This is a genomic window from Lactiplantibacillus modestisalitolerans (genome assembly GCF_005405425.1).
Classification (GTDB): Bacteria; Bacillota; Bacilli; order Lactobacillales; family Lactobacillaceae; genus Lactiplantibacillus; species Lactiplantibacillus modestisalitolerans.
This window is the reverse complement of sequence record NZ_BJEA01000001.1, coordinates 57,672-173,014: the sequence shown is the minus strand read 5'-3', so window position 1 is coordinate 173,014 and position 115,343 is coordinate 57,672. Positions and strand designations below refer to the sequence as shown.

100 protein-coding genes, 1 tRNA gene and 3 pseudogenes (2 of these 104 cut by a window edge) are annotated in these 115,343 nt (G+C 45.0%); 87 read left to right on the top strand and 17 right to left on the bottom strand.

Going from position 1 to position 115,343, the window contains the following annotated elements; translation table 11 throughout:
- The 10 genes from FFM79_RS00765 to FFM79_RS00720 form a co-directional block, all read left to right on the top strand.
- A protein-coding gene (locus FFM79_RS00765; protein WP_170177339.1) for an energy-coupling factor ABC transporter ATP-binding protein crosses the window boundary here: on the top strand, positions 1-239 show its 3' end. It extends 604 nt beyond the left edge of the window; the window shows 239 of its 843 coding nt (coding positions 605-843); the start codon falls outside the window, past its left edge; the stop codon is at positions 237-239.
- Positions 215-1,096 carry an energy-coupling factor ABC transporter ATP-binding protein gene (locus tag FFM79_RS00760; RefSeq protein WP_137641572.1) on the top strand — a complete coding sequence of 294 codons (882 nt, stop codon included), beginning with the start codon at positions 215-217 and terminating at the stop codon, positions 1,094-1,096. Before FFM79_RS00765 ends, FFM79_RS00760 begins: the two co-directional genes overlap by 25 nt.
- Positions 1,093-1,893, top strand: a complete 801-nt coding sequence (locus tag FFM79_RS00755; protein WP_137641571.1) for an energy-coupling factor transporter transmembrane component T family protein — start codon at positions 1,093-1,095, stop codon at positions 1,891-1,893. The genes FFM79_RS00760 and FFM79_RS00755 overlap by 4 nt, the downstream gene beginning before the upstream one ends.
- A 61-nt stretch (positions 1,894-1,954) precedes the next feature.
- Entirely contained in the window at positions 1,955-2,743 is a 789-nt protein-coding gene (truA, locus tag FFM79_RS00750; protein WP_137641570.1) for a tRNA pseudouridine(38-40) synthase TruA, read from the top strand.
- 108 nt (positions 2,744-2,851) lie between these two features.
- Positions 2,852-3,295, top strand: coding sequence for a 50S ribosomal protein L13 (gene rplM / locus FFM79_RS00745; protein WP_137641569.1), 444 nt, complete (start codon positions 2,852-2,854; stop codon positions 3,293-3,295).
- 13 nt (positions 3,296-3,308) lie between these two features.
- Positions 3,309-3,701 carry a 30S ribosomal protein S9 gene (gene rpsI, locus FFM79_RS00740; RefSeq protein WP_137641568.1) on the top strand — a complete coding sequence of 131 codons (393 nt, stop codon included), beginning with the start codon at positions 3,309-3,311 and terminating at the stop codon, positions 3,699-3,701.
- Between the two features lie 666 nt (positions 3,702-4,367).
- Positions 4,368-4,763: a hypothetical protein gene (locus FFM79_RS00735; protein WP_137641567.1), complete on the top strand. Its 396-nt coding sequence runs from the start codon at positions 4,368-4,370 to the stop codon at positions 4,761-4,763.
- A 283-nt stretch (positions 4,764-5,046) separates the two neighbouring features.
- Positions 5,047-5,787, top strand: a complete 741-nt coding sequence (locus tag FFM79_RS00730) for a metal ABC transporter ATP-binding protein (RefSeq protein WP_137641566.1) — start codon at positions 5,047-5,049, stop codon at positions 5,785-5,787.
- On the top strand, positions 5,784-6,656 hold the full coding sequence (locus tag FFM79_RS00725; RefSeq protein WP_137641565.1) for a metal ABC transporter permease: 873 nt from the start codon (positions 5,784-5,786) through the stop codon (positions 6,654-6,656). Before FFM79_RS00730 ends, FFM79_RS00725 begins: the two co-directional genes overlap by 4 nt.
- Positions 6,653-7,588: a metal ABC transporter substrate-binding protein gene (locus FFM79_RS00720; RefSeq protein ID WP_137641564.1), complete on the top strand. Its 936-nt coding sequence runs from the start codon at positions 6,653-6,655 to the stop codon at positions 7,586-7,588. Before FFM79_RS00725 ends, FFM79_RS00720 begins: the two co-directional genes overlap by 4 nt.
- 302 nt (positions 7,589-7,890) lie before the next feature.
- Here FFM79_RS00720 and FFM79_RS00715 read toward each other — a convergent pair whose 3' ends face one another.
- Positions 7,891-8,133, bottom strand: a complete 243-nt coding sequence (locus FFM79_RS00715; RefSeq protein WP_225424340.1) for a hypothetical protein — start codon at positions 8,131-8,133, stop codon at positions 7,891-7,893.
- Positions 8,134-8,162: 29 nt separating this feature from the next.
- A complete protein-coding gene (locus FFM79_RS00710; protein WP_137641563.1) occupies positions 8,163-9,059 on the bottom strand; it encodes a LysR family transcriptional regulator in 897 nt (298 codons plus the stop codon).
- Positions 9,060-9,274: 215 nt separating this feature from the next.
- Here FFM79_RS00710 and FFM79_RS00705 point away from each other — a divergent pair, with 215 nt between their 5' ends.
- The 15 genes from FFM79_RS00705 (at position 9,275) to FFM79_RS00635 (ending at position 25,664) form a co-directional block, all read left to right on the top strand.
- Positions 9,275-10,903 carry a malolactic enzyme gene (locus FFM79_RS00705; protein ID WP_137641562.1) on the top strand — a complete coding sequence of 543 codons (1,629 nt, stop codon included), beginning with the start codon at positions 9,275-9,277 and terminating at the stop codon, positions 10,901-10,903.
- 61 nt (positions 10,904-10,964) lie between these two features.
- Positions 10,965-11,936: an AEC family transporter gene (locus FFM79_RS00700; protein WP_137641561.1), complete on the top strand. Its 972-nt coding sequence runs from the start codon at positions 10,965-10,967 to the stop codon at positions 11,934-11,936.
- Positions 11,937-12,451: 515 nt separating this feature from the next.
- Positions 12,452-13,219 (top strand): YveK family protein, encoded by a 768-nt coding sequence (locus FFM79_RS00695; protein ID WP_137641560.1) that lies wholly within the window; start codon positions 12,452-12,454, stop codon positions 13,217-13,219.
- Positions 13,220-13,229: 10 nt separating this feature from the next.
- Positions 13,230-13,958: a CpsD/CapB family tyrosine-protein kinase gene (locus FFM79_RS00690; protein ID WP_137641559.1), complete on the top strand. Its 729-nt coding sequence runs from the start codon at positions 13,230-13,232 to the stop codon at positions 13,956-13,958.
- Positions 13,948-14,721, top strand: coding sequence for a tyrosine-protein phosphatase (locus FFM79_RS00685; RefSeq protein WP_137641558.1), 774 nt, complete (start codon positions 13,948-13,950; stop codon positions 14,719-14,721). Before FFM79_RS00690 ends, FFM79_RS00685 begins: the two co-directional genes overlap by 11 nt.
- Before the next feature lie 20 nt (positions 14,722-14,741).
- The gene (locus tag FFM79_RS00680) at positions 14,742-15,686 is read left to right on the top strand and encodes an NAD-dependent epimerase/dehydratase family protein (RefSeq protein ID WP_137641557.1); all 945 of its coding nucleotides are present in this window, start codon (positions 14,742-14,744) and stop codon (positions 15,684-15,686) included.
- Complete coding sequence (locus FFM79_RS00675; protein ID WP_137641556.1) at positions 15,667-16,344, top strand: sugar transferase; 678 nt, start codon at positions 15,667-15,669, stop codon at positions 16,342-16,344. The genes FFM79_RS00680 and FFM79_RS00675 overlap by 20 nt, the downstream gene beginning before the upstream one ends.
- Positions 16,344-17,456 (top strand): glycosyltransferase family 4 protein, encoded by a 1,113-nt coding sequence (locus FFM79_RS00670; protein WP_137641555.1) that lies wholly within the window; start codon positions 16,344-16,346, stop codon positions 17,454-17,456. The genes FFM79_RS00675 and FFM79_RS00670 overlap by 1 nt, the downstream gene beginning before the upstream one ends.
- Positions 17,453-18,484 (top strand): glycosyltransferase, encoded by a 1,032-nt coding sequence (locus tag FFM79_RS00665; RefSeq protein ID WP_137641554.1) that lies wholly within the window; start codon positions 17,453-17,455, stop codon positions 18,482-18,484. Before FFM79_RS00670 ends, FFM79_RS00665 begins: the two co-directional genes overlap by 4 nt.
- Positions 18,477-19,742 carry a polysaccharide polymerase gene (locus tag FFM79_RS00660; RefSeq protein ID WP_137641553.1) on the top strand — a complete coding sequence of 422 codons (1,266 nt, stop codon included), beginning with the start codon at positions 18,477-18,479 and terminating at the stop codon, positions 19,740-19,742. Before FFM79_RS00665 ends, FFM79_RS00660 begins: the two co-directional genes overlap by 8 nt.
- The gene (locus FFM79_RS00655; RefSeq protein WP_137641552.1) at positions 19,739-20,692 is read left to right on the top strand and encodes a glycosyltransferase; all 954 of its coding nucleotides are present in this window, start codon (positions 19,739-19,741) and stop codon (positions 20,690-20,692) included. Before FFM79_RS00660 ends, FFM79_RS00655 begins: the two co-directional genes overlap by 4 nt.
- 164 nt (positions 20,693-20,856) lie before the next feature.
- Positions 20,857-22,212, top strand: a complete 1,356-nt coding sequence (locus FFM79_RS00650; RefSeq protein ID WP_371852190.1) for a lipopolysaccharide biosynthesis protein — start codon at positions 20,857-20,859, stop codon at positions 22,210-22,212.
- A 113-nt stretch (positions 22,213-22,325) separates the two neighbouring features.
- Entirely contained in the window at positions 22,326-23,333 is a 1,008-nt protein-coding gene (gene rfbB / locus FFM79_RS00645) for a dTDP-glucose 4,6-dehydratase (RefSeq protein ID WP_137641550.1), read from the top strand.
- Positions 23,334-23,548: 215 nt separating this feature from the next.
- Positions 23,549-24,976 carry an amino acid permease gene (locus FFM79_RS00640; protein ID WP_137641549.1) on the top strand — a complete coding sequence of 476 codons (1,428 nt, stop codon included), beginning with the start codon at positions 23,549-23,551 and terminating at the stop codon, positions 24,974-24,976.
- 109 nt (positions 24,977-25,085) lie between these two features.
- Positions 25,086-25,664 carry an ECF transporter S component gene (locus FFM79_RS00635; protein WP_137641548.1) on the top strand — a complete coding sequence of 193 codons (579 nt, stop codon included), beginning with the start codon at positions 25,086-25,088 and terminating at the stop codon, positions 25,662-25,664.
- Between the two features lie 51 nt (positions 25,665-25,715).
- Here FFM79_RS00635 and FFM79_RS00630 read toward each other — a convergent pair whose 3' ends face one another.
- A complete protein-coding gene (locus FFM79_RS00630) occupies positions 25,716-25,892 on the bottom strand; it encodes a hypothetical protein (RefSeq protein WP_137641547.1) in 177 nt (58 codons plus the stop codon).
- Between the two features lie 516 nt (positions 25,893-26,408).
- On the opposite strand from FFM79_RS00630, the gene FFM79_RS00625 reads away from it, so the two are divergent.
- The 4 genes from FFM79_RS00625 (at position 26,409) to cydC (ending at position 32,506) form a co-directional block, all read left to right on the top strand.
- A complete protein-coding gene (locus FFM79_RS00625; RefSeq protein WP_137641546.1) occupies positions 26,409-27,848 on the top strand; it encodes a cytochrome ubiquinol oxidase subunit I in 1,440 nt (479 codons plus the stop codon).
- Positions 27,841-28,836 (top strand): cytochrome d ubiquinol oxidase subunit II, encoded by a 996-nt coding sequence (cydB, locus tag FFM79_RS00620; protein ID WP_137641545.1) that lies wholly within the window; start codon positions 27,841-27,843, stop codon positions 28,834-28,836. The genes FFM79_RS00625 and cydB overlap by 8 nt, the downstream gene beginning before the upstream one ends.
- Before the next feature lie 188 nt (positions 28,837-29,024).
- Positions 29,025-30,758, top strand: a complete 1,734-nt coding sequence (cydD, locus tag FFM79_RS00615) for a thiol reductant ABC exporter subunit CydD (protein ID WP_137641544.1) — start codon at positions 29,025-29,027, stop codon at positions 30,756-30,758.
- Positions 30,758-32,506: a thiol reductant ABC exporter subunit CydC gene (gene cydC, locus FFM79_RS00610; protein WP_137641543.1), complete on the top strand. Its 1,749-nt coding sequence runs from the start codon at positions 30,758-30,760 to the stop codon at positions 32,504-32,506. The genes cydD and cydC overlap by 1 nt, the downstream gene beginning before the upstream one ends.
- 337 nt (positions 32,507-32,843) lie before the next feature.
- Here the strand turns inward: cydC and FFM79_RS00605 are convergent, their stop codons facing one another.
- Both FFM79_RS00605 and FFM79_RS00600 read right to left on the bottom strand, forming a co-directional pair.
- Complete coding sequence (locus FFM79_RS00605; protein WP_137641542.1) at positions 32,844-34,604, bottom strand: thiamine pyrophosphate-binding protein; 1,761 nt, start codon at positions 34,602-34,604, stop codon at positions 32,844-32,846.
- Between the two features lie 313 nt (positions 34,605-34,917).
- A complete protein-coding gene (locus FFM79_RS00600; protein ID WP_137641541.1) occupies positions 34,918-35,895 on the bottom strand; it encodes a polyprenyl synthetase family protein in 978 nt (325 codons plus the stop codon).
- A gap of 139 nt (positions 35,896-36,034) precedes the next feature.
- On the opposite strand from FFM79_RS00600, the gene FFM79_RS00595 reads away from it, so the two are divergent.
- Positions 36,035-36,949 (top strand): prenyltransferase, encoded by a 915-nt coding sequence (locus FFM79_RS00595; RefSeq protein WP_137641540.1) that lies wholly within the window; start codon positions 36,035-36,037, stop codon positions 36,947-36,949.
- Between the two features lie 38 nt (positions 36,950-36,987).
- On the opposite strand, the gene FFM79_RS00590 is transcribed toward FFM79_RS00595, so the two are convergent.
- Entirely contained in the window at positions 36,988-37,962 is a 975-nt protein-coding gene (locus tag FFM79_RS00590; RefSeq protein WP_137641539.1) for a Gfo/Idh/MocA family protein, read from the bottom strand.
- 239 nt (positions 37,963-38,201) lie between these two features.
- Here FFM79_RS00590 and FFM79_RS00585 point away from each other — a divergent pair, with 239 nt between their 5' ends.
- The 14 genes from FFM79_RS00585 to FFM79_RS00520 all read left to right on the top strand — a co-directional run bounded on the left by FFM79_RS00585 (position 38,202) and on the right by FFM79_RS00520 (position 56,738).
- Positions 38,202-38,834 (top strand): glycoside hydrolase family 73 protein, encoded by a 633-nt coding sequence (locus FFM79_RS00585; protein ID WP_137641538.1) that lies wholly within the window; start codon positions 38,202-38,204, stop codon positions 38,832-38,834.
- Positions 38,835-38,859: 25 nt separating this feature from the next.
- Positions 38,860-39,447 carry a xanthine phosphoribosyltransferase gene (locus FFM79_RS00580; protein WP_137641537.1) on the top strand — a complete coding sequence of 196 codons (588 nt, stop codon included), beginning with the start codon at positions 38,860-38,862 and terminating at the stop codon, positions 39,445-39,447.
- Between the two features lie 25 nt (positions 39,448-39,472).
- Positions 39,473-40,021 carry a DUF2179 domain-containing protein gene (locus FFM79_RS00575; RefSeq protein WP_137641536.1) on the top strand — a complete coding sequence of 183 codons (549 nt, stop codon included), beginning with the start codon at positions 39,473-39,475 and terminating at the stop codon, positions 40,019-40,021.
- A 208-nt stretch (positions 40,022-40,229) separates the two neighbouring features.
- Positions 40,230-41,399, top strand: a complete 1,170-nt coding sequence (locus FFM79_RS00570; protein WP_137641535.1) for a 5-(carboxyamino)imidazole ribonucleotide synthase — start codon at positions 40,230-40,232, stop codon at positions 41,397-41,399.
- Positions 41,400-42,095: 696 nt separating this feature from the next.
- Positions 42,096-44,360 (top strand): DNA helicase PcrA, encoded by a 2,265-nt coding sequence (gene pcrA, locus FFM79_RS00565; RefSeq protein WP_137641534.1) that lies wholly within the window; start codon positions 42,096-42,098, stop codon positions 44,358-44,360.
- 20 nt (positions 44,361-44,380) lie between these two features.
- Positions 44,381-46,423, top strand: a complete 2,043-nt coding sequence (gene ligA / locus FFM79_RS00560; RefSeq protein WP_137641533.1) for an NAD-dependent DNA ligase LigA — start codon at positions 44,381-44,383, stop codon at positions 46,421-46,423.
- Positions 46,420-47,595, top strand: coding sequence for a CamS family sex pheromone protein (locus tag FFM79_RS00555; protein WP_137641532.1), 1,176 nt, complete (start codon positions 46,420-46,422; stop codon positions 47,593-47,595). Before ligA ends, FFM79_RS00555 begins: the two co-directional genes overlap by 4 nt.
- Before the next feature lie 30 nt (positions 47,596-47,625).
- Positions 47,626-47,955 (top strand): Asp-tRNA(Asn)/Glu-tRNA(Gln) amidotransferase subunit GatC, encoded by a 330-nt coding sequence (gene gatC / locus FFM79_RS00550; protein WP_137641531.1) that lies wholly within the window; start codon positions 47,626-47,628, stop codon positions 47,953-47,955.
- Positions 47,955-49,418, top strand: coding sequence for an Asp-tRNA(Asn)/Glu-tRNA(Gln) amidotransferase subunit GatA (gatA, locus tag FFM79_RS00545; protein ID WP_137641530.1), 1,464 nt, complete (start codon positions 47,955-47,957; stop codon positions 49,416-49,418). The genes gatC and gatA overlap by 1 nt, the downstream gene beginning before the upstream one ends.
- The gene (gene gatB / locus FFM79_RS00540; protein WP_137641529.1) at positions 49,418-50,842 is read left to right on the top strand and encodes an Asp-tRNA(Asn)/Glu-tRNA(Gln) amidotransferase subunit GatB; all 1,425 of its coding nucleotides are present in this window, start codon (positions 49,418-49,420) and stop codon (positions 50,840-50,842) included. Before gatA ends, gatB begins: the two co-directional genes overlap by 1 nt.
- A gap of 161 nt (positions 50,843-51,003) precedes the next feature.
- Entirely contained in the window at positions 51,004-52,032 is a 1,029-nt protein-coding gene (locus FFM79_RS00535) for a diacylglycerol kinase (protein ID WP_137641528.1), read from the top strand.
- A 459-nt stretch (positions 52,033-52,491) separates the two neighbouring features.
- Entirely contained in the window at positions 52,492-53,868 is a 1,377-nt protein-coding gene (gene rlmD / locus FFM79_RS00530; protein ID WP_137641527.1) for a 23S rRNA (uracil(1939)-C(5))-methyltransferase RlmD, read from the top strand.
- Positions 53,869-54,605: 737 nt separating this feature from the next.
- Positions 54,606-55,499: a restriction endonuclease gene (locus tag FFM79_RS00525; protein WP_225424339.1), complete on the top strand. Its 894-nt coding sequence runs from the start codon at positions 54,606-54,608 to the stop codon at positions 55,497-55,499.
- 432 nt (positions 55,500-55,931) lie between these two features.
- A complete protein-coding gene (locus FFM79_RS00520) occupies positions 55,932-56,738 on the top strand; it encodes an aldo/keto reductase (protein WP_137641526.1) in 807 nt (268 codons plus the stop codon).
- Between the two features lie 53 nt (positions 56,739-56,791).
- Here FFM79_RS00520 and FFM79_RS00515 read toward each other — a convergent pair whose 3' ends face one another.
- Positions 56,792-57,127, bottom strand: coding sequence for a hypothetical protein (locus FFM79_RS00515; RefSeq protein WP_137641525.1), 336 nt, complete (start codon positions 57,125-57,127; stop codon positions 56,792-56,794).
- A gap of 427 nt (positions 57,128-57,554) precedes the next feature.
- Here FFM79_RS00515 and FFM79_RS00510 point away from each other — a divergent pair, with 427 nt between their 5' ends.
- Together FFM79_RS00510 and FFM79_RS00505 are read left to right on the top strand one after the other, a co-directional pair.
- Positions 57,555-61,088: a hypothetical protein gene (locus tag FFM79_RS00510; protein WP_137641524.1), complete on the top strand. Its 3,534-nt coding sequence runs from the start codon at positions 57,555-57,557 to the stop codon at positions 61,086-61,088.
- The gene (locus FFM79_RS00505; RefSeq protein WP_137641523.1) at positions 61,072-63,255 is read left to right on the top strand and encodes a hypothetical protein; all 2,184 of its coding nucleotides are present in this window, start codon (positions 61,072-61,074) and stop codon (positions 63,253-63,255) included. The genes FFM79_RS00510 and FFM79_RS00505 overlap by 17 nt, the downstream gene beginning before the upstream one ends.
- Positions 63,256-63,325: 70 nt before the next feature.
- Here the strand turns inward: FFM79_RS00505 and FFM79_RS00500 are convergent, their stop codons facing one another.
- Positions 63,326-64,078 carry a DUF4811 domain-containing protein gene (locus FFM79_RS00500; protein WP_137641522.1) on the bottom strand — a complete coding sequence of 251 codons (753 nt, stop codon included), beginning with the start codon at positions 64,076-64,078 and terminating at the stop codon, positions 63,326-63,328.
- Complete coding sequence (locus tag FFM79_RS00495; protein WP_137641521.1) at positions 64,075-65,520, bottom strand: MDR family MFS transporter; 1,446 nt, start codon at positions 65,518-65,520, stop codon at positions 64,075-64,077. Before FFM79_RS00495 ends, FFM79_RS00500 begins: the two co-directional genes overlap by 4 nt.
- A gap of 163 nt (positions 65,521-65,683) precedes the next feature.
- On the opposite strand from FFM79_RS00495, the gene FFM79_RS00490 reads away from it, so the two are divergent.
- From FFM79_RS00490 to FFM79_RS00465, 6 genes are all read left to right on the top strand, one after another.
- On the top strand, positions 65,684-66,253 hold the full coding sequence (locus FFM79_RS00490) for a TetR/AcrR family transcriptional regulator (protein WP_137641520.1): 570 nt from the start codon (positions 65,684-65,686) through the stop codon (positions 66,251-66,253).
- Positions 66,254-66,416: 163 nt separating this feature from the next.
- A complete protein-coding gene (locus tag FFM79_RS00485) occupies positions 66,417-68,756 on the top strand; it encodes a cation-translocating P-type ATPase (RefSeq protein ID WP_137641519.1) in 2,340 nt (779 codons plus the stop codon).
- 170 nt (positions 68,757-68,926) lie between these two features.
- A complete protein-coding gene (locus tag FFM79_RS00480; RefSeq protein WP_137641518.1) occupies positions 68,927-70,267 on the top strand; it encodes a PTS transporter subunit EIIC in 1,341 nt (446 codons plus the stop codon).
- Positions 70,257-71,138 carry an alpha/beta hydrolase gene (locus tag FFM79_RS00475; protein ID WP_137641517.1) on the top strand — a complete coding sequence of 294 codons (882 nt, stop codon included), beginning with the start codon at positions 70,257-70,259 and terminating at the stop codon, positions 71,136-71,138. The genes FFM79_RS00480 and FFM79_RS00475 overlap by 11 nt, the downstream gene beginning before the upstream one ends.
- A gap of 159 nt (positions 71,139-71,297) precedes the next feature.
- Positions 71,298-72,176, top strand: coding sequence for a MurR/RpiR family transcriptional regulator (locus FFM79_RS00470; protein WP_137641516.1), 879 nt, complete (start codon positions 71,298-71,300; stop codon positions 72,174-72,176).
- A 19-nt stretch (positions 72,177-72,195) separates the two neighbouring features.
- Positions 72,196-72,972, top strand: a complete 777-nt coding sequence (locus tag FFM79_RS00465; RefSeq protein WP_137641515.1) for a GH25 family lysozyme — start codon at positions 72,196-72,198, stop codon at positions 72,970-72,972.
- 109 nt (positions 72,973-73,081) lie between these two features.
- Here the strand turns inward: FFM79_RS00465 and FFM79_RS00460 are convergent, their stop codons facing one another.
- Positions 73,082-73,465 carry a DUF4828 domain-containing protein gene (locus FFM79_RS00460; RefSeq protein WP_137641514.1) on the bottom strand — a complete coding sequence of 128 codons (384 nt, stop codon included), beginning with the start codon at positions 73,463-73,465 and terminating at the stop codon, positions 73,082-73,084.
- Positions 73,466-73,806: 341 nt separating this feature from the next.
- Between FFM79_RS00460 and FFM79_RS00455 the strand changes: the two genes are divergently transcribed.
- The 6 genes from FFM79_RS00455 to FFM79_RS00430 all read left to right on the top strand — a co-directional run bounded on the left by FFM79_RS00455 (position 73,807) and on the right by FFM79_RS00430 (position 77,764).
- Positions 73,807-74,007 carry a cold-shock protein gene (locus FFM79_RS00455; protein ID WP_137641513.1) on the top strand — a complete coding sequence of 67 codons (201 nt, stop codon included), beginning with the start codon at positions 73,807-73,809 and terminating at the stop codon, positions 74,005-74,007.
- Positions 74,008-74,156: 149 nt separating this feature from the next.
- Positions 74,157-75,164: a Gfo/Idh/MocA family protein gene (locus FFM79_RS00450; protein WP_137641512.1), complete on the top strand. Its 1,008-nt coding sequence runs from the start codon at positions 74,157-74,159 to the stop codon at positions 75,162-75,164.
- A gap of 12 nt (positions 75,165-75,176) precedes the next feature.
- Complete coding sequence (locus FFM79_RS00445) at positions 75,177-76,523, top strand: DEAD/DEAH box helicase (protein WP_137641511.1); 1,347 nt, start codon at positions 75,177-75,179, stop codon at positions 76,521-76,523.
- A gap of 60 nt (positions 76,524-76,583) precedes the next feature.
- Positions 76,584-76,656 (top strand) — tRNA-Arg (locus FFM79_RS00440).
- Between the two features lie 224 nt (positions 76,657-76,880).
- Positions 76,881-77,324 carry a Panacea domain-containing protein gene (locus FFM79_RS00435; protein WP_225424338.1) on the top strand — a complete coding sequence of 148 codons (444 nt, stop codon included), beginning with the start codon at positions 76,881-76,883 and terminating at the stop codon, positions 77,322-77,324.
- 2 nt (positions 77,325-77,326) lie between these two features.
- Entirely contained in the window at positions 77,327-77,764 is a 438-nt protein-coding gene (locus FFM79_RS00430) for an MAG6450 family protein (protein ID WP_137641510.1), read from the top strand.
- 271 nt (positions 77,765-78,035) lie between these two features.
- Here FFM79_RS00430 and FFM79_RS00425 read toward each other — a convergent pair whose 3' ends face one another.
- On the bottom strand, positions 78,036-78,476 hold the full coding sequence (locus tag FFM79_RS00425; protein WP_137641509.1) for a universal stress protein: 441 nt from the start codon (positions 78,474-78,476) through the stop codon (positions 78,036-78,038).
- 527 nt (positions 78,477-79,003) lie between these two features.
- On the opposite strand from FFM79_RS00425, the gene FFM79_RS00420 reads away from it, so the two are divergent.
- The 4 genes from FFM79_RS00420 (at position 79,004) to FFM79_RS00405 (ending at position 82,259) form a co-directional block, all read left to right on the top strand.
- Positions 79,004-79,450, top strand: coding sequence for a hypothetical protein (locus tag FFM79_RS00420; RefSeq protein ID WP_137641508.1), 447 nt, complete (start codon positions 79,004-79,006; stop codon positions 79,448-79,450).
- Between the two features lie 406 nt (positions 79,451-79,856).
- Positions 79,857-80,420 carry a hypothetical protein gene (locus FFM79_RS00415; protein WP_137641507.1) on the top strand — a complete coding sequence of 188 codons (564 nt, stop codon included), beginning with the start codon at positions 79,857-79,859 and terminating at the stop codon, positions 80,418-80,420.
- Between the two features lie 222 nt (positions 80,421-80,642).
- Positions 80,643-81,623: an inorganic phosphate transporter gene (locus tag FFM79_RS00410; RefSeq protein WP_225424348.1), complete on the top strand. Its 981-nt coding sequence runs from the start codon at positions 80,643-80,645 to the stop codon at positions 81,621-81,623.
- A 12-nt stretch (positions 81,624-81,635) separates the two neighbouring features.
- Positions 81,636-82,259, top strand: coding sequence for a DUF47 domain-containing protein (locus tag FFM79_RS00405; RefSeq protein WP_137641505.1), 624 nt, complete (start codon positions 81,636-81,638; stop codon positions 82,257-82,259).
- Between the two features lie 446 nt (positions 82,260-82,705).
- Here FFM79_RS00405 and gdhA read toward each other — a convergent pair whose 3' ends face one another.
- On the bottom strand, positions 82,706-84,061 hold the full coding sequence (gene gdhA / locus FFM79_RS00400; protein WP_170177337.1) for an NADP-specific glutamate dehydrogenase: 1,356 nt from the start codon (positions 84,059-84,061) through the stop codon (positions 82,706-82,708).
- Between the two features lie 226 nt (positions 84,062-84,287).
- On the opposite strand from gdhA, the gene FFM79_RS00395 reads away from it, so the two are divergent.
- Complete coding sequence (locus FFM79_RS00395; RefSeq protein ID WP_170177336.1) at positions 84,288-85,436, top strand: serine hydrolase domain-containing protein; 1,149 nt, start codon at positions 84,288-84,290, stop codon at positions 85,434-85,436.
- Positions 85,437-85,530: 94 nt separating this feature from the next.
- Positions 85,531-86,652 (top strand): non-hydrolyzing UDP-N-acetylglucosamine 2-epimerase, encoded by a 1,122-nt coding sequence (gene wecB, locus FFM79_RS00390; protein ID WP_137641502.1) that lies wholly within the window; start codon positions 85,531-85,533, stop codon positions 86,650-86,652.
- Between the two features lie 120 nt (positions 86,653-86,772).
- Here wecB and FFM79_RS00385 read toward each other — a convergent pair whose 3' ends face one another.
- Positions 86,773-87,714 (bottom strand): glycosyltransferase family 2 protein, encoded by a 942-nt coding sequence (locus FFM79_RS00385; protein ID WP_137641501.1) that lies wholly within the window; start codon positions 87,712-87,714, stop codon positions 86,773-86,775.
- Positions 87,715-87,835: 121 nt separating this feature from the next.
- Here FFM79_RS00385 and FFM79_RS00380 point away from each other — a divergent pair, with 121 nt between their 5' ends.
- From FFM79_RS00380 to FFM79_RS00315, 13 genes are all read left to right on the top strand, one after another.
- Positions 87,836-88,753 carry a YihY/virulence factor BrkB family protein gene (locus FFM79_RS00380; protein ID WP_137641500.1) on the top strand — a complete coding sequence of 306 codons (918 nt, stop codon included), beginning with the start codon at positions 87,836-87,838 and terminating at the stop codon, positions 88,751-88,753.
- A 172-nt stretch (positions 88,754-88,925) separates the two neighbouring features.
- The gene (gene larD / locus FFM79_RS00375) at positions 88,926-89,642 is read left to right on the top strand and encodes a D/L-lactic acid transporter LarD (RefSeq protein WP_137641499.1); all 717 of its coding nucleotides are present in this window, start codon (positions 88,926-88,928) and stop codon (positions 89,640-89,642) included.
- A gap of 2,502 nt (positions 89,643-92,144) precedes the next feature.
- Positions 92,145-92,792, top strand: a complete 648-nt coding sequence (locus FFM79_RS00365) for a YveK family protein (RefSeq protein ID WP_137641498.1) — start codon at positions 92,145-92,147, stop codon at positions 92,790-92,792.
- Positions 92,793-92,807: 15 nt separating this feature from the next.
- On the top strand, positions 92,808-93,413 hold the full coding sequence (locus FFM79_RS00360; RefSeq protein ID WP_137641497.1) for an AAA family ATPase: 606 nt from the start codon (positions 92,808-92,810) through the stop codon (positions 93,411-93,413).
- A 1-nt stretch (position 93,414) separates the two neighbouring features.
- Positions 93,415-94,554: a serine hydrolase family protein gene (locus tag FFM79_RS00355; RefSeq protein WP_137641496.1), complete on the top strand. Its 1,140-nt coding sequence runs from the start codon at positions 93,415-93,417 to the stop codon at positions 94,552-94,554.
- 27 nt (positions 94,555-94,581) lie between these two features.
- Positions 94,582-95,361 carry a DUF4422 domain-containing protein gene (locus FFM79_RS00350; protein ID WP_137641495.1) on the top strand — a complete coding sequence of 260 codons (780 nt, stop codon included), beginning with the start codon at positions 94,582-94,584 and terminating at the stop codon, positions 95,359-95,361.
- A gap of 18 nt (positions 95,362-95,379) precedes the next feature.
- Positions 95,380-96,492 carry a glycosyltransferase gene (locus tag FFM79_RS00345; protein WP_137641494.1) on the top strand — a complete coding sequence of 371 codons (1,113 nt, stop codon included), beginning with the start codon at positions 95,380-95,382 and terminating at the stop codon, positions 96,490-96,492.
- 15 nt (positions 96,493-96,507) lie between these two features.
- The gene (locus FFM79_RS00340) at positions 96,508-97,635 is read left to right on the top strand and encodes a glycosyltransferase (RefSeq protein WP_137641493.1); all 1,128 of its coding nucleotides are present in this window, start codon (positions 96,508-96,510) and stop codon (positions 97,633-97,635) included.
- A complete protein-coding gene (locus FFM79_RS00335; RefSeq protein ID WP_170177335.1) occupies positions 97,632-98,765 on the top strand; it encodes a CDP-glycerol glycerophosphotransferase family protein in 1,134 nt (377 codons plus the stop codon). Before FFM79_RS00340 ends, FFM79_RS00335 begins: the two co-directional genes overlap by 4 nt.
- A gap of 20 nt (positions 98,766-98,785) precedes the next feature.
- Complete coding sequence (locus FFM79_RS00330) at positions 98,786-99,673, top strand: glycosyltransferase family 2 protein (protein ID WP_137641491.1); 888 nt, start codon at positions 98,786-98,788, stop codon at positions 99,671-99,673.
- A 73-nt stretch (positions 99,674-99,746) separates the two neighbouring features.
- The gene (locus FFM79_RS00325; RefSeq protein ID WP_170177334.1) at positions 99,747-101,054 is read left to right on the top strand and encodes an O-antigen polymerase; all 1,308 of its coding nucleotides are present in this window, start codon (positions 99,747-99,749) and stop codon (positions 101,052-101,054) included.
- Positions 101,055-102,725: 1,671 nt separating this feature from the next.
- On the top strand, positions 102,726-103,844 hold the full coding sequence (gene glf, locus FFM79_RS00320) for a UDP-galactopyranose mutase (protein ID WP_137641489.1): 1,119 nt from the start codon (positions 102,726-102,728) through the stop codon (positions 103,842-103,844).
- A gap of 531 nt (positions 103,845-104,375) precedes the next feature.
- Positions 104,376-105,788, top strand: a complete 1,413-nt coding sequence (locus FFM79_RS00315) for a flippase (RefSeq protein WP_137641488.1) — start codon at positions 104,376-104,378, stop codon at positions 105,786-105,788.
- 170 nt (positions 105,789-105,958) lie between these two features.
- Here the strand turns inward: FFM79_RS00315 and FFM79_RS00310 are convergent.
- The 3 genes and pseudogenes from FFM79_RS00310 to FFM79_RS00300 form a co-directional block, all read right to left on the bottom strand.
- Positions 105,959-106,959: pseudogene (locus tag FFM79_RS00310) on the bottom strand (IS30 family transposase).
- A gap of 71 nt (positions 106,960-107,030) precedes the next feature.
- Positions 107,031-107,327 carry a hypothetical protein gene (locus FFM79_RS00305; protein ID WP_137641487.1) on the bottom strand — a complete coding sequence of 99 codons (297 nt, stop codon included), beginning with the start codon at positions 107,325-107,327 and terminating at the stop codon, positions 107,031-107,033.
- Positions 107,328-107,331: 4 nt separating this feature from the next.
- Positions 107,332-107,511 carry a hypothetical protein gene (locus FFM79_RS00300; RefSeq protein WP_137641486.1) on the bottom strand — a complete coding sequence of 60 codons (180 nt, stop codon included), beginning with the start codon at positions 107,509-107,511 and terminating at the stop codon, positions 107,332-107,334.
- Between the two features lie 236 nt (positions 107,512-107,747).
- On the opposite strand from FFM79_RS00300, the gene FFM79_RS12580 reads away from it, so the two are divergent.
- The 6 genes from FFM79_RS12580 (at position 107,748) to FFM79_RS00275 (ending at position 111,445) form a co-directional block, all read left to right on the top strand.
- A complete protein-coding gene (locus FFM79_RS12580) occupies positions 107,748-107,888 on the top strand; it encodes a hypothetical protein (RefSeq protein ID WP_170177333.1) in 141 nt (46 codons plus the stop codon).
- A 47-nt stretch (positions 107,889-107,935) separates the two neighbouring features.
- Positions 107,936-108,661, top strand: coding sequence for a beta-1,6-N-acetylglucosaminyltransferase (locus FFM79_RS00295; protein WP_170177332.1), 726 nt, complete (start codon positions 107,936-107,938; stop codon positions 108,659-108,661).
- A 283-nt stretch (positions 108,662-108,944) separates the two neighbouring features.
- Entirely contained in the window at positions 108,945-109,127 is a 183-nt protein-coding gene (locus FFM79_RS00290) for a hypothetical protein (RefSeq protein WP_137641484.1), read from the top strand.
- Positions 109,117-109,464, top strand: a complete 348-nt coding sequence (gene tnpB / locus FFM79_RS00285; RefSeq protein ID WP_137641483.1) for an IS66 family insertion sequence element accessory protein TnpB — start codon at positions 109,117-109,119, stop codon at positions 109,462-109,464. Before FFM79_RS00290 ends, tnpB (FFM79_RS00285) begins: the two co-directional genes overlap by 11 nt.
- A 73-nt stretch (positions 109,465-109,537) precedes the next feature.
- Positions 109,538-111,085 (top strand): IS66 family transposase, encoded by a 1,548-nt coding sequence (gene tnpC, locus FFM79_RS00280; protein ID WP_137641482.1) that lies wholly within the window; start codon positions 109,538-109,540, stop codon positions 111,083-111,085.
- A gap of 195 nt (positions 111,086-111,280) precedes the next feature.
- The gene (locus FFM79_RS00275) at positions 111,281-111,445 is read left to right on the top strand and encodes a hypothetical protein (RefSeq protein ID WP_174795717.1); all 165 of its coding nucleotides are present in this window, start codon (positions 111,281-111,283) and stop codon (positions 111,443-111,445) included.
- Between the two features lie 41 nt (positions 111,446-111,486).
- Here the strand turns inward: FFM79_RS00275 and istB are convergent.
- Positions 111,487-112,161 (bottom strand): annotated as a pseudogene (gene istB, locus FFM79_RS00270) (IS21-like element helper ATPase IstB).
- A gap of 116 nt (positions 112,162-112,277) precedes the next feature.
- On the opposite strand from istB, the pseudogene FFM79_RS00265 reads away from it, so the two are divergent.
- The 4 genes and pseudogenes from FFM79_RS00265 to FFM79_RS00245 form a co-directional block, all read left to right on the top strand.
- A pseudogene (locus tag FFM79_RS00265) lies at positions 112,278-113,048 on the top strand (IS5 family transposase).
- A gap of 542 nt (positions 113,049-113,590) precedes the next feature.
- Entirely contained in the window at positions 113,591-113,788 is a 198-nt protein-coding gene (tnpB, locus tag FFM79_RS12835; protein ID WP_137641481.1) for an IS66 family insertion sequence element accessory protein TnpB, read from the top strand.
- 318 nt (positions 113,789-114,106) lie between these two features.
- Positions 114,107-115,018, top strand: a complete 912-nt coding sequence (locus FFM79_RS00250; RefSeq protein ID WP_137641480.1) for a glycosyltransferase family 2 protein — start codon at positions 114,107-114,109, stop codon at positions 115,016-115,018.
- Positions 115,019-115,046: 28 nt separating this feature from the next.
- Positions 115,047-115,343: the beginning of a glycosyltransferase family 2 protein gene (locus FFM79_RS00245; protein ID WP_137641479.1), read on the top strand. The gene runs 648 nt beyond the window's last position; the window shows 297 of its 945 coding nt (coding positions 1-297); the start codon lies at positions 115,047-115,049; the stop codon falls past the right edge of the window.

Sequence of the window (115,343 nt, the reverse complement as noted above, 5' to 3'; positions counted from 1 at the left end):
TTGACGAAGCGGCTAGCGCAAACCGCATTCTTGTGATTAACGACGGCCACTTAGAAGAGGCCGGCACCCCGGCTGAAATTTTTGCGCACGGGGAAGCGCTCATTAACTTGGGCCTGGACATGCCCTACGCCGAACGGCTCAAAGCGGCGTTGAAGCGCCAAGGGGTGCAGGTGCCAACAAGTTACTTAACGGAGAAAGGAATGGCGGACTGGTTATGGCAATTACGTTCAAACAAGTAGATTTCACCTACCAACCCGGGACGCCGTTTGAAACGAAGGCGCTGACGGACATTAACGTGACGATTCCGACCGGCTCCTACACGGCCTTAATTGGCCACACTGGGAGTGGTAAGTCGACGTTACTTCAGCACTTAAATGCGCTCCTAAAGCCGACGAAGGGGACGGTCACGATTGGGAAACGGGTCATTACGCCCGAAACCAGTAACAAGGACCTGAAACGCTTGCGGCAACACGTCGGGATCGTTTTTCAGTTTCCTGAAAGTCAGTTATTTGAAGAAACCGTTGCTAAGGACATTGCGTTTGGACCGCAAAACTTTGGTAAGTCGGAAGCAGAAGCAATGCAGATCGCGGAGCAGATGTTAGCCCTCGTCGGCTTAGACCGAGCGTTATTAACGCGGTCACCGTTTGATTTGTCCGGTGGGCAGATGCGCCGGGTGGCAATTGCCGGCGTGTTAGCGATGCAACCCGACGTCCTAGTACTGGATGAACCCACTGCCGGACTTGATCCGCAGGGGCGGCTCGAAATGATGGAAATGTTTGCCCGCTTGCGTCATGAGCGTGATTTAACCGTTGTGTTGGTTACGCATCAAATGGACGACGTTGCCAACTACGCCGATAACGTGATTGTGATGGACCGCGGTCAGGTCGTTAAGACCGGCACGCCGCGTGAAATTTTTAAGGACCCCCAGTGGCTGGTCAAACACCAGCTGGGGCTGCCGAAAACGACGGCCTTTGCGCACGAACTCCAGGCGGCTGGGTGGCAATTCAAACAGTTGCCCTTAACCGAAGACGAATTGGCGGAGGAGATTGCCGCCCAGTTACCACCACAAGCGTTTGGGGGTGACCCGGCTAAATGATGAGCAAGCTGATTTTTGGGCGCTTTATTCCGGGAAATTCGGTGATTCATCGGATGGACCCGCGGGCCAAACTACTATTGAGTTTTTATTTCATTGGAATTATCTTCATTGCTAATAATTGGCCGACCTACGTTGTGTTGTTCGCCTTTACGTTTGCGGCGATCGCCCTTTCAGGCGTAAAGTGGTCTTTCTTCATCAACGGGGTGAAACCGCTGATTTGGCTGATCCTGTTCACCGTCATTTTGCAGGTACTGTTTAGTTCCGGCGGCGGGCAGGTCTACTGGAAGTGGGGCATCATTACGATCAGTCAGTTCGGGCTAATCAATGGGGTCTACATTTTTTGCCGCTTCGTGTTGATCATCTTTATGTCGACTTTGCTGACGTTAACGACGCCACCGTTGGAATTGTCCGACGCGATTGAGTACATTTTGATGCCGCTAAAGGCGGTCCGTTTTCCGGTTTACGAAGTGGCGTTAATGTTATCGATTGCGCTCCGTTTTGTGCCAACCTTAATGGACGAAACGGAAAAGATTATGAACGCGCAGCGGGCCCGCGGGGTCGATTTTGGTGAAGGTAACATCTTTCAACAAATGCGAGCCGTCGTGCCGTTACTGATTCCACTTTTCGTGAGCTCGTTTAACCGGGCCGAAGATTTGGCGACGGCGATGGAAGCCCGCGGTTACCAAGGCGGTGAAGGTCGGAGTAAGTTCCGGGTGTTAAAGTGGCACAACCGCGACACTTGGGCGACCGTAATTTTTGTCATTTTGACGGGCGTTTTGGTTTACTTACGCGCGTAAATTTAGTAGAGTTGGTCGGGCCGGTGGGCACGGCCAACCTTTTTGACTGATGGAGGCAAATGTGACAACCAGATATAAAGTAGTTTTAGCATACGACGGCACCAACTTTGCCGGTTTTCAGCGCCAACCGCACCAACGGACGGTCGAGCAAGTTTTTAGTCGGGCCGTGAATAAAATGGCTAAGGATCCGCAACCGCCGATCGTGGTTTACGGGGCGGGGCGGACGGATGCCGGCGTGCACGCCTTCGGTCAGACGATTCACTTTGATTTACCAAAGGAAATCCATCCCGAAGGCGTTCGTCGCGGTCTAAATAGTTTGCTGCCGATGGACACCTTGATCAAGCAAGTTGAAATCGTACCGGCAACTTTTCACGCCCGCTACGATACGGTGGGGAAGCGTTATTGGTACCGAGCGTACCAAAACGAATTCGTTGATCCGTTCAAGCGGGACTATACCGGCCATTTTAAGTTTCAGGCCGACATTGATCGCATTCAACAAGCGATTCACGACTTAGAGGGGCGGCACGATTTTTCCACCTTCGTTGCGTCGGGGTCGCAAGTGCACGACCACGTGCGCGAGATTTACGAGGCGAAGGCCTGGGCGTTACCTGACGAAAACGAAATTCAGTTCGAATTTTGTGGTAGCGGCTTTTTGTACAACCAGGTCCGAATCATGGTTGCGGTTTTAATGGAAATTGGTCAGGGTCGGCGTCCCGTCGACTGCATCCCGGCACTACTTGCTGCCAAGGACCGGGAACAAGCCCGCGGCACTGCGCCTGCGTCCGGTTTATACATGAAAAAGGTCTATTATGATGCTCAAGAACTTGCAACTGATTTAAGAAATGATTGACTTCTGATGAGAAGTTCGGTAAACTAATCGTTGGTATTGTTTGCCCCACGATAAGCCCCGGAAATCTTATTGAGTGTCAAACAAACACAGAAAATGGAGGAACACAACGTGCGTACAACATATATGGCTAAACCAGGTGAAATTGATCGTAAGTGGTTCGTAGTTGATGCTACCGATGTACCTTTGGGTCGTCTCTCAACGGTCGTCGCATCAATCTTGCGTGGTAAGAACAAGCCCGTATTTACCCCTAACGTAGATACTGGTGACAACGTAATCGTTATTAATGCAAGCAAGGTCGCTTTAACTGGGAAGAAAGCTGAACGGAAGATTTACTATCATCATTCAGCTTATGCTGGTGGTTTAAAGGAACGGACTGCCGGTGACTTCTTAGCTAAGGAACCCACTAAATTGATTGAAACTTCAGTTAAAGGTATGCTTCCTCACAACTCTTTAGGCCACAAGATGGGCTTGAAGTTGCATGTTTATGCTGGTGCAGAACATACGCAACAAGCGCAAAAGCCTGAAGTTTTGGATATCACTAACTTAATCTAAGGAGGAAACTACATTGGCTCAAGTACAATATCGCGGCACAGGCCGTCGTAAAGATTCAGTAGCCCGCGTACGTTTAGTACCAGGTTCTGGTAAAATTGTTATGAATGACAAGTCTGTTGAAGACTACATTCCATTTGCAGATATTCGTAAAGAATTGTTACAACCATTCGAAGTTACTGAAACGACTGATCAATACGATGTTTTAGTTAACGTTAATGGTGGTGGCTTCCATGGTCAAGCCGGCGCAACTCGTCATGGGATTGCACGGGCATTGCTCGAAGTTGATCCTGACTTCCGGACACCTTTGAAGCGCGCAGGTCTCTTGACCCGTGACGCTCGGATGAAGGAACGGAAGAAGCCAGGTTTGAAGAAAGCCCGGAAAGCTTCACAATTCTCAAAGCGTTAATATTTTTAGAAATCGTTGTTATATCAACATTTTCTGGCTATATCGAAAAAGCACTTATCTTCGGATGGGTGCTTTTTTGTTAGAAAAAAACCACAAAAAAACCACATGGTTGTGATTTAAAGGGTTCGCTTCAAGGATGCTATGGTTGCTAGTGTTGGTTTGGTAAAAAGGCATTCAGTTGGATTCGGAACAAACTTACTGTGACTACAAAATAACGAGTAAGTTTGCACTTAACTTAGTAAACGTTCCATAGAATTGGTTTTATCAATTGAGACTGACTAAAGTACGCCGCAAAACCTCGTATTAAGGCTAATCTAGCCAGTAGCGGGTGTCACCATGGCTCAACTGCGAAATTATTCTTGGTCGGAAGTGGGGTGCTTCCGACTTAGAATAAGGCTCGAATTTGAGATTGCTCAGCGGTTTTCTGAGTGAGCTCAAATCGATGCCCGCAGTGTTCCAGCCACCCGGTGACACCCGCTGCTGGCGGCAGGATCAACACAAGTTGGTACAGGGATAGTTGAAATAGCTAAGAACCTGTGGAGGGCTATGTGAATGTTGGCCGACTAACGGAACGTTACGCAAATCATTTTCAGGTTGATGGCGTTCTGGAAGCGCCTTGTTCCAACCCCTTATTCAGGGTATCATGGCATAAACGAGGTAATGAAAATGATAAAACGATTATTAACGGAATATTGCTTAGGACTCCCGGGGTACCTGATTAGCCTGTACTTCGTTAGTCCGTTTCAGGGTCTGACCTGGTGGGTCTGGGTAGTCTACCTCTCCGTTGGCTACTGGCTGGCTTACCCGTGGCTGCTACATCGACGGCCCCAACTCGGTATCACCCGTAGCATGGACGACTACCAACCCCCATACGTGAAACAAATGACGGATCCCGATAAACGCGCTCCGCGGGAACCAGCGACCGAACAAGCGTCACTCGGCGCGGTCGTGCGCGAGGTCGGAGGCTTTGGTCTCATTCAAGTTGGACTGAAGCGCTGGGGGTTACTGTTACTGGCCATCCCGTGGTTAATTGTACTGGGCGTTAAAACGCTACGGCATTAAGTGTGGGGTCTGAAAGGATGCGGGTGCGTGACGGGCTTGCGGTTTGGGCGCCGGGGTCAGTTGAGCACCCGTTTGGCGACGGTGCAGGCTACAATCAGTGTAAAGGTTGGGACGGCCGTCTCAGCCTTTTTTTGCTTATAGTAATAGTAAGATAAGGCTTACTTCAAGTGTAAATATAAAAAAGTTAACTAAGCCTAAAAATTATTTGCATAAATGTTAATTATCCGTTATGATGAGGTCAGAACTAAAATACCGACAACCGCGATGAACGGAGGAACTTTGAATGTTAGAAGTACAAAACCTCACCGTGGCATACAGTGACACACCAGTCTTTACTGATGTTGCCGTTAACTTTAACGCCGGCAAAATTACTGGAATCATTGGCCCCAACGGTGCGGGAAAATCAACTTTAATCAAGGCCATGTTAGGCTTGATTAAGACGCAAACTGGAACGGTCACGTTTAATGGTCATACGTTAAAACAATTTCAAAAACAAATTGCTTACGTGGAACAGCGCAAAGACTTAGATTTGACCTTTCCAATCAACGTTTTTGACGTCGTTTTGACTGGGACCTACGGACGGTTAGGCCTTTTCCGGCAACCAAGTAAGGCTGACCGTAAACGCTGCCTGGAGGCTTTAAAGCAGGTCGACCTGGCGGAGTTTGCGGACCGGCAAATTGGCCAGCTTTCAGGGGGTCAGCTTCAACGGGTTTTCGTTGCCCGGGCAATCTTACAAAAAGCCGACCTGATTATTTTAGACGAGCCGTTCGTGGGAATTGACCTCCAAAGCGAAACTGCCATTATGGCAATCCTGCACGGCTGGCGGGATGCGGGTAAGACGATTATCGTCGTGCATCACGACTTAAACAAGGTGTCGCGCTACTTTGACGACCTCGTGATTTTAAACCACGGCATTGTGGATTATGGGCCGGTGGCCGACGTGTATACACCGACGAATATTGAACGAACGTTTAGTGCCGATCTCTCGGCAGTCCTATTTGCTCAGGGGGGTGCGCAAGCATGAATTCAGTGACAACTTTTGTGACCGCGCTTGGTCGCTATGATTTTTTACAGAGTGCTTTGATTACCGCCATTATGGTTGGAATCATGTCCGGCATGATTGGTAGTTTTATTATTTTACGGGGAATGTCGATGATGGGCGACGCCATCTCCCACGCGGTGCTTCCCGGGGTCGCGGTAGCCTACATGTTAGGAATCAACGTGATGATTGGAGCTTCCATTTTCGGCATTTTGGCTGCCGGGCTAATTGGACTGGTGGCGAGTCGCAGTAAAATTAAAACCGATACGTCAATTGGGGTCGTTTTTAGCGCCTTCTACGCACTTGGGTTTATCCTCATTTCGTTAGCTGAAAGTTCGACCAACTTACACCATATTTTGTTTGGGAATATTTTGGCCGTTAGTGATACTGATATGATGACGACCACGGTCGTATTAGGGCTGGTGATTCTATTCGTCGTGTTCTTCTATAAGGAGTTACTAATTACGTCGTTTGACCCCACCTTTGCCCAAACGTACGGTTTCCGCGTTCAAATTCTGCATTACGCGTTAATGCTAGTGCTGACACTCGTAACGGTCTCCGCGCTGCAAACCGTCGGGATTATCCTGGTAGTCGCAATGTTAATTACACCGGCTGCCACTGCCTTTCTATGGACGGATCGGTTAGCCGTGATGTTGGGATTAGCCGCTACGTTAGGCGCAATCAGCTCCGTAGTGGGGCTATACTTCAGTTACACGTTTAACTGGGCGTCGGGGCCCGCGATTGTACTGGTTGCGGCCGGGTTGTTCGGGATTTCCTTTGTCGTTTCACCCAAGCAAGCGTTACTACCAACTTTATTTAAGGGTAAGGCGCGTTTACGCCGGGCGACCGCATGAAGAAGAATTTAATTGCTTTGATTGGCGTGGTCGCGATGATTACCGGGATGGCCGTATTTTTAAATCAACGTCAAACCGTTGAGGCGGAAAAAACGACCAGCAACCGCTTGCAGGTCGTTAGCACGAACTCAATTATTGATGATATGGTCCGAAATGTCGGTGGCAACCACGTCGAGCACTACAGTATTGTGGCCCGCGGGACCGATCCGCACGAGTACGAACCGCGCCCAACCGATATTGCGGCGACCGCCGAAGCCGACGTGGTATTTTATAACGGGTTAAACTTAGAGACTGGCGGGAACGGCTGGTTTACGAAATTGGTGGAAACTTCCAAGAAGCAGTTTGATAAGGACGTTTTTGCGGTCTCGAAGGGTGTGCGGGTCCGGTATCTAACGACTAATGCGAACGAACCGGATCCCCATGCGTGGCTCGACTTAGCCAACGGGATTAAGTACGTGGAGACCATTAATCAGACGCTGCAGAAAAAAGATCCCGAACACGCAACGGCCTATCAGGAAAATACGGACCGCTACGTGGCGAAGTTAACGCAGTTGCACCAGGAAGCCCAGACGAAGTTCCGGCAAATTCCCGAAGCACAGCGGTTACTGGTGACTTCGGAAGGGGCCTTCAAGTATTTCTCAGCGGCCTACGACATTCCGGCTGCCTATATTTGGGAAGTGAACACGGAGTCGCAGGGGACACCGGAGCAAATGCGAACGGTAATTGCCAAAATCCACGCGTCGCAAGTTAAAAGCTTATTCGTGGAGTCGTCCGTTTCACCGAAGTCGATGAATAAACTGGCACAGGAAACGAACTTACCGGTAGCAAGTACGATTTTTACCGACTCGCTAGCGGCCAAGGGGAAGCCCGGTTCAACGTATTACGCGATGATGAAGTGGAATTTAGATCATATATATGATGGCTTAAAATAATTTGGAGGGGACGCACCGGTGAGACCGGGGCGTCTTTTTTAGGTTCGATGCTGTGGGTGTTGATCCGGTAAAAAAGGTGCGAATTGAGTTTTCAAAAAAACGACCACCCGCAGAAGCGAGTGGCCGCGTGGCCGACTTCACAGACCTTCGGAACGCTTGCGCGCCGATCCGGAGCTGCCGGCCGTGGTTTGGCACCGTCCAACATTATCCCATGGGTGCGGCTCGGCGTCAACCTTAGTCTTCTTGTTCAAACGATAATTCACTCATTGAGAGTTCTAGTTCGTCGAGCACGTCGTTTTCAGTTAAGAATGCTTCCCATGCTTCGGGCGTTTGGGCGCGGGTGTGGGGGCAATTTTATCGTGAATGTTGGCGATAACTTGGTCGAGCATTTTTTCAGCTTGGCGGTTGATCTCAGCCTCGTTAAACTGCCGGGCCGCTAAACGTTGCTCATTCTTCTGATTTAAAAAGGTCGTCGCTTTCTCCATGAAAATCGTGACGACCTGGGAGTTTGCGGTTAAGTAATTTTTTAACGTGTCATTATCCAAAATAATTCCTCCAATGTGGTTAGTTCTTATTATACCTGATTGGTTGGTTCCAGCGCACCGTGCAAAATGGTGAGTAGTTGTTTTTGCGCCGGCGTCAGAATGTGCGACGTCCGGTAGACGATACTCGTAATGAATTCGGGTTGTTCGTCATCGAGTAATTCGAGTTGCACCACGTCGTCGAGGTAGTGGTCAACGAGGGTGGTTAGAAAGCCGACCCCGACGTTGGCACTGATCACCTTCATTAACATGTGGGTATCGTTGGAGCGAAAGACGATGTGCGGCCGGAAGTGATTGCGCCGCGCTAAGCGATTAAAGGCAGTGTTGTGGATAAAGTTACTATTAAAGAAGACAAATTTTTCGTGGCGCAGTTCACTAAAATAGATGCGTTTGCGTTTAGCTAGCGGATGGTGCTTGGAAACGTAGATGGCAAACGGGGCGCGGTCGAACTCCTCGGCAATCAGCGCCGTGTAGGAAATTGGGTCGACCGAGCCGAGTAACGTCATATCAACCTGACCGTCCCGGACCGCGCTTCGTAACTTGTTGGAGCCCCCCTCAACGGTCTGAATGTTGGCTAGTAAGCCGGCTTCTTCAAGTTTGACCGCAATTGGCGGGAAATAGTGGTTTTCAATGATTGGTGGCAGCCCTAACACAATTTGCTGGTCGGTGAGGTTGGTGATTTCTTGGTGCGCAATTTCAAGTTGTCGCAGAATCAATTCAGCGTGTTTAGCCAACTGGTCGCCGCTAGCGGTGACCAAAATTTCGTTGTGAACGCGGTCGCGAATAATCAGTTTCGCGCCAAATTCCGCTTCAAGGCGTTTGACCGCCGTGGTGATGGTTGGCTGACTAACATTAAAATATTTAGCGACTTTTGAAAAGTTTTTTTGTAAAATTATTTGATTAAAATAGGCTAGGTCTTTTGTGTTCATGATTTCTCCTGTAATAGCGGCGTTTTAAACGACCTTATAAAAGATATTTATATCTTACCACAGATTTGACTATAAGATTTTCTTAAGATTAAACTGATGACTGTAAATTGATAAGCGTCCGTTACTGACGATGAACAAATTCCATGTTAGCCTGTAACCAGTTGAGACGTTTGTTTATTAAGATACTGAACTAGTCAAATAATGGAGGAACTTTCATGACCAAAACTGCAGATCAGATTTTAAACAACCCCTTCTTAAATAAAGGGACTGCATTCACGAACGAAGAACGGCACGCCTTAGGCTTAACCGGGACGTTACCAAGTAAGGTTCAAACGATTGAAGAACAAACGACCCAAGCTTATGCGCAATTTCAAAGTAAAGCGACCCGGTTAGAAAAACGGATTTTCTTAATGAATTTGTTTAATGAAAACCGGACGTTATTCTACCACTTAATGGACCAACACGTGGTGGAATTCATGCCAATCGTGTATGATCCGGTCGTTGCGGATTCAATTGAACAATATAATCAATTATTCTTAGATCCACAAAATGCGGCCTTTGTTTCGATTGATGCGCCTGAAGATATCGAAGCAACGCTGAAAAACGCCGCTGACGGTCGCGACATCCGCTTAGTCGTTGTAACCGACGCCGAAGGAATTCTCGGTATGGGTGACTGGGGTGTTAACGGTGTCGACATTGCCATTGGTAAGTTGATGGTTTACACGGCCGCTGCCGGGATTGACCCATCCCAAGTTCTGCCCGTTAGCATCGACGCCGGGACGAACAATCAACAACTCTTAGATGATCCGTTGTACTTAGGTAACCGGCACAAGCGGGTATACGGTGACAAGTATTACGACATGATCGACAAGTTTGTTGAAGCGGAACAAAAATTATTCCCAGAATCCTTACTGCATTGGGAAGACTTTGGCCGTTCAAACGCCCAAGTCATTCTTGATAAGTACAAGGATAAGATTGCCACCTTTAACGATGACATTCAAGGAACTGGGATGGTCGTATTAGCCGGAATTCTAGGTGCCCTGAACATCTCGAAGGAAAGCATTAAGGACCAAAAGATTCTGTCATTTGGTGCCGGAACTGCCGGCATGGGAATTGCTAACCAAATCATGGACGAATTGATGCAAGCGGGCTTATCCGAAGAAGAAGCTAAGCAACATTTCTACGCGGTTGATAAGCAAGGGTTGTTATTCGACGATACGGAAGACTTAACTCCAGCCCAAAAAGCCTTCACGCGTAAGCGGAGTGAATTTAGCAACGCTGACGAATTAACGAACTTAGAAGCCGTTGTTAAGGCCGTACATCCAACCGTCATGATTGGGACTTCGACCCAACCAGGCACTTTCACGGAAAGCATCATTAAGGAAATGGCCGCCCACACTGACCGCCCGATTATCTTCCCACTTTCCAACCCAACTAAGTTAGCGGAAGCTAAAGCGGAAGACTTGATTAAGTGGACTGACGGGCGCGCCTTAGTCGCAACTGGGATTCCAGCTGATGACGTGGAATACAAGGGTGTCACTTACCAAATCGGTCAAGGAAATAACGCCTTGATGTACCCTGGACTCGGTTTCGGGTTGATTGCGTCTACGGCGAAGGTTTTAAACAACGAAACCTTATCCGCAGCTTGCCACGCCCTTGGTGGGATCGTCGATACTGACAAGCCCGGTGCGGCCGTCTTACCACCAGTTTCTAAGATTACGGAATTTTCACAAACGCTTGCGACGGTCGTTGCCCAAAGCGTCCTTGATCAGAAGTTGAACAAGGAACCAATCGCCGACGCTAAGCAAGCCGTTGCCGACATGAAGTGGGTACCAGAATACTAAAGAGGTCGGCATAAGGCCAAAGAGATTAAGAGAATATGTAGGAAGTGGGGATTAAACACTCATGGGAGTTTTATGGAATTCGATTCAAAGCGTCCTCGTTGTCGTTTTGATCATGGTGCTTGGATTTATTTTACGGCGGACTGGTTGGTTTGATGACCAGTTTGCGGGCACAATTTCAAAATTTATTAAAAACATTGCACTGCCAGCATCGATTTTTGTTTCGGTGCTTGGCCGCCTAACGCTAGGCCAATTATCGTCATTTGCGGGTTACTTAGCGTACGCTTTCTTAGCCGTAATTATCGGTTATTTGATTGCTTACGCACTGGTTAAGATTTTACGCGTTCGGCCAGGTCGGCGCGGGATCTTTATTAACGCGATCGTCAACGCCAATACCATCTTCATCGGGTTACCGTTGAACATGGCCTTGTTCGGTGACAAGAGTATGACGTACTTCTTGGTTTACTACGTGGTGAACACCGTTTCAACGTGGGCGTTTGGGGTCTTCTTGATTTCAAACGACGATCCAACGAAACCAAAGCAAAAGCAGCATAACAAGATTGACTGGAAAAAGGTCATTCCGATGCCGTTGGTTGGGTTCATCGTTGCCCTGGTCTTCTTACTGTTGAACATTCCAGTGATGAAGGTTTCCTTCATTAACTCAACCTTAACTTACGTTGGGAACCTGGTAACACCACTTTCCCTAATCTATATTGGGATTGTCTTGGCAGACGCGGGCCTCAAGAGTATTCGTTTCGATCGCGATACGATCGTTGCGTTGATTGGGCGCTTCGTGATTTCACCAGCCATCATGGTGGCGGTCTTACTGGTCGCCGGCAACTTTGGGGCAACCTTCCCAACGTTGGCTAGCCAAACCTTGATTGTGCAATCCGCAACGCCAATGCTTGCGGTCTTGCCAATCTTGGCGAACGAGGCCCATGGGGACGTGGAATACGCGACGAACGTGGTCACGACCAGTACCGTGCTATTCATCGTTGTGGTTCCAATTCTAATGTCTTTGATTCAATTTATCTAAAGTTTAAGAGTGATGAGCGTCGTGCCTGCGGGTACGGCGCTTTTTTTGTGCGGTGATGGTGGTTATTAAATAAAAAATTTTTGTAATAAATTCTTATATTTTATTTGCAGTTGATGGTTAGTTGCTAGGTTGGCCGAACAAACTAGGTTAATTAGGATGGGCCGTTGAGTGAGGTGCCGGTGATTTAATAATTAAAACCGGACAACTAGTCCATTGAGATGTTAGCTGGGGTATTAAAGCCACAATCTTTATAAATTAGTATCGCCACGTAATCAAACCAATTTGGGGGTGCGTCTCACGTATTTTTTATTAATCAAAGCTCTTCACATTTAAGGGTATCCTATCAATATATACTAAATTTATATTGAAAAATAACGTGACTTGTCACCCCGGTTGGGTTAACTTACAGAAGCGCTTGAGCCTTAATTGACAAGGGGATAAGCCGTGTTAAGCTGTAAAGAGTCTTTAGGCTGTTGATAGTTAAAAGGGAACATTATTGGGGTGGAAAAATACGGATGGAGCAAGTAGTTAATTATGAGTTTTTTTTGCGCTTAGTACGTAAATATTGGCGCGCACTTGTAGCGTGCAGCGTATTGGGAGTCGTCTTAGCGGCAATCGTAACCTTCGGCATTATGACACCGAAGTACCAAGCAAACGTTCAAATCTTGGTTAATCGGCGAACCAATAGTACTGGCAACGACTTTGCGGGCCAGCAAGCCGACGTTCAGATGATTACGACGTATAAAGAATTAATTGGCAATCAGGTTATTTTGAAACCGGCGCAGGAAATGCTGGCGGACGCGTACGGTGTACGGCGTTCGTTAAATGATTTAAAACAGGCGGTTAGTGTTACGAGCACTCAAAATTCGCAGGTGTTTTCAATCGTTGTCACGGATCAGAGTAGGAAGCATAGTGCTTTGATTGCAAACCAGGTAGCGGACAGCTTTAAGCGTCAAGTTCACAAGATTATTAAGGTTAATAACGTGACCATCGTAGCACCGGCGGAAGCACCACAACTGCCGGTTGCACCGAGAAAGGCGTTGAACCTGATGATTGGTCTAATTCTTGGATTATTGTTGGGACTAAGTTACGCGGCTTTACGTATTTTAACGGATCGGCGCGTTCATGACTTAGAATTCTTGACGGGTGAGTTGGCTTTACCGAGTTTAGGCATTGTTAATCATCAGCCACACCACTCGCAACGGAAGCAGGCGGCAAATTTAAAGCGGCATTTGCATTTAACAAATGATGTGCAGACGCAGCTTTCAGGCAAGCGAGTTTAGGAGGGGCGGCATGTTTAAACGGGAAAAGAAGCAAAGTACCACTACGACGAGTGCCATTAATTTAACGACGCTCAACGAACCGATGTCGGTCATTACGGAACAAATCAAAACGATTCGAACCAATATTAACTTTTCGGCAACGGATAAGCAGTTACGAACCTTGATGGTTACGTCCAGCATGGTCGGCGAAGGAAAATCAACGATTTGTGCAAACTTAGCCGTCGAATATGCGAAGGAGGGGTTACAAGTTTTATTGGTCGATGCTGATTTACGCCGACCAACGATTCATAAAACGTTTCGATTAGCAAACCAACGGGGGCTAAGTTCGTGGTTGGGTCGGCAAATTGATGACGTGAATGAGGCCATTTTTCCGACACTAAATAATCTCTTTGTGATGCCGAGTGGCCCCAAGCCACCGAACCCTGCTGAATTATTAGGCAGTGGTCGGATGAAAGAATTTCTGACAAGCGCGACCCGCAAACTTGACATGGTGATCGTTGACGCGCCACCAATTTTACCAGTAACCGATTCACTATTGCTGGCTAATCAGGTGGATGGTACGGTTTTCGTTATTCGTCAAGGTGTTGCGCAAAAAAACGCTGTAAGAGACGCAGTTTTAGCGTTGAAGAGTTCACGAGCTACCTTGTTGGGAACAATTTTAAATGACGTTCACGACCATGGTAGTCGGGGATATTATGGCTATTCTAATGGTTACGGGTACTACAGTGATGACAAGTAATCAGCTAATTGATTTACATTGTCACCTATTGCCAAAATTAGACGATGGCTCACCATCGCTAGAAGCGTCACTCACATTAGCGCGTCAAGCGGTTGCGGATGGCATTGGCTACGTGTTGGCAACGCCGCACCATTATGATCGCCATTATGTAAATCATGCGGTGGTTGTTCGGCAGGCGGTCCAGCAGTTTCAAAATGAATTGGACCGTCAGGGGATTGCGTTAACGGTTTTTCCCGGACAGGAAGTGCACCTGAACGGGCAACTATTAGATCATTTAGATGATTTATTAGGAATCGACCAAAATCGCCGGTACTTATTACTAGAGTTACCGCATGAAATGGTACCAGCGTACTTAGACGAAACCATTTTTGAATTGAGTTGTCAGGGAATTACGCCGGTGTTGGCTCATCCAGAACGTAACGCCCAGTTATTGGCTGAACCACAACGACTTTACCAGCTCGTTCAACAAGGGTGTCTCGCTCAGGTGACTGCCAGTAGTTTAGTGGGAACTTTTGGAGCAGCAGTTCAGCGGATGGTGAAGGAATTTGTCCAGTGCAACCTCGTGCAGGTGGTTGCATCGGATGCCCATGCGTTGAAGCAGCGAGAATTTGTACTACGGGAAGCATATGAAGTTCTGGGGAAAATGGATAGTGGTTATCCGCAACGATTCAAGGCAACTGCACGGCAGTTACTGAATGGGGAACCCGTGGAAATGGGGACGGTGCGCGTACCACGTAAGTCCAAGCGTTTTTGGTTATTTTAAGAAAGAGTAGGTTAGTGAAAATGAAAGCATTAGTGACAGGGGGAGCTGGCTTTATTGGCTCACACTTAGTTGATCATCTGGTAGAACAAGGATTAGACGTGGTGGTCGTGGATAATTTATCGATGGGGGATTTACATAATTTAAGGCAGCGTCCAGAAGTCAAGGTTTATTTGGAGGACGTTTGCAATGAAAAGTTTATGCAACAAATTTTACAGGAAGAACAGCCAGATTATATTTACTTTTTAGCAGCGGTAGCAAGTGTCGCTGATTCTATTGAACGACCAGCGGAAACGCACATGGTCAATCATACCGCAGTTTTCAGAATGCTGGAGTATATTCGTCGAAGCCACTTAGAAATTAAGCAGTTTTTATTTACGTCGTCAGCGGCGGTTTACGGTAATTTACCGGAATTGCCGAAGCGTGAAGATTCACGAGTGGATCCAGTTTCGCCGTACGCGATTGATAAATACGCAACGGAACGCTTTGTCTTAGCTTATGGGGAGTTATACGACATTCCGACCGTGTGTGTACGCTTTTTCAATGTTTATGGTCCACGCCAGAATCCAGCTTCACCATATTCGGGTGTGTTATCAATTTTGACGGACTGTTTCAAACAGCAACGCCCATTCACACTTTATGGTGACGGCACCCAAACGCGTGACTTTGTTTACGTGAAGGATGTCATCCAAGCAATTTGGTTGATCACCACGAGTGGAGTTAAACACGAGGTGTTCAATATTGCAAATGGAGTTGAAACGAGTTTAAACGATATTTTGGATACATATGAGGATATTACGGGCCGGGAGTTAGCTATCAATTTCGCTGCGGGTCGGTTAGGGGAAGTTAAGCGTTCCGTTGCAAATATTGATAAGTTAGTTAACTTAGGTTATCAACGTAATTGGTCCTTAAAACAAGGATTAGCACAGTATTGGGAGGGTGTTAGTCATGCGGCAAGCCGAAGTTAATCAACCAAAGCAGCTATCGAACTTAAACGAATCAACGCACTATCAGTTTAAGCAACTGATAGGAACTCCTGTTACGGGTTCAAGCATGCTTGTTAAGCGTTTTTTTGACTTAATCGTTGGCTTAATTGGCACAATGATTAGCGCGCCGATTGTTTTAGTGTTTGCGATTTTGGTGAAATTAACGTCTAAAGGGCCGGCGTTTTACAAGCAAGAGCGGGCGGGCTTAATGGGAAAGCCGTTTAAGGTTATTAAGTTACGTTCAATGCGACAGGATGCAGAAGTAAATACGGGTGCGATTTGGGCGAAAAAAAACGATCCCAGAGTTACACCAATTGGCCGATTTATGCGTAAAACGCGAATCGATGAGTTACCACAGTTTTGGAACGTATTAGTTGGTGATATGAGTTTAGTTGGGCCACGTCCTGAGCGGCTTGTCTTAACGGAAAAGTTTACAGCCAATAACCCAAGCTTTGCTAAGCGATTACGAATTATTCCGGGAATTACAGGGTATGCACAAATTAACGGTGGTTATGATATTTCGCCGGATGAAAAGTGTAAATTGGATAACTATTATATTGAGCATTATTCGTTATGGTTTGATCTTAAGCTTCTGCTGGGGACCGTTAAAATCGTAATTACTGGGGATGGTGCAAGGTAATGAAAATTATGTACGTAATTACTCAGGGAACCTGGGGCGGTGCTCAATCACATGTCTATCTTTTAATTGAACAGCAGGTGAAGGAGCAACGTGAGGTTTGGTTAGTAGTGGGAACTGAGGGGCGGCTCACTGAACAGGTGAAGCGTAATTTTCCACGAGTGCACGTTGTTGTTATTAATCAAATGTGTCGTCGTATTGCTCCGTTCAAAGATGTTAAAACAGTTATTAAATTACGCCGTTTATTAAAAAAAGTTAGTCCAGATCTTGTACATTTACACTCTGCAAAAGCGGGAACGATTGGGCGACTAGCTTCAAAGGGGATAGCTCCTACAGTTTATACAGTACATGGGTGGGCTTTTACGGTTGGGGTTAGTAAAAAAAGAGCTTTAATGGCAACGTTCATTGAGCGATGTTTACAACCGCTGACAACTCATTATATCTGTGTTTCTCAATTTGATTATCGATTAGGTAAACAAAAGCGATTAATGAATATGCATCATAATGGTGAAGTTATTCATAACGGTGTTAAGGCTTTACAAAAAAAAGCCGTAGTAAAGGACCAATCTGATCAATTTCTTGTGACGATGGCGGCTCGTTTTGATGTTCCTAAGCGTCAAGATTTATTAATTCGAGCAATTGCTAATGTCCCAAATAGGGATCAATTTAAGCTCATATTACTCGGTGATGGTCCAAAATTGAACGAGTGTAAAAAAATTGTTGCTGAACTTGGGTTAGAGAGCTCGGTGATATTTAAGGGGAGCGTTACAAACGTTCAAGATTATTATGCAAAATCAGATGCCGTTGCTTTAATTTCAGATTATGAGGCTTTGCCGTTGTGTATTGTGGAAGGGATGGCGCTTGGCTTACCGATTATTGCTTCAAATGTAGGTGGTATTCCTGAATTATGCCAAGCAAATGGTGTTTTAGTAAAGAACGAGACACGTTCAATTACGAGAGCACTTCAAAAAATGATGTTGAATAAAACTAACTGTAATACGATGGGAACTTTGTCTAAAGAAATGTACCAAAAAGAATATACGGTTAAAAGAATGCTATTAAAAACGGATGCTGCTTATGCAGAGGCTAGAAATGAATGGGGTCGGCGTTATTGAAAAAAGTTTTACATTTACTTGCTTCAGATAAATATGGTGGCGCAGAAAGTATTGCGATTGATATTATACAAAGTTTGAAGGATCAATATGAGTTTGCTTATGCTTCACCAGCCGGTTTGATTGATAAAACGCTTTTTAAGGTCGGCATTAAACACGTTGTACTTGACTATCATCATTTAGTTTCTTTTGTGAGAGCAGTAAAAATGTTTGAGCCGGAAATTATTCATGCTCATGATTTCAAATCTAGCTTTTTAGCACACTTGTTATTTCGCAAGATTCCAATAATCTTACATATTCATCAAGCACCAGAATGGCAAATGACGACTAATTGGAAAAGCCGTTGTTTTCGATACATTGCAAACAGAAGTTTCAAAGTGATTTATGTATCTGATTGGGCGCGAGCTTCGTATATTTATCAGGATAAGGTAAAAAAAGCATGTGTTATCAAAAATGGATTAAAGTTGAGCCAGATTCACGAGTTAGCGCTACGTTCGAATGTTAAATCATATGATGTGCTGTTTGTTGGACGCCTTGAGCATGTTAAGCAGCCAGAAGTGTTTCTCAAAATTGTTAAGAAAGTACTGAAGTCACATCCTCATTTAAAAATTGGAATATTAGGTGAAGGTAGCGAATTTGCGGTAATTTCTGAGAAAACACAGCATGACCAGCAAATTGATGTTCTTGGCTTTAAGGATAATCCTTATCCGTACATGTTACATTCAAAAGTTATTTTGTCAACGTCGGTTTCCGATGCGTTTGGGCTAACGATGGTTGAAGCAGCTTTCTTAGGTGCAATCCCAGTTGCACCTAATGTTGGCGGGATTGCAGATACAGCGCAAGGCGTCGGTGGATTAATCTATCATAGCCAAAAGGAAGCAGTTGAGATTTTAAATCGACTTTTCAATGATCAAAAATATTTGGATGAACGATTATCTCGATTATCGACGATAAATTTTGATTTCTATGATGAGCGGCGTTATATGGGAGATATTAGGAAAGTGTATAAAGAGGTACTACGAAATGGGTGAGATCGTTGTTGGTGGAAAAAAGAATTGGCCTAAGCCAATTCTTTTTGTAATTGGGTTCTTTTTGGTTTATCAACCTAATTTTTTGGGACAAAGTTTTAGTTATTTGCCAATGGTGATGATGGCATTTATCACAAGTTTATTAATATTAATGCTAACACCCGGAGAACTTATGAATGTTTTTCGAAACCTTGCTGTTTTTTTGATTGGGATTAGTTTATCAGTGCTTTATTACTGGATACGTGCAATGCTGGCTGGTTCGGATCCACGTGTATTACAAAATACTGCGGTTATGGTAAATGTTTTAGGATTAGTTATTTGGCTTGAAATTCTTAGAAAATACTTTAATTTTAGTAATCAAAAGGTACTGACGTGGCTCTTATGGTTAGTTGTTTGGCAATGCATTATTGCTGTGATAATGATGCTAGATCCTTCGATTAGATCTGAGATTCTTTCACGAACAGCAGCAGGCGTTATTGATAATCAGTTTATCTATGGTAAGCGTTTATATGGTATTAGTAGTGACTACACATTTTTTACACCCATTTATCATAGTATTATTGGGCTATGTGCGATTTATTTAGGTATGAATGGTAATAGACGCTATTATCTTTTTTTACCTTTTTGTCTGTTTATGATTGTCATGAATGGTCGAACCGGACTAGCAACTTTGAGCCTTGGATTTGGAATATTACTCTTTAAAAGACTTTTTACTAGTTTTAGGGGAGTAATTCAAGTTGCGTTACTAGTTCTATTCAGCATTGGTATAACGGCCCTAGCATTATTAGTATTGCAAAAAATCCAGCCAGCCACTTATCAATGGATTATTGATGGGGCGATGGATACGGTGACACTAATTATTACTGGGAATAAAGTTGGTAACTATGCTCAATTGGCGGGATCATTTTTGATGGTACCGGTTGGAATAGGTGCCTGGTTATTTGGCTACGGCATTCGCGTATATGGTGAAAACACGGCAAATATTTTTTTTGGAACCTCTGATATTGGCTATGTAAATGATCTGTTTATGGGCGGAATTACTTATATGTTGTTATTGTATGGAACTGGAATCAGTTATATTTTATCTCGTACGCGGTTGCTTAATGATTCGGTTAGGAAAAGTATGTTGTTAATCGCTTTTATATGTATCTGGGCCCTTGCAAATTATAAAGGGGAAGCAGCTCGGAGTGGGCTCGTATTGTCGAGTATTATCTTTTTAACGTACTTATTTTCAACAGGACCAGAGGAGATTGAAGAATGATTAGCGTAATAATGAGTGTTTACAATGAGACGGTTATGCAGTTAGAGGCTGCTATGGATTCCATTCTGAAACAAACCTTGTCTGTTTCAGAATTTATCATTGTATTAGATAATCCGGAACGAAAAGACTTGAAGATTACATTAAAGCAGTACGCTGATCGATTTAATGTAATCCATTTAATTTTTAATGAAACCAACATCGGCTTAGCCCAAAGTTTAAATTTAGCGGCTAGCACTGCTAAATGCGATTACTTGGCACGGATGGATGCGGACGATATTGCAATGCCAAATAGAATGGAAGTTGAAATGGCGCAATTACAGGACCACCCAGAGTGGGCACTGGTTTCTGGAAACATTAATTATATAGATGAAAATAGCGATGTTATCGGAGAAAAGTCGGCTATTCCTGAAAACCCGCGATTAATTTCGAAAATATTACCACTGGGATCAACCATTATTCATCCAACTGTAATTATTAAAAAAGAAGTGTTTGATCAGGTTGAGGGGTATCGGCTACTACCAACAGCGGAAGACTATGATTTATGGTTAAGAATACTTGATCGCGGTTATTGTATTGGATCAGTTAATACTTTACTTTTAAAATATCGATTACGTAATAACAGTATGACTGCGGATGCTTGGAAAACTTACGTTGTATCTAAATATATACAAAAACTAGCAAAGCAACGTCAACTTAGCGGAACTGATGATTTTGATCGGAATCAAAGTATTCCAGTCTCGTTGGTTACAAAAATTAATAACGAGCAATTTAAGAAGCAATTTAACTTAGGTCAACGCTATTTTACAGAGGGACTATCCAACCTAAAAGAAAAGCGAAGACTAAAAGGGGTTGCTTATTTGTTGAAATGCACGTGTACCTCGAAAGAGAACCGTGATTATGTTTGGAACTATGTAAAACTTAGATTGAAATATCTACAATTTAATAATTAAAAACTATTTGGTTGGAATCAAGGTAAGTTTTATGGATAAGATGCTCTGCTTGAAAGGATGACAGTATGTTAAGTAATGTAGCGGTCCGCTACCGACTATTACCTACCCAAATAAAGGCCTCTATATGGTTTGTAGTGTGCTCTTTTTTGCAAAAGGGTGTCTCAATGATCACAACTCCAATTTTTACTAGGCTGCTTTCGACGGGAGAGTTTGGCCAATATAATGTCTTTAATTCTTGGCTAAGCATTGTAACCATTTTTGTGTCTTTAAATCTTTTTTATGGCGTGTACACGCAAGCGCTGATTAAGTTTGATAAGGAAAGGGATAGTTACACATCATCTTTGCAGGGGCTTACCTTAGTATTGGTCGCATGTTGGACAATCATATACCTAGCATCGCACGAGTTTTGGAATCAACTATTCTCATTGACAACTGTTCAAATGTTAGCAATGCTGATTATGATTTGGAGTTCTTCAGTTTTTAATTTTTGGGCGGGTGAACAGCGGGTCCTATTAAAGTATAAAGTGCTAGTATGTATAACGTTACTCGTATCATTTGCAAAGCCAATCATTGGAATAATATTTGTTCTTAACGCTGATGATAAGGTAACTGCACGAATTTTGAGTTTAGTATTAGTAGAGTTAGTATGCTACACGGGGCTTTTTATTGTACAGATGTACCGTGGAAAGATTTTTTACTCTAAACGCTTTTGGCGACATGCACTTTTATTTAATTTGCCGCTGGTACCTCATTATTTGTCGCAAATTGTATTAAGTAGTGCGGATCGGATTATGATTGGAAGAATGGTAGGCGACGAAAGCGCAGGAATTTATAGCCTGGCGTATTCATTAGCACAAGTAATGGTCCTATTTAACGCAGCTTTAACGCAGACGTTGAGTCCGTGGATCTATCAAAAAATTAAGGATCAAAAAATTAGTGATATTACAGGAGTTGCATATGGCTCGTTAATCTTAATTGCAATGGTGAATATTCTATTGATCGCGTTTGCACCAGAAGCAGTGGCTGTTTTTGCACCGAAGGAATACTATGATGCGAAGTGGATTATTCCACCCGTGGCGATGAGTGTGTATTTTATTTTTGTTTATGATTTATTTGCAAAATTTGAACTTTTTTATGAGAAGACGACCTTAATCATGGTTGCAAGTACAGTTGGAGCTGTCTTGAATGTAATTCTTAATTTTCTTTTGATTCCGATATTAGGGTACTACGTTGCTGGATATATTACATTAGTATGTTATGTATTATATGCAGTTTTCCACTATATCTTAATGAATAGGATTTGTCAGGAAAAATTGAGTGAACAACCCTTTACGGGGAAAATATTATTGCGAATAACGTTGCTATTTTTGGGGTTAGGCTTCGTGTTTTTAAGTACGTATAATAGTTTAGTGCTACGATACGTTTTTGTATTTATTCTATGTGGGATTATAATGTTAAAACGTGAATGGTTAATATTGACGTTTAAACAATTATTGCATACTCGAACATCAGAAGAGTAAACAATTATAATTTTTGTCAGGGAAATGAATGCTGGAATTACTTGTATATGATTTAAGAAGACATAGGTCGGACATCTTTTCAGGTACTTTTATTAAAAGGGTAGGCGATTCACATGCAACAACTACTGGTAACCGGTGGCGCTGGCTTCATTGGTGCCAACTTTGTTCGGTACGTCGTTCAGCAACATCCAGACGTTAACGTTACGGTCCTAGACAAACTAACTTATGCGGGAAACCGTGCTAATTTAGCGGACGTACTCGGTTCGCAGGTGACTTTGATCGTGGGTGATATCTGCGATGGACCGTTGGTTGATCGGTTGGTTCAGCAGACGGATGCAATCGTACATTTTGCGGCTGAAAGCCATAATGACCGTGCCTTGATTGATCCGTGGCCGTTTATGCAAACTAACATTATTGGGACGTATACATTAATTCAAGCGGCTGCTAAGTATCATAAACGTTTTCACCACGTGTCGACGGATGAAGTTTATGGCGATCTACCATTGGCGGATGATTCGGCTGAAAAGTTTAAACCAGATAGTCGCTACCAACCATCAAGCCCGTATGCGGCTTCAAAAGCAAGTAGTGATATGCTTGTTCGTGCTTGGGTGCGTTCGTTTGGGCTGCAAGCTACGATTTCGAACTGTTCCAACAATTATGGTCCTTACCAATACGTGGAAAAGTTTATCCCACGCCAAATTACAAATATTATTAGTGGTATTCGGCCAAAGCTATATGGTAACGGTCAAAACGTTCGCGACTGGATTCAGACGGCTGACCATTCAACGGCGGTTTGGGCAATTCTAACCCGTGGGCGAATTGGTGAAACCTACTTGATTGGCGCGGACGGCGAGCAAACGAATCAGGCCGTCTTGGAACAGATTTTGACAATAATGGGGCAACCAGCATCGGCTTACGATTTGGTTCGTGACCGACCTGGTCATGATCGACGCTATGCAATTGACGCCACCAAATTAAGAACCGAACTGGGCTGGCGACCCCAGTATACCGATTTTCGACAAGGCTTAGCGGCAACGATTGACTGGTATCGGACGAATCAATCCTGGTGGCAACCGGTTAAACAGACTGTCGAGGATGGCTATGCAAAACACGGGCAGTAAGCACTAGTTAATTAGAAAACCCTTAATAATTAAAAATAACGCGGTTCAGGTGCTCCCAGTCTGAACCGCGTTATTTGATGACGGAAATTGCTGAAAACGCATTCCTTAACGGATTTGTGCCGGATTATTGGTGGTTTAGCTTGACACTTTCGACGATAATTAATACAATGAAACTCGTTGCATTATTAAGAATTTGATTAGGAGGCACTTCATTAATGAAAGAATCGCGGCGGTTACTGCTTAAAAAGCCAGTTAACCCAGCTAATTTTAATAAGAGCGGGCTTGCTAAATCGTTGAACGCGTTTAGCCTGACCATGATGGGTGTCGGCGCGATTGTCGGTTCTGGGATCTTTATTACACCCGGAATCATTGCCGCCAAGTACGCCGGCCCGGCTGCCATGCTATCCTTTGTGATTGCTGCCGTGGTTTGTTCGTTAGCTGCCCTTTGCTACGCCGAGTTCTCGTCCACGATTCCACTTGCTGGGAGTGCGTATACGTACGTTTATACCGTTTTTGGTGAATTCATGGCCTGGATTCTCGGTTGGTCTTTAATCTCAGAATATTTATTTGCGGTGTCGTCGGTGGCCGTCAGTTGGTCATCGTACTTCCAAAATTTGCTCAGCGGTTTCGGCATTCAATTGCCGGCCTTTCTGTCCGCTGCAGCTGGGACGGCTGGTGCGCCGCACGCCGGCTTTAACCTGATTGCGTTTATCGTTGTTTTAGCCATTTCGTTACTTTTGGTTGGTGGGGTTCAGGAATCCACGCAGGTTAACTCGATCATGGTAATTGTAAAAATCGCCGTAATCGTGCTCTTTATCGGGGTTGCCATCTTTTTCGTTCGACCGGCCAACTTCCACCCGTTCTTACCACACGGGGTGCACGGACTATTCAAGGGCGCCTCATTGGCATTTTACGCCTATATTGGCTTTGACGCGGTCTCGACGGCCTCGGAAGAAGTTAAAAATCCGAAGCACGACATGCCAATTGGGATTATTGGGTCGTTGATTGTTGCTTCAATCTTATACGTGGCAATGGCTGCCGTCTTAGTCGGGGTTGTCCACTATACGAAGCTGAATGTTGGCGATCCGGTGGCCTACGCGCTTGGCGTAATCAATCAAAACTGGGCCGCTGGGATTGTTTCCCTGGGGGCGGTTGTCGGGATGACCACCGTTTTAATCGTGATGCTGTACGGGGGCACCCGCTTGTTATTTGCGATTAGTCGGGACGGCCTGTTGCCTAAAGCCTTCCGGACCCTTAACCCACATACCAAGGTGCCGGTTAAAAGTACCTGGATCTTCGGGATTATTGCCTCCGTTTTTGCCGCGGTGATTCCGCTAGATAAAATTGCCGAGCTAGTTAACATTGGGACGCTATTTGCCTTTGCAATGGTTTCAATTGGTGTGATTTTTCTGCGGAAGCACGAAACGCTTCAGCAAATTAATAGTTCGTTTAAAGTACCGTTTTACCCGGTTCTTCCAGTTATATCGTTTCTGGCGTGCTTGTATTTGATGATCAATTTACAGATCTTTACGTGGCACATGTTTGTAATTTGGACGGCCATCGGGATTGTCATTTACTTCCTATATAGTTACCGACACTCACGGTTACGCGCCGGTTTACGGGAGCATGAATCTGAATCATAAGTTAAAGCAACGAGTCCGCCAACGCGGGCTCGTTTTTAACTAGTTTCTGAAAAAAACAAATGCTATAATTAAACGCATCAGTATTATGAGAGAAAGTGAGGAAGGGACCTTGTTACGACGAACGAATGCGTACCATATTAGCGTATTAGCCGTTTTGATTGCGATTATCATTGTCCAAAACGTTGTCCCGTTTTTTGGCTACATTCCGCTACCAGGCCTGAGCATCACCACCATTCACATTACCGTCATTGTAGCGGCCGTCGTACTTGGACCAAAAGACGGGGCCCTGATTGGTGGTATTTGGGGCGTGATCGACTGGGTGCGCGCCTTTATTGCACCAACGAGCCCGCTGGCCCCGCTCGTATTTACGAATCCGTTAGTGTCAGTCCTTCCCCGCATTTTAATTGGGGTCGTGGCCGGACTTATTTTTAAAAAATTCCGTGAAACGCACCCGACCTGGGGGTTGACCCTGGCAGGAGTAGCCGGCGCGTTAACCAACACCGTGTTGGTGTTAGGGCTAATTGGCAGCTTATACAGTCATCAGGCTGCTGGCTTCTATCAAGTCGATTTAAGCCAACTAATGCCTTATTTATTGACGATTGTCGCAACCAATGGGATTCCCGAAGCGATTTTAGCCGGGATTCTAGCACCGCTCATTGGTCGACCGTTATTGAAATTTAAACGTTAAATAAAATCAGGGTTCCAGGCCATCCGCCCGGAACCCTGATTTTATTAGTAGTTAGTCAACTGCTTGGACCTGTTTTTGGCTAATAATGACTTTGTTATGGTATTTATCAACCATAGCTGGATCTTGAGCCTCAAACGTAATTAAATATGAGTTAGTATAACTTTTGGCGATGGTCCCCTGAAAAGTCTGACCCTCGAGCGTAAATTGAACGCGCGTTCCAATTTCCATAGCGATACCCCTTCCTTGAAACATATCGTCAATGTAACACGCTTGTGAACTAGACGCAATCAAAGCGGTGGGGCCGGCTATGGCAGTTTTTAAGTCAAGCCAACCTTTAGCCGGCGTTAACAAATTAGTAGTGAAAAAATTTGTTAATTTTTAATAATAAGTATTCACATTTGTCTTTATTAGTAATTAGTACTGGCCGAGGTGCTAAATCTACATTCAAGGAATAATGAAAATAGAGCCGTAAGCTAGGGCTAACGCGTCATTAGTCGTTTATAAAATCTTTGAGGGTTGCGGTTATTAATAACTTTTTCCTGGGGATGAGAATCAATTACAACTGAATTAACGAACCAGCAAGATGATTAATCGCTTGATATGACAATTAGTGGTGTTGATTATTTGGGGATTAAAAGTTGAGATTGATTGAAATTTCACTTATCGCTTGCTATGATTAAAGGGAAGTGAATGTTTCCGCTTACTTTCATGAAAATTAACAGATTAAGAAAAGGGGGGACCACTATGAATCTCGGGTTAAGTATCTTATCCCTTGCACGTTTTCAGTTTGCGATGACGACCGTGTTTCATTTCTTCTTCGTGCCATTATCAATTGGGTTAGCGCTCGTTGTTGCAATCATGGAAACCGTTTACGTCGTCAAAAAAGACGTGCTCTATAAACACATGGCACAATTTTGGGGCCGCATTTTCTTGCTTAGTTTTGCGGTCGGAGTCGTAACGGGGATCATTCAAGAATTTCAATTTGGGATGAATTGGTCTGATTATTCACGATTTATGGGTGACATTTTTGGCGCACCACTGGCGATTGAAGCCCTAGTTGCGTTCTTTATGGAATCCACGTTTATTGGGTTATGGATGTTTGGTTGGGACCGCTTTAAACCTGGCCTGCACTGCGCCTTTATTTGGCTAACATCAATTGGGACAATGATTTCAGCGATGTGGATTTTAGCGGCCAATAGTTTTATGCAGAATCCGGTCGGCTTCGTATTAAATGCTAAGACTGGGCGGGCTGAAATGACGAGCTTTGCGGCCGTTATTAAGAATCCTCAGCTTTGGTACGAATTACCGCACGTTTTATTTGGAGCCTTTGTGACCGGGGCGTTCGTCGTTGCCGGCATGGCGGCTTTTGGTATGCTGAAAAAGAAGAACGTGCAGTTTTACCGGAAATCCATGAAGATTGGCCTGATTGTGGGCTTAGTAGCGACAATTGGCGTCGTCGGTATGGGAGACGTCCAAACCCGTTACCTCATTAAAGAACAACCGATGAAGTTTGCGGCAACCGAAGGCTTATACGAAGATTCAGGTTCACCAGCATCCTGGGCAATTATCGAGGGTATTGATGCCAAGAATCATAAGAGCAAGTGGTCGGTTGAAATTCCGTACGTTTTGGATATTTTGAGTTATCACAAATTGGAAGGGAACGTTAAGGGCCAGAATACGATCAATAAGGAACTTCACGCCAAGTATGATAAGAAGTTTGGTAAGGACATGAACTACTACGTTCCGGCCAAAACCTTATTCTGGAGTTTCCGGGTCATGGCGTTCTCAGGAGGGTTATTCGCCCTAATTGCGATCGTGGGCCTGTTCTTTAACCGGGCCAAGTCCGATTTGATTGAACGGCAACGCTGGTTCCTGTGGGTTCTGGGAATTTGCACGTTCTTACCATTTGCTGCCAACACGGCTGGCTGGTTCATCACCGAACTCGGCCGTTACCCGTGGGTAGTTTACGGCTTACTGACGATTGCTGACGCGGTGTCACCAAACGTCAGTGTTGCGTCACTACTCACGTCGAACATTGTGTACTTCTGCCTATTCAGTGGCTTGGGAATCGTAATGATCGTTCTGTCACGGCGTGTCTTGCACCACGGGCCGGACGACTTACTCCAAGCGGCGGATGACGCACCGTACGATCCATACGGTAAGGGGGCGTTTAGTCATGAGTAACCTACAATTTCTTTGGTTTATTTTAGTCGGCGTCCTATTTAGTGGCTTCTTCTTCCTCGAAGGGTTTGACTTCGGGGTCGGAATGACAATTAAAAGTCTCGCGCAGACGCGGGCAGAACGGGACGTGGTCATTCATACGATTGGGCCACACTGGGACGCAAACGAAGTATGGCTGATTACCGCTGGTGGGGCGATGTTCGCCTCGTTTCCAATGTGGTACGCTTCGTTGTTTTCTGGTTTTTATCTCGTCTTATTGCTAATTTTGGTGGCGTTAATCATGCGGGGCGTCTCGTTTGAATTTCGGAGCCGGATGGAAAGCGAAGCCGGCCGAAACTTCTGGGAATGGGCCGCAGCGATTGGGAGCGGTTGTGCCGCGTTTCTCTTTGGGATGATGTTTACCGCCCTCGTTAAGGGGATGCCCATCGACGCCAACGGTAATATGACGGCCCACTTCACCGACTACGTTAACTTGTTCTCGTTAGTTGGTGGGGTTGCCGTTACGCTGTTGTGTTACTTGCACGGGTTAAACTTTATCCGCTTAAAGACGACTGGTAATCTGCGGGAACGGGCCCAGCAATGGGCAAAACCGCTTTACTGGGTTCTGTTTGCGGGGGAAGTTGTGTTTGCCATCCTGCTGTATTTCAACACCGATTTCTTTGCGAAAAAGCCTATTTCGACCTTGATTTTAGTCGTTGCCCTGGTCGTTTTAACGGCTTTAGCAACTTACGGGGTTTACGGCAAGCACGAATGGTTATCGTTCATTAGTAGCGGTCTATCCTTGATTGACGTGGTTGTGCTCCTCTTCAACGGGCTGTTTCCGCGGGTGATGGTGGCTAACAACGCTGCTAACAGCATTTTGATTAAAGATGCTTCGAACTCACCGTACACGCTTCACTTAATGACGGTAATTTCTTTAACGGTGCTACCAATTATGTTGATCTACTTTATTTGGAGTTACTGGGTCTTCTATAAGCGGTTAGCGTCATAAATCATTTTGACACGAATTAATTGCGTACGGTGGTACAATTAACCTAAGCGTACGCGTTAGGTCGTGACTTAGCCGGGTGCTAAGTCGCGGCCTTTATTTTAGGGTTCTATGATATATGGTGTTGGTCTGCTGGCGGCATATCAGCACCAATTGGGACAGAACCTATTTTAGTGTGAGGGGGCTTGAAAATGTTTGATCCAGCACTATTTAAATTACCGGGAATGCGCCGTTTAACGGTCATTCTCAGTCTTTTAGCAGTTATTGAGGGCCTGTGTATTATTGGCCAAGCCACCGCACTATCCGTGGCGATTGTCGGGTTGTGGCACCTACATGGGCTAGCTACGATTGTTCAACCAATGCTCTGGTTTGCACTGGCGTGGTCCGCCCGACAGTTACTCGTCGTTGGGAAAAATCATTTGATGTATCCGTTTGTAGAACGCACGACTGGCGATCTTCGTCGGCGGGTGATGCAAAAACTTTACCAACTGGGCCCCAGTTACGTTGCAAAGACCGGGACCGGGAACGTGGTCACAACCGCCCTTGAAGGAATCGATAAGGTTCAGACCTACTTAATGCTGGTTGTGATTAAAGTGATCGACATGCTAGTGATTCCGTGGGTAATCTTAATTTTCATCGCTATTATTCGGTGGCGTGAGGCGCTCTTTTTACTAGCTATTTTTCCATTGATTATTATTTTTATGATTATTCTGGGCTACGCCGCTCAGGCCAAGGCTGACCGCCAGTACGTTGGTTATCAGCGGATGTCGAACCATTTTGTGGATACCCTGCGGGGGTTACCGACGTTAAAGCAATTGGGGTTGAGTCGCCAATACGCGAACAACGTCTATCAAGTCAGCGAGGGCTACCGGAAGCAAACGCTGGCCGTCATTAAAATTGCGATGCTGTCGACCTTTGCACTTGATTTTTTCACCACGCTTTCGATTGCGGTTGTTGCCGTTTTTCTCGGCTTCGGTTTAATTGACGGAACGATCAGCTTATTGCCTGCCCTGATTATTTTGGTGCTAGCGCCGGACTACTTTTTACCGCTCCGGCAGTTCGCCAGTGACTATCACGCGACGCTAAACGGCAAAAATGCCTTTGCCGCCGTGCAAAAGATGTTAGCGCTCCCGGTTGCTACTGAGCGTCAACAGCTTGGCACGCAACCGTTGAATTGGACGGCGAACAGTTCCTTAAGTTTACAAGCGGTCGACTTTAGCTATGACGGGGCCCAACCAGCGTTGAAAAAAATCAATTTAACCGCAACCGGCTTTCAGCGGATTGGAATTATTGGGGCGTCCGGTTCTGGTAAATCGACATTAATTAATTTATTAGGTGGTTTTTTAACGCCCATGCCGGGGCACGGCACGATTAGCGTGAACGGCCAGCCGGTCACGCATCTGAGTCAACAAGCTTGGCAACAAAGTTTCTTTTACATTCCCCAACACCCGTACCTATTTCACGCGACGTTGGCGGAAAACATTGCGTTTTACCAACCAGCGGCCGGGATTAGTGCCATTGGCCGTGCAGCCGATAAAGCTGGGCTGACGGCGTGGATTAAGACGTTACCAGCTGGTTTAGAGACCAAAATCGGTGAGGGGGCCCGTGGCGTTAGCGGCGGTCAGGCCCAACGAATTGCTTTAGCACGGGCCTTTTTAGATGACCGGCGCAAGATTTTACTATTTGATGAACCGACCGCGCACTTGGATATCGAGACCGAAGCGGCTTTAAAGCAGACGATTTTACCAGTTCTGGATCAGCACCTGGTCTTCTTTGCAACCCACCGGCTTCACTGGATTAACCAGATGGATTACGTGCTGGTGCTTGACCATGGTCAAATCGTTGAGCAGGGAACGCCGGCTGAGTTGGCGCAACATAACGGGGCTTACGTACGTCTTCGCCAAGAGATGGGTGGTGCAATTTAATGAAAGACTTTTTAGCAACGTTTAAACACGATACTTGGGTGATGCCGTACCTCCGTAAATATAAAAAGCTATTAGCGTTGACCCTTTTCTTAGGGTTGATGACCTTTTTCTGTGGCTCAGCGCTAATGTTTAATTCCGGTTACTTAATTAGCAAGGCGGCTCGGCACCCGTATAATATTCTGATGATTTACGTACCGGTCGTTTTGACGCGGGCGTTTGGGATTGGTCGACCTGCGTTTCGTTATGCGGAGCGAATTACGAGCCATAACTGGGTCTTGCGGATCGTTTCTGATTTCCGCAAGAAACTGTATCAAGCCGTTTCTAAGCACGCGGTCGCAATTCGTCAGAATTTTCAAACCGGGGACGTGCTCAGCTTGCTGGCCGATGATATTGATCACATTGAAAACCTGTACTTACGGACCGTGTTTCCAACGGTGATTGCGTGGACGATGTACGTGTTAATTGTGCTTGCGCTTGGGTATTTCACCTGGTGGTTTGGGTTGTTAATGCTACTGTTACTGGGGCTGGTCGTGATTGTGATGCCGTTGTGGTCCGTTTTGATCAACGGTGCGCGCGAATCGCGGGGTCGGCAAATTCAGCAGGGCTTTTACACCCAGCTAACGGACGCGGTGATGGGGCTGGGCGACTGGTTGATTTCGGGCCGCCAACAAGATTTTTATGACCGGCAGACTAAGCCAATCAGTGAAATTGCGGCGTTGCGGCGGCAAGACCACCGGTTTCAATGGTGGCGCGACTTTACGATTCAACTCATTTTTGGCGTGATTTGTCTAGCACTCCTTGTTTGGAGTAGCTTTTATTGGACAACGAACCAAGCAAGCGCAAACTGGATCGCAGCGTTCGTCTTGTCGGTCTTTCCGTTAGTTGACGCGATGCAGAGTGTCAGTCAGGGGGTTAGTGAGTGGCCGAGTTATCAGCGTTCCATTAAACGGGTTAACGCATTGGATACGGCGCCCATTGACGACCATGATCAGACCAAACTAACCGAACCGTTTGCGCTTTTACGGGTTGCGGACTTGAACTATGCGTACCCGCAAACGCAGCGGCCCATTTTCCACGGGTTAAATTTGACTTTAACCGCGGGCGAAAAGTTAGCGTTACTGGGCCCTTCCGGGACTGGAAAGAGTACGTTGCTGAGGCTGATTTTAGGTGATTTAACGCCGGATGCGGGTGCGGTTCAGCTAAACGATGTGCCGATTGCACGGTTGCAGAATGAACGCGCCCAGTTATTTGGTGTTTTGGATCAGCAGCCATACCTATTTAATACGACGATTATGAATAATGTCCGGATGGGTAATGAAGACGCGAGTGACGCAGAGGTGCGGGCAGCGTTAAAGGCGGTGGCGTTAGAGCCGTTGATTCAGAGTTTGCCGGATGGTTATGAAACGGTCGTTGAGGAAGGCGGTAGTCGTTTCTCGGGTGGGGAGCGGCAGCGTTTAGCCTTGGCGCGGATTTTGTTGCAGGATGCGCCGATTATTATTTTGGATGAGCCGACGGTGAGTTTGGATCCGATAACGGAGTCGAAGTTGTTGGACACGGTATTTGAGGTGTTACAGGATAAGACGATTTTGTGGGTCACGCACCATTTGGCGGGAATTGATCATGTAGATCAGGTTCGCTTTTTGGAGGATGGCCAGTTTGATATGGCGGGAACGCCGGAAGAGCTTTATCGGCGGGAGGCAAGGTTTAGAAGGTTGTATGAGTTGGATAGGGGGCAGGAAGGAGTGTGAGGGCCGACGGGTTGGTATTGAGCATTGCCTAGCTAAGCCGTTGTCGTGGGTTATGCGACGGCGGCTTAGCGTAGCAAGCGCAGATACCAGTCGGGCCGAACACGTTTCGGCTATAAGGCAGGAAAAATGGGATAGCAAGCGCAGGTGTCATCTCGGCCGAACACGTTTCGGTTATCAGGCAGGAAAGGCGCGTAGCCAGCGCAGACGCCCGCAATGTTTCGGCCGATTGGTTATCCTTGCTGCTGGCGGTAATCCTGATACTAATTAATATAGAGCCAAAAAACGGTCACTACCTGAGAATTTAGGCAGTGACCGTTTCTTTTAAATTGATTTTAGTTTAAAGTTGGTCGCCTGTCGCCCGAAGTAGTTCTCCGAGGGACGGTTGTTTTTGAACGTCGATGTGGTTGGCCTTGGCATAGGTGTCAACCGCTTCTTGGCCGTAAAGCTTTGGATCAAGCGGCATGAAGGCGGTCCCAATCGGGTCGTCTTGTTTGATGACGGCGTTGACAACGATGGGCCGCTTATTGCCGTTTGCTTGGAGTTGCTTGATTTGGTCGAAGACCGTGTCGACGTCTTGATTATTTTTCACGGTAAAGCCAATGCCACCGAGACCTTCGGCGACCTTAGCCCAGTCGGCGTCGGTTAGGTCGACGCCGTAGAGGTGCTGCTGGGTGTCGACTTGTTCGCGGTAAATAAAGCCGAAGCGGCGGTTACTGAAGACGACGTTAATCACTGGGAGCTCGTAGCGGGCTTCGGTGATGATGTCAGGCGCGACCATTGCGAACCCGCCGTCACCGGAGAATGACCAGGCTTGGGCATCGGGAACACTGAGTGCACCAGCTAAGCCGGCTGGTAAGCCAAAGCCCATCGTGGCGAAAAGCCCCGACAACGCAAACTTTTGCTCATGGTCTAACGGCAGTCCCCGGACCGCCCATTCAGTGACGTTGCCGGTGTCGACCCCGTAAGTGTCTTTGGGACCGACCATGCTAGCAACTTTGGCCATCACGGCTTCAGGCGCAAGCCCATCGTGATCGTCGGCGGCACGTTCAGCTAACCAAGCATCCCAGTTTTGCTTATTGGTTTGGTTCGCCTTGAGCCAGTTGGTCGCAGGAAGGCTGTCGCCAGTTGCGACCATGTCTTTTAAGTAGGCCTTGGCGTCGCTGATGACGGCGTAGTCGATTGGAACCATTTTACCGATATCGTAAGGTCGGTCGTTGACTTGGATAATCTTAACGTTTTTTGGCCAGAAGCCGGCGAACGGAAATTCAGAACCCAGAAAGAAAATTAGGTCGGCGTGTTGAAGCGCCTCAAATCCGGATTTGGATCCGAGCCGGCCGAACGTTCCGATGGCATTGGGGTGGTTGGTCGGCATGATACCAGTTGCGGGAACGGTATTCATGACTGGAACGTTGAAGGTCTCACTGAATTTGACTAATTCGGCGCGGGCACCTAATAACCCCCGGCCAGCATAAACGAGTGGATGTTTAGCAGCTTTGAGTAGTTGCAAGGTGTCCTGAATTGCTTGGGGGTCGACGGTTTGCGTAAAGGTATTGGCGACGGTGTTCGGTGTTTTGACCGGTTCATAATCAATGGTCTGTGCTGATAAATCTTCTGGAATAATGACGACTGCCGGACCCTTTTTTTCGTAGGCTTCGCGAATGGCTTGGTTAACAACGTATGGCAGTTGTGCCGCGGTCGTTACGGTTCGATTAAAGACGGCTACGTCACCAAACATCGGTGTTTCGTCCATTTCCTGAAAGTAGTTGGTATTCATAGTTGGCTGGGGCACTTGACCAACTAAGGCGAGAACTGGGACGTGATCCATTTTGGCATCGTAAAGGCCGTTGAAAAGGTGGGTTGCGCCCGGACCTGCCGAACCAAACGAGACTCCAATCGTACCGTTAAACTTAGCATCGGCCGTAGCTGCTAAGGCGCCGACTTCTTCGTGGCGCACTTGGATATAGGTCATCCGTTCTTTTTCCAGGTATAGTCCCTCCACGGTGTGGTTGATGGAACCACCCGGAATCCCGTACAGATGGTCAACCCCCCACGCCTCTAACACTTTGACTAATGCTTGGCCTGCAATCATTTTTGTCATTTGAATCGCGTCCTTTCAGTTCTGGGTAGTTGATTAACTATCCGAATTAATTAACACGGTTATTATAAAGCGCTTTCAGTTCAAACTTCAAGCAATAAGGCTTACTTTTTGTAAGCGAAATAAAAAGCGGCTGTAACATTAGTCACAGCCGCTTGTGTCTCGCCGAATCTTAATAGCCGAAACGTGCGCCAAAAGTCAGCTAGCTCCGCTTAACCCCGTCAATCAAACAATCCAAGCCCAGGATTATTCGCCTGACGCCGTTAATGCTCACCAGCTCACCGACTTTTGGCACACTCTCACTGATTAATCTATTTTAATGGTCGCGGCCCAGTAAACTGCAAACGAGGTCGTGAAGGGCCCGTTGGGTGTCGCCCGCGGGCAGCTGGTCGATTAGCGCCAATGCTTGCTGGGTGTAATCATTGGCAAAGCGTTGAGCCTGATCGACGCCCCCGGCGGCCACGACCTGGTCGCGAATTTGCCGAAGTTGCGCCGTAGTGCTGGACTCACCCGGCATTGGCAGTTGCTCAGCTAACTGCGGTTGAGCGTGGAGCGCGTAAATGAGTGGTAAGGAGTAAACGCCGTCCTTTAAGTCCGCTAATACTGGTTTGTGGGTGCGGTGCTCGTTACCAGTAAAATCGAGGATGTCGTCAAGAACTTGATAGGCGACGCCGAGCCGCTCGCCAATTTGGCGTGCGAGCGCAATCACGGCGGTGGGGGCGTCCGCCAGGTTAGCGCCTTGCTCGCAGCTTAAACTGAATAACCGGGCCGTTTTTCCCTGAGCAACCCGGACGTAATCGGCAACGCTCGTTTCTGGGTGGAAGTTATGGGCCATCTGGTCAAGCTCACCTTGTAAGATCGTGCGCATCGCGGCGACGTTGACTTGGATGTCCGCCGGCGTTTTAGCCGCTAAGATCACCTGGTCAAAGTAACAGGTGAACAGGAGGTCGCCGGCGTAGATCGCGTTGCGTTGCCCGTAGTCCTGGTGAATCGTCGGGACGTGGCGACGTTCGGGGGCTTGATCAATGACGTCGTCGTGAATTAGGGTCGCGACGTGGAGCATTTCCATCGCCGCGGCGCCCGCGCGTAGTCGGGTGGCATCCTGATCACGGCCAAACTGACTGAACAGGTAGAAAAACCCGGGTCGCAAAAATTTGCCCCCGGCGGCGAGTAGCTCGTGGACGCGGGTGTTGATCGCGACGTTATCGATTTGAACGTGCTGCGCCAAGTAGGGCTTTAAGGCCGCTAACTGGGCCTGCACGGTTTGATTTGGTTGCCAAATGGATTGTATCATCACAAAACTTCCCCCGTAACTTTTAGCGCGGACCATGAAATGGGTGTCAACCCTTGCAGTTCGTAGCGCGCTAAAATACAATTTAATTTAAAATTACAAATAACTCAAAAGTTTGTCAAACAAAAGGAGGTTAACTTTCTTGAAAGCCAAAGTCTTTCTCGAATTTGTTGAAATTAAGTCGTTAATTGCTAGTGTTTTACCCTTCGTATTAGGGAGTTTGTACGCGGTTTATAATTACCACCAACTCCACCTCGGGTATCTGATCGGTTTCTTCATTGCGTCGTCACTGTTTCACATGGCGACCAACGCGAATGATAATTATCAGGACTACCTCCACGCGCCGCGCAACGCTGATAATCAGGAGTTTTTAGAGGTGACCAACGTGGTCGGCGTAAATCAAATTTCAATTCGCCAAGCGCGGGTGATTACCTTTGGTCTGGGTGGCCTATCATTGATCCTGGGACTGTGGCTCGTGAGCCGAACCGGCTGGCCACTGCTCTGGATGGGGCTCTATTCGTACGCGGTCGGCTACTTTTACGCTGGCGGTCCCAAGCCCATTTCAACCGGTCCCCTGGGTGAATTTTTCTCCGGCTTTACGATGGGCTTTATGATTTTTTGGATTGCCGTCTACATCAATACTTATGATCAAGTTGCGCTAACGTGGCGCGGTACGTTGAACGTCTTACTGGCGTCTGGAATTGCAATTTTTGCGATTGCTAACATTATGCTGGCGAATAATATTTGTGACCAGGAAGAAGACGTGGCCCTCGGGCGCCACACCATCGTGTCTTATTTTGGTAAGCCGACGATGTTGCGAGTATTTGCACTGAATTACGTGTTCGGCTACGTTTGCCTACTGCTAGCGGTTTGGCGGGGCGTTTTACCGTTGTTCAGTTTACTGACCCTAATCAGTATCATTCCGGTCTGGCACAATACCCGGCTATTTTTGGCAAAGCAGGTTAAACGGGAGACCTTTATTTTAGCGATTAAAAACGCAACGCTACTATGTCTGTCATTCGTGCTGTTCATGGGCCTTGGTCTGATTTGGCATTAATGCCTCAAGTTCAAACGCTGGCAGGGGCGCGGTTCAAGCTATTTTTCAAACGGGTAACGGTAGTCCCACTGTGTTCTGGCGGCGGTCATGATGGCCATCACCGCCGTTGTTTTAGCAAGACTCGTGTTGGGGAGTTGCCCCGCAACCATTTGTTGCATCGCTTTAATTTCATAGTTCATCGCGTTGTGCGCGTCGCCCGCGTGGATTAATTCGGTTTCACCCTGCGCATTCGTTAAAGTGGCGCTATCGGGACGGGTGTAGTCGTTAATCGTGAAATAGCCGTTTTCGAAGGCAACGATTCCCTGTTTCGGCATTTTGGCTCGGAAGGTCAGGGCGACGGTGGCGAGCTCGTCGTGCGCGGTCCGTAACGTTAGGGTGGACGATTCGTCAACGCCGGTCTTAAACCGGTGCATGGTCGTACCGGTCAGAAATGGTTCGGCGGTCAAGAACTCTTGCACGAAGGCGAGGGCGTAGACGCCGATGTCGAGGAGTGCGCCACCCGCAAGTTCTGGATTGAAGAAACGGTTCGTAGGGTCGGGGTCCTTAAAGCTACCAAAGCTGGCTTGGACCATTTTGAGCGGGCCCAGTTGGCGTTGTTCAGCCAGAGTATGCAGTTTGGCGTATAACGGCATGTGGTAGATGGTCATGGCTTCGGCCAGCACCAGTCCGTTAGCGGCGGCCAATTGTTTAGCCGTTTCGAGTTGAGCGCTATCCATCGTGATGGCCTTTTCACAGAAGACGTGTTTGCCCGCCCGTAACGCGGGTAAGATTGTGTCGATGTGGTAGTTATGCGGTGTGGCCACGTACACGATGTCGACTTCGGGATCAGCTAGCAAAGCGCTTAGTTGACCATAAGCCTTTGGAATGTGGTGCTCGGCAGCAAAGCGGTCGGCCTTCGCTTGCGAGCGGGAGCAAACGGCGTAAATCTCACCGTCCGGTTGGTTAAAGTATTTGACGAAGCTGTGGGCAATGTTACCCAGTCCCACAATCGCCCAGTGGAATGATTTGGTCATAAAAACATCAGGCCCCTTTCAGGTTTGCGCTTCCGCGCAGTTTAAGTCTATTATACCGAATTAATAGTTGAAGCCAATCATTTTGTAAGCGATTGATTACATTGGCCGGCTGATTGTTCAGTGAGCGGTGTAACGACGACTTTAGTAAAAAATTAATCAAATTGAGCGTGGGTTTCGTTTTAATTTACGGAATTAATCGGTAGAATAGGATTATTAATGGATGAAATGCGAGGGATAGCATGGCGGCTAAAAAGCGGCGGCGCCGGCGACAAACCGGCTTCTTAATTCGGCGGGGGCGCGTTCAGTGGCTAAATTTACTGATGCTTGTGGCGCTGATTGGTGGGCTGGGCTGGTTCGTGGCGCACGGTTGGAATGACCAGCCGCAAACGACCACCACGTCATCAAGTCACACGACCTTTATTAAAAAAATTGCGACGGAAGCGCAAAACCTGCAAGGCCAATACCACGTTTTGCCGAGCATTACGATCAGCCAGGCGATTTTAGAATCGGATTGGGGCCAGAGTACCAACGCGACCGAAAATAATAACTTATTCGGTGTAAAGGCGGCGGGCACTCAAGCGGGTCGACTGATGACCACCCAAGAATATTATGATGGCGATTACCATACGGTTAAACGACGTTTTCGCGTTTATGATAGTTGGGACGCTTCGCTACTCGAGCACGCCAAAACGTTGGCAAACGGAACGACTTGGAATCCGCAGCAGTACGCCGAAGTGACGCAAGCCAGTGACTACCAGACGGCGGCGCAGGCCCTGCAAAAGGCGGGCTACGCCACGGATCCCAGTTATGCACAAAAGTTAATTAATATCATTCAAAAATACGACTTACAACGGTATGATAGTAAGTATTAGGAATATTAGATTATTGGAGGCTACTATGCGCGAATTAGAAGAACGAATTTTAAAGGATGGCCGGGTTTTGCCCGGTGAGGTCTTAAAAGTGGACCGCTTTTTGAATCATCAGGTGGATCCAGACTTGATGTTTCAAATTGGGACGGCCTTTGCCCACAAGTTTCAGGATGCCGGCGTCACGAAGATTTTGACCGTTGAATCGTCTGGAATTGCTCCAGCAGTCATGGCGGGGTTGGCGATGCACGTGCCGGTGGTCTTTGCGCGTAAGCACAAGTCAGTTACGTTGATTGACGACCTCTATACCGCCGAAGTGTACTCTTACACGAAGAAAACGTCGAACCACATTTCCATTGCGAAAAAATTCTTAAGCGCAACCGACCACGTCTTACTGATCGATGACTTTTTAGCCAACGGTCAAGCGGTGCAGGGCTTATTTGAAATTTGTGACCAGGCGCAAGCAACGGTAGCCGGAGTCGGTATCGTGATTGAAAAAGTCTTTCAAACGGGCCATCAACTGGTTGAAGACCGCGGGGTGCGGTTGGAATCCTTAGCACAAATTACGTCGTTTGAAGGCGACCGGGTGCACTTTGCATCGGAAAAAACAACGGACTAGCGTCAATTAAGCGGGGGGAATAACCATGCAAATCGATGTCGGGATGTTAGGGCTCATCTTTGTAATCAACTTTGTCTACATTACGTTGAACACGTTACGGTTTCTACTCGTCATGCGCGGTTACCGGTACTTTGCCGCGATTGCGAGTGTCTTTGAAATTACGATCTACGTGTTAGGGTTATCGCTGGTATTAAATCGGCTGGATAACCCCATCAACCTGGTCTTTTACGCACTTGGCTACGGGGTTGGGGTGTACGTCGGGATGGTGATTGAAGATAAACTCGCGCTCGGCTACACGATGATTGCCGTTATTTTGCCGGACCCGAAGTCACCGATGCCGGGCATTCTGCGCGAAAACGGCTTTGGGGTGACCCAACACATTGCTTATGGTTTGGATGGGGAACGGCTACAACTCGATATTTTGGCTCCCCGGAAGAGTGAGCGGCGGTTATACACCCTCATTAAAGAAACGGCACCAAACGCGTTCGTGATTGCGTACGAGCCCCGCTACATTTCTGGTGGCTTCTGGTTAAAACGCGTCAAGCGGCGCAACGCCCTCCGAAAAAAGTCGTGATGGGCTTGCCAGCATAGCACGCAGCAAGTATGATAATTAACAGAACGCGGACTGAGACGGAGCATTGACGGGGGTTGCGGTTAAGCGCACTTTTAACCGCCAGGGCAATTGCGCTTCGTTTCAATTCAACACGGTCGTCGTACGCTGAACCGGTCGGGTAGCGACCCACCGGTAGTAATTGAAAAGTAACAGGAAAGTAGGGACTGAAGTGGACAACTCGATTTTAAACCCAGGAGATACACTTGGTATTATTGGGAGTAGTACCAATGGGGCTGGATTGGTGATTGCCGCGCGCAATGCCGGCATTAACGTCGGCGTTTACGGTGATAATGAAAATACCGAGACCATGGAATTAGCGGATTTTCGCGTTGTCGGCGCCCTGAATGACCAACACCGGCTACAAGGTTTTGCGGAACGGTGTGATATGGTCACTTACGAGTCGGAAACGGTCGACGCGACGGTGATCAACTTTTTAGCCGCCCATACCAAGGTACCTCAAGGCGCAGAAGCCTTAGAAATTACGCAGGACCGGTCATTAGAACGGGCGTTTTTTAGTCAGTTAAACTTGAACGTCGCGCCGTCCGCGACCATTGTCAGTTTGGACGACGTTTACCAAGCCATTGGTTCGATTGGTTATCCTAGCATTTTGAAGCCCATCCAAAAGGGCCTCGGCCAAAACCGGCAGCTGGAAATCAAGACCCAGTCGGATATCGTTAAGGCGGCTGATTTGCTCGATTGGGGAACTTACTTACTGGAATCGCTAATTCCATACGAAAAGGAACTGTCGGTTTTCGTAGCTAAGAGTGCCACCAGTACGGAATTCTTCCCCACCGTTGAAAACCGTTACCGCCAGCACCAGTTACTTGCATCAATCGTGCCCGCCCAGGTTGATCAAGCGGTTAACGATGAAATGAAGCGGATTACGAAACAGATTAGTGATAACTTATCGTATACGGGAATCTTGGAAGTCGCCTTCTTCCTTACGAAGAGCGGTAACCTCTACGTCAAGCGAATCGTGCCAACGATGCACGCGGCCGGTTACGTCTTTGAGCGGGCGACTAACATCAGTATGGCCGAGCAACACTTGCGGGCGATTGCGGGCCTGCCTTTGATGCCAGTTAAGCAATTAATGCCGGTTGTGGCGGTTTACTTTACGCCCGCTCAGGAAAGTGGTATCCGGACCCAGTGGCAAATTAAAACGAACTGGTTCTTTAACTTCTACCACCACACCCGCTTACAAGCGGACCACGTACCGGTTGCCGGTCACGTGTTAGTGGAGGCGGCGAGTGTGAAGGAAGCCTTAGACCAAATTGACGATACTAATATTTGGCATTTTAACGGTGCACCCGCGACCGATGAGTCAGCAGCGGATGACTAACTATCAAAATCCTGATTATCCCGATTGCGGGTAATCGGGATTTTAATGTTTCTGGGTAATTAAGGACACTGGACAATTGGTGCTGAGATTGCCGCCAGCAGCGGGTGTAACCGGTTGGCTGGAACACTGCGGGCATCGATTTGAGCTTACTCAGAAACCCACTGAGCAATCTCAAATACGAGCCTTATTCTAAGCCGGAAGCAACCCACTTCCGGCCAAGAATAATTTCGCAGTTGAGCCATGGTTACACCCACTACTGGCTAGATTGGTCTTAATATTAAGTTTTGTGGTCTGCTTTAGTAAGTCAAAGTGATTTTTCGGAACACTTGCTAAATGTAATTAAAATAAGTGCAACTTTGTCCGCTTATTTAAGTGGCCACCGTGAATTTGTTGAAAATTCAATTGGTGACCCTTTTAGTAGATTGACAGCATGGATCATCGCGCCCTTCGTATCGTTGGGAGAACAATCAGGTGATTGGGGCTGACCGACCAGGCTGAAATTAATGGTTGCGGTTGCAGTCGTTTCAACGGAATAATGGGGGCACGTTTGTTAAGATGTAAGTAGTGAAACGGGCGCCGAAGCGCGAACGTTAAGTTTTGGTAGCAATGCGAACGAATGTCCGTGAACACCAGCATTCACCGCTAAAATTTGCTATAATATTTGGTGACTGATTTTTAGAAAGGGTGGCGAACAGCGTGTCGCAAGCAAGCCTATTGGCAGGAATGAATGACAAGCAACAAGAAGCCGTTTTAGACACTGAAGGACCGCTACTAATTATGGCCGGTGCCGGCTCCGGGAAAACCCGGGTCTTAACGCACCGGGTAGCTTATTTAATTGAAGAAAAAGGGGTCAATCCCTGGAACGTTTTGGCAATTACCTTTACAAACAAGGCCGCCCGCGAAATGCGTGAACGGGTGGGGAAATTGCTCGGTGACTCGGCGCAGGACGTCTGGGTCTCCACGTTCCACGCGTTGTGCGTTCGGATTTTACGCCGGGATATCGAACAAATTGGGTATAGCCGGGCGTTTACGATTGCCGGAACGAGTGAACAACGGACGCTCGTTAAGCGAATTTTGACCGAACAAAATATTGATTCCAAGAAGTTTGATCCGCGGTCGATTTTATCCGCGATTTCGAACGCTAAAAACGATTTACAGACGCCAGAAATGTATAAGGAAAGCGCCGCTAGTCCGTTTGAAAGCGTCGTTGCAGACGTCTACGTTCAGTATCAACGCGAACTCGCAGCCGACCAAGCCGTTGACTTTGATGATTTGATCATGCTCACGATTCAGCTCTTCAAACAGCACTCGGAGACGTTGCAATGGTATCAAAATAAATTTCATTATATTCACGTTGACGAGTATCAAGATACGAACAACGCCCAGTATACGTTGGTTAACATGTTGGCTGACCAGTATAAGAATCTCTGCGTCGTGGGGGATGCTGATCAATCAATTTATGGTTGGCGGGGTGCCAACATGGAAAACATTCTCGATTTTGAAAAGGATTATCCGGACGCCGATACGGTTTTACTGGAACAAAATTACCGTTCGACCAAGAATATCTTGACGGCTGCGAACCAGGTGATCGCCAATAATACCACCCGGCGGCCGAAAAAGCTCTGGACTGAAAATGATACGGGTGAATTGATTTCTTATTATCGTGGTCAGAGTGAAAGCGATGAGACCCACTACGTTATCGCGCAAATTCAAGAAAACATGACGAAACAGCACTTTGATTACGGTGACTTTGCGATTTTATACCGGACGAACGCACAGTCGCGGGTCATGGAAGAGTCGCTGGTTAAGGCGAACATCCCGTATACGATGGTTGGGGGCAACAAGTTCTACGACCGCAAGGAAATTCGGGACGTGTTGGCCTATTTGACGCTGGTTGTGAACGATCAGGATTCGATGAATTTTGAACGCATCGTGAACGAGCCGAAGCGCGGTATTGGACAGACGACCGTTGAAAAGTTGCGGCTCTTTGCGGATGAAGCTGGCTTTTCAATGTTGGAAGCTGCTAGCAACGTGGATATGGCTAACGGAATCGCGACCCGCGCGAAGGGGGCGCTGGCCAAGTTTGCCGCGACGATCAACGAGCTGCGGGCAATGCGTGAGTACTTGTCGGTGACCGACCTGACGGAAGAAATTTTGAAGCGGACCGGCTACATGCAAGCCTTAAAGGACGCTAAAGCGTCCAAACCACTTGAAACGCAAACCCGGATTGAAAACATCGAAGAATTCTTATCAGTGACGAAACAATTTGATGATAGTTACCAACCCGAGGATGAGGAAAGCGATAAGTACGTCGACTTCTTGGCGGACTTAGCACTCGTTTCCGACGTGGATAATGTGGAAGAAGAACCGCAAGCCGTCACGTTAATGACTTTACACGCGGCTAAGGGGCTGGAATTCCCAGTGGTCTTCATGATTGGGATGGAAGACGGCATCTTCCCGTTGTCGCGTGCCATGATGGACGAGGACGAACTGGAAGAAGAACGCCGCTTAGCCTACGTGGGGATTACCCGGGCGGAAAAGAAGTTGTACTTAACCAACGCCTACTCACGGATGTTGTACGGTCGGCGGCAAAATAACGCCGAATCCCGCTTCGTGACGGAAATCGATGCCAGTTTGATTAAGAACGAAAACGCGTTGGACAGCCACAGTGCCGGGCCAGCCACGCCGTTCGACCGTGCCCGGGATCAACGGGCCTTTACGCCGTCGTTTAAGCGTAATCCGGTCGGCACGCGGCCAACCGTTAAGAAGGCGCGCGGAACCGGTGCGGATAAGAACGCCTGGACGATTGGTGATAAGGTCGAACACCGGAAGTGGGGGACTGGTACGGTGGTCAAGGTCACCGGTGCCGGTGAAGATGCGGAACTAGACATTGCCTTTAAATCTGAAGGCATTAAACGGTTATTGGCAGCCTTTGCCCCGATTAAAAAGGTTAAATCGTAACTGCGAGGAGGTTGAGCTTGATGGCAGAAAAACCAATCACGGAACTGGATGAAACGGCCGCTGCAGCCGAAGCGGCCGCGTTACGGCCGCAACTTAACCAGTGGCGGCAGGATTATTACGATAACGATGCGCCCAAGGTCGAAGACGACGTCTATGACCGCCAGTACGCCCGGTTAGTAGCGTTGGAACGGGCGTTTCCAGCGCTAATCACGCCGGATTCACCAACCCAACTCGTGGGGGGGGCGGTTAAAGCGGGTTTCACCAAGGTGCCGCACACGATTCCAATGCTTTCGCTGGGTGACGTTTTTTCGCAGGCCGAACTGCAAGAATTTGCCGACCGTTTGGAGCAAAACGTGGACCAGCACGTTGACTACAATTGTGAGTTGAAAATTGACGGACTGGCGCTTTCGTTGCGCTATGAACGGGGCGTACTCGTGCAAGGTTCGACGCGGGGCAACGGGAGTGTTGGTGAAGACATTACCGCCAACATCATGACCATTGATTCGATTCCGCACGAACTCACCCGGCCACTAACGATTGACGTACGCGGGGAGTGTTACATGCCGAAAGCCGCCTTTGCGGCCCTTAACGAACGGCAGGAAGCGGCTGGTAAGCCGATTTTCGCGAATCCGCGCAACGCTGCGGCGGGCTCGCTTCGGCAATTGGATTCACGGGTCACGGCGGAACGGCAACTCAGCACCTTCATGTATAACGTGGCGGATTACGAGCCGTTAACGGCCCGGACGCAAAGTGATCTGTTGACGGAATTTGATGAACTGGGCTTTACGATCAACCCGGACTTTCAGGTCGCCCACTCGATGGCGGACGTCTTTGCCTACGTTGACCATTATCAAAACGAGCGCCCCGACTTGGCGTATGGGATTGACGGAATCGTCATTAAGGCCAACCCGTTGCCCTTACAAAGACAATTGGGCGCGACGGTCAAGGTTCCGCGGTGGGCGATTGCCTTTAAGTTCCCGCCGGATGAGCAGCCAACGTTGCTCAAGGACGTGGAATGGACCGTGGGCCGCACCGGGGTCGTGACCCCGACCGCCGTAATGACGCCAGTTAAACTGGCGGGAACCACGGTTGCGCGGGCTTCGCTCCATAATCCGGATTACGTGGCCGCGAAGGACGTCCGAATTGGGGACACCGTCCTGTTACACAAGGCCGGCGACATCATTCCCGAAATTTCGGCGGTGGACTTGGATCGACGCCCGGCGGATGCCGAGCCGCTGCCAATTCCAACTAACTGTCCATCCTGCGGGGCACCGCTCGTCCACTTGGAAGATGAAGTGGCCCTGCGGTGCATTAACCCGAAGTGTCCAGCCCAGGTGCAGGAAGGGCTCGTTCACTTTGCCTCCCGTAATGCGATGAACATTGACGGCTTGGGACCACGGATCATTGCCCAGCTCTATCAAAATGAGCTGGTCGGTGACGTGGCCGACTTATACCGGTTAACGAAGGATCAGTTATTAACATTAGATAAAATAAAGGATAAATCTGCGACCAAGCTCTTGACAGCGATTGATGCTAGCCGTAATAATTCACTTGAACGGTTATTATTCGGCCTCGGGATTCGCCACGTGGGGGCCAAAGTCGCCCGCTTGATTGCCCAACACTTTGAGACCATCGAAGCTTTGATGGCGGCTGACCAAGCTGAAATTGCGGCCATTGATTCGATGGGTGACATTATTGCGAATGCGGTTGTGCAATATTTTGCAACGGATGGGGCCCACCAGTTGATTGCGGAATTACAAGCAGTTGACGTCAATACCAGTTATACCGGCCCGAAAGCGGCCAGTGCGGCAGCTAGTGAGAGTTGGTTTGCTGGCAAGCGGGTCGTGCTAACGGGGAAACTTGCAAGTTTTACCCGGGCGGATGCGACCAAGTGGTTGGAAGACCATGGTGCGAAGGTAACCGGCAGTGTTTCGAAAAAGACGGACCTACTCGTTGCCGGCAAGGATGCCGGCAGTAAGTTGGCCAAAGCGCAACAGTTGGACGTGCCGGTGTGGGATGAAGCCCGGTTCGATGCAACAATGAGGGAGGATCAACAAGCGTGAAGATTAAACGCATCCGGACGATTGGTCTAGTGGCAATGGCTGCCCTAGTGCTAGCCGCCTGCGGAAATTTAAAAAATTCGTCGTTTGGTTCAAATGATTCAAGTAACACGGCTACCAGCACTAAAACGACCACAACGACCGGGTCAACCGGTAGTGAGTTTTATCAAGGGGTTATCAAAAACGGGACTTACCGAACAAGTAAGTCGCGTGGCGTAAACGTTTCGCAAAATGATAACGTCATGAACTTGAAGAGTTTTGAAACGGGGTTGCTGGACGTTTCGAAAAAGGTCTTTTCAACTGAAAAGTACGTTTTCCAAGAGGGCCAGTACGTTGATTCGTCGACCGTTGAAAATTGGTTAGGGCGGGTTTCTAAGAGTAATCCGACCGGGTTAAACCCTAAGAACAACGGTAAAAAGGGCGCAACAACGCGGAATCCAATTTATTTACAGCAGCTAGAAGAACAGGATTACATGATCCAAAATGGCAGTAAGATGTCGTTAGGTGGCGTGACGGTCGGGCTCGGGATGAACTCGGTCGATTACTACCAGAAGGTGCAGTATGGTGCGACTTACGAGACGAACATCTCGACTACGGAATTAACGGCGCAGGGGAAGAAGATGGCGAACACCGTCTTACAACGTTTGCGGCAAAAGTCCGCTTTGAAGAGTGTGCCGATTGTTTTAGCACTTTACAAGCAGTCCTCGAATGATAGTCTAGTAGGTGGTAACATGATTGCCTACGCGGTTTCTAAGAACGGCTCGACCTCGGTTTCGGACTGGAAGTCCTTGGACTGGAATAATTACGTTTTCCCGGCCACTTCTGAATCAAAGAATAGCGGGGCTAACAATAATGATGAGTCCGACTTTAGTTCGTTTAAGTCGCACGTTGAAAACTTCTTCCCGAACTTGTCCGGTGTGACGGCTAACGCCCACTACAAGGACAAGGCGTTAAGCAAGTTAAGTGTCAACATTACGACTAAGTTTTATAGTGAAACTGAAATCATTAGCTTTACCCAGTACCTCGCAACGGCTGCTAAACGGTACCTCCCATCCGGAGTGCCGGTTGAAATTACAGTTAAGAGCGCAAACGGGGATATTCAAAGTTTCTTAGCCCGGACGGCCAAGGGGAGTTCTTATTACACCCATATCTTTAGTGACCAGGGCAATAATTAACGAGTAACATTTGAGAAAGAAGGAAATCTGATGGCTGAAGAACGGATCAATGCTGAACAAGTTCAACACGTCGCTGGCTTAGCCAAGCTGGCGTTTACGCCGGACGAACTCGGGACCTTTACGGGACAACTCGAAAAGATCATCGGCATGTTCGAAGAATTGAGTACCGTGGACACGACTGACGTGCCTGCAACGATGCGCTTAAGTGACGATACCTTGGGCGAAAACAACTTACGGCCCGATAAAGCGGTTAAGAGTGACGAAGCTTTACGACAAGCACTGTTGGCAAATGCGCCTGAAAAGGCAAACGGCTTAATTAAGGTACCAGCAATTATTGATGAAAGTGGGGACGGCGAATAATGACGTATTTCGACCAAGATTTAACGAGTTTGCACGCGGACTTGGTGGCTAAAAAGCTCACCGCCGTGGACTTGGCTAAAACCACTTTTGTGAACATGAAGCAAGTTGATCCTGAACTAGGGGCCTTCTTAGCATTGAACGAAGACGCCGCTTTGAAGCGGGCGGCTGAAATTGATGCGAAGGGGATTGATCCCGACAACGTGTTAGCTGGGATTCCAGTGGCCGTTAAGGATAACATTGTCACGAAGGGCTTAACGACGACAGCCGCTTCGAAGATGTTGGAACACTTTGTGCCGGTTTACGACGCAACGGTGGTTGAAAAGCTGTACGCGAGTGACGCGGTCATCGTGGGTAAGAACAACATGGATGAATTTGCGATGGGTGGTTCCACCGAAAACTCCGCGTTGAAGTTGACCCACAACCCGTGGGACGTTAGCCGAGTTCCCGGTGGCTCTTCGGGTGGTTCCGCGGTTGCGGTCGCTTCTGGTCAAGTGCCGGTTGCGTTTGGCTCCGATACCGGGGGTTCAATTCGCCAACCAGCTGCATTTAACGGCGTGGTCGGCATGAAGCCTACTTATGGGCGCGTTTCCCGTTGGGGTTTAATCGCGTTCGCTTCTTCCCTGGATCAAATTGGCCCGTTAACGCGAACCGTTAAGGATAACGCGGCGGCGCTAAACGTGATCGCCGGTTATGATCAGCATGATGGCACGGCTTCCAAGCGGGCGGTTCCCGACTTTACCGCCGGCTTGGACGGCGACATTAAGGGCATGAAGATTGGGCTACCGAAGGAATACATGGATGAAGGGATCGACCCGAAAGTTCGGGCCGTGATCAAAGACGCGGTCAAGAAGTTTGAAGAACTCGGTGCGACCGTTGAAGAAGTTTCCTTGCCACATAGCCGCTACGGGGTGTCCGCATACTACATCATTGCGTCATCCGAAGCGTCCTCAAACTTACAACGGTTTGATGGTATTCGCTACGGTTTCCGGGCGGAAGATGTTAAGAACCTGGAAGACGTTTACGTCCGCAGCCGTTCCGAAGGCTTTGGCGACGAAGTTAAGCGCCGAATCATGCTGGGAACCTTCTCATTATCCGCTGGTTATTATGATGCTTACTTCCACAAGGCGGGCCAAGTCCGGACGTTGATCATTGACGACTTCAAGCGCGTTTTTGACAAGTACGACATGATCATGGGCCCGGTTACGCCAACGCCAGCCTTCAAGATTGGTGACGAAATTTCGGACCCAATTACGATGTACATGAACGACGTCTTGACGATTCCAGTCAACTTAGCGGGCTTACCAGGGATGTCGGTTCCAGCCGGCTTTGCGGATGGCTTACCAGTTGGGTTACAACTGATTGGGAAGCGGTTCGACGAAAGCACGCTGTATAAAGCGGGCTACGCCTTTGAACAAGCTACTGATTTTCATAACCAAACCCCTAAAGTTGGAGGTGCAAACTAATGAATTTTGAAACTACGATTGGACTGGAAGTCCACGTTGAGTTAAAAACGAACTCCAAAATCTTTAGTCCGTCACCCGTGCAATTTGGTTCCGAACCAAACGCCAACACGAACGTGATCGACTGGGGATACCCAGGGGTTTTACCAACGCCCAACAAAGGTGTGGTTGAAGCGGGGATTAAGGCTGCAACGGCCCTCCATGCGCAAATCGAACACCATACGTACTTCGACCGGAAGAACTACTTCTATCCGGATAACCCGAAGGCGTACCAAATTACGCAACACGATAAGCCAATCGCCCACGACGGTTGGATTGAAATTGAAGTTGACGGCCAGACGAAAAAAGTCGGTATCGAAGAAATGCATATCGAAGAAGACGCCGGGAAAAACACCCACGAAAGCGACTATTCGTATGTCGATTTGAACCGGCAGGGGACGCCGTTGATTGAAATTGTTTCTAAACCAGAAATCAATTCCCCTGAAGAAGCGTACGCTTACTGTGAAGCATTGCGGCAACGGATTCAATTTACCGGCGTTTCTGACGTGAAGATGGAAGAAGGTTCGATGCGGGTCGACGTTAACATTTCGATTCGACCGGCCGGCTCTGATCAGTACGGGGTCAAGACGGAAATGAAGAACTTGAACTCCTTCAACTACGTCCGGAAATCGTTGGAATATGAAGAACAACGGCAACAACGGGTGCTGATGTCTGGCGGCAAGGTTCAACAAGAAACCCGTCGGTTTGACGAAACAACTGGTGAAACGATCCTAATGCGGGTCAAGGAAGGTAGCGACGATTACCGGTACTTCCCAGAACCAGATATTCCAGAATTGAACATTGATGACGACTGGATTGCCGCCGTTCAAAAGACGATTCCGGAAATGCCAGGTTCGCGGCGCAAGCGTTACGTGGACGAATTTGGTTTGACGCCTTACGATGCGGGTGTTTTGACCCAAACCAAGGAAATGTCAGACTTCTTCGACGCAACGGTCGCGGAAGGCGCGGACCCGAAGCTTGCTTCGAACTACTTGCAAGGGGACGTTAATGCTTACTTGAACGAACACAAAGTGGGACTGTTAGACACCGACTTAACGCCAGCCCACTTAGCTGCGATGATCAAGATGATCACCGATGAAACGATTTCAAGTAAGATTGCCAAGAAGGTCTTCAAGGCAATCATGGCCGGAACCGAACCAGTTAAATGGGTCAATGACAAGGGCTTAGTTCAATTGTCCGACCCTGCTAAGTTACAACCGATCGTTGACGATGTCTTGGATAACAACGAACAATCGATCGAAGACTTCAAGAACGGGAAGGACCGGGCGGTTGGCTACTTAGTTGGTCAGATCATGAAGAAGACCCGCGGTCAAGCTAACCCGAAGGTCGTCAATCAATTATTGATGAAATCATTAAAAGCCAAGTAACAAGATCAGCTGATTGCGGTTGAGCGAAGGTTCAACCATGGTCGGTCGGGCATTTCTCAAAAGTAGCGTGGTAACCGGCAACGATTATCAGGTTACTTTTTGCCGGTCAGCGACCGTTGAGAGGCGCACCGATTGTATACGAGTTTGTGGAGGAAAGAAACATGCGTAAACGGGCACGACTAATCTATAACCCAACATCCGGGCGCGAGGCGCTAGCACACGACCTTGTCGAAATTCTCGGAATTTTTGAACAGGCTGGTTATGAAACCAGTGCCTATGCGACCACGCCAGCGCCGAACTCGGCAGCCAATGAAGCGCGGCGTTGTGCCAAAGACGGGTTCGAATTAATTATCGCCGCGGGTGGCGACGGGACCATCAACCAGGTGGTCAACGGCCTCGCCGGCTTAAAACGCCGGCCAAAAATGGCCATCATTCCGGCGGGGACGACGAACGACTACGCGCGGGCACTACGGATTCCACGTAATGACCCGGTTGCGGCAGCGAAAGTTGTCTTGAAAAACCAAACGGTCAACATGGACATTGGCCAGGCGGGTGACCAGTACTTTATTAACATTGCGGCCGGGGGCCTTCTAACCGAGTTAACGTACGACGTGCCGTCGCAGTTAAAATCAATTTTTGGCTACGCGGCCTACTTGGCTAAGGGGGTCGAACTCCTACCGCGGGTTAAACCAGTTGAAATGGATCTAAAGTACGATGGTGGGCACTACGTTGGTAAGGCGTCGATGTTCTTCTTGGCGCTGACGAACTCGGTCGGCGGTTTCGAGCAACTCGTTCCGGACGCCTCGTTAGACGATGGTAAGTTCACGATGATCATTGTGAAGACCGGGAACCTGGCCAAAATGCTGCACTTGATGACGCTAGTACTTAACGGCGGCAAGCACATTAATGATCCAAGCATCATTTACGCGAAGACCCATAAGGTGGTCGCGAAGGCCCCCAAGGACCGCTTGATGATCAACTTGGATGGCGAATACGGTGGGGACGCACCGATGACGTTCCGGAACCTGAAGCAACACATTGAGATGTTTGCGGATACGGACCGGATTCCGGATGAGGCCATTACCGATCCGGAAATCGTGGATGCGGAACGCCACTTCGTTTCAGCGGTGGACCAATTACCCGAAACGTCCACGGAAACGCCGCTGGATTCGCAGGACGCTGAAAAATAAGGCGGGCTTGCGGTTAAGCGTTAGGTTCAAATTGCGAATAACTTGCTTAAATGACCGTTTACCGCTACAATGGTGGACGGTCATTTTAATAGCTTTTTACCAATTAAAGGCGGATAATTGCCGCCAGCAGGAACCGACGACCGGTTGGCGAACGTAGTGGACGTCGATTTGAGCTCACTCAGAAAGTCACTGAGCAATCTCAAATGCGAGTCTTATTCTAAGTCGAAAGTAACCCACTTCCAACTAAGAATAATTTCACTACTGAGCCATGGTCGTCGCTCCCAACTGGCTAGGATTGGCCACTCCTGCCAAGTTAGTGCACTTAAAAAGCTAACTTTAACCATGAGTTGGTATTTTAAAGGATACTCAAAGTGTGCGGGCGGGTGCCGTCGCTAGCAAATTAGATATTAATGATTCATTTTAGTTAACAAATCAATTAAAGAAAAAACGAGGATTTCAATGAAAGTAAATTTACCAGTCCATAAGGGCGAAGTGTTAGACGTCACCATCATCGACTTGACTTATCAAGGGATGGGGGTCGCCAAGGTCGACAATTACCCAATCTTTATCGAAAACGCCTTACCCGAAGAACAAATTACGGTCAAGGTAACGAAAACGACGAAGAACTTCGCGTTTGGGGACGTGCAAAAGATTAACCAGGTGAGCCCACACCGGGTTAACCCGAAGGGCCGCGTTTACCGTCAAACCGGAATTGCACCGCTTCAGCATTTGGAATACAGTGAACAGTTGAAATTTAAGCAACACCAAGTTGCTGAATTATTCGCGAAGGTCCACATGGACGACGTTGAAGTGTTGCCAACGATTGGAATGGCGAACCCGACGCAGTACCGTAACAAGGCCCAAGTGCCCGTTCGCCAGGTTCAAGGCAAGTTAACGACTGGTTTCTATAAGAAAAACAGTCACCAATTAATGCCAATTGAGGATTACTACATTCAGGATCCAGCGATTGATAAGGCCATCGTTATCGTGCGCGATATTTTACGGAAGTACCACGAAGCGGCTTACGACGAATTCCATCACAGTGGTACGGTTCGGACCATCATGGTACGTCGGGGGTATTACAGCCACGAAATGATGGTGGTCATTGTGACCCGGACGAAGCACTTGCCAATGGCCGATGTGATCACTAAAGAAATTCAGGCGGCGTTGCCCGAAGTGGTTAGTGTCATTCAAAACGTCAACCAAAAGAAGACCAACGTCATCTTGGGGCCGGATAACAACGTGCTGGCGGGCAAGTCCACGATTGACGACCAACTGCTGGGCTTGACGTTTGCGGTTTCCGCGCAGTCCTTTTACCAGGTCAACCCCCAACAAACTGAGAAATTATACCAGTTGGCCATTGACCAAGCCGGCCTGACCGGTAACGAAACGGTCATCGACGCCTACTCTGGAATTGGAACGATTTCGTTAACGATGGCGCAACACGCCAAACAAGTTTACGGGGTTGAAATCGTTCCCGCCGCGGTAGAAAATGCCAAGCAAAACGCGGACAAAAACGGGATTACCAACGCCCATTTCGAGCTCGGCAGTGCCGAAAAGGTGTTAGCCAAGTGGCAGGCCGATGGCGTTCAACCGGACGTCATCGTGGTTGATCCACCGCGGAAGGGTCTAGACGCCGACTTTATCAAGAGTGCCGGTGAAATGGCACCTAAGAAGGTGGTTTACATTAGTTGTAACCCATCGACACTGGTTCGCGACGTGCAACGGTTTGCGGAATACGGTTACCAAATCAGTGCGCCGGTTCAACCGGTCGATCAATTCCCACAGACGCCGCATATTGAAAGTGTGACGGTGTTGGAGCGGACGGCTAAATAGCGATTAAAGCTTAATATGATCTCAAATTAAAAGTGCACTTTTTCCATGAATTACGGGGTGGAAAAGGGGCACTTTTAATTAATCTTGGTTAGTTTTTCGCTTTTAGTACGTAACGATTGATGACCAGCGATAAATCGTAAATAAAGCTTTCTATCGTTACGAAAGTAGATTATAAGGACGTCGTCATCGTAAACGTGATATTCGCGGCAATTAACGTAAAGGGTTTTCCTTAAAAGATGATTATTAAGTAACTAGTTTTTATACGCTAAAATTTTAATTGAGTCTGTTATTTTAATAATAATATCAGTAAATTCGTTCTTGGGATACCTTGGCCGAGCCTAAGCTCTAAATTATGTTTAAAGGTCTCATTTAAATCTGGATTGTTGCAGTAATTGTTGAATTCGTCTGGTAGGTATTTTAAAAATTTTAAATTTGTCCTCTCTGAGAAGCGGTCTACATCACTAACCGGTTCAGAATAGTTTTCATAATACATGGTGGTAAAAGGAGAATGACCACTATAGTATCGTAAGCATAGCTAATTAAGATTATTGAGGGAATTGATGGTTCTGAGTATGCCTACAATGCAATTAATTAGGAATGTAAGTCACAACTAGCAGAACGAAAGTTATCGGTAACCAGTAATGAATTAGTAAAGGTAGTATTAAACAAACCTTTAGAAACCAAGCGTACTCGCTTATAATTAGGTTAATAAAGAAAAAATGAGCGAGGAAATTTAAGTGGCTAATAAACAAAAACAGACGGAAAATCGAGCGATGCGCGCTGCACTGATTGCAATGCATAATCTCGGCGGCCAAGTAAATCGTAAAGAAATTACTCAGGATCTTAGGGAAAATTCGCGGATGTTTTCTGAAACAGAAATTGACGAGGAGAGAACTTCAAAGAAAACAGGCAAGGTTTATCAACCTTTTGCTTGGAAATTAAATTTTGCGATTAAGCATTTAATTTTGGCTGGGTTTATTAATGAACTTAGCGGTTATCAACTTGAATTATCTAAAAAGGGCCGTAACGTAGATTTTAAAACTTTTGATGCGGATAAGGATGTACGGACGATTTCTGAACCATTGATGCCCCATCGAAAAGTTGTTAAGCGGACTAAAGTCGTTAAGGAAGCGCCTCAAACTCCGGAGGAAGAATTAAATGAAAATGAAAATCTCTGGCGTAGCCAGTTATTGGACGCGTTGATTCAGATGAGTCCCAAAAAATTTGAGTTATTCTGCCGAGGGTTACTTAAGAAAATGGGGATTGATGTAGATGATACCATTGGTGTGCAATACGTTGCGGATGGCGGTTTAGACGGGTTTGGGTATGTCCGCTCGGATGATTACCGAACGACCAGGGTTGCGCTTCAAGCGAAGCGTTGGCAGGGAAAGGTTTCAGCACCCGAAATTGATAAATTTCGGGGAGCGATGGACAAATATAATGCCGAATTTGGTATTTTTATAACTAACTCTGATTTTACTCGCGATGCGGTTAAAACTGCTCGTCAGGGGACGCGGATTATTACATTGATTGATGGTAGCCAAATTTGTGATTTAGTGGCAAAGTATCACTACTACGTTGAGCCGGTTACAACTTATCGACTGCAAGATTTCTACTTAGACGAGGATTAAAGTAAATGATTATATGGAGTGTTCGGCTGTACTAGGTTTATGAGCAATGATAAAAAAATGATTATGATTACTGTGATATGTAACGTTCTGAAAATGTACAGACTCAGGATTTTGTTAAGGTTTATTGTGGATTCAGATTTTACTGAATTAAAGCAACGTGTTAGGGATAAAAAAATAATGCGTCAATATTTTAAAGAGTTATTCTTACTTAGCAAAACTCATCACCAATCGGTAGTGCAAGAAAATGTTTAATACGTATGGCGTTAATTTGTAACTAATTTATTGATTTTAGAAGGGGAATACTAGCCAAGATTCCAAAATTCAATCGATTTGAAGCACCTTAGTTGAAGCCCTTTCGCGTCAACGGTATTATTAATATAGCTTATATTTGTCCGGTAAAGACCCGGACAGACAACGAAAGGTGAATGATTGATGGAAACGACAACACTTAGTAACGGCGTCACCATTCCAATGCTTGGTTTTGGGACGTATCGTTTAGATTCCCAAGACGTCCCAACAGCTTTAAAGACCGCGTTTGATGCGGGCTATCGCCACTTAGACTGTGCGCATATTTATGGTAACGAACCAGCCGTTGGGGAGGCCATCAAAGCTTCTGGGATTGCGCGTGAAGATCTTTTCATTACGTCGAAGGTTTGGAACACTGATCAGGGGTATGATAAGACCCTGGCAGCTTGCGACCAAACGCTGAAGGATCTGCAATTAGATTATTTGGACCTTTACTTGATTCACTGGCCAAATGAAGATAACTTTGATTTGACATTGGACACTTGGCGGGCACTTGAGACACTGTATAAGCAAAAGAAAGTGCGGGCCATTGGGGTTTCAAACTTCTCTGAAGCCCAATTAAAGGCCGTCTTTGAAATTGCGACCGTTAAGCCAATGGTCAACCAAATTGAACGGCACCCCTACAAGGTTCAAACTGAGCTTGGTAAGTTTGATACCGATAACGGGATTGTGAATGAAGGGTACTCGCCAATTGGGCACGGCCACTTGATTTTAGAAGATCCAGTAATTACGGACTTAGCGAAAAAGTACGCTAAGACGCCAGCCCAAATTGTTTTGCGGTGGCACCTAGATACCGGTTACGTCGTCTTTCCAAAGTCGGCGCAACCGGCCCATGTGAAGGAAAACTTTGAGGTGGATGGGTTCCACTTAACTGCGGCAGAAATCGCTAAAATTAACGGCTTAGATCAAGATAAACATTTAAATTACGACTAAGTATGAGTTGAATTGGAAGGATTCGTCAGTGATGATGAATCCTTTTTTTCGGCTTAATACCAGCGGCGGCGTGTCCCAGCTAGGAGCAACCAACCCCCTAATACTAGTCCAAAGAGATAGGCGCCCCAAGTAGCCGGTTTAGTACTAGCTTTTTGGGCTTCGAGGGGTGTAGCTTGCCGGTGGATGGCGATGGCGGCAGTACGCCCGGGGCCACGGCGTTTAACCTTAGAGATTTTAGGGGCCTGATTATCGTGGCCACGATTAGTTAGGCGTTGCGTATCAATATGATTGTGCGACGCGGCCTGAGCCTGTTCAGCCGGAGCTAAGCCAATTCCAGCAATTATTAGGCTGATTAAAATCATCATGAGTAGCGTGCGGGTTCGTTCCAAATCGAATTGCCTCCTTTGGGGCTGTGTGGTGAGGTTAGTTTATATAGAAAATTAACGCATGCTTTTGAAGGATCTGCAGGATAATGAAGCAAGAATACTAGGCTTGGGTTTAAGTCACTTTAAATTTTACTATTGATTCAGTTTGACGCAAGTATAAACACCGTAAACGTTGGTAAACATAGGTAGTTTGTAGCGGATGATGATTAAATTAGTACGATATAAATTGGTAGATTTTCACGCAAATTATCATCAATAGAGATGCAGAAAGACAATATTATTTTTACTTATACTATTTAATAAAATAATAAATATATGTAAATCTTTGACACATTGAACGATACTAAATATACTAAAAGCAAAATTTTGATTCGGTAATGATATTGAGTAATTGAAGACACGTTGAGTCGTATTAGTGAGGTGAATTGAAATGCAACTTGAAGATTTTAAAAAAATGTTTTCAAATTCGAAAAAGGGGACTTTGATGTTACTAGATGCCCCAACGGGGAATGGTAAAAGCCGTGGAGTAACTGAATTTCTTTGCTGGCAAGCGATGAAGGATCCTAATTTTCGGGCGTTCTTTATTTCGGATCAAAAAAAGAATATCCCAATCGATGATTTTTTGAAATTTTGGAATGACGCTGAGCACAAGCAGTATGCTGACTATGAACGGATTGCGGTTGTGCGTTCTTTATTAGAAAACGTTGGGTATCTAGTTGATGATTACACGGACGGTCAAGTGCCGAAATGCTTACTTGGAGATGCGCAAGCGGCGGAGTCTGTCGATCAAGCACTTAGAAAGCTAGCCATCAGGTATCAACAATACGAAAGTATGTGTCAAATCGGTGGGGATGTTGATTATTGGAAATTACTTGCTCCTGAAGAGTTATCGGTGCGCAGGGCGCTTGCTAAGCAGTTAGCTAAATTGTGTGGGCTCAGGGTGGAAGTACCGCTAGACAAGGAAAGTCAACAAGTACTTTTAAAGAAACTCAGTAATTCCGAATTCGTTGAGGTTCGTCGCTGGCTATTTAAACGGTATCCAACCATTAATTTAGAGCAGTTTCAGATTATTATCATGACGACCGATAAATTTATTCGGAGTTTTACGCCTTTTTTTGAGGAGAAGGGTAAGAGTCTTCTGACGACTTCGTTGCTGAATGACGCCTTAGTTGTTTTGGATGAATTTGATCGGAGCAAGAAAAAACAGCTACGCAAACAAATTGACCAAACACTTAAGATTGATACGGACCTTTTTAGTTTGTTTAATACTATTAAACATGGACTAGATCAAATTAATATCAATTTACCAATTACAGTGAAGAACCCAGCTGTTGAAGAGGGGTATTATGACGACTTACAGTCAATTGCTAAAGAATTGCAGGAAAGCTATCACTTAGAACTCCTTTACAAGGTGACAGAAGCACAATATAAAGCCAATTTTTTGATTCACTCGTTAGTTGAGAATTTAAGTAGTGACAACGTTCCGTGGCGTAGTCACTTAAATAAAGAACGAAACGGTGTTGATGTTAATCATCAGCAACCGGATGAGCTTGAATTTCGACGGATGTTGTACCGGGTCGCTGGTTTTATCCGCAGATTTACCCGGTATTTAGCAACGTGTGCACGGAAATATCAGCGTGCAAAGAATAGCGATACGGTGGGAATTAATGAGCGCATTGAATTTGAGGATGCGTTTCGAACCGTTGGTAGCGCAATGGGACTTAGTTATGATCAAATGACAATTTTACTTGATATTCAGGCGGAGCCCCCGTATAAAAGCGGTTCTACCAAGCATAAGAAACTCCTGAGCTTACATCGACCGCAACCGTTACAGGAACGCGGCCTGGACCTTTATTATTTTCAGGATGCCAATGATCATAGTGAGCAGACAATCTTTAACGCGGCTTTCTACACGCTAACCCCGGAGCGGTACTTACTAATGTTATTAAAACATTGTCGTATTTGGGGGCTTTCAGCTACCGCTAATTTTGAAACGATTTTGGATAATTATGACTTACCGTTTTTAAAAGACCAATTAGGAGCTAATTTTAAGCAAGCACGGCAGTATTTAACAGCGAAAACGCAACGGGAGTTTGATTTAAAAACGCGCTATCGGGAACGGGGGATTCAAGTTCAAGCCCGTATGGTGGGTTTAAAAGCTAGCGTTGTTAAAACGCTAAAAGCAAGTCAGTTCAAGCAACGCGTTACGAATTGGGACGCCATTATAAATTTGGATGGCAATTTAACCCAACTAATTCATACAATCGAAAGCGCGGAAGGAAAAAAGGCGCAATATTTTCTGGAACGCTACCTAGCGTTATTTGAAAGCTTTATTGAACTGCTGGCACGACCGACGTATACAAGTTTTCTAGGGTTACAAGCGAAACTGCCAGATCACTCTGCTGAAATGAACGCAGGCTTTATCAACCAAGTTTTTGAAACGCTAAAACAACAATTGGTACCCAATAAGGTACCCGTGGAATTGAGAATAATTTCAGGGCGTCATAATGAAATCGAAGCACAACTTACCGAAGTCCGACGCTTATTAGCTGGCGGAACACGCGTTTACATGCTAAGTGCGTACCAAACGCTGGGCGTTGGTCAAAATTTGCAGCACCCGATTAGTGCGTTTGAAAAAGAGCACAGTCTTTCAATTGGTGGGAAATCTAACGAGGCTGATAAGCGCTTTAACGCTAAGGATATTGACGGGATGTACCTTGGTGACGTTACCCATTTATTAACATCACCGGGGCGGTCAGGGATGAATGCTGAGACGTTAGCAATGGTAATCGAATTGCAATATTTACGTGAAAATAACGAGATTAATACGGAACAATTAAGAAGTTGCTTTAATAAAGCTTTGAACGGACAATTCTTTTCTTTGAAAGACGCTCCTAGTCTTGCCATGAGCTATACGTATACCATTGTGCAAGCACTTGGCCGGATGAACCGGGCCTTTAATAAGCATCCTAATCCCCTAGTGTTAACGCACCGCAACGTTGTTAGTCAGATTCGAACGATTGGAGTGGAAGCGGACCAACTGAGTCCAGAGGTACAGGCCCTACTGGATTGTCAGGAGCAAAAAAACACGACGCAAACTGAGCAGAGCCGCTTAGATCAATATAGACGGCAAAATTACACTAAATATTGTGCTAATGATATTAATCGGCTGGTTTACCGGCTTCAAAGTGATCGTCAGGTTGCTGAATATTACCAAGCCTTGCGGGAATGTATGTTGAAATATCCAACCATCAGTAGAGCGCAATTAATCACAGTTCAAAATGAATTTGATGAAAATCAACAAATGGGATTGCAGTATTTATCAAATACCGTCGCGCCAATTGTTAAATATCAGGCCGGTGTTCAGCACTTAGACTATGGTGATTTTTGTTTTGAAGATTGCCCAGATGAACCGCAGGTGGAAGTTTCAGCTGAACAAGCGGGGCTACCAGCCGTATTAAAATATCCCGGTATGCGGGATTATTTTGAGCGCCACGAATACGCAACGGAATGGCAACCGGATGAATTTATTTTAAATCCGGTTCAATTTATCAATTTGTACACGGGAATTTTGGGTGAAGCTGCCGGTAAATTTATTTTTCAGCGGGTATTGGGCTATCACCTACGTGATTTTTTGGATATTCGGCACAACGAATTGTTTGATTTTAAGATTGGCAATCAAGTTGCAGTTGATTTTAAAAATTGGCAACTAACCCACACGGAGCCGGCAGAATCAGCTCGTCAAGCGGTGTTAAAAAAGCTTGAAACGCTAACGACGGATACTGGTGATGAATGGCGTGTAATTGTAATTAATCTATTTGGTAAGGACCCGGTGAATGTCATTCAAACGGCAAACCAACGAATTATGGAAGTTCCTGGCCTAATTGATCAACAAGGACAGTTAATTTTAACGCAAGCAGCAATATTAAAGATTGGAGCTTTTGTAGATGGCAAAGACGACTAATATTCAAGTGAACTGCTTGGATATGGAGCTTGATAAAACGGGGCTTAATAGTAAATTCGATGTGTATAAGATTGTGCTAACGCAGCAGGAATATTTTAGTGATTTTTACAGGCAATTGCAGGCATCACCAGCACTTTCAATGGTTTACAAAAATAAACTGAACTATTACGTTCTTTTTTCTAAAAGGGCGTCCGTAAAGCTGCAAACTTGTGATCAATTTACAGTGACGATGGTGCCGTTTTCTGACTTAAACCCAAACCAAGTGGTCCAACTATTATTAAATCAGCTCACCAATCTGACGCTAGCGCCTGAGCGTAATTTAACACCGGAACTTTACGTGACCTTACCAAAGTGGCAGCGTAATCGGCGCTTGGGCGGTCAAATTCGCTACGCACTGAAAGTAAAATTAACGTGGCATAATGAGTTAGTTTTAAGTGTAACGAGTTTCCGTACGCCGAGTGAGCACGAAAAATTACCAACGGAACGGTACCAATATTGTGAAAAACGGGGGCTCATGGTGCGCCAGTTTGATAGTAAGGAGCCTTATTGGATTCGTGGGAATAAAACCAAAATTAATAATACGGTCGATTTCTTGAATACTGATCAACTTGAACGTTTTGAACGGAGTAAGGTTGGTATTGTGACCCAATTGCAACATGAGCTGAAACGAAATTTTGGCAAGTGTTTTAAAAAAGAAACGGTGACTTTCGCAAATTATCCAGTTTTAAAAGTTGCCCGGCCTAAACCAAGTCTTAAAAGTGAACACGGCGCAAGCATTTGGCGCTATTTTAAAGACCAAACGATTAACGTGATTTCAGAACCAACGGAGCCTAAAACGGGAGAATTGGCCACCCAAATTGCGCTTGCGTTGACGAAATCCCCACTTTTACAAGAATTGAAGCTTGTCATTCAGCAACGAGAACACTTGGTGGACGGGTTAAATTTGTCCGTTATTCGGGAAGCACGCCCCGAAAAAGTCGGGAAAGCTAACGTTATCGAAACGTATCAGCGGGGGACAGAAACGCAAATTATCCAACATTTGACCATCGAGAATGTTGGTCATTACAGCTTAGATTCTGATTTGACGAGTTGGCAGCCCAAACAAGGGGAGGTTACCATTGATCCGGCGATGGTCAATATTTTCCAAAATTTGGCCGTTAAAGCTGACATTCGAGCGGGGCAACTTCGCCTGGTGGATAATGAATTAATTGAAACAACGAGTCGTTATCAATACTATTGGTTTAATTCATTAAAGACTGGGAGACAGGATCCTTGCAGAATTGCAGTGGTTAAAGCTACGGTGACGGCGACTGGCCAGTTAGCATTTAGTGATCAAGTGGTGACTTTGAGTGATACGGGTGAATTTAAGCGAGATGAGTTAACGGAGCTTTGTTACCTAATCTGGGATAATTTAAACCATCATAAGTGGTTGTGGGCGTTAGTGGATGGCGTGATTTGCTCGCAGGATAGCTACTTGTTAATTATGCAGACGCAACTGCAATTAATGCCAAAAAGTGAGGAACTGATGGAACGGCACCAGCGAGCGGATGGCAGTCGGGTGTTAGTACGGTCGGTTGTTTTATCCGACTTAGCTTTGGTCGCGACGAGTCCCGTCGGTAAGATTTCGGCGGATGATTATCAGGCAGCCATAGCCGCTTTTAGGGATGTAATTGAGCAGATACCAGACCCAACCTTTACCGTAGACGAGGTTCGACAACGGCTAAAAAAACACGCAAACCGCTTCTTTAGCAATCGGGCCGTCCAACAAGTTTGTCGTAATTTCGAACAGGTCACGGATTATACGTTTAATAATTCGGCGCGGCAAACGCAACCTTATAGCTTATTTCCGGGTTTTCGAGATATTGGGCTAATTCAAATCAAGCAAGATCATCAGTGGGTCTATCATTATTACGTTGGGACAAACGCACCGCTGCCACAAACGGTTAGTCGCGCAATTCGGTTACGTGCTTTAATCCCGTTGCCATCCCAAACTTCAAAAGATGCTCCGGATGAAGTAGTGAACCGCGTCTTTCCAGATCTAATCAATTTAATGGGCGTGGAGTTTGTTCGTAATGGGCAGTGGACGGTCAAACCGTTCATGATGAAATACGCCCGCGAATATTGGCGACTCAAAACGTATGATCCGCAAAAGAAAGACTCAAAATAGCTTCATTTGAATAAGGCGCATTAAAAACGCGGTCCCATTGTGGGCACCGCGTTTCGCTTTCAGTCCTTAATTATTCATAAATAGATTGCCGCTGCGCCGCCTCCAACAATGCCGGCACCGCCGCGCGGGCCTGCTCGTGAGCAGCTTGTTGGGCCTTTTGTTCGTATTGCCGCTTGAGCGCGGTCAACTGAGTCGCGTTTAGGCGGGGATTAGCCGCCTGAGCCCGCTTTAACTGGCTAGCCACCGCCTGCGCCGACGTTTTGCGGGCCGTCGTCGTTAAGCGGTTGGCGCGTTTTTCTAACCACTTGGCCTGGTTAACACTCAATACCGACCAATTGGCTGGAATTTCAAACGTGTTGGTCTCGCGAATTAACAGGTTGTGGTGACCGGTGCCGCGAAACAGCGTCCGCCACCAATGGTTATTATAAGCCCAACGATGCTGAATCGTTAGTAAGCGCGCCGACTGCCGGTGCGTGCGGGTCACGCGGTTAGTCGTCTTGAGACTCGCCGCCGTGTGGAGCTGTTTTTGATGGTCCGCACGGCGATAAACGTAGACCTTTTCGTGCTCAGCTTGCTTGACCGGACTATACAGTAAAAAGTTGACGTTGGGATTACTGATCGTCGGTTGCAGCGCCGTCACGTGCGTGGTTTTCTCACAGTGCATCCCCCAATGCCACTGGTCGTTACCAATCATCAAAATGGCGGCGCCCACGAGAACGACTAAGCTAATGCCGCCAACCGTTAGCTGCGAGCGGTGGGTGGGCATTAATAGGAGGCCTAAAATAAAGCCGGCCAAACCAATTCCAAGGATGACTAGAATCATGCCACGTCAGCTCCTTTCACCGGGCGTTTAACGAAGAGCGCACAAATCAGACCAATAATGCCGAGGACGGTTGCGACGAGGAAGGCCGCGTGAAAGCCGTTCATGGCTGCGTTATAAGCCTGACTTTGGTAGGCCAGCGGCGCGCTTTTCAGGAGTCGAGCGGCCGGTTGACCCTGATTGGCCACGTTGGTCAGGACGCTACCGAGAACCGCGGTCCCCATCGACGTCATAATTTGGCGCATGGTACTGTTGATCGCGGTTCCGTGACTAAGCTGAATTCCGTGGAGGTCGACCGAACTCGCCGCCGTCAGTGGCATCGCGACTAGCGCGACCCCACTCATCAGGATACAATATTCCATCACGATGTCCGGATAAGGCGTGTGGCGCGTCAACATTGCGAAGGGTAGCGTTCCCAGTGTTAGTAAAAAAGTCCCCATTAACGCAAGCCGCCGACCGCCGATTAAATCGTAGGCGCGGCCACTAATCAAGCTAATCACGCCGTAAAGGAGTGCGCCGGGTAAAATCATCAGTCCGGATTGCAGTGGTGTTAAACCGCGCACATTTTGCAAGTACATCGGTAGGACGACCTGAATCCCAATCATAGCGGTGTTGGCAATCCCGGTAATCATGGATGCAATTGTAAAGGACGAGATTTTAAGGAGCCGAATATTGAGTAGGGGCTGCTTTTGCGGCCATTCACGCCAAACGAAGCCGGCGATAAAGATGAGTCCCACGACGAGGCTGACGAGCACGATTGGTGCGCCCCAACCATGGGCGCCCACGGATGAAAAGCCATACAGTAAGCTCCCAAAACCAATCGTTGACAGAATGATCGCCCAGCCGTCCAGCGGCGATTTCTTGAGTGGAATCACCGGCTTAACGGTAAAGGCGGCCAGTAACAAGACGAGTGCGATGGGTGGGATCATCATGCCAAACAAGTCCCGCCAAGTCGCGTTATCTAGAATCCAACCGGAGACGGTTGGCCCCAGCGCCGGGGCCAGCCCAATCACAATTCCACCGACCCCCATCATGGTACCCCGTTTTTCGGGCGGGTAGACCACTAGCAAAACGGTCTGGATTGTCGGGAAGGTAATTCCAATCCCAACGGCTTGAATGAGCCGCCCAGCTAAAATCATTTGAAAGTTGGGTGCGGTAAAACTAACAATCAAGCCAATTAAAAAACAACTTAACGCGCCCATATAAATCAAGCGGAGACTGAAGTTATTCAGTAGCCAGGCACTGACCGGAATCATGATGCCCATGACCAGTAAAAACCCGGTCGTCAGCCATTGGACGGTGGCGCTTGAAATTGAGAAGGTCGACATCAACGTCGGGTAAGCGGTCACGAGCATGTTAGTCGTGAGCGCCGTACAAAAAGTTCCCAGTACCAGCGTGAGCGTTAATCCGAGTGGATTATAGCTGGTGCTAGTTGTATCATCCATGAAAAATTCCCCCAAGTGTGCTATGATTAAACTGATTAAATCAGTTTAGTTAAAGTGTACCAATTCTTAATCACAAATTAAACTGTTTGGCGTCGTTTTTGCAAAAAGTTGTTAATTTATGAGTTATAATAATAAACGAATTAATCTGAGAGCGGGGAATAACATGGTTAAAAGAAGAACGCTAACCCAGGCCAAAGTGCTGGGAACGGCCAACCAATTAATTGAAAGTAAGGGGATTACCGGGTTAACGATCCGGGATCTAGCGCTCGCGTTAGATGTCCGGCCACAATCGATTTACAATTACGTTGATAGTCTAAGCGACTTGTTAGATCAAGTTGGGCTTCAGTTCGTTCAAAACGTTGCGGACCAGTTGAATGAAAAAATGGCGGACGTGACGGGAGACGACGCGCTAATGACGTTCGCCCAGGAATTCCGGGCGGCTTGCAAGCACCACCGCGGACTCGCACCGGTACTCCTAGACTTAAATGATAATTTAAAAATTCCACGGACCCGGAAATCAATGATCAAACTGTATCAGGACATGTTTACGCCGTTACAGTTAAACGACGCGGCGCGGGTTGAGAACACCCTGTACCGGTCCACTTTATTCGGGTTCATTATTCAAGAAATCGGTGGTTTCTTCACGCTCCCCGAATCCGAACTCGATGACCGGTTCACCAAGACGATGCAACTAGCCATCGAACAGACCCATTTACCAGCAGATCGCCAGTAAATAGTTTAAGACGTTTAGCCGCTTGCGGTTAGGCGCCTTTTTTTAACCAAAAATTGAGATTATTAACTTATTTTAACGATTACCAAAAATCAGGCGAAAAATCCGCCCGTCACTAGTAAAATCGTTTACAATAAAAGCAAGTAAACGAGGGGAGCGGGTGCCAATGACGCAACGCAAATTAACCAAACTTGAACATGGTTTAACGAACGCCGAGGTTGCGGCGCGGCAGCACGCCGGGCTTAAGAATGACCCGGTACCACCGCTGACCCGCTCCGTTAAGCAGATTTTTCGGGACAACCTGCTCACACTGTTCAACTTTCTGAATATTGGTTTGGCTGGCTTGGTCCTACTGACGGGGAGCTACAAAAATCTGCTCTTTATTTTTGTGGTGATCATCAATACGGCTATCGGGATTTTTCAAGAGATCCGGGCCAAACGCCAGGTTGACCAATTGAGTTTGTTGTCGGCGGCCCAGTTGACAATTCGACGGAATGGTCAGGAACAAAAGGTCGCACAAGACGCAATCGTTCAAGACGACCTATTATTAGTAACGCGCGGCGACCAGTTGCCAGTTGACGGGCTCGTCCGCACGACCGCTGGCCTAGAAGTCGATGAATCGCAGGTCACGGGCGAAGCGGCGTCGGTCACCAAAGCCACGGGCGACGCGTTGATTTCTGGGAGCGTCATCCTCGGGGGTCACGCCGTTGTTCAGGCGACCGCGGTCGGCAAGGGGAGTTTCATTACCAAAATGGCCACGGCCGCCAAGCAAAAACGGCGCGCCGCGAGTGAACTGCTGACGATTATTAATCGAATTATTAAAGTTTTAACCTTTACCATCATTCCGCTCGGAGCGGCCCTGTTTATTGCCAGTATGTTGCGCGGAACCAGTCAAAACCGCGCCATTTTAGGGACGGTGGCGTCGATGGTCGGGATGATTCCAGAAGGGTTAGTGCTACTAACGTCGGTTGCGCTAGCCGCCGGCGCCTTCACCTTGGGGCGCCACCGGGTGCTAGTGCGGGAACTATCGGCCATTGAAGCGCTAGCCCGTGTTGATACCCTGTGCCTGGATAAAACCGGGACGATTACCAGCGGCGCACTCCAATTTGAACGCGTTGAGCCACTCGGCCAAGCGACGACCGGGCAAGTCACGACCATTTTGACCGAACTCGTGGCCGCCATCGACGACGATAATGAAACCGCCCGCGCCTTGCAGCAACGCCTCGGTCAAGCCGGGGTCGCGCCTGAAGAAGTGCTACCGTTTTCGTCCGAACGTAAATGGAGCGGCGCGCAGTGGCAGGGCCACGCGTACGTCATGGGGGCGCCTGAATTTATTTTTAATCAGGTTGAACCGGAACTAAAACAACGCATTCACCACTTTGCACAGCGCGGCTACCGGGTGCTCGTCTTAGCCCAAGTTAGCGCGTTAACCACGCCGCGGCCAACTGCACCGCGGGCCCTGGGACTAATCTTGATCACCGATGAATTACGGCCGCAAGCAAAAAATACGCTCAACTTCTTCCAAAATCAGGACGTCGCCTTAAAAGTAATTTCTGGCGATAATCCGGTGACGGTCGCTAGCATCGCGCAGCGCGCCGGGGTCGCCGGGGCGGCGCAACTCGTCGACATGAGTCAGGTCGGTCCGCACCCCGACTACGACCAATTAGTAGCGGCTTATAACGTGTTCGGGCGGGTGACGCCCCAACAAAAGGAAGGCCTGATCAAGGCCTACCAAACCGCTGGGCACACGGTCGCGATGACCGGTGACGGGGTGAACGACCTATTAGCGCTCAAGCAGGCCGATTGTAGCGTTGCGATGGCTAGTGGGAGCGAAGCCGCCAAGAGCTTGGCCGACTTCGTTCTGATCGACTCGAACTTTGACGCCCTCGTGCAGGTGTTAAACGAAGGCCGCCGGGTCATCAATAACATTGAACGGGTTGCGGCCCTGTACCTCATAAAAACGATGTACTCGATCGCCTTAACGCTCATTTTTATTTTCATGAACCGGAGCTACCCGTTTGAACCGATTCAGTTGACCCCAATTTCTAGTTTAATGGTCGGCATTCCGACGTTCTTTTTGGCGTTACAGCCGGACTACACCCGGATCACCGGCCGCTTCATGCGCCAAGTCATGGAAATCGCGGTCCCGGCCGCCCTGTGCGTGGTGGGTTACATTCTAACCATCATGGTGCTGGGGAGCCACTTTAACTTGACCTTTGCGACGACCTCAACGTTGAGCGTTCTAATGACTGGTATTATCAGCTTGAACGCGCTTTTGCTGGCGGCGCGGCCGCTCAACCGGTTAAAAATTGGGTTGGTAGCGTTAATGGCGCTATTATTCGTCGCCGTTTTCGTGTTCGGCGGCTCGCTATTCTCGCTGGTCAGCTTGGCCAACGCTCGGCTGGCCCTCTTATACCTACCATTAATGATCAGCGCGTACCCGGTCTTTGTCCTCGTCCAAAACGGCCTGGGTAAGCGGGTTCTCAGCCGGATTCGGTGGCGCTGATGAACAGACTCGTGACTGCGGTTACGGGTCTTTTTTTTAAAACGACGCATAACCGCCCGCCCAACAACCAACTTATGGTTAGCTAATTTGACGGAAATTTTATTCGGCGTGCGCGGGGCAAACGGGTATAATTGAACCATCAAAGAAACTGTCAATGGGGGCGACAATCGATGGGGAGCAACGAGCAACGCTTGATCCACTGGCTAATTCCGCGGTTACTGCGGCTGCGGCAGACCAATTTTTATCAGATTGTGCAGCATACGCTAATGCTGACGTTCCCGTTCATTTTAATTGGGAGTTTCAGCCAAATTATTCAACTGACCGTCCTGACGAAAACGGGGTTTATTGCCAGCATTTTTCACTTGGCGAGTTGGGTTCCATACTATCAGTACTTACATTATCCGTTTGATAATTTAACGGCGTTAACGCTTAACGCGGTCGCCGTGATTGCGGCGTTCGGTGCCGCGAAGTACCATGCGCACATCCACCATCGCGACGAACAGCTTGCGGGGCTGACAGCGGCCCTAGCCCTGCTGGTGATTGCTTATCAGTATACGGATCAAGTCCAACTGGGGATTTTTGACCCGACCCTAATCGGGACGAACGGTTTTACGGGGGCGCTACTAATTGGCGGCGCGACCGGGACCTGCTTTAAATGGCTGAGCCGGCCCGTCAAAAGGACGCAACCGGCGACGGGTGGGGACATTCTTGCGCGGACGTTTGGTTCGCTACTCCCGATGCTGGTTGTTTTGGTGGTCGCATTGCTGATTGGGCTGAGCTGGCAATGGTTCGTGTTAGTCACGAGTTCACACGACGTCTGGCTCGGGCTCCAAAAGTGGGCCTGGGCCAGCCATAGTATTGGCGTCACGTTCCTGATGGCGCTACTGACGCTAGTGCTTGAAATCATGGGCTTTGCCGGCCCTTATCAGCAACGGTTGGTTGCTAATAGTCCCTCGATGACGGCGAATCTTAATTATGCGTTGACCCACCACTCGGCCTACCACGTGCCGTACCCGTACACGGCGGATACGCTCTACCACGCTTTCGGGACGTTCGGGGGGACCGGGATGCTGTTAGCGTTAGTGATTGCCATTTTTATTGGGAGTAACCAGCATAACCGCCACGTGGTTGCCCGCTGGGGGTTAGTGCCCACGCTCTTTAATAGTAATGGCCCGATTTTGACTGGCTTGCCAGTGCTGTATAACCCGATCTACTTGATTCCGTTCGTGTTGGCGCCGCTCGTCAACATGGGGATTGCCGCGCTGGCCTTTGCTTGGGACTGGCTACCGCCGGTCGTTTACCCGGTGCCGACCGGGACGCCGGGCCCTCTAATTGCGTTTATTGGTACGAACGGGAACGTGGTCGCGTTGCTACTGGGAATCGCGGATTTAGCGCTTTCCGTTTTGATTTACTGGCCGTTCATGCGCTTATCTGAACAGCTGAGCGTGGCGGCCGACCAGCAAAGTTTTAAGCGGCAAAGTGTCGAAGGGGGCGTGACGCATGCGGATTAAACCGAATTGGCCCCGGCGTTGGCGGAGCCTGTTTATTCTTATTTTGGGGCTCGGCTTGCTGGGGTTATTAATTGGACCGTCCTACCACTGGACGCAAGCCAACGTGCGCTCCATGACTGGGCGGCACGACTCGCGGCTCTCCCCAATTATTATGATTCCGGGCAGTAGTGCGACCCAAAACCGCTTCGATGCGCTGGTTACGCAGTTAAATAAAACTGACAAGCGCAAACATAGTCTGATTAAGCTAACCGTTAAAACGGATGATCAAATTCAGGCCAGCGGCAGTCTGCGCCCACGCGATAACGAACCCATCATCGTGGTCGGTTTTCAGAATAACCATGACGGTTACGGTAACATTAAAAAACAGGCCCGCTGGTTCTCATTGGCCTTTAAATACTTAGCTAAAAATTACCAATTTAATAACTTTAAGGCGATTGGTCACTCCAACGGTGGCCTAATCTACACTTATTTCTTCGAGCACTACTTTGACCGTGACGATATTTCGGTCAAACGGATTATGACGATTGGCTCGCCGTATAACTTTTCCGAATCGAATCTAAGCCATAAGACCCAGATGCTGGCGGACTTTATTAAGTACCGGCATAACTTGCCGACTCAGGCAACCGTGTACTCGGTCGCCGGCACCGAAAACTACGACTCCGACGGGTTAGTGCCAGCCCGCAGTGTTGAGGCGGGGAAGTACGTCTATCAGGGTCAAGTTAAGCACTACACGGAGATTACGGTCACCGGCACAAAGGCGCAGCATTCCAGTCTGCCTCAAAATGAACAGATCGTGACTCTGATTCAAACCTACATGCTGGATAAACAACCGAAACGTAAGCTGGCCGGGGTGAGTGCCACGGTCAATTGAGGGCCGGCGCGGCCACCGTAGGAGCACCGCTTTAACCGCTTGCGTTTGGCGCCAACTTTTAACCCCGCAAGGCCGCACCCGTGGTCATGAAAGCGCTCTATGAAAGTTAGAGCGTCTTGGTGATTTGTGGTAAACTTTGTTCAAAGGGGTGTGGTTATAATGCAAGGACATGAAAATCGACATCGAAACCGGGTACTGACACTCATTCGGTCGTACTATCCGAACTTGAGTGCAACGGATCGGAAGGTAGCGGACCACATCATTGCCGATCCGGTTAAAACCGCGGCGCAGTCCATTTCAGACTTAGCGGCGGCGGTCGGGGTCTCCACGGCAACGGTCTCACGCTTCGTTAAACGGATCAGTTTTCAAAGCTTCCGCGAATTTTCCCGCGAGTTAACGGCGGCCGAGCCGCTGGAACAGGCCAACGCGGCGGCCTTCCAGGACGTCGAACAGCAGACGACCTTTAAGGGCATCGCTGATTCAACCTTCAATAGTATTCGCAGTTCGCTGGACCAAACCAGCCAAGTAATGACGGAGGACGATTTACAGCGGGCGGTCCACTTACTACTAAACGCCCGCACGATTGGTTTTTACGGCTTAGGTGGCTCCGCCGTTGCGGCTTTAGATGGTTACCATAAGTTTGTGCGGACCGGGATTACCTGTGTCCATAATAGTGATTATGATATGCAGCTGATGCAAGCGGCTCAAATGACGCCCAAGGACGTCGCGGTCGTGATTTCGCATACGGGACGTAACCAACAGACGCTGAAACTATTGGATACGCTCTTAGCGCAAGGGGTGCCCGTAATTACGCTGACGAGTTTCGGTAACTCGCCACTCGCGAAGGGCAGCACGGTTGCGTTTATTTCGGTTGCTGAAGAAGTGAACTACCGTTCGGAAGGTTTGACGTCGTTGATTGCTCAGATGAGCATCATTGACAGTCTGTTTTTGATGACGGCGGTGCACGGCAATATTGAAATGGCAGCGAGTCTAGAGCGAGTCCGTGACGCGATTAGCACGACTCGAACCGATATTTAGCAGGGTAAGGATTGATTAGATGAAGAGACAACGGCATTTACGCCCCGTCTATGCACAAACGCGCGGGGCGCGCTGGCGCCGGCGAATTGGCTGGACGCTGCTGTTAACGCTGGTGATTGCCTGCGTGTGGGGCGGTTTAGCGTGGCTCCAGTGGCGGCGGGACCAAGTCGTTGCGGGTTTTAACGTGCGCGGGGTCGCCGTGTCCCAAAATGACGGTTACCTGGACTTTGCGGCGTTGGAAAAGGACGGGCTCCAGTTTGTCTACCTGAATGCGACTTCGGGTGGTTCTTATACGGATGATAACTATGCCTCGAATTATTCACGGGTGCTTGGTACCAATCTGGGCGTTGGCGTGGTGCATACGTTTAGTTTTTCAAGTTCCGCGCAAACGCAAGCCGCCTATTTTAAGAAAATTGTTGGGACCGACATCGGCAATCTGCCGATTGCGATTCACGTTGCTTATTATGGGGACTATAATGCGAAAACGGTGGCCGTAAAACGCAATCAAAAGAAGTTGCGGCAACTGATCTTTGATCTGACCAATTATTACGATCGCAAGTGCATTGTCTGGTCGACGCCGAGTATCGCTCGGAAGTTAGTTAAACCAGTTATTAAGAAGACGCCGTTGTGGTATGATACGCAGTCGACGCATCAGCGAGCTAAGCGAATCCAGTTGATGCACTATTCGGACCGGGCGGTTTATCGTCAAAACGGGACCCGGCAAGAGTTTGCGGGCCTGTTGTTTAATGGTAGTCAGGCGCAGTTTACGCGGCTTTTCGGTGCGGGCGCAGAATAGGTGGTAATCGGTAGCAACTTAAATTGGGAAAGAAAAAAGTCTAACCGCGCTGACGCGTTTGGCGTCAATGGTGGTTAGACCGAAGTGAGATTTACCGAAGGCGGTTGAATTAATCAGTTGGTTTGTCCAACTGATGGGGTGATAAAATAACATAATTGCGGTTATCCGCCTCGTCGAACAGGGCGACTGGCCGCTGTTCGTTGGCTTGAACTTCTAAGTGGAAGCCGTACTTATCCAGCAAGACCAATTTGCTAGCGGAGATCGATTCGACGGTGGCGGGCATTGGCCGGCCGTCGATTCGAATCATCATGTTGGGATTGATCTCCAACTGATGATCCCGGTGATGGGCTTCGTCGCGATAGGTCCAGGTTCCCGCGTAAAACACGGCTAAATCACCGCTAGTGGTTTTGCTCGGGCGCTTATTTCGTACGAGGGTGCTTGAAAGTCCTGCCAATAATGATAAACCAAATAAAATGACTCCACGTCGCTTCACCGGATCAACCTTCCTTCCTAGAGTTGTCTACCCCTAAAATATACCACTAACTAACGGTAACCGTCACAAATTCTGCGTTTCTTAGTAAACCTTTTACGCCTTTGTCATCTGGCAGTAACGAACGTAACAATCTGTTATTTAAAATGAACATTCACCCGCTTTTCTAAAATAATTATGCCGAAAAGGTGTTAATTAGTCGGTGAGTGTGTTAATGTATAATATGTGATCGGCATTTATAGGTTTAAAGTATCATTCATTTGTTACCGGAAATTCTTTTAGGTGTTGATAACATAATTTTAGTTTCTATTTAGTTTTTAGATATCCTAGGAGGATTTTGATACATGAAAAATGGTACTGTAAAATGGTTTAATGCTGATAAGGGTTATGGCTTCATTACTGGTGAAGATGGCAACGATGTATTCGTTCACTTCTCAGCTATCCAAACTGATGGCTTCAAGACTTTAGAAGAAGGTCAAAAAGTTACCTTTGATGAAGAACAAAGCGATCGTGGCCCACAAGCTGCTAACGTTGTTCCTCAATAATCAGAATTAACCGAAAAGCTGCCGTTCAGGCAGCTTTTTTTTGCCCTCAAACTGGAATTAAGGCCCTCGCAACCGCTTTTGGCAACGAAATGCGGTAAACTAGAAGTATCATTAATTCACCGAATTTTCGTTCTCAGGAGGTGGGGGCCATGCTAAAATTAGGCATCATTGGTACGAACTGGATCACCCAACAATTTATTGACGCTGCCCATGAATCGGGGGCTTGGCAACTGACGACGGTTTATTCGCGACACCAGGCGCGCGCGAGTGCGTTTGCAACGAAAAACCACGTGACGGCGACGTATACTGACTTGCACGCGTTTTTCAAGCACGGTGATTTCGACGCCGTTTACATCGCTTCGCCCAACAGTTTACATTTTGAACAGGCTGAATTGGCGGTCGAGTACGGCAAGCACGTGATTGTTGAGAAGCCCGCGGTTGCGAGTCCCTTGGAATATGACCAATTAGACGCCTGCCTGCAAGCGCACCCGGACGTTCGTTGCTTTGAGGCGGCCCGGCAGTTGCACGAGCCGAATTTTCAGCGGGTGCAGGCGCAAATCGCGCGGATGGACCAGATTCAGGGCGCGACGTTGACTTATATGAAGTATTCGTCGCGCTATGATGCGGTGCTGGCTGGCGAAACGCCCAACGTTTTTTCGCTGAAGTATGCGGGTGGTGCTTTGCAGGACCTCGGGGTCTACTTAGCCTACGACGCGGTCGGCTGGTTTGGCATGCCGGATGCGGTGGCGTATTACCCGACGTTAACGGCGACCAAGGTCGATGGTAAGGGCGTGGCGGTCCTAAAGTATCCGGACTTCACGGTGACGCTGAACGTTGGTAAGACGAGTAATTCGTACTTGCCGTCCGAGATTAACGGTCTACGGGATACGTTGGTCATGGATAATCCGGCTGAACTTGGAAAGTTGACCTACTATGCGGCTGACGGCACCCCGCACGACTTGGGAGTGGCTCCGGATGCCAACCCGATGTTATCGGAGGCGCGCGATTTTGCGCGCGTGATCAATGATCCGCAACGTTACGACGCGGACTATCAAGCGTGGCGCGAACTGAGTCGCGATGTTAATCAATTATTATTTAATTTACGCCAATCCGGGCAGATTGTGTTTACAAACGAGTTGCCCCGCGGCGCTAAATAGAAATGAGGCACTATGTTAGACGTATTTAAAGAAAAATTTGCAGCGGCCGGGTTTACGGCGTTGTCGCCAATCCAAACGGCGGTCGCGGAACCGCTACTGGCGGGCAAGTCCGTGCTGGGCTTAGCACCGACTGGTTCTGGGAAAACGCTGGCGTTCACTTGGCCGTTGCTGGAAATGATCGAAGCCGGGGCCGGCACGCAGGCGTTAATTTTAGCACCGTCGCAGGAATTAGCGATGCAGACGACCGGCGTAGTCCGTGATTGGGCTAACCTAGTCAACGCGAAGGTGCTGGCAATTACTGGTGGCGCCAACGTGAAACGCCAGATGGAAAAGCTCAAGAAGCACCCCGAAATTATCGTTGGGACGCCGGGCCGGGTGACGAACCTGTTAGCGGACGGCAAGTTAAAGTTGGGACACCTCAAGTTGATGGTCGTGGACGAAGCGGACGAATTGCTGACGGATGAAACCCTTGACCAGATTAAAACCATCTTAGACGCGACCCTGGCCGAAACGTTACAACTCGGTTTCTTCTCGGCGACGGAAACCAAGTTGCTCGACGAGTTACCGCGGTGGTTCGGCAAGCCGGTCGAAAAAATTGACGTGCGCGGGATTGATCAAACGCAGGGTGCGGTTCGCCACCGAACGATGCAGGTTGGTAACCGCCATAAAGTGGACCTGCTCAAACGCATTAGCCGCGTCGACCACATGCGCGCCTTAGTCTTTTTTAACAAGATGCAGGCCCTGCAACACGTTGCGGTCGATTTACGGCACCAACACGTGAGCTACGTGGCGCTGACGAGTAATCAGCGGCAGGTTGAGCGCGAAAGGGCGCTCCGACTCTTCCGGCAGGGCAAGGTCGAATTGCTGCTGACGACCGATTTGGCGGCACGCGGACTGGACGTACCGGAGCTGCCAGCCGTTATCAACTACCAGTTGCCTAAGGACCTAACGACGTACGTGCACCGCGCGGGTCGGACGGGCCGGATGGGCGCTGACGGCCTCGTGCTGACGCTGGGGGATGACCACGATATTCGCGATTTCAAGAAACTGATGGCGTCGAGCACTTACACCATTCAGCCGGGCTACTTGGTCGATTATCAAATCGTGGACACTAAGCCAAGTAAAGTTGTGCCACCGCTAACCTTTGAGCACCCGGAAAAATCCGGTGAGGCGCTGAACGGCCGGCACCGGCGTCAGTCGGCGGGCCATCCCGATTCAGTCAAGCGGGTGACACCACCGAGTGAGGAAAAGCGGCAGCTGCGAACCGCGCAGCCGACTCATAAGAAGCGTCACGGTAGTAAGAAGCATTCCAAGAAAAAGGGTATGCGTAAGAAGAATCGTGACCGGTTTGGCGATTAATTAACAATCAGCAATTGCCAAAAATGATAATCCGTGAGATGATATTTTACGGATTGTTATGGCCCCATAGCACAACTGGATAGGGCACCCGCCTCCTAAGCGGTTGATCCCGGTTCGAGTCCGGGTGGGGTCATTTGAATACCAATAAAACCGGTTCGTATCGACGCAGAACGTTGATATGAAGCGGTTTTTGTTTTAAGCGAAACGCTTAAAAGCGGTATTTGGGACCACGAAACCATTCTGGAAAGTGTTGCCTGCAATTATTTGTGTTCAATGACGTCTAGATGAAATTGCTTGAAAGTATGTTCGCCTTTGGGTAACATATATATAGATATGAAAGTTATTGGAGGGATGAAAATGTACAACATTAATGACGTTGCGGCTTGGTTTATCAGTAAAGAACCTATGAGTGATAAAAAATTACAGAAACTGTCGTATTATGCTGTTGCATGGGGGTGGGCCCTTTTCAATAAATCAATTATCGATGATGATAAGTTTGAAGCTTGGGTGCACGGTCCCGTATCGCCGACTTTGTATCAGGAATACAAGGAATATGGTTGGACGGATATTGATACACCTAAAACTGGCAATCCTGATATTGGAGAACCACTAAGCGGGTTATTGGAATCTGTTTGGGTAACTTATGGTGATAAATCTGGTAACGAGTTGGAGGCGTTGACCCATTCTGAAGCTCCGTGGCAAGAAGCTCGGATTGGTTTAAATCTTAATGCACCAAGTAATAATGAGATTGCAACCAAAACGATGCGTAATTTCTATCTAAGTATCTATAATGGTGACTAGAAATGGGTAGAAAGTTAACCAGAAAAAATATTCCAACTAAAAAAGTAAATGAAGTTTTAACAAATAAAAATATTGCCAATACTAGTAGTAATAAGGTATTGACCTCTAAGTCCACAGTGATGTTTAAAATAGCGTTAACCGATGCGTTAATTTCCCCCTATACGTTTAAAAAAGCAAAAACAGAAGGTGCTAAGGGCTTTGGTGAGTTTATTTCTAAGACAGTTGGGAGACATTTAACAATTACTGAAGTTGAAAAGCTTTTTTTAAGAACCGATGGGCCGCATGGCGCTAAAAATAAAGAGGTCATCGGTGGTGTTGAAAGAGAAGTATTTCACTTTGATAATGGAAGCCGACAGTTTCGGGTTCATGGTTATTACAATGAGCAAAATTATTTTTGCCTTTGTAGGATAGATCCAAATCATAAGTATAACTATAAGTAATTGGTTTCCGTACTGGCTTGAGTTTACCAGTACGGAACTTTTTGTGTTGTGTCGGATAGTATCTGTTGTAGCTGCCTTAATTGATTCTCAGGATTAGGTTTAATGGAGGTGGATGGCAAGGATAAGGATATGGGAAAAATGATTATGAGCAGATATTCAATTGATTCTAATATTTTAATTATGTTCAATCGTAGCTATCGATATTTTTCAAAAAAGGATGCCCCAACGCCTCCGCGTCAGCGCACCCCCAGAGGATGAGCAAAATAGTAAATTACCGCACGACGATGACGTTGCACGGTGCGTGGTCCACCACGTAGCTGGTCGTGGAGCCAACTGCGACGCGGTGGGGCGAGTCCTTGCCAGTTGCGCCCAGCACGATTAAATCGATGTCAGGGTGCGTCTTGGCGTACTCTTCAATGGCGCGTTTCGGCGAGCCGTACGTGATTTCAGTTTTGAAATCCGTGATGGTAGTCGTCTTCACGAAGGCTTGGCGGTCGTCCATCGCGGATTGGGCGTGGGCGGCCTCGGAATCGAGCAACTTCGTGAGGACTGGATCGAGCGCCGGGGTGTGGTAAGCGCCGTCGTCGACCACGTACAGAACGGTCAGGCCGGCTTGGTGGCGCTGGGCGATGTTGACGGCTTCGACGAACGCGGCTTGCGCGGCGGCGGAACTGTCAACGGGAACGAGGATGTGCGTATAACGACTAGGCATGAAAACCACCTCCATTGTATTTATAGCTATTATAAGTGATAACGGACAGTGGCCCAAGCAAAAGCAACTGGGGAAAACCGCCGCGTAACCGCCCAGAACCGAAGTTCTTAAGCTGGCGGTTGGGGGCGGTTTTCGTCAATGGGTCGTTAATTGGATGATAACAGTGTATTAGTGGCGCTGGTGCGCGCGATGCTGATGATGCGCTTGATGACGCGCGGGGCGGCGGTGATGCCGAAGACGGGGCAGTAGCCGTGGGCCGCGCACGCGCAGTGCCTGGGCGGTTAGATCCGGGGTGCAGACGAAGCTGGCTGCGAGCCCCACCGCGAGAAGCGTTGGAATAAGTCGCCGACGGGTCATTTCTCAGTCCTCCTAAAAAGTGATGTTTTTAGTTTACGGGGTTCGCTTGACCGCGTCAACGCAATCTTTACCATTTGCTTACCAATTATTCACAAAAAGCCGGCGAATGTGATTGTATTTTAGCGGCTTTTCCTTTAAGGTGAAGATAATATAAAAAGGGGAGCGCGCATATGAATATCGAAATTTTAAACTCAGCTATCCAAGATTTACATTTTCAAATTGTTTACGACCGTAAAGAAGAAGACGAGAACCCGGGTCAGGGCCAGTTTAGTTACACGCCGGCTAATCCGGATGTGAAGAAGACCTTCGGTGACGATGTCGTTCAAGCGCAATTACAAGTGACGTATAAGGAAAACATGTACGACTTGTCCGCAACGGTTTTTGCAATCGTGCGCTTGAGTGGTGAAATGGTTGGCATCATTGAACGGCAGGCTAATGATCAACAGCCAGAAGATGACGAACAGGAAATGTTGAACAACTTAAATGGGGCCATTATCCCAGCCTTATCCGCTAAGGTGCGGGCGTACGCCGCATTGTTATCAACGGAAGCTAGCAACTTTGCCATTATGCCAGCTGACTTTGATGACAGCCAGCCGAACCAACCAGCTGAAAGCTAAATTGAAGTAAGAACGTCGTGAAGCACAGGGTGCTTGGCGGCGTTTTTTTGGCCGAATAAAAGTTCATAATTAGTTCGAGTTTGTGTAAAGGTTAACAACCTGTTATAATGGCGGTAGTCGAGTAACCCAACTAAAATTAGTTGCGGGATGAAGTCGAAAGGTGTAGTTAAAGACAGCCGATGATTTCAGCAGTGATCAAGTCAGTAGAGATCGCGCTTGGGGGTGGCAGGTTCAGCTTGAACCTGTCTGCACACATGCTTTAAAAATTGTTGCACATAGTTGCGATCAGTATCATGGTCGGGGCGACGCCGAATTACGACTCGTATTTTGGCGTCTTTTTTCGTGGCAAAATAGCTGTCAGAACGTTAATGAAAGCGTATACTGACGGTGAAGGGGTGTGAAAACTATGTTCAAACCAATGGCATCGATTTTCGAGAATCATCAAATCGCCGGGCATTACCGGGCCATCGAGCGGGCGCAAAAGTGCATCGTACCGTTCCACTTTGAAATTCAGGGGCGTGAATATCCGCAACCGAAACCAGAAAAAAATTGGTTCCGGCGGTTATCGGGGACGCGGAGTGAAAAGCACGCGACGGTTGAGTTAACGCCCAGCAAGGTTGTGTTGTGGTCGCCGGAGGGGCGTAATTTGGGTGAAATGCCCTTAGACGCAATCGATAAGGTCCAGATTGGCGCCATTCGCTGGCACGTTCAGGCAGGGCTAGATCCGCGGCATGCGTTTCGAGCGACTATTTTTGTCTTAAGTTCCAAGGGCAATTATTATTTTGCTAATTCTGACATGGACGTGTTACCGGCCATTTGTCAGTTTGCGCGGCAGCATAACCTGCCAGTTGAAGATCCGCTGCACTTAATTCCACTCTTAAAGTCTGGTTGGCACGCAGCGGCCCAAAAACTACACGATACTTATTCGGAGATTGTCGCCCATACCGGCTATCCGGATTCCAAAGTTTAATTAAAGTAATGAACCAGTTTGGCAGCCAGCTAAACTGGTTTTTTCGTGTTCAGAAATGATTGCGCTTACAAATTTGAAAGTGACTTTCAAATTTTCATACAGACAGCGCTTTGTGAATACGTTATCATTAAGTTAAATGAATATTAATTTTGTTATCGAACCTTCACTTGAGAGGAGATGCGACTTGTGAACATTGCCTTGATCCTTACCCTGGTCCTCGTCATGGGCGTCATTTTTGTTAACGGGTGGACGGACGCCCCGAACGCCATTGCGACGGCCGTTTCCACCCGGGTACTCCGGCCGAACATTGCCATTTGGATGGCGGTCGTGATGAACTTTTTTGGCGCGTTAGTCATGACGCTGTTTAACGCCCAGGTGGCCGAAACCATTAGTAACATTGTTAGTTTTGATAGTCAGAGCGGGAACGCTAGTCAGATTGCGCTGGCGGCGGCCCTATTTGCGATTGTGACCTGGTCGGTGGCGGCCTGGTGGTTTGGAATTCCAACCAGTGAATCGCACGCGCTGATTGCCGGACTGACGGGAGCGGCGATTGCCCTTGGGGGGCTGGACGCCGTCAACCCGGTAGAATGGTGGAAAGTCCTGATAGGGCTGGTGGTTTCAACCGTCCTCGGGTTGGGCGGCGGCTACTTACTCACGAAGCTGGTCATTTTTCTCTTCCAGGGGGTTAACCGGATCTTTGCGAACAAGTTGTTTACGGTTGGTCAGGCACTCAGTGCAATGGCAATGGCCTTTTTACACGGGGCGCAGGACGGGCAAAAGTTTATGGGGGTCTTCATGCTGACGTTGTACTACAACGGCTTGGTCGGTAAGAGTGGCGGCGGTTTTGCGATTCCAATTTGGGTGATGGTGCTGTGCTCAGTCACGATGGGCGTTGGTACCTCAGTCGGCGGGATGCGGATCATTAAGTCGGTCGGGATGGACATGGTCAAGCTAGAGAAGTACCAGGGCTTTTCGGCGGATTTAAGTGCTGGTATTACTTTGTTTTTATCGTCAATCTTTGGGATTCCGGTTTCGACGACCCATACGAAGACGACTGCAATTATGGGAGCGGGCGCGGCTAAACGACTGTCGTCGGTCGATTGGAAAATCGTAATTGACATGGTGCTCGCGTGGGTCCTGACGTTCCCTGGGTGCGGTTTAATCGCTTATTTTATGTCGAAATGGTTCATTAGTATTTTTTAGGAGGAAAGCAAGATGGCACGTAAACGCGGATACGACTTTTTTGGCGCGATGGCGCACATGGCGACGGATGCTCGGGATGCCAGCAACGTTTTAAATGACATCATTACGAATTTTAGTCCGGACCAGCTAGCGACGAAGGGTGAGCAAATTCACAAGATTGAAAATAATGGGGACGGCGATGTCAAAGAAATTATGAACCAACTGTACGTTTCGTTCATTACCCCAATTGATCGGGAGGACATCGTCCAACTGGTTGATAAATTAGATAATATTATTGACGGCATTAGTGGGCTAACTTATGAATTCTATTATTTACATATCCAGACGATGCGCCCGGATACGGAAAAATTTATTGAGCTGATTTGTGAGGCGGTGGTGGCGGTGCAGCAGTCGGTCAAGGAGTTTGCCCATTTTGCGAATTCGAAGACGCTGACTAAAAATATTGAAACCGCGAACCGGATTGAGTCGGAGGGCGATCATTTGTATACGCATAATTTGCGGCGCTTGTTCGAAGAGGAGCAGGATCCGATTAACATTATTCGTTGGCAGAAGGTGTACTCCGGGTTTGAGAAGGTGCTGGATGCGTGTGAGGATTGTGCGGATGTGATGACTGGACTAGTGATTAAGAATAGTTAGAGTGTGAGGGCCGACGGGTTGGTATTGAGCATTGCCTAGCTAAGGCGTTATCGCGGGTTATGCGATGGCGTCTTAGCGTAGCAAGCACAGATACCAGTCGGCCCGAACACGTTTCGGCAATAAGACAGGGAAGCGTAACGTGTTTGCTACCTTGGGCATTGTGCCCTTAGCGTAGTAGGCACAGGTATCAGCTGGCCCGAACACGTTTCAGCTATAAGGCAGAAAAGCGAACCAAGTTAAAATTCAAAGTAAAAGAAGATTCTATGATAGATGGTATTGATCTGCCAAGAAGATTCAAATCGATGCCCGCAGTGTTCCAGCCAACCAGTTGCAGTTGCTGCTGGCGGCAATCTCAACACTAATTTAGAGCTCAAAAGAAAGGCGCCCGCCACCAACCCAAACAGGTTTGTGACGAGCGCCAAAATTATTATTCTAAAAATAAACCACTAAACCAACCCTTGCGCCAACATCGCTTCCGCGACCTTAGTAAAGCCCGCAATATTAGCCCCACTGAGGTAGTCACCACTGACACCGTATTCGTCGGCGGCAGAGACTGAGTTTGCAAAGATGGCCTGCATGATCTTCTTGAGCCGGTCGTCAACTTGGTCGAAGGTCCAGCTGAGGCGCATGCTGTTTTGGCTCATTTCGAGTGCGGAAACGGCTACACCACCGGCATTGGCTGCCTTGGCAGGTCCGTAAAGCAAGCCGGCTTGTTGGTAAGCGGCGATTGCGTCGGGATTGCTTGGCATGTTGGCGCCTTCTGCCACGGCCTTGGCACCGTTAGCGATGATGGTTTGGGCCTTAGCGCCGTCAATTTCGTTTTGAGTGGCGCATGGTAACGCAATGTCGTACGCGACTTTCGCGTCCCAAACGGAACCTTCGTGGTAAGTGGCCCCGTCAACGCGGTCCGCGTATTCTTTAATGCGCCCACGTTCGACTTCCTTGATCTGCTTAACGACCTTGAAGTCGATCCCGTTTTCGTCTATCACGTAACCATTGGAGTCGGAGCAAGTGATGACCTTACCACCGAGGGCTTCGACTTTTTGAATGGCGTAGATTGCGACGTTTCCGGCACCGGAGATTGCGACCCGCTTACCGGTGAACGTTTGATCGTTCGCTTTTAGCATTTCATCAGTGTAGTAAGCTAAGCCGTAACCAGTGGCTTCGGTCCGGGCGAGCGAACCGCCGTAGCTGAGCCCTTTACCAGTTAAGACACCGCGGTCAGCCCCGCGGAGCCGCTTGTATTGGCCGTAGAGGTAGCCGATTTCACGACCACCAACGCCAATGTCACCGGCAGGCACGTCGGTGTCTAAGCCGATGTACTTGCTTAATTCAGTCATGAAGCTTTGGCAGAAGCGCATGATCTCGTTATCCGATTTGCCCTTAGGGTCGAAGTCGGAACCACCCTTACCACCACCGATTGGGAGGCCGGTCAGGGAGTTCTTGAAGATTTGTTCGAAGCCGAGGAACTTGATAATGCTGAGATTGACGGAAGGATGCAGGCGTAAACCGCCCTTGTACGGTCCGATGGCTGAGTTGAATTGGACCCGGAAGCCGCGGTTTACGCGGGAATGGCCGGCGTCGTCTAACCATGGAACCCGGAATTGGATGACCCGTTCAGGTTCGGTCAAGCGTTCCAAAATGTTGGCCTCGATGTATTCGGGGTGCTTTTCAAAGACCGGGGTCATCGTTTGAAAGAAGTCGTGGACGGCTTCCAAAAATTCGGGTTGGTTCGGGTCACGTTGTTCAATGACCGCGTAGACGTGTTGCAAATAATCTGTTGCTTTGCTCAATATAATCATCCTTCCATGACTTAGTTAACTATGTGACTCATTTTAAGCGTTTTGTTCGTCAATTGCACGAGTTATAATAACCAATTTGCAAACTGATTTTGGTGATTCTGCTGAAACGCCCGTAAGTTGTCGACTTTCCTTTAGTTTGGCCGCTTTACAAAAGTTTGGTTTTACGTGCAATTTGCATGTTCGGCTTGTAGGCTGTAACAGAGTTCAGTTAATGGGGGGAACGAACATGCGCAGACGTTGGTTGGGATGGATACTGGTGATTGCGGTCGTGGTCGTGGGATTACTAGGTTGGGGGGCGCGGACGCGACAGCCGGCCCGCTCACATGCCCGGGTGAGTTTAGCACGGGGAAAAAGGGCCCAACCGCGCCCAATCAAAAACACGAAGGTGGCCGCGTCCGCCGGTCATTTGACTCGGTCGCAGGCGGAAACGCAGATTGATCAGTTGATCGCGGCTCACCATATTATGGGGACGTTACTGTTTACGACGAACGGTCCGGCCGGCGTCCATGTCCGAACTTACGGTTATGCGGACTTGGCGCACCGGCAAAAAAATACGGTCAACGAGGCTTACCCGCTCGCGTCGCTGCAGAAACCGCTGACGGGGGCGTTGATTCAGCTGTTGATTAACGATGGTCGCCTGACGATGCAGACCAAGCTGAGTCAGTATTACCCGCAGGTACCGCACGCCGACCAGATTACGGTTCGGCAACTACTCGACCATCGTTCTGGAATTCAGATGGTTGAGACAACACCGAAACGGGTGTTAGCGTCTGAAACGGATCAGATTGATTTTACCCTCAGGCACTTGGTTTCAACGGGGAATCATCAGTATTGTTATACGAACGCCAATTTTACGTTACTGGCGGGCATTGTCCGAGCGGCGAGTGGCCAGTCCTATCAAACCTACTTGCGGCAAAATATTTTGCAACCGCTAAGGCTCAAGCATAGCTACGCCTATGACGATATTCCGGGGAACGCGATTAATCCGGCGTCTTACCGGCTAGCGGGCAGTCAGACGGCGAATACGGTCATTTCAAAGCCGTTGCAGTCCAGCGAGCTGGGGTGTGGCAGTTTATACATGAGTGTGGGCGATTATTACCGCTTTATGCAAGCTCTCCAGAGTGGTAAATTGTTGGGCGCGGTTGGTCTGCAAAATTTAACTAGTAATTTTACGCCGCGCTACAGTGCCGGGGTTTACTACCAGCCGGATGGCCGTATTCGGGTTGGCGGTAACGATAACGGTTTTCATACCTATTACATGGGTACCCGCGATGCGCGCACCGCGTTAGTACTATTTGAAAATCAGGGGTCGTTTGGATTGGATGACCAGGTGGCGGAGCAGATTCAACGAATTTTACTGCGGTTGCAAGCGTGAAGTTATAAAAGTGATAAATTTAAAGATGGAAACTAGCTCCGCAATCGGTTTCGGGTTAAGATGAAGGGGACAATGATAAGTGTAGGTGAATCCAATGGCAAAAATTAAAGTAATGACAATTTTCGGGACCCGTCCGGAGGCCATCAAAATGGCACCAATCGTGTTGCAATTGCAGCAACAAGCCGCCTTTGAACCGGTCACGGTGGTTACGGCGCAACACCGCGAAATGCTCGATCAGGTATTGACGATTTTTAACATCACGCCCGATTACGATTTAAATATTATGCGGCCCAACCAGACCCTGGCCGGCATCACGAGTCGTGTGCTGACCAAGCTGGACGCCATCATGGATCAGGAGCGCCCGGACATCGTGCTGGTACACGGCGACACGACGACGACTTTCGCGGCTAGTGTGAGCGCTTATTATCACCAAATTCCGCTGGGCCACGTGGAAGCTGGCCTGCGGACTTGGAACAAGTACTCACCGTACCCGGAAGAGATGAATCGCCAGCTGACCGACGTACTAGCGGACATGTACTTTGCGCCAACGGAGCTGAGTCGTCAGAACCTCTTGAAGGAAAATCACCCAGACGCGGCCATTACGGTCACCGGGAATACGGCAATTGATGCGCTGAAGCAGACAGTTTCGGCGAACTATCACCATGCGGCCCTCAAGTTGATTCAGCCGGGACACCGGATGATTTTATTGACGATGCACCGCCGCGAAAACCAGGGGGCGCCGATGGAGGCGGTCTTTAAGGCCGTGAAGGGCGTTGTCAAGGCCCATCCTGACGTTGAAGTCGTGTATCCGGTCCATCTGAGTCCGGCGGTTCAAACGGTTGCGAAGCGCGTTTTAGGTCAAGCTGAGCGGATTCACTTGATTGATCCGTTGGATGTGGTGGATTTCCACAACATGGCGGCCCGGAGTTACTTCATTATGACTGATTCGGGTGGGGTGCAGGAAGAGGCGCCGTCGTTGAATAAGCCGGTGTTAGTTTTGCGCGATACCACCGAGCGGCCGGAAGGGGTTACAGCTGGAACTTTGAAACTCGTTGGGACCGATGGTGAGCAAGTCTCCACGGCGATGAACCAATTGTTAGATGATCAGAATGAGTACCAACAAATGGCTCAAGCGAAGAACCCGTACGGCGATGGTCATGCGGCTGAATATATTTTGAAAGCAATTATGAAAAAAATGGGTTCAAATACAAAATGATTTACATTTTTGTACAATTATTTTAATATGGAAACTGACATAGTGATACATTTCCTCCTAATAATAGGTGCGAAAACGAAAAGGTCAATCGTTGCGATCCCGCAACGGTTGACCTTTTTTTTAACGTTTTTCTTGAATAATGTACTGGGGCCGGTGCTTAGTCTCGAGGTAAATCTTACCGATGTAGTTTCCGATAATACCTAAGCAGAAGAGTTGTACCCCACCAATGAAGAGCATGATGGTCACGAGTGATGCCCAGCCGCCGACACTGTTACCAAACATCAATTTGCGGATGATAACGACGAACATACTAATTACTGATAAGAAGGCAAATAAACTCCCCGTAAAGGTAGCGATTTTTAACGGCACGTCCGAGAAGTCGACAATTGCTTCGATGGAATAGTTGAAGAGCTGCCAGAAGGACCAGTGGGTTTCCCCGGCGGCCCGCGGCGCGTTTTCAAATTTTAAGTAGGTGGTTCGGAAACCGACCCAGTTAAAAATTCCTTTTGAAAAGCGGTTGTATTCCGGTAATTCCAAAATGGCATCGACCATTTGGCGGGTCATCAGCCGGTAGTCACGGGCATTTGGGATGATTTGGACCTTTGAGATCTTATTAATGACCGTGTAGAAGGCCCGGGAGAAGAAGGACCGAATCGGTGGTTCGCCGGCACGGTCTTCCCGCATCGTGCCGACACAGTCATAGTCGCCACTTTCCAGGGTGGTTAACATCTGAGGAAGTAGTTCCGGTGGATCTTGCAAGTCAACGTCCATGACGGCCACGTAGTCCCCGGTGGCGTGTTGTAAGCCCGCGGCTAAGCCGGCTTCCTTCCCGAAGTTACGGGAAAAGGAGACGTAGTGAACGGTGTCCGGATGGTCGGCGTGTAACTTGCGAAATTCGTTTAAGGTTTGGTCGCTAGAGCCATCGTTGACGAAAAGGTATTCGTGCTTCACGTTCTCGAATTCGTCCGGATGGTCAGCGAAAACCTGCTCGACCGTCTTGAAAAAAAGTGGTACGGTGGGTTCCTCATTATAACAAGGAACAATTAGGCTAATTGTTTTCATAGTTTCATACTCCTAAAGCGCTGGTCTTATTAGTTAAGAATACCACACCAATTAAAAGAAGTGTGTCAAACTTGGAAGCATTGTATAATTGGACTAATCAATTGAAAGTTGGAAAAAAGTTATGAGTTTAAAAACGCGCTTTCCAAAAACGACTAAGTGGATTGAAATTATGATTCGTCGTTATAATCAGGCCAACGTTAGTAATAACGCGATTGTTTTGGCGTACTACGCTTTAATGTCAATTGCGCCGATTATTTTGATTGTTGGGAACTTGGTGGCCCGCTTTGATTTGAAAACGGGCCAGATTTTGGCGTATGCGCAGGAAATTATTCCGAGTAACGTTTATCAAACGTTTAAACCAATCCTCGTTTCATTCTTGTCGAGTGGGAGTAGCGGCAGTTTGTCAATCGGGATTGTGGTGACGGTCTGGTCAGCTTCCAAAATTATTGCGGCGGTTCGGCGCAGCTTGAATGAGGCTTACGGGGTCGATAACGTCCAGGGGGCGGTGGTAACCCGGATTATGGCGTTTCTATTAACGCTCGGCTTATTATTACTGATTATGAGTTTGGCGTTGTTCTTTACACTGAGTCAGGTAATGATGGACTTGCTTTTAAAGGTAACGAACACGTCACGTAGTATTATCCCGAACTGGTGGAACCAACTGCTGGATAATAAGTACCTAATCACCTTTGTTGGTATGTTTTTAATGGCGCTGGTGTTGTACTACTTCGTGCCAAACGCGCAGGTGAAGTTACGCTACGTCTGGCCGGGCGCCTTGGTTACGACGATTGGCTGGATTGTGATTTCGCAGGGGTTCCGGTTTTACATTGAATTGTTTGCGCGGCGGGTAACGTCGTACCAGACGATTGGGAGTTTGATCGTGTTGATGTTCTGGTTGAACTTTTCGGGAATCTTGTTAATGTTCGGTGGGGTGGTTAATGCGACCGTCCAAGAATGGTTTGAAGAGACGATTGCGCCGAAGTCGCCGAAGATGATGCGCCGGCTGAAGCGTCATTTTAAGCATGAGCAGGCAAAATAATTGCAAAATGAAAATAAATTAGTTAGAATTAAACCTTTTTCATAAAATGCGTAGGAAGCGCGCCCCTTTTTGTGTATAATGGTGTCCGTGTGAAAATTGAGCGGTGTTTTTCAGAAAGATTGGTCAATTTAAAAATAAACGGGCGTTACGAGCGCCACAGGAGGAGAACATAGTGATTCATCAGCTTCTGGCAGAGTTCATGGGAACCGCCTTGATGATTATTTTTGGTGTCGGTGTACACTGTAGTGAGGTCTTGAAAGGAACCAAGTACCGCGGTTCAGGCCATATTTTTGCGATTACGACATGGGGTTTTGGGATTACGATTGCCCTGTTCATTTTTGGGGACGTTAGTATTAACCCCGCGATGGTCTTGGCACAATGTATTTTAGGAAACATTTCCTGGGCCATGTTTATTCCGTATTCGGTTGCGGAAGTGTTAGGTGGGGTCGTTGGTGCCGTGATCGTCTGGGTGATGTACGCTGATCACTTTGCGGCGTCCGCTGATGAAATTTCACCAATTACGATTCGAAACTTGTTTGCGACGGCGCCGGCAGTTCGGAATTTACCACGGAATTTCTTCGTTGAATTTTTTGATACTTTTATTTTTATTTCAGGCATTTTAGCTATTTCTCAAGTGAAGACTCCGGGTATTTTACCGATTGGTGTTGGTTTGTTGGTTTGGGCGATTGGGATGGGGCTTGGTGGTCCGACCGGGTTCGCAATGAATTTGGCTCGGGATATGGGCCCACGGATTGCCCACGCCATCTTACCGATTAAGAACAAGGCTGATAGTGACTGGCAGTACGGAATTATTGTGCCGGGGATCGCGCCGTTTGTGGGGGCGGCTTGTGCAGCGCTATTTATGCATAGTTTTTTTGGAGTTGTGTAAGTCAATAAAATAAATGATTTGAGGATGTGTTTGTAATATAAAGTGTTCTACAATTATTAGACAGATAATCCTAACAATTGTAACTTTGTGTCAACCGGTATTGATTTATTATGAGGTTCCAATTCATTTACGAATTGGGGCTTTTTGTCAATTTTAGTTAGAAATTCAATCATAATTTGGTAGATAGAATGTGGCCAGTTTCTATAGCCATAAGTCGTTCGTTTAATTTTACGATTAGTCTCTTCAAGTGTACCGTTTGAGAGTTGACAGTAATCCATGTTTTTTATAAAGCACTTTTTATGGATAAAGTTTTTAATGGTTGCGGTAAGGTTGAGAACTAACGTTCTCAATCTTACTAAGGGCTTAAGGAAAGCCGTGATAATCGTGGTTATAGAAAGATCGTACTAAGTGATAAGTTGCGAAATAAGTCTGAGTAAATTATGCACTGAGTTCCAAGTCTTTCTAATATGATTTGCTCTTGGATTAAGCGGCCTTTTAAATGCTTAAACTACCAAACTTGAGCTTTTTTCAAAGTTCCCTTGGCTCTTTAGATAAAGTCGCCAATAGACCTTTAGCGCGCGATATTGATGTGTCTTGGATTTAAACTGTTTCATTAGTCGAATTCGGGTTTGGATTAGTAATTTAAGGGTCATTTAGATTAAGTGGAAGTTATCCATGATTAGCTTGGCATGGGGGAATAGTTCTTTCGTGGCCGGGCTAGTATTGCGAATTAAAATCGACGCACGCGACGACGATTTTTATTGGAATAACGATTAATATCGGCGTTCTTATGGTCTGAAAAAATAGTTATAATGTTGCAAGTTTTCGCGTCTAGCACAATAAAATTTATTTGGTTACCGGGGAATTAAAATTCGTCAATATACAGTTATCGTCAAGCGTGATTTCAGATATTTGGTGTTGTTTCTTTGCTAGCGTCGATTGAGCAGTACAAGTTTTACCACAGTTTTTACAATGGACCGCTGTTTTCTACCAATAAGCCTGCTTGCTCACTAACACGTGATAGTCGAATTACGGCGTTTTTATGCTCATTGTGTTGACCACAACGCGGACAAACAATATCGTCATAGGATAAATCATCAGTAATGCGTATGGCGTGAGACCCCGGTGTTTAGTCTTTTAACACAATAGTCTTTAATTTGAAGTGAAATTCTAGTAAACTGTTCTTGGGACGTACTGTTCACTTGCCTTCAATTAGTTTTTGTCGACTTAATTTGGCACGGGGCGGTATACCCTTTTTGATTTGTGACAAAAAAATTTGATGTTAATGGATTTCATCCATCAGCACCAAATATCATAAATCCGAAATTCCAGGTCCTTTTTTGAATAATGATAGCAAAACGAACAGAAAAGCAAGGCACCCGGTTATTCACTACTTACGACCAAACGGCCCATAACAACGCAAAGTTGACAACAGTCCGTCGCTTATTATTTACAATTATATTAATGACTACATTGTGTTAGTTAGCCAAAGCCTTGAAAGCACAAGATAGCCTAACTAGGTTATACTTCAAGCACCATAAAGCAAAGAAATTTGTCCCATGTTAGACTAGCTTGCCATGACCAATTTATTACGCGTTCGTAATCAGGTATCATTGTGTAGCTTAAAATTTTAGTACACATAATAAAAAATGTGCTACTCAAAATCCAAGACCGTTGCAATACTAAGCAGGAAAACTATCCGGATCATATTGTTAGTATTACTTTGTTGGCAGGTAGATTGGAAAATGGCTGTTTAAACTGAATTTTATCATTTTCTCAAACAAAATATTTTTGAATTTGGAATTATTGCCTAAAAAGTTACGTTTTAATTGTCAGCATTCGGATTATATTATTATTGATAGCTTACTGCCAACTGATTAAAAATAAAACCTTTATATGGTAGCAATAATATCGGCTATAATGTGATTAAGTGGATTTATTACTATGGGTTTAAGGTTAAATTTGAAGTCACTAATAGTGAGATTGTTTTACTTAAAATCTTAATTCCAACAGTATACTATGATATTAGGACGGTACAAACTTGCTTATCGCTTTAGCCAGGTCATCAAGTGGATAGTTAAGTCGCAAGCACGTAACAAGCAATTAATTTTTGGACGTCGATACGACGTAATAAGTGGACAACCAACCACTGATCAGTATTTGTTAGACCGACAATAGCGCCGATTTGAAACTACTTTTTAACAATTAAATGAGATATTGAACGAATCCAGGTTCTATACAATATCAGTTTTTCAATTACGATAGAGTAATATTTATTTGTTCATACGATGAACAAACTTGTAATCAATTAGCATAACGAGTATTAGAGTTATGTTTGTTTACTTAGTGCTTAGTATTTGCTTGTTGAATAAATGGTGATACTTTTAAATCTCATAATATTTTATCAATGTTGCGCTTTTGAAAAAAGTTTTGTAATATGAAAGAAATTGTTTAATGCTAATTATACATGAATTATAATTTATTCATGATTAGGAGGACGAAATGAGTATTAGGATAAGTGGTAATTTTATTGTTAAATTTATTAAAAAGTATTTAATTTTTGTGGTGTTGATTAGTGTGCTAATCGGAGTGGCAAGCGCATATGTGACTGAGTTTTCCCACGGGTCAACTTATACTTCTTCAGGAGAGCTAGTCCAAAACGATAACAATTATAGCTTGATTGCGTCGTACAAGCAGTTTGTATCTTCAAAAAAATTTACTAGTTTGTTAGATAATGAAATTAAGAAAAGTAATTGGAGTAATAGCAAAATAAAGTATGATTATACAGTTAGTATTGAAGCTTCGGGTGGTACTACGACTCCTTTCTTTACATTACAGGTAAATTCAACAGATCAAAAATACGCTGAGTTTCTTGCTAATAAGGCGATAAATATATTTGTTACAAATATCGGAAAATATTTGTCTGGATCTAATGTAACTATTGTGTCTAACGCGACAAAAGGTAATGTATCGGATGTTAAATCCGATGCAATTAAAAAATTTCTGTATACATTTGTATTGACCTTTGTCATTCTTAGCTTTTTGCTAATAATTAAATATATATACATAGGTAAAATAGTAGATTCACATTATGTTCAGGATGTATTGGGAGAAAAATTTTTAGGTACTATTACACAAAAAGATAATTAGGAGAATGTACATTAAATGAATAGTGCAGAAAGCATAAAGGAAAATATAAGAAAAATTAGTGGAAATATTCAAGACGTATTGGGCAAAGAGAAAATCATTTCATTTTCTACAATGACAAGTTTAGCAACTCAACGGACGGTAATTGCTAATCTGGCAATTATGTATGGCCAAGCTGGGGTAAAAGTAATCATTCTAGATACTGATTTTAGTAATGACTTATTCTCATCTACTTTTCAGGTGAAAAGCGAGAGTTCGTTAGATGAATTTTTAAATGGTAAAGAAATGAATATTAATAAAATTATCACTAATATTCCTGGGCAAGAGGTAGATTTAATTCCATCGATAGCTAAACAAAATATTGGGCATGGTCAAATTAATGCAACAGAAGATCCGCGACTTAAAATGTTATTGAGCTATTTAAGTAAAAAATATGATTTAGTGTTAATAAATACACCTCAAATCATTGATGATAAAAAGATGAATAAAGTTTTATCACTATCTGATGGAGTTATCTTTTTACATAAAGTAAAGGTTAGTCGAAAAAAAACAGTACGTATGTTGTTAAAAAATGCTAATCTTAATAAAGTCAATATTTTAGGTTATATTGCAGTGGAGGATTAGTATGAAATTGTTAATTTCAAAAAGAAAACTACTAATTTTCCTTTTGATTTGTTTAATAATATTTGAAGTTGTTTTTATTATATATAAGAATGAAGCAATAAAAGATGATACAAATAGAGAAGACGATTATTCAGAGGTACAAAGCATTAAAAAAACAAGCCTAGAAGAAGGTTTATCGAGTACCCTAAGGTTAGGGACAAATATTAGAGTTCAGAAAAACGCTCGGGTATTATTGGACAGCAATACCGAAAAATTAGATAATTCTCAGTACAAAGGTGCTTATGTTGGTGTTAGTGACGGTGAGATTGTTTTTTCTGGAGCACTTGGTTTTGCCAATGCACAAAAAAAAGAAGGATTTAAATATGATAGTTCATTTTTAGTTGGTAAATATCAAGATTATATAAATAATGCTATTTTAGTTGAAATGATACAGCATAAAAAACTTATTTTACAGGATAAATTATCCGAATATTTACCAAATTTAAAGCAATCCAGTAAAATTAGTGTTAACGATTTGTTATTTGGAAAGATACATTATTATAGATCAGATAATTATTCAAATGATTTTGAATTGTATGATGGTAGGATTGATAAGGAAAACCCAGGAAAAAAGTGTGTTGATACTGTTATTAAGCAAAGACTGATTACTGCAATAAGCCATTTGAGTTATATTGAAACGTTAAATAGATTATTAGTTAAGAAAGTTGAAGCTTCAGATACACGTGCATATTCTGCTAGTAATGTGTTTGCAAATGATGTTAGTGGTTATAGTTACTTAAAAGAAGGAAGTAAGGTAAAGCAAAAAAATATAATTAAAAAAGAGCCAGTTATCCCAGGAAGTTCACAATTAAGGATGTCTATTGCGGATATTCTTAAAGTACATGAGGGAATTTTAAAAAATCTTTTTTTTGAAGAAAAATATAACAGACTTTTTCGATCAATCTGTAATAGTTCACGACCTAAAAACATGTTTCTGAATGATTACTACAGTTTTTCAAGTCATGATTCTGGTCAAAGTATACATTTATATTCAGATTTATCAGGAAGTAAAATAGTTTTAATCGCCTCAAATTATCCCAACAGGGCGGTGTCTAATGATGAACTGGCGCGTAAGCTTTGGAACTTTATTTCTAATAACTAAGTATAATACAAAAGGAGATGTACTAACATCAAGGTTAAGGTACTTATAGCAGCACACAAAAAATTTCCAATGCCTGCAGATAAACAATTATATTTACCAATATTAGTTGGCGCAACCCAAAATTTTAAACCAGAAATAAAGTATCAACGAGATGATTCTGGAGAGAATATTTCAAATAAGAATCCTAACTATAATGAATTGACGGCTATTTATTGGGCGTGGAAGAATATGAATAACATAGATGCAATTGGGTTGATGCATTATCGAAGAGTGTTCTGTAAGGGTTGGGGACGTGGATTTCGAAATGTGCTAAATCAGCGAGATATAGAAAAAATGCTGAGTGGGAATGATGTGTTGTTACCCAAAAAAAGATACTACATTATAGAGACAAACTATTCTCATTATATTCATGCACATAATGCGGAGCCGTTAAAGGTGTTGGAGGAAGTCATTAAAGATACTTATCCTAAGTACTATGATTCATTTATTCGTGTTATGAAAAAACGCAGTGCCCATATGTTTAATATGTTTATAATGAAAAAGGCAGTTTTTAATCAATATAGTTCATGGCTTTTTTCAGTGCTTTTTGAAGTTGAGTCTAAAATAGATATTAGTGAATATTCTGTACAAGAAAAAAGAGTGTTCGGGTATTTGTCTGAATTATTGATGGATGTCTGGATTGAAACTAATAATATAAAGTATGATACAGTTCGATGGAAGCAATTAGGTAGAAAACATTTAATAAAAAAAATTGTTTATTTGGTATATCGGAAATTTAAGCCTGGCGGAACTGAAACGCATTTTTAGTTAATTAGGGGGATTAGGATGAAGCGGATTTTAGTAGTTGGTGATTATCAAAAGGGGAGTGGACTTACCGGTTATATTCTTTCACTTTATTCAGAGGCACAAGATTTCAATGTTAGTTGTGTTTCGTATTCTGGTAAGCATGAGTTAGATACCGTATTGAATAATAAAAGTTGGGATAAATTTGACATTACACCGGTAAGGGCTAGCTTAGTTAAGCATTGCTACGAGTGGATGATTTTTTTTAAAAAGCATCATAATGATTTTGATATAATTCATTTTAATTATTCTTCTGCATGGAATTTTTGGGCTGTATTAATGGCACGAAAGTATACGGATGCGCGGATTGTTATACAAAGTCATAGTGCATTTTATAGTAAAAGGCCCCATGGTCTTGAAAAAATTGTTTTGGATTTTTTAAATAAAGTAGGAAAAGTTATTTTTAATCGTTATGGTAATTTAAAAGTAGCTGTGTCAAAACAAGCAGCATTATGGATGTTCGGCCAAGCAAGTGATGTTCATATTCTAAGAAATGGTATAGATGTGTCCAAATTTAAATATAGTATGAATAATCGTATGAAAATTAGAAGTGCTAATGGTTTTACTAAAGATGATAAATTGTTGTGCTTTGTAGGTACTTTAACACCATTAAAAAACCCCTTTTTTACTTTAGATTTGTTAAAAAAATTACGTAAGGCTGATACTTGTTTTCAATTATGTATTTTTGGTCAAGGACCTCTTTTGAATGAACTAAAACAGAGGACAAACGAACTGAATTTAACTGATTATGTTCATTTTTTTGGTGTAAAGACAAATATTAATGAGTGGTATTCGGCGATGGATGTTTTTGTATTTCCCTCTGAAAACGAAGGATTTGGTTATTCTATGTTAGAAGCGCAGGTTAACGGATTGCCAGCATTGTGCTCAACTACAATACCAAGTGATGTACAACAGACCTCCAGTGCTGTTGCTTTGCCATTGAGTGATTTAGACTTATGGGTAAATAAGATTCGTAGTCTTGAATTTAAGCGATCAAAGAAAGTATCTGATATTAATGCGGGTATCATTCAAAGTAATGGGTATTCAATTGATCAGACAGGGAATTTTTTTTTAAGGCTGTTGAGTAATTTATAGGTGGGGCTTGGGACGATGAAAAGAATATTATTAATTGGAATGACTAGTGGAATCGGTGGTGTTGAGACGTTTATAACAAATTTGTTAAAAAATATTGACAAAACAGAATTTCAGGTCGATTTATTATTGTACCAAAGGCCAAACGATAAATATGCTGAGATAATTAAAACTAATGTACATAAAGTTTTTTACGTTAATTCAGTACGGCATAAGCCATTAAAATGGTTGGCTAATATTATATATTTTTACGCAAAAAACAAATATGATGTTGTTCATATCAACGAATGCTCTGCCAAGACTTTTTTATATGCTTGGCCTGTTGCCTTTCTTAGAAAAACAAAACTAATAGTTCATAGTCATAACGGTAGTGATGATTCACGGATGTTGCATTATATGCTTCGTCCATTTCAACAAGTAACAACTGCTGCAAGATGGAGTTGTTCTGATAAAGCAAGTAGGTGGATGTTTGGTAATAATTACGCAAGAAAATATAATGTTACAGTTATTCAAAACGGAATTGACACAAAAAAATATCGCTTTACTAATGATGTAAGAAGTGAGTATAGAAAAGCGTTAAATATTTCTGATGATCAGATAGTTTTAGGCAGTATAGCTCGATTAGAAAAGCAAAAGAATCATACATTCTTATTGGATATATTTAAATCATTTTTGATTACACATCCAAATTCACTTTTACTGATTATAGGTGATGGTAGCTTAAAGCAACAATTAATTAAAAAGGCCAATAGCCAGGGAATGAGTCGAAACGTTTGTTTTTTGGGCAATCGTAATGATATTCCTAAGCTATTGCAAGTAATTGATGTTTTAGTTATGCCTTCACTATATGAAGGTTTACCATTTGTAGGAATGGAGGCACAAGCTTCAGGAGTACCTATTGTTGCGTCAAATACTGTAGATCATAATTTAGATATTACCGGTAAAGTTTCTTTTATCAGTTTGGATAGTAATCCGATAGATTGGGTAAAGGCTATTGATCAAGGACTTGTTATATCGTCTGACGCTAAAGAATATGAAGTTATCGATAAAGAATTTTCAGATGCGGGATATCTTTTACAAGATACAGTTTCAGAAGTTGAAGATCAATATATAAGATTATGCTCAATGATAAAGGAGAAAGAATGAAAATAAAGCAAAAAATCAAGCCTATTTTAACTCTGATTATGAAGTTATTTGGACTATTTCCAATTAAAAATAATAAAGTTGTATTTTCATCTTTTTCTGCAGGATCTTTTTCTGATAACCCTAAATATATTGCAGAAGAATTATTAAAAGAAAATTTGGCTGTTGATTGTGTTGTTGTGCTAAGAAATACTAAACGTATACATCTTCCTGATGGAATTAGGTATGTTAAATACAATACTCTTAGGTATTTATTTGAACTTTCAACAGCACGTGTATGGGTGGATAATACTAGAAAACAAGATTTTATTGTTAAACGCAAAGGGCAATACTACATTCAAACATGGCATGGAGCAATTCCATTTAAGGGAATAGAGCATGATATTGCAGAGTCTCTTTCTACAAAATATATAAATATAGCAAAGCATGATTCGCAATTGATAGATTGTGTACTCACAAATAGTGACTTGGGGAAAGAAATTATCAAAAAATCTTTTTGGTATGATGGACCAGTAATCAAAACGGGGTCACCAAGATTAGATAAACTAATTTCAAAAGATAGTTTATTTCATGATGAGGCCAAGCAAAAGCTTAATTTAAAAACGAATGTAAAATATTTATTATATGCGCCAACGTTTAGAGATAGTGGGGATATAAGTGTGTATAATATTAATTTTAGTTCAATTATCAATTCTCTTGAAAGGCGATTTGGAGGAGATTGGAATGTTATTGTTAAATTACATCCGAATATTAAGGACGAGCATATTAAAATTAGCAAAAATGTAATCAACGCAACCCAATTTCCAGATATAATAGAGCTTTTTAGTGTTGCGGACGTTTTAATTACGGACTATTCATCATCAATGTTTGAATTTGCGCTTACAAAAAAACCGGTTTTGTTATATATGCCAGATATTGACGATTATCTTAAATATCGTAGTACTTATTTTGAGATAGAGGAACTTCCTTTTAAAGTGGCGAATAATTTACATGAATTGTCTAGTAATATAATTGGTTTTAATACAGAGCAGTACCATACTGAACTGGATAAATTTTATAAAAAATTACATTTATTAGAAGATGGAAACGCGAGTCAACGTGTAGTAGATATAATTAAAAAACAAATATGCTAATAATTAGGAAGTGAACTTATATGAAAGATGTCATTGCAATTGTGGTTACTTATAATCGCTTAAAGTATTTGAGAGAGTGTATAAAATCTTTAAAGAAACAGACAGTTAAGTTAAAAAAAATATTAGTTATAGATAATAAGAGTACTGATGGCACTGAAAAATATATGATGGATGAGTTCTATTCAGATAAGCAAGTTGTATATAAGCGGTTGAGTGAAAATTTTGGGGGTGCTGGTGGCTTTTCAGAAGGCGTTAAATTTGCTATGAATTTGGGCGGAGAATTTTTTTGGATTATGGATGATGATACTATTCCTGAGGATAATGCGCTGGAACAATTGTTAATTTCTGATCAAAAGTTAAATTCAAATTGGGGATTTCTATCTAGTAATGTCCGTTGGAAAGATGGGGCGCCTGCTAAAATGAATCAGCTTATGACTGGAGAAAATTGGTCTGATAGGGTTGATGATGGATTAATTGAAGTAATGTCAGGAACATTCGTTTCTGTATTAATTAAAAGAACTGATGTTATCTCCGTTGGCTTACCAATAGCAGAATTTTTTATATGGGGAGACGATACGGAGTATACATCAAGACTTGCCAGAATAGCCCCTGGGTATTTTGTTGCTAGTAGCCATGTTTTACATAAGACCTTACAAAATTTAAATGTAGATATTATAAATGAATCCGTAAAATCAAAAGTAGGTCGTTATTTTTTTAGTTATAGAAATTCTTTTTACAATGCGCGTAAAGATAACAGATTGACTAAATATATAATAAAGTCTATCATTACATCGTTTAAATTGCTGTTTGGAAATAGTAAATTTAAATGGTCAAAGTTTAGAGTGTTGTATAAAGGAATATTGGCAGGATTCTTTTTCAATCCACAAATTAAATATTATAATCAATAAAAGTGTTTAGAATAATGAGAATTGTACAAAATAAGAATATTGTATTGTTAGGGGGTGGTGTATAATTCTTTCATTGTTAATTTGGTTATTTGGATGCTTTGTTGCAAGTTATTTTTTAAATAATCGAGAATTGTTAGCACCATCTGTCATATTTTCAGGGTCTCTGTTACTTGGCTGTATTTGTGCTTTTCTTTATCGAAATAAATGGGCTCTTGATTTGCATCTAAATACATTTTTGGTTATTAGTTTAGGAACGTTGTTATTTGTGGTGGTTTCGAGCGTTGTACATCAGTATTATTCTTATAACCTTGATATGAATTTAACAGAGAATGTTGTTGATCCAAAAACGATTTCAAATTTTAAAATACTGCCTATTATATTTGTGGAAGTTGTAACAGTGTTATTTACTATTTATGAGATTCAACGTATTACACCATCTAATGGCCTTTCGAATTCAATAGCTTTGTATAGAGCATTATCAATTAGCCCAACTAATACTGTAGATTTGAGTTTACCAAGAATATTGAACTTAATGAGATTGTTTACTGGAGCAGTTGGTTATTTTGTTGGTTTTCTATTTATGAAAGATATTGTATACAGAAAGAAAATAAACTATTTATATTTAGTAGTTATTTTATTGAGTGTGGTTAGTGATTTAATGTTGGGATCTCGTGGCGGAACAATGACTATTTTGATAGGCCTATTTGTTTTTTTATACGCTCTCTATAAAAAGAAGAAATCTTGGAAATCCGAGAATAACATTAAGCTAATTTTTGGAATTGTTGGAATTGCAGCGGCGGTTATACTGGTTTTTCAAGGCTTTGCTAATCTTTTAGGGAGAAACACGAGTGAATATTCATTTACCTATTATCTTGCAATATATTTAGGAGCCGAGATTAAAAATTTGGATATTTTCCTTCAAACAGTTTTTCCAATTCAAAATGGCTTTTTTGGTGAACAGACTTTTATGTATATATGGAAAACTATTTCGCCTTATATTGGAATCGATTCTAGTATATTACAGTTTGATTTGCCGTTTTTAAGTGTGAATGGTTATAGTTTAGGAAATGTGTACACGGTTTTTTATTCGTATCTCTATGATTTTGGTTATATTGGAGTTCCCATTCTTGTATCTCTAATGGCATTTATTAGTCAAGTGTTTTTTGAAAAATTCAAACGATTCAGACTTAATCAGGGAGTTCCGATTTCTGTATTAGTTTATGCGAGAATATTCTCAGCGCTTGCTTTTTCATTTTTTTCAAATAAATTTTATGAAAATATGTTTAATTTTTCTTTTTTTGAGATAATAGTTATATGGATCCTTTTGAATTGGTTTTTGTGTGGTAAGTCGCTAATTAAAATTAGCTGGTATAAAGATTAATGTAAAGAGTATTGCTTTTTGTTTATTTTTTAGTCTATATTTTTCTTGGTTTGTGTTTGTGATGATATTCAGAGTTCTTTGTCACATTTTTTCTTAACTAAAACGGTAGTTTTAGTTTTATTGCGAGTTACGTGTAAAGTCAGTTCACGTGCGGCTGGTAAGTTACTCTCTTAGAACGAAAAGGATTTTTTATATTTTTGGGTTTGGCATTCGCGCTGGATTATTTTTGCAGTTCAATACAGTTCGTATTTATTCAAAGTATGAAAGTTACACAGACTAACTTGCGGGCCGTTAAGACACTAGCATATGTTAATACTTGGGTACTTCCTGATATTTTATTTATAATATTGTGCAAAGACGAAATCTTACAATTTTATTGAATTGGTAGCTTCAATTAAGTAATACTGTGGACATTGATTACTTATCCGAGCACGGGGAGTTGCTTGTTGGTCTGTATTACTGGGCTGATGGCGGAGCTATGCTAGTGTAGCGTACTTTGCGATTTTTAGTTTGTTTGGTGAAGAGATTATTTTGACCAATTTACGCAATGATACGGGTACTATAGATTAGAACTACACTTGAAGAGGTCCCAGTTAACGTTTGACAAAGATCAGTGATGTATTTATCTAGTAACTTTAATTGTTATTGATACATACGAATCTCATTGGCGTACTTAAAAGCCTTTGAAATCTCTTCGGGATTGCAAAAGCGACTACAGCTAGGCAGATTTAACTCGTTTACTGCTCATCCAAAGGTAAGGTAAGGTGACAGTTTCGTCTAGCGAATAACGCTCATCAGTTAAGGAAATCATCATGGCATTACCAAATATTGAAGAGATAGTTCAGTATTGATCGTGTTCAATTTAAAGTACAAGTTGTTTAGAAAGTGGCTCTTACTATCGGCAATTTGCTTAACAACGTAAATGCTAAACGCTGTAATACCAAGTGCTTTTTTCACAGACAATCGGGATCTGGTAACGTCTTAACAAGATAAATTCGGCAATGCTTTTGGCATTAATCCGATTAGTTTTTTTATTATCGTAAACCTTGCTGAACCGTGGGGGTAACCACTTTAAAGTTTAACGCTCGTGTTCGATGTTCTGATTAAATTCATAGTTTTGTAGAACGTTATGGACTGCGTCACTTCCATATCAATGATAATTTAATCAAATTTCTGTTGATGATCAGTCGATATAATGCCCCTTTTGCTTGGACACTACTTGGTTGATTAGAAGCTTCATCTTGAAACAAAATCTGATGATCACTGTTCAAGTCATAGTAATCGAGTTTAGTTTTAGCAATACTAATATTCAAGTTTATAGGATTGGATTTCCTTTCTTGCTTGATTAATTGGTCTAAGCTTGGGCGCTGCATGTTATCCTTTAGCCAATGAAGCCATGAATATAGCCTTGCAATCTTGGAAGTTACTGCTATTTTTTGAGCTGCGTAGTGATATGCGAGTCACTACCAAAAGCTAGTGCACGACGGTTTGTGGTTTGTAATGAACGATTTTATCTGGCGGTAGACTATCTATGTAGTCTAAAGCATCTAGCTATGAGAGATGAAACTATATACTAGTTGGACTTAGATCTAATGAGACAGCACGCAACGCCCAAACCATAAAATGGTCTAATTTTATTTGTTTATATTAAATATACGAGGAGAGATATTTATGTCGAATTATTTGATAGTAGGATCTGGTTTATTTGGGGCTGTTTTTGCTCATGAAGCAGCTAAACGTGGCCAGCATGTAACTGTAATCGAAAAGCGTGATCACATTGGCGGAAATATTTATACTAAAGAAATTGAAGGAATTCAAGTTCATATGTATGGGGCGCATATTTTTCATACAAAAATGCGAAAAATTTGGGAATATATTAATCAGTTTGCGGAATTTAATAATTATATAAATTCACCGATTGCAAACTATCATGGTGAAATATATAATTTACCATTTAATATGAATACGTTTAATAAATTGTGGGGGGTAGTAACTCCAGAAGAGGCCCGTAATAAGATAAATTCGCAAAAGGCAAGTGTAAAGTTAGATGGTGATCCACAAAATTTAGAAGAGCAGGCCATTTCATTAGTTGGATTAGATGTATACGAAAAGCTTGTAAAAGGGTATACTGAAAAACAGTGGGGGCAACCGGCAAATACCTTGCCATCTTTTATAATTCGACGTTTGCCAGTTAGATTAACTTATGATAATAACTATTTTAATGACCCGTATCAGGGAATCCCAGTTGGTGGCTATACTCAAATAATAAGTAAATTATTAAATCACCCTTTTATAGATGTGCGAACTGGTGTAGATTATTTAAAAAACAGAGATGAATATGATTCATGTTTTGACAAAATTGTATATACTGGTATGATTGATGAATTTTTCAACTATAAGTTTGGAGAGTTGGAATACCGTAGTTTAAGATTTTCAACCTCGGTTTTAGATACTGATGATTTTCAAGGTAACGCGGTTGTGAATTATACTGATGCAGAAACACCCTTTACTCGAATTATTGAGCATAAGCATTTTGAGTTTGGTAAGGGTAATAAAAATAAAACCGTTATAACGCGTGAATATCCACATGAATGGAAACGCGGAGATGAACCTTATTATCCAATCAATAATCGGTCTAATAAAGCATTATATACGAAGTATGCAGAGATGGCACAGAAAAAAGCTAAAAATACGATTTTTGGTGGGCGCTTAGGACAATACAGATATTATAATATGGATCAAACAATTATGGCTGCTTTGAATAGTGTAAAAAAAGAGTTTGGTGAATAGTGTAAGCTATGTTTAATGGTGTGCGTTGTAGTGGGTAATTTGGTTGTACTGTTTGTTTGATAACATTTGGCTGACGCGCATTTTGTTGGATTGGTATCTGGAATGTAATTTTTTATTACGGTAATCTGTCCTTTATTTTGTGACTTGAATAACCGAAACTTAATCGTGATTGATAATATTTGTAAAATGATAAGAAAAGCTGAACAGAGTTCTGTATAAGGTACATTTTATGGTTGTTAAGATTATTAGTTAAGTAGTTTATTCTTGATTAAGGTTAAATCTTGTAGCCAATTGTGCTTAGTCTGTGGTATAAATTGCGTTTGGATTTTTGGGCATTTAACCAATTATTAATTAGGACTCGATTAGCAACCTAGAATTGTTTGTAATGATACAGTAAACTAAATTGGGTCATGAGGACATATCGTTCTTAAATTCGTCACAAATTTAAGAACGGGTCTTTGTGGCCTGATTTTTAATATTGTGCTTAAATTTTAAATTAGAGAATAAGACTTTAGTTATGTGAGGATATAGATGAAAATCGTTAAGAATTATTTATATAATGTTGGGTATAATATTTTAACTTTGATAACTCCATTAGTAACTGTGCCGTATATTTCCCGTGTTCTTGGTCCAACTGGTGTGGGAATAAATGCAACTACAAACTCGGTAATTACATATTTTTTGTTGGCTGGAACTGTTGGAATAACGATTTATGGTAATAGAGAAATTGCCATTATTCGTGATAATATTGAGAAACGGTCTAAGACTTTTTGGGAGATTGAATTTTTACAATTAATTACTATTTCATTAGCATATGTTGCTTTTCTATTATTTTTATATTTCCAAAGTGATTTAAAAATCTATTTTTTTTATCAATCTTTTTATATAATTGCTGGTGCACTTGACATTTCTTGGTTTTTCATGGGCCTTGAAGATTTCAAAAAAACAGTATTACGAAATATGCTGATTAAGTTACTTTCGTTAATTGCAATCTTTACATTGGTGAAGACAAAAAATGATGTTGGTGTTTATATTTTAATACTATCGATTTCACAGTTATTAGGAAATATGACGCTTTGGACTTATTTACCAAGACTGGTTAATAAGCCACAATTTCGACAGCTTAAAGTTTTTAGTCATTTAAAAGCGTCCCTTCTATTGTTTGTTCCGCAGGTGGCAACGACAATTTATTTAGCCTTAAATAAAACTATGTTGTGGAAGTTAGACTCGGTTTCTGCATCAGGATTTTATGATTATTCAGATAAGTTAGTGAAATTAGTTTTAGCTATTGTGACTTCGACGGGAACTGTAATGTTGCCGCATATTGCTAATCTGTATGCTAAAAAAGAAATTAAGCAAGTAAAAGGGTATTTATATACATCATTTGACTTTGTGTTGTCAGTTTCAATTCCGATGTCATTTGGAATTGCTGCATTAGCGACCACTTTAGCGCCGTGGTTTTTTGGTGAACAATTTTCTTTAGTGAATCATTTATTAATGATTGAAGCACCAGTCATTATTTTAATTGGTTTAAGTAATGTGATAGGGCAGCAATTTTTGCTACCAACTAAAAAAATGGGGACTTATACTAAATCAGTTGTTTTGGGAGCTGTAACTAACATTATTGTGAATGTACCATTAATCCTTGTAATGGGGGTTCAAGGGGCAATGGTAGCTACGCTTTTATCTGAAATGGTTGTAACGACTTATCAATTAATTAAAGTGCGAAAAATTTTAAAAATGAAACAATTATTCAAAAATTTAATGAAATATAGTGCTTCTGGGATATTTATGTTTATTATAGTATACAGACTTAATATTAATATGAAAATATCTACAGTGAGCTTGATTGAGCAAATTATTGTGGGTATTTTGTGCTATGTGGGCGTTCTTTTGATTTTACAACCAGACATTTTAAAAAAAATTAATTTTTTAAAAAAATGATATCCTGAATACGTGTGGCACCAGTTCGTAATAAAGGTTCTTCGTCAAGTGAAGTTGATAGAATCTTTAGAAGCATTTATGCCAGTATAGATGCTTTTTTAAGCGACGAATTGTAAGCAGTAAATAACCGGACGTCTTATTTTTCTCTTCGTTTTGTTAGTGACGAATTGTCAGACCAAGTGCAACTTTTTTCTAAAGAAAACTTCAGTTGGACTCTTCCAGCCTAAGACCTTACGTGGTCGATTGTTCAAATCATTAACGAATTTCGTAATCTCCTGATCGGTCAACTTGTCTAAATCAGTATCTTTCGGAAAATATTCACGAATGAGGCCATTAGTGTTTTCATTAGTCCCACGTTGTTGTGGCGCGTGGGGATCCGGAAAATAGACCTGAATCTCAAGCTCCTGACCAACTTCGCGGTAACCCGCAAATTCAGTTCCACGGTCTGGTGTAAGCGTTCGTACTAGTTTCGGCGTCACAGTGTGTAATAGATCAATCATGGCTTGCGTAACGTTTTTAGCGTTTACTTTTGAAACCCGTTGAGCTAATAGATACCGTGACTTACGGTCAACAAGGGTCACCACAAAGCAGAGCGCCCCGTTTTTCCGCGAACGGTGTCGCCTTCCCAATGGCCAAAACGGGTGCGATTTTTGCAAGAGACCGGTCGATCATGAATTAATGGTACGTCGTTGAAGCGCCCGTGTCGTTCGTTAATGGTGTCTTTGACTTTCCGGGTCTTTCCACGATGCCGCAATTTACGTGCAAACCCACGCGCACCATGACTTTTAGTCTTAACGCCTAAATTATTAAGTCTAATGCCACGATAAATCGTGTTATAGCTGATTTTCCAGTCACTATGCTCAAAAGACAGTCGCCCAGCAATTTGTCCGGGTGACCAGTGCCGGTATAGAACACATTCTAAGACAAAATTACGTAATTCAAGGTTAGTTAGTAGTCTTGGACGGCAGCTTTTTAAACTGTGTTGTTGGTAATTTTTCTGGGCGTCTACCGACGAATAATCGGCTCGACAACCATTCCGCTTAATTTCGCGTGATACCGTCGCTTTTGAGTAACCAATCTGATCAGCGATAACTTGGCAAGTTTCCTTAGCTGCGATACCTAATAGTATCTGTTCGCGGTCTTTTAAGGTAAGATGGGTGTATAGATTCATGGCCTGAGGTCTCCTTTTAATATTAGTTATGGTGACTTTATTTTACAGGACTCAGGCCATGAGTCTTCTCTTTATGTCTTCTTAATTTGTTGCACTTCAATTGTAAAATCGTCATACAAAGGTACCCCTAATACGAATTTACGATAGAGAACTTCCGCAACTAATGAAGCTGAAGCCAAGCTATGCGGAATCAAGGCTGGCGTCGGCGTAATCGGCACACTTGGCGCATAAATCTTATTCGGATAAAGCCTAGCCGGAATTAACTTTAGTTCTTCACGTACAAGTTTCTTGCTAACCGGAGTGATGTTAGCGTGTCCTGCCGGATAGGTTTTGTCAGTGGGCTCCAGAATGGTAATGCGAACTGTCACATTTTTAGTTACTTGCGTCTGCCGCCTTCATTAAGGCATCTAAAATATAGCCATTGATATGGTTGTAAACAATCACTGACTTATTGTTATCAACTTTGAGTTGTAATGCTTTAGTTGGTCGGACAGCTGGTGCCGTGACCGTGTGGCCGACCTTTACTTGTACAATATCTGGTTGCTTATCCATCAAAAAATACCTCACCATTTATCTGATGAGGTAATGATAGTGCATCTTAAGGCCGCTGAAAATACGGTCAGTTATTTGCTGTTTACTACTTTTCTACTGTTCAAATGAATTAATGTTTACACAAGATATTCTATACTCCCCTAGGATTTTAGCAGACTTATAATTTTAGCTTAAAAAGTGGCTTAAAAGATGGTATGTTTATAATATAATCACAAAGTTTTAATAAGGGGATAAAAATGGGAAAACATGCATATTTAATACAAGCATACAATAACTTTGAATTTGTCGAAAAATTATTGGCGGCTATTGACGACAGTAGAAATGATGTTTTTTTGCATATAGACAAAAAGGCCAGTAATGTTGATAAAAAAAATTAGCTGAAAATATTCATTTATCTAATCTTATATTTGTCGACAATGTCGCAGTGTTTTGGGGACGCTATTCACAAATCACTAGCGAACTGAATTTATTAGAAGCAGCCATAAAGAACAATCATTATGATTATTATCACTTATTATCTGGTGCGGATCTTCCGATAAAAAGTCAAGACTATATACACGAATTTTTCAAAAAAAATAATGGCAAAGAATTTATTAATTTTCAAGCTAAAAACATTCTTCCTGATAAACTCGAGAGAGTAAAATATTATTATCTATTTCAAAAATCGGATTTGAGATATAATAGAACTTTGTATATTGTTCAAAAGCTAATAGTTAAGCTTCAAAAAATGGTTGGAGTAAATAGGATCAGAAAGTCCTTCGTTAAATTCCAGATGGGCTCTAACTGGTTTAGTATAACTGATGACTTAGCTCGGTATGTCGTTAGTAAGAAACCATGGATTCAAAAGACTTTTAATTTCACCGCCAATGGAGATGAATTATTCCTTCAAACTATTGTTGAAAACTCAAACTTCAAAAGACGACTTTATTTTAATAGATATGACGATAAGGAAAGATATGAAGATGGGCCATCACGTGAAGCAAATCAAAGGCTAATTATTTGGGATTGGACATCACATAAACCCACTAACCTAACTATGAAAAACTACTCCCAAATTATGGATTCAGACTTGTTATTCGCCAGAAAATTTGTTCCAGACTTAGATGCACAAATAATTGAAGAAGTTCTAAAATCAATCAACCACATATAAAATTAACACCTGGTTAAAAATCAAAAAAACCATCTGAGGGTGTCGCTTCGCTCGACCCTCGTAATCGTAATATGAAACAACCGCTTTCTCGGCTATAATGGCTGTGGAAGCGGTTGTTTGTTCATCGTGTTCTTATTGGTGCTGATTTAAGCCCGTCCAAAAAATCGATGGCTTTCAGTTCGTGAGATTAATCAATTGTCGGTAAGCAGTAAATAACTGACCGTATTCTCAGCGGCCTCAAGATGCACTATCATTACCTCATCAGATAAATGGTGAGGTATTTTTGATGGATAAACCAGATATTGTACAAGTAAAGGTCGGCCACACGGTCACGGCACCAACTGCCCGACCAACTAAAGCATTACAACTCAAAGTTGATAACAATAAGTCAGTGATCGTGTACAACCATATCAATAGCTATATTTTAGATGCCTTAATGAAGGCGGTGTTTGCCCATGATAATTGACACTAGCCAGATTGAACAAATCTTTCTAGTTTGCGGTAAAACTGATCTGCGTAAAGGCAACGATGGCCTAGCGGGCATCGTTGAAGAGCAGTACGCCCTAGACCCCTATTCGCAAGCCTTATACTTGTTTTGTGGTACTCGTAAAGACCGTTTCAAGGCGCTTTACTGGGATGGTGATGGTTTTTTACTGTTATACAAGCGCTTGGAAAACGGTCGGTTACAATGGCCCACAAATCAGCTCGCTATTCGGCGACTAGATCCACGACAATTAGTCCGGCTATTGAGTGGTTGGGCGCTAGACCCGACCGTGCATAAAATATGTCCACCCGGACATTAAAAGTAGCTTCTTAATTGACCGACTAAGTGGTAAACTCAATGATAACAAAGCTAGTCCGAAGGAGGTGACATCAATGGCAGAAGCGGAAAAGGACCAAGAAATTCAGGAACTTAAAGCGCAGATTAAATTACTGACGGAACAAGTGGCTTTCCTAACGCGTAAATTATACGCGAGTAAATCCGAAAAAGTAGATCCGAACCAGACTTCACTCTTTGATCAAGATACGAGTGTTTTTACCGAGCCAGAGCAAACTGGCGACCAAAGCAGTTCCACATCAGATCAAGTACAGCCAAAAAAAGCGCCGAAAAAAATGCGGCAGACGCAAGTAGCTAAAAATGTGCCAGTTCGCATTACCATTCTGGAGCCCACTGATGAAACCTGTCCGGTAGGACACGTTAACATCACTCCGGTTGGCAAGAAATTTGTACGTGAAGAGCTAAAGTTAATTCCGGCTAGGCTTTATCTGAATAAGATTTATGTGCGCACTTACAAGTGTGCCGATTGCGCCGACGCTACCGCGACGGCTGGATTATTTCGGTCACTAGTGCCACCGGCCTTGATTTCGCATAGCTTAGCTTCAGCTTCATTAGTAGCGGAAGTCCTCTATCGTAAATTTGTATTAGGGGTACCGTTATATCGACAGCTGCCAGAAATGGCTCGGTTAGGTTACCGAACGTCGGAGGCAACTTTAACTAATTGGGTCATTAAAGCGGCACAGAAACTTGAACCGCTCTACGATGAACTTCACCGTCAGCTTGGCCTAAGTCATCACCTGCAGGGTGATGAAACCCCGATGGAAGTTTTGCGAGAACCTGGTAAAGCGGCGACAGCAAAATCATATATGTGGGTCGCTAGGACGCCCATTAAACAACCGAACCCTGTGGTTTACTATGCCTATGGTGCCACTCGTTCGGGCGCTTTTGCGCAACACTTATATCAGAATTATCAGGGCGTCCTGCAATGCGATGGCTATAGTGGCTATAACCTTTTAGGGAATAGTATCCAACGAATGGGGTGCTGGGCACACGTCCGGCGTAAATTCTATGATACTGCCGCAGTCCACATTAAGGTCGCCGACAAAATCCTTCAGTTGATCAATCAGATGTTTGCGCTGGAGCGGGAATGGCGCCGGTATTCGCCACGAGTTCGTCGTCGGCGACGGCGTAGCCGTTTGAGGAAAATCCTCAAACGTTTTTGGCGCATGGTGGATCAAACTGAAACTTTACCACAGTCACGGCTGGGTAAAGCGATTGCCTATGCACAAAGCCAACGGGCCAATCTCGACCGAATCATCAATGACGGCGTCATTGATTGGAGCAATAATGCCGCCGAGCGCAATATGAAGAGCTTAGTAATCGGTCGAAAAAACTGGCTGTTTAGTACCAGTACCCAAGGTGCCAATTCAACTGCGCTTTGGATGACTTTGATTGAAAGTGCCAAGGCTAATCATATCGATCCACGCCAATACTTAGTTGATTTATTAACTGCTTGTCGCACACTGCCAGCATTTCCAAAAACGGAACAGCTGGCGGTTTATTTGCCATGGAATTATCGACGACAACCAGCGGTGACAGTAAAAACAGAATACAGGAAGGTTGATCGAGCAGCCTGCATTGCCTAGAACAGCCGTAAAGGTCCTGGAACTTCTCAAAACGAGAAATTCCAGGACCTTTTTTGAATAATGATAACAAAACGAAGAGAAAAGCAAGACGTCCGGTTATTTACTGCTTACAATTGTCGTTTCGTACGCGTAAATAAAATTTCAACCCTCAATAACTGAAACTACTGCTTTCAAACTTATTCGGAGGTGAACTTTATGGAAGTCGTTGCTGAAAGTGTGGCCGGAATTGATGTTCATCAAAAACAAATCGCGGTTTCGGTACTAGTTGGTTTAGCTAACGCTAAACTAAAGAAAGTTTCTAAGCGTTTTGAAACCGTCATTTGCCGGCTGAAAGAATGTGGCTGTCAAGGGCAGTTATAAAATGCAGGTTTATGGCGGGTTAAAAATGTAGGTTTGGGCGGTTAATTAACACCTTTTAATCGATAAGACTTTCTGGTGATCTTTACAACATGCACATGGTGAACTGAGCGGTCAAGAATAGCCGCTGTAACTGCCGGATTTTGAAGTATTTCTACCCATCCGGAAAGATCGCTGTTACTGGTTATAATCGTCGAATGTTGTTTATAACGGGCATTTATGAGCCGAAAAAAGAGATTAGCTTCGTCGTTCCCGATGGGCAAATAGCCAATTTCATCGATAATCAAAAGCTCATAACGAGCATATCGGCTAATACAACACTCTAAGATATCTTTCTCATTGGCAGTTCGTAATCTCAATAACAGTTCATGACAATTGATGAATAGTACCCGTTTACCTTGACGGCAGGCCTCAATGCCAATTGCTAAATGTGTTTTACCGACCCCTGGGCTGCCGATAAAAACTAGATTTTCTTTCTTCTTCAGAAATGCTAAGTCTTGAAAACCAAGTACCTCTTGCTGATTGATGCTAGGCTGAAACTTAAAATCAAAGCTCTTTAGTGTTTTAGTTTGGGAAAAACGTGTACGCTTTATAATACGAGCTATCTGCTGTTCTTGATTCCAGTCTATCTCGGCATTAGTTAGCGCCAACATGGCCTATGTAAAGGGCATTTGCTGTTAATTTATTTGATCGACGTACTCAGGCAAATAGGCCGCCATTTTAGTGAGTCCTAAGGACTCCAGGTTGGTTAGTAGCTCTTGAAATTTACTAGGCTCTGTCCTAAAACTTTAATTTCAGGTATAATTTTTCGAAAAAACGAAATGAGGTTTTTACCATGACAACTCCCAAACGTTACGAACTCGAAGATGAACAATGGGCACGAATCGTTAATTTCTTCCCAGCCTATTGTACTGGTCGTCCCGCTAAAATGGATAATCGGACGGTCTTCAACGCTATTCTCTGGGTAATGCATGCGTAGTGGCGCTGCCTGGCGTCACTTGCCCGAACGTTACGGCGCTTGGAAAACCGTTTATAGTTGGTTCCGCTTATGGGTTGAGTCTAGCCTGTTTGAACAGATTTTTACCGAATTAATTGATGATCCCGACATGGAAAACTTAAGCATGGACTCAATGATTGTTCGGGATCATCAAAAGGCAACTGGGACAAAAAAAACGTCAAATATCTGGTCGAAAATCAAGCCATTGGATTAAGCTGTGGTGGTCGTACGACTAAGATACACGCAGTAGTTGATGGGCTAGGCAACCCAATTCGATTCTTGTTAGCTGGTGGTCAAGTACACGATAGTCGGGCCGCTAAGACCTTACTGGCCACCCTAGAGCTATCAACTTCCAATGTTATTGCGGATAAAGCCTATGGGACTACCGAATTACGGCAGTACATTACAGCTGAGTCCGGTACCTATACCATCCCACCGCGTGAAAATGCGAAAAACAAGTGGCCGTGTGATTACTACGTCTACTGTGAACGGCATTTGATTGAGAACTTTTTCAATCAAATGAACAACTATCGCCGAATTGCGACTCGCTATGAAAAGTTGGCGCACGTATTTCTTGCGACCGTCTATATTGCCGCTATCTGCATCTGACTTAAATAGTTTTCAGACGGACCCTAGTGCATTCAAAAATAATTTTGTTTCAAATAAAAGATTCTGCATTATTAGTACATTTTTTCGAAGTCATCCGTCTTACGCATTTTTCAAAGTTCACATTTTATTACGTTTTTTGTAAACCTAGCAAAGAAATCATGTGCAAGCCAATAAGGACAGTACGGAATTTTATTGAGTCCTGTGTCAACCGGTGTTGATTTGTACTTTATATGAGGTTCCAATTCATTTACAAATTAGTTTTTTTCAACTTTGATTAGAAATTCAGTAAGCAGTAAATAACTGACCGTATTCTCACCGGCCTTAAGATGCACTATCATTACCTCATCAGATAAATAGTGAGGTGTTTTGGATGGATAAGTAACCAGATATTGTTCAAGTAAGGATCGGCCACACGGTCACGGCACCAACTGCCCGACCAACTAAAGCGTTACAACTCAAAGTTGGTAACAATAAATCAGTGATTGTTACCAACCATATCAATGGCTATATTTTAGATGCCTTAATGAAGGCAGTGTTCGCCCATGATAATTGACACTAGCCAGATTGAACAAATCTTTCTAGTTTGCGGTAAAACTGATCTACGTAAAGGCATCGATGGACTAACGGGCATCCTTGAAGAGCAGCATGACCTAGGCACCTATTCACAAGCCTTATATTCACTTTGTGGCACCCGTAAAGACCGTTTCAAGGCACTTTACTGGGATGGTGATGGTTTTTAACTGCTATACAAATGCTTGTAAAAGTACCTTACAATTGTTAAGCTCCTTTGTCTAACAATTATGAAGCACTTCAGTACAGGGGGTATTTACTAAACGCTAATTTATTACGAACTGGTGCCATACGTATATATAATTTGTTTTTGATTTTGATTAATTAATTATTCGTTATTCATCCGTACCATTTAACTTTATTGTTAGAAAAGATTTGTTTTTTTACTGAGTTTTTAGCTATAATACCAAGCAATTGATAAAACGTAAATCTAAATGTGGGATAGATTTACATTAGTATTAGCCAGTTATGTTTTGGGGGATTGTAATATGACTAAAATTGCTTGTGTTATTGTGACCTATAATCGAAAAAAGTTGATGGTTGAGGCATTAACTAGTGTTTTAAATCAGGCGGAAGCACCTGAATATGTGGTAGTCGTAGATAATGCGTCTACGGATGGAACTAAAGAACTACTTCATGAACAGTTCAATTTTGATCAGAAACGGCTGTTTTATGAACGGAGCTCGAAAAATTTGGGTGGCTCCGCGGGCTTTGCGCAGGGGATTCAAATCGCCTTGAAAACCGACTGTGACTGGATCTCAATTTCTGATGACGACGCCATTTTTGAAAGTGGCTACTTTATTGCAATGCGTACTGCGATGAAGCAGCATCCGCAACAAGAAGTTTTCTCGGGCTCCGTTTTGTTACCTAATGGTCAACATGATGCAATGCATCGGCAAGTTATTACGAACGAACGAACGCTGACAGTAAAGCCAATGATGGAGAATGACTATCGTAAAGATTTCTTGTATGATATTTTTTCATTTGTTGGTGTAATGCTCAGTCGCAACATCATTGAACGGATTGGAGTACCGGAACAGAGCTATTTCATTCGCTATGATGATTTTGAATATGCATTACGAGCTCGAAAATATGGTCAGTTTTTAAACGTGCATAATGCACTGGTTTTGCACAAGACTAATTATACACGAGCGGCAATAGCACCTTGGAAAGAGTATTATGTGATGCGTAATCGAATTGCGTCATTGCTCAAGTATCGTGGTCAGAATAGGTACACACGGTGGTATTGTCGGCGCTTTTTAGTCCGTAAGTTACTTGCTATTGCACTAATCAAAAATCGGTGGTGTCAAGCACGACCTTTGATTCATGCTTACCGACAAGGATATTTTGATGGATTGCATAACCAATTGGGACGTAATCAAAAGTATTTGCCGCAATAGTTTTAGGTTTTAAGATGGGAGTTTTAATATGCAATATGGGGCAATTGTGGTTACGTTCAACCGCAAAAAACTATTATTAGAAGCGATTAACGCTTTACTGAATCAGACGGTACCGCCAGCCAAAATTATTTTAATTGATAACCATTCCACCGATGGTACGCAGCAAGCGCTTCGGGACCACCAATTACTGACGGATTCGCGGATTGATTACCGCTACCTTGAGGCCAACATTGGTGGAGCGGGGGGCTTTGCGCGCGGCATGCAGATTGCGTTAGCTAACGTCGATTTGGACTGGGTCTCGTTGTCCGACGATGATGCAATTTTT

Excerpts from the sequence above, each read along its gene's own strand:
- FFM79_RS00760 (WP_137641572.1), top strand. The coding sequence starts at position 215 with ATGGCAATTACGTTCAAACAAGTAGATTTCACCTACCAACCCGGGACG.
- FFM79_RS00755 (WP_137641571.1), top strand. The coding sequence starts at position 1,093 with ATGATGAGCAAGCTGATTTTTGGGCGCTTTATTCCGGGAAATTCGGTG.
- FFM79_RS00735 (WP_137641567.1), top strand. The coding sequence starts at position 4,368 with ATGATAAAACGATTATTAACGGAATATTGCTTAGGACTCCCGGGGTAC.
- FFM79_RS00730 (WP_137641566.1), top strand. The coding sequence starts at position 5,047 with ATGTTAGAAGTACAAAACCTCACCGTGGCATACAGTGACACACCAGTC.
- FFM79_RS00725 (WP_137641565.1), top strand. The coding sequence starts at position 5,784 with ATGAATTCAGTGACAACTTTTGTGACCGCGCTTGGTCGCTATGATTTT.
- FFM79_RS00720 (WP_137641564.1), top strand. The coding sequence starts at position 6,653 with ATGAAGAAGAATTTAATTGCTTTGATTGGCGTGGTCGCGATGATTACC.
- FFM79_RS00710 (WP_137641563.1), bottom strand. The coding sequence starts at position 9,059 with ATGAACACAAAAGACCTAGCCTATTTTAATCAAATAATTTTACAAAAA.
- FFM79_RS00705 (WP_137641562.1), top strand. The coding sequence starts at position 9,275 with ATGACCAAAACTGCAGATCAGATTTTAAACAACCCCTTCTTAAATAAA.
- FFM79_RS00700 (WP_137641561.1), top strand. The coding sequence starts at position 10,965 with ATGGGAGTTTTATGGAATTCGATTCAAAGCGTCCTCGTTGTCGTTTTG.
- FFM79_RS00695 (WP_137641560.1), top strand. The coding sequence starts at position 12,452 with ATGGAGCAAGTAGTTAATTATGAGTTTTTTTTGCGCTTAGTACGTAAA.
- FFM79_RS00690 (WP_137641559.1), top strand. The coding sequence starts at position 13,230 with ATGTTTAAACGGGAAAAGAAGCAAAGTACCACTACGACGAGTGCCATT.
- FFM79_RS00685 (WP_137641558.1), top strand. The coding sequence starts at position 13,948 with ATGACAAGTAATCAGCTAATTGATTTACATTGTCACCTATTGCCAAAA.
- FFM79_RS00680 (WP_137641557.1), top strand. The coding sequence starts at position 14,742 with ATGAAAGCATTAGTGACAGGGGGAGCTGGCTTTATTGGCTCACACTTA.
- FFM79_RS00675 (WP_137641556.1), top strand. The coding sequence starts at position 15,667 with ATGCGGCAAGCCGAAGTTAATCAACCAAAGCAGCTATCGAACTTAAAC.
- FFM79_RS00670 (WP_137641555.1), top strand. The coding sequence starts at position 16,344 with ATGAAAATTATGTACGTAATTACTCAGGGAACCTGGGGCGGTGCTCAA.
- FFM79_RS00660 (WP_137641553.1), top strand. The coding sequence starts at position 18,477 with ATGGGTGAGATCGTTGTTGGTGGAAAAAAGAATTGGCCTAAGCCAATT.
- FFM79_RS00655 (WP_137641552.1), top strand. The coding sequence starts at position 19,739 with ATGATTAGCGTAATAATGAGTGTTTACAATGAGACGGTTATGCAGTTA.
- FFM79_RS00650 (WP_371852190.1), top strand. The coding sequence starts at position 20,857 with ATGATCACAACTCCAATTTTTACTAGGCTGCTTTCGACGGGAGAGTTT.
- rfbB (WP_137641550.1), top strand. The coding sequence starts at position 22,326 with ATGCAACAACTACTGGTAACCGGTGGCGCTGGCTTCATTGGTGCCAAC.
- FFM79_RS00640 (WP_137641549.1), top strand. The coding sequence starts at position 23,549 with ATGAAAGAATCGCGGCGGTTACTGCTTAAAAAGCCAGTTAACCCAGCT.
- FFM79_RS00630 (WP_137641547.1), bottom strand. The coding sequence starts at position 25,892 with ATGGAAATTGGAACGCGCGTTCAATTTACGCTCGAGGGTCAGACTTTT.
- FFM79_RS00625 (WP_137641546.1), top strand. The coding sequence starts at position 26,409 with ATGAATCTCGGGTTAAGTATCTTATCCCTTGCACGTTTTCAGTTTGCG.
- cydB (WP_137641545.1), top strand. The coding sequence starts at position 27,841 with ATGAGTAACCTACAATTTCTTTGGTTTATTTTAGTCGGCGTCCTATTT.
- cydD (WP_137641544.1), top strand. The coding sequence starts at position 29,025 with ATGTTTGATCCAGCACTATTTAAATTACCGGGAATGCGCCGTTTAACG.
- cydC (WP_137641543.1), top strand. The coding sequence starts at position 30,758 with ATGAAAGACTTTTTAGCAACGTTTAAACACGATACTTGGGTGATGCCG.
- FFM79_RS00605 (WP_137641542.1), bottom strand. The coding sequence starts at position 34,604 with ATGACAAAAATGATTGCAGGCCAAGCATTAGTCAAAGTGTTAGAGGCG.
- FFM79_RS00600 (WP_137641541.1), bottom strand. The coding sequence starts at position 35,895 with ATGATACAATCCATTTGGCAACCAAATCAAACCGTGCAGGCCCAGTTA.
- FFM79_RS00590 (WP_137641539.1), bottom strand. The coding sequence starts at position 37,962 with ATGACCAAATCATTCCACTGGGCGATTGTGGGACTGGGTAACATTGCC.
- FFM79_RS00585 (WP_137641538.1), top strand. The coding sequence starts at position 38,202 with ATGGCGGCTAAAAAGCGGCGGCGCCGGCGACAAACCGGCTTCTTAATT.
- FFM79_RS00580 (WP_137641537.1), top strand. The coding sequence starts at position 38,860 with ATGCGCGAATTAGAAGAACGAATTTTAAAGGATGGCCGGGTTTTGCCC.
- FFM79_RS00575 (WP_137641536.1), top strand. The coding sequence starts at position 39,473 with ATGCAAATCGATGTCGGGATGTTAGGGCTCATCTTTGTAATCAACTTT.
- ligA (WP_137641533.1), top strand. The coding sequence starts at position 44,381 with ATGGCAGAAAAACCAATCACGGAACTGGATGAAACGGCCGCTGCAGCC.
- gatC (WP_137641531.1), top strand. The coding sequence starts at position 47,626 with ATGGCTGAAGAACGGATCAATGCTGAACAAGTTCAACACGTCGCTGGC.
- gatA (WP_137641530.1), top strand. The coding sequence starts at position 47,955 with ATGACGTATTTCGACCAAGATTTAACGAGTTTGCACGCGGACTTGGTG.
- gatB (WP_137641529.1), top strand. The coding sequence starts at position 49,418 with ATGAATTTTGAAACTACGATTGGACTGGAAGTCCACGTTGAGTTAAAA.
- FFM79_RS00535 (WP_137641528.1), top strand. The coding sequence starts at position 51,004 with ATGCGTAAACGGGCACGACTAATCTATAACCCAACATCCGGGCGCGAG.
- rlmD (WP_137641527.1), top strand. The coding sequence starts at position 52,492 with ATGAAAGTAAATTTACCAGTCCATAAGGGCGAAGTGTTAGACGTCACC.
- FFM79_RS00520 (WP_137641526.1), top strand. The coding sequence starts at position 55,932 with ATGGAAACGACAACACTTAGTAACGGCGTCACCATTCCAATGCTTGGT.
- FFM79_RS00510 (WP_137641524.1), top strand. The coding sequence starts at position 57,555 with ATGCAACTTGAAGATTTTAAAAAAATGTTTTCAAATTCGAAAAAGGGG.
- FFM79_RS00505 (WP_137641523.1), top strand. The coding sequence starts at position 61,072 with ATGGCAAAGACGACTAATATTCAAGTGAACTGCTTGGATATGGAGCTT.
- FFM79_RS00500 (WP_137641522.1), bottom strand. The coding sequence starts at position 64,078 with ATGATTCTAGTCATCCTTGGAATTGGTTTGGCCGGCTTTATTTTAGGC.
- FFM79_RS00495 (WP_137641521.1), bottom strand. The coding sequence starts at position 65,520 with ATGGATGATACAACTAGCACCAGCTATAATCCACTCGGATTAACGCTC.
- FFM79_RS00490 (WP_137641520.1), top strand. The coding sequence starts at position 65,684 with ATGGTTAAAAGAAGAACGCTAACCCAGGCCAAAGTGCTGGGAACGGCC.
- FFM79_RS00485 (WP_137641519.1), top strand. The coding sequence starts at position 66,417 with ATGACGCAACGCAAATTAACCAAACTTGAACATGGTTTAACGAACGCC.
- FFM79_RS00480 (WP_137641518.1), top strand. The coding sequence starts at position 68,927 with ATGGGGAGCAACGAGCAACGCTTGATCCACTGGCTAATTCCGCGGTTA.
- FFM79_RS00475 (WP_137641517.1), top strand. The coding sequence starts at position 70,257 with ATGCGGATTAAACCGAATTGGCCCCGGCGTTGGCGGAGCCTGTTTATT.
- FFM79_RS00470 (WP_137641516.1), top strand. The coding sequence starts at position 71,298 with ATGCAAGGACATGAAAATCGACATCGAAACCGGGTACTGACACTCATT.
- FFM79_RS00465 (WP_137641515.1), top strand. The coding sequence starts at position 72,196 with ATGAAGAGACAACGGCATTTACGCCCCGTCTATGCACAAACGCGCGGG.
- FFM79_RS00455 (WP_137641513.1), top strand. The coding sequence starts at position 73,807 with ATGAAAAATGGTACTGTAAAATGGTTTAATGCTGATAAGGGTTATGGC.
- FFM79_RS00450 (WP_137641512.1), top strand. The coding sequence starts at position 74,157 with ATGCTAAAATTAGGCATCATTGGTACGAACTGGATCACCCAACAATTT.
- FFM79_RS00445 (WP_137641511.1), top strand. The coding sequence starts at position 75,177 with ATGTTAGACGTATTTAAAGAAAAATTTGCAGCGGCCGGGTTTACGGCG.
- FFM79_RS00435 (WP_225424338.1), top strand. The coding sequence starts at position 76,881 with ATGTACAACATTAATGACGTTGCGGCTTGGTTTATCAGTAAAGAACCT.
- FFM79_RS00430 (WP_137641510.1), top strand. The coding sequence starts at position 77,327 with ATGGGTAGAAAGTTAACCAGAAAAAATATTCCAACTAAAAAAGTAAAT.
- FFM79_RS00425 (WP_137641509.1), bottom strand. The coding sequence starts at position 78,476 with ATGCCTAGTCGTTATACGCACATCCTCGTTCCCGTTGACAGTTCCGCC.
- FFM79_RS00420 (WP_137641508.1), top strand. The coding sequence starts at position 79,004 with ATGAATATCGAAATTTTAAACTCAGCTATCCAAGATTTACATTTTCAA.
- FFM79_RS00415 (WP_137641507.1), top strand. The coding sequence starts at position 79,857 with ATGTTCAAACCAATGGCATCGATTTTCGAGAATCATCAAATCGCCGGG.
- FFM79_RS00410 (WP_225424348.1), top strand. The coding sequence starts at position 80,643 with ATGGGCGTCATTTTTGTTAACGGGTGGACGGACGCCCCGAACGCCATT.
- FFM79_RS00405 (WP_137641505.1), top strand. The coding sequence starts at position 81,636 with ATGGCACGTAAACGCGGATACGACTTTTTTGGCGCGATGGCGCACATG.
- gdhA (WP_170177337.1), bottom strand. The coding sequence starts at position 84,061 with ATGATTATATTGAGCAAAGCAACAGATTATTTGCAACACGTCTACGCG.
- FFM79_RS00395 (WP_170177336.1), top strand. The coding sequence starts at position 84,288 with ATGCGCAGACGTTGGTTGGGATGGATACTGGTGATTGCGGTCGTGGTC.
- wecB (WP_137641502.1), top strand. The coding sequence starts at position 85,531 with ATGGCAAAAATTAAAGTAATGACAATTTTCGGGACCCGTCCGGAGGCC.
- FFM79_RS00385 (WP_137641501.1), bottom strand. The coding sequence starts at position 87,714 with ATGAAAACAATTAGCCTAATTGTTCCTTGTTATAATGAGGAACCCACC.
- FFM79_RS00380 (WP_137641500.1), top strand. The coding sequence starts at position 87,836 with ATGAGTTTAAAAACGCGCTTTCCAAAAACGACTAAGTGGATTGAAATT.
- FFM79_RS00365 (WP_137641498.1), top strand. The coding sequence starts at position 92,145 with ATGAGTATTAGGATAAGTGGTAATTTTATTGTTAAATTTATTAAAAAG.
- FFM79_RS00360 (WP_137641497.1), top strand. The coding sequence starts at position 92,808 with ATGAATAGTGCAGAAAGCATAAAGGAAAATATAAGAAAAATTAGTGGA.
- FFM79_RS00355 (WP_137641496.1), top strand. The coding sequence starts at position 93,415 with ATGAAATTGTTAATTTCAAAAAGAAAACTACTAATTTTCCTTTTGATT.
- FFM79_RS00345 (WP_137641494.1), top strand. The coding sequence starts at position 95,380 with ATGAAGCGGATTTTAGTAGTTGGTGATTATCAAAAGGGGAGTGGACTT.
- FFM79_RS00340 (WP_137641493.1), top strand. The coding sequence starts at position 96,508 with ATGAAAAGAATATTATTAATTGGAATGACTAGTGGAATCGGTGGTGTT.
- FFM79_RS00335 (WP_170177335.1), top strand. The coding sequence starts at position 97,632 with ATGAAAATAAAGCAAAAAATCAAGCCTATTTTAACTCTGATTATGAAG.
- FFM79_RS00330 (WP_137641491.1), top strand. The coding sequence starts at position 98,786 with ATGAAAGATGTCATTGCAATTGTGGTTACTTATAATCGCTTAAAGTAT.
- glf (WP_137641489.1), top strand. The coding sequence starts at position 102,726 with ATGTCGAATTATTTGATAGTAGGATCTGGTTTATTTGGGGCTGTTTTT.
- FFM79_RS00315 (WP_137641488.1), top strand. The coding sequence starts at position 104,376 with ATGAAAATCGTTAAGAATTATTTATATAATGTTGGGTATAATATTTTA.
- FFM79_RS00300 (WP_137641486.1), bottom strand. The coding sequence starts at position 107,511 with ATGGATAAGCAACCAGATATTGTACAAGTAAAGGTCGGCCACACGGTC.
- FFM79_RS12580 (WP_170177333.1), top strand. The coding sequence starts at position 107,748 with ATGGGAAAACATGCATATTTAATACAAGCATACAATAACTTTGAATTT.
- tnpB (WP_137641483.1), top strand. The coding sequence starts at position 109,117 with ATGATAATTGACACTAGCCAGATTGAACAAATCTTTCTAGTTTGCGGT.
- tnpC (WP_137641482.1), top strand. The coding sequence starts at position 109,538 with ATGGCAGAAGCGGAAAAGGACCAAGAAATTCAGGAACTTAAAGCGCAG.
- FFM79_RS00275 (WP_174795717.1), top strand. The coding sequence starts at position 111,281 with ATGGAAGTCGTTGCTGAAAGTGTGGCCGGAATTGATGTTCATCAAAAA.
- tnpB (WP_137641481.1), top strand. The coding sequence starts at position 113,591 with ATGATAATTGACACTAGCCAGATTGAACAAATCTTTCTAGTTTGCGGT.
- FFM79_RS00250 (WP_137641480.1), top strand. The coding sequence starts at position 114,107 with ATGACTAAAATTGCTTGTGTTATTGTGACCTATAATCGAAAAAAGTTG.